Source organism: Pseudomonas sp. PB106, from assembly GCF_009764645.1.
Lineage (GTDB): Bacteria > Pseudomonadota > Gammaproteobacteria > Pseudomonadales > Pseudomonadaceae > Aquipseudomonas.
On record NZ_RWIM01000078.1, the window covers coordinates 55164 to 144193 of the forward strand.

The following is an 89030-nucleotide window of genomic DNA, read 5'->3' on the forward strand; positions in this document are numbered from 1 at the left end:
GCCGATGAAAAAAATGCGCAATGGCGCTCGGTGCGCACTGACACCACACGCACCTTGTCCGGCGTGGCGTTTGTCAGCGCAGCGATTGGTGTTGCCGTGGGGCATGGCGGCACGTTGTTGCGCACCGACGATGGCGGCCTGCATTGGTCGTCGATCGAGACGCCCGCCAATGGTGATTCGCTGCTCGGTGTCATTGCCTTGGGCGACGGGCGCATGGCTGCCTGGGGCGCGTTCGGCCTGTATCTGCGCTCTAGCGATAACGGCGTCAGCTGGCAGCGACTGCCGGTGCTGGACGGCGACTTCGACCGGCATATTTCGCAAGTCATCACATTGGCCAACGGCGATTGCCTGATGGTCGGCGAGAGCGGCACGCTCGCCCGTTCGCGGGATCACGGCGAAACCTGGCAAGCCATGGACAGCCCTTACGCCGGCAGCCTGTTCGGTGCCCTGCAACTGCAAAATGGCGCGCTGCTGATCTACGGCATGCGCGGCAACGTCTGGCTGTCCAGCGATGACGGCCTGACCTGGGCGCGGCGCGACACGGCCACCACGTTCGCGTTCAACGGGGCGTTGCAGCTCAAGTCGGGGCGGGTGCTGGTGTTGGGCAACAGTGGTTTGCTGCTGGCCAGTGACGATCAGGGCCAGACCTTCAAGACGCTGCCATCCACCCACACCAGTCTGGCCAAGGCGCTGCAACTGGCCGACGGCCAACTGCTCGCGGTCGGCGATCGCGGCGTCACGCCCCTCGCGGCCAACGTGACCCAGGGTCAGGAGTAAGCCCATGAGCATTCAGGAAAAGTACGTGACGAATGCCGCGCAGATGAAGCGCAAGGACTTTGCCCAAGGGCTGGTCGGCAAAGTCTCCTACTGGATTTTCCATCAGCGCAAACCGCTGCTGGCGCTGTTCATTCTGCTCACCATAGCGCTGGGCTACAGCGCCACGAATCTGAAGATCGAAGCGGGTTTTTTCAAGATGATCCCGCTCCATCATCCGTACATGAAGACCTTCCTCGAGTATCAGAAGGATTTCGGCGGCGCCAACAAAGTGTTGGTGGCGGTGAAGAGCAACAAGGGCGAAATCTTCACTCCGCAAGCGATGGCCGCGTTGCGCAAAGTCTCCGACGAAGTGTTTTTCATCAATGGCGTAGAGCGCAGTTCGGTGACCTCGCTGTTCACCTCCAACGTGCGCTACACCGAAGTGGTCGAAGACGGTTTCACCGGCGGCAACCTGGTCGATTCCAGCTACGCCGGCACACCGCAGCAAGTGGCGCAGGTGCGCGAGCGCACACTTAAATCCGATTGGGTCGGACGCATCGTTTCCAATGATTTGTCATCGGCGATGGTGGTGGCCAACCTGCAAGAGACCGACCCGGTGACCGGCCAGCGTCTGGATTTGCAGGAGGTGGCGAAAAAGCTCGAGCAGATTCGTCAGGACAACCAGAACCCCGACATCAGCATTCACATTATCGGTTTCGCCAAATCCATCGGTGACATCGCCGAGGGCGCGTCCGATGTGCTGGTGTTCTTTGTCATCGCCTTCGTCATCAGCGCGCTGCTGTTGTACTGGTATTGCGGCTCGTTGATGTTGACCGGCTGGGCGCTGATCTGCGCGATGGTGCCAGTGGTCTGGCTGCTCGGATTGTTGCCGCTGCTGAAACTGACGCTGGACCCGATGTCGATTCTGGTGCCGTTCCTGATCTTCTCCATTGGCGTGTCCCACGCGGTGCAGATGACCAACGCGTGGAAACTGGAAACCCTCAACGGCGCGGACGGCGTCACGGCGTCGCGCAACTGCTTCCAGAAACTCTTCGTGCCCGGCGCCGTGGCGCTGCTCGCCAACGCCTTGGGCTTTATGGTGATTGCCCTGGTCGACATCGAGATGGTGCGCGAACTGGCGATCACCGCGACCCTCGGCGTGTCGGTCATGATCGTCACCAACAAGATGCTCTTGCCGATTCTGTTGTCGTTCATGCGTTTGTCGGCGGCGGACGCGCAAAAACTGCGCGGCAAGGAAACCCTCGGTGCAGGCCTGTGGGAACGCCTCGGTGTGTTGGCGACCCGGCGCGGTGCGGCGTGGGCGTTGCTGTGTGCAGCGCTGTTGTTCGGTTGGGGATTGTGGGAGGCGCGGCAACTGCATGTCGGCGACATCGGCGCCGGCGTGCCGGAACTGCGCGCGGATTCGCGCTACAACCAGGACGTGGCCGCGATCACCCGCGACTTCGCGATTGGCGTCGATTTGCTGCAAGTGATCGTCAAGGCGCAGGGCGACGAAACACCGTGCGTGAAGCGCGAAGTGCTCGACCCGATCAGTGAGCTGGAGCTGTACCTGCGGCAGGATGACGGCGTGTCATCGGTGCGCAGCCTGGCCGGTTTCGTCGGCAATATCACTCAGGCTTACGCCGAAACCGACCTGAAGTGGCGAGTGCTGCCCGAACCCACTGCGCAAATCGCCCAAGGCGTCGGCTTCGCGACGCGGGTCGGCACCGAGTACATGAACAGTGCGTGCAACGCGATCCCGGTGTCGATCTACACCCGCGATCACCAGGCTGACACCATCAGCAATCTGATGAACAAGATCAAGGCGTTCAAAGCGGCGTATGACAACGACAGCGTCACCTTCGAGTTGGCCTCTGGCAACGTCGGCGTCATGGCCGCGACCAACGAAGTGGTGCACGCCGGAGATCGACTGGTCAACGGCGCATTGTTCGCCTCGGTGGCGCTGCTGTGTCTGTGGATGTTCCGTTCCTGGCGCATCACCCTCTGCGTGATCATCCCGCTGGCGCTGGTCACCGTGCTGTGCAATGCGCTGATGGCGCTGCTCGGGATCGGCGTCAAGGTCAACACCTTGCCGGTGGTCGCGTTGGGTGTCGGCGTTGGCGTGGACTACGGCATCTACCTGTTCGAGCGGATCAAGCACGAGATGCACGAAGGCGGATTGAGCCTGCGCGAGGCATTTGTCGAAGCGCTGAAACAGCGGGGCACGGCGTCGGTGTTCACGGCGGTCACCATGACGTTGTCGATTGCCACCTGGGCGTTTTCCAACCTCAATTTCCAGGCGGACATGGGCATCCTGCTGGCCTTCATGTTCCTGGTGAACATGCTCGGCGCCATCCTGCTATTGCCGGCGCTGGCGGCTTGGTTGCTGCCCAAGGCAAACGCTGCGCAACCCACGCCAAAAATCTGAGCGAATCGACGCTTGTCGGAATCCTTGCCGAAAGGCCCGGCTCATTGTTGAGCCGGGCCCTTTTTCCCCACGCTCGAAGCAGCGATCAATTTTTTATTGTCGGGTCGAGTCAGCACGTCTGCCCATCATCCAAACGGAGTTTGAACCCAATGAAAAATCCACTGACCCATTCATTGCTCGCGGTAGCGCTGGCGTCTGTGATGGCCGCCAATATCCACGCGAGTGAAAGCCCTGCCAGTGAAAACTCTGCCGGCAAACCCGCGTCGCAAGTGCCGGGCGTTCCCGCCGGCACCGTGATTACCCCGTCGAGCGCCAGTGTGATTGCCCAGGATGCGTACCTGTGGGGCTGGCCCATCGTCAACGCGTTCAACCGCCGCACTTCGTTTTCCAGGGCGCCGGAGCCGGGTCTGGTCGGCGGCATTTTGCCGGCCGCGCCAACGGGCTATGTGAGCATGCTCACCGACTACATATCGCCCGAACAACGCTGGATCGCTCACCCTAACCAGGACGTGGTTTACGGTTTTGGCTATGGCGCCACCGACGACGATCCGATGGTGTTGCAGGTGCCGGACTTCGGTGATCGTTTTTGGGTCTACGCGCTCTACGACGCCCGTAGCGAGGAATTCTCCAGACTGGGCAAACAGTACGGGACCAAGCCCGGCAATTATCTGGTGGTCGGGCCGAACTGGAAGGGCAGCGTGCCGGCAGGCATCACGGCGGTCATCAAGTCGCCCACCGAACTGGTTGCCGTCGGCCCGCGTACCTTCCTCGACGACAGCGACGCAGATCGCAAAGCCGTGCAGGCCGTGCTCAATCAAGTGGTGGTCTACCCGTTGAGCAAGTACACCGGCAAAACCATAACCAAAGACTGGAAAGCCACCCCGCATTTCCCGCAAGTGCAGAAAAGCGCTGCAGAGTCCCGTTGGGTCATCCCGGAAAAATTCTTCGAGCAATTGCCGGAAGTCCTCGCCAAGGTTCCGCCGCTGGCCGGCGAAGAAAGCCGCTACGCGATGATACGCGCGCTGCTCGATGCCGCCGCGAAAGACCCGGCAATCAAGGACGCCATCGTCAAGGCAGCGGTCAAGACCGAAGAAGAAGTCGTCGCGCCCTTGTTCTCGTTCCGCACCAACGGCTCGCGCCTGGCCAATGGCTGGAACTCGCCGACCAACGTGGCGCGCTGGGGCAATGACTATCTCAGTCGCACGGCGACGGCCAAGTCGAACATGTACACCAATCAGCCCGAAGAGACGCGCTACTTCTTCCTCGAAGTCGATGAGAAAGGCCAGCGCCTTCACGGCGATCATCGCTACACGCTGACGTTCCCGAAAGGCCAGACGCCGCCGGCCGATGGTTTCTGGTCGCTGACCCTGTATGACCCGCAGCACTTCTTCGCGCCCAACGCGATCAATCGTTATTCCCTCGGCACCAAGAACAGCAAAAGCATGCAGACCAACGCCGATGGCTCGTTGACCCTGTATATCCAGGACGATTCGCCGGGCAAGGACAAGGAAGCCAACTGGTTGCCAGCGCCGAAAAGCGAGTTCGAAGTGACCATCCGTACCTACTGGCCCAAACGGCAGGTCTTGAGCGGTGAGTGGACACCGCCGGGCGTGGCCCAAGTGAAGTGACCCATTTGCGCCGTGGCGGCAAATGGCAAAGATCTGTCGCCAAATGCCAAGTTCCGGCGCGCCTCTCAGGGCAGCCTACAGGCGCTGAATTGCACTGAAGATCAAGCACAACAACTATAAGAAAAGGGGTAAGGGGATGATGACGACGAGCGTAACGCTCAAGCGGTGGTGCGGCGCGCTGGCCTTGCTGGCGGCGGGACTGTCCTCGGCGATGGCGGCCGACAAACCGAACATCCTGGTCATTTTCGGTGATGACATTGGCATCACCAACATCAGCCGTTACAGCAACGGCATCATGGGCTACCAGACCCCCAACATCGACAGCCTGGCCAAGGAAGGTGTGATGTTCACCGACTATTACGGCGAACAGAGCTGCACCGCCGGGCGCGCGGCCTTCATCACTGGCCAGCATCCGGTGCGCACCGGCCTGACCAAGGTCGGCATTCCCGGTGCCGCGACCGGTTTGAAGCCTGAAGATCCGACCATCGCCGAGTTGCTCAAACCGCTGGGCTACGTCACCGGCCAGTTCGGCAAGAACCACTTGGGCGACCGCGATGAATACCTGCCGACCAACCATGGTTTCGACGAATTCTTCGGCAACCTCTATCACCTCAACGCCGAAGAAGGCCCGGAAGACCCCGACTGGACCAAGAATCCGGCGATGGACAAGCTGTTCCGGCCGCGCGGCGTGATCCGCAGCAGCGCCGACGGCAAGATCGAAGACCTCGGCGCGCTGACCAAAAAACGCATGGAGACCATCGACGAGGAATTCCTCGCCGCCTCGACCAACTTCATGGACAAAGCGGTGAAGGCCGATAAGCCGTTCTTCGTCTGGTACAACTCCACGCGCATGCATTACTACACGCACATCAGCGACAAAGTGGCGGGCAAGTCGGGGCAGGGCGAGTACAACGACGGCATGCTCGAGCACGATGGCCAGGTCGGCCAGTTGCTGAAGAAACTCGATGAACTGGGCGTTGCCGACAACACCATCGTGATTTATTCGACCGACAACGGCGTGCACTTCAACCAGTGGCCGGACGCTGGCATCACGCCGTTCCGCGGGGAAAAGAACACCAACTGGGAGGGCGGTTTCCGCGTGCCCGCCATCGTGCGCTGGCCGAACCACATCAAGCCCGACACGGTTTCCAACCAAATCATGTCCGCCCAGGACTGGATGCCGACCTTGCTCGCTGCTGCCGGCGTCAATGACGTCAAGGAGCAGTTGCTCAAAGGCTACAAGGCCGGCATGAAGAACTTCAAAGTGCATCTGGACGGCTACAACTTCCTGCCGTATCTCGTCGGCCAGGAAGACAAGGGCCCGCGCACCGATTTCTACTATTTCAGCGATGACGGCAAGTTGCTTGGCGTGCGCGACGGTGACTGGAAACTGGTGTTCGCTGAGCAGCGCGCTCATCAGTTCGACGTCTGGCGCGACCCGTTTGTCGAACTGCGCATCCCCAAGGTATTCAACCTGCGCCGCGATCCGTACGAGCGCGCCGACACCGACTCGAACAATTACAACCAGTGGTGGGACAAGAAAGTCGGCGTCGTCGGCCTGCCGGCCATGGCGCGGGTGCAGCAATTCCTCAGCACCTTCCAGCAGTTCCCGCCGCGCCAGCGCCCGGCGACGTTTACGGTGGATCAGATGATGGAGAAATTCATGCAGTACAAGGCGCAGTGATGAGCTGAGGAGGGTGGTTGCAGCGGGCGGTGCATCCATGCACCACCCACCCCGATCAAACGATTTTCAAAGCGCTCAGCACGATCAGCGACTGCTCGGCAAAGGCCTGGGCCTGTTCGGTCAGCGCAGCGATGTTGGCTTCGGCGGTGGTCAATGGTTTGCCTTCCTTGAGCAGCACTTCGTTCTGTTCGGCGATGACGCTCCACACCAGTTGCGCCCATTCCGCCGGATGCTGTTTGCCTTGGCGGATCGCAATCAGGAACAGTTGCTGGTAGCGGCTGACCGCCACACCACCGCCAGTGACCGGGCTGCTCAGCACCTGAATGTCGGCGTTGAACAGCGCGCGTTTGCACAGTTGCAGGTTGAACGCGGCGCAGCGCTCGTACACCAGCGCCTCGGCGGCTTCGCTCTGGCAAGGCGCTACGGCGCCCATGCCGATCAAGATTGCAATGGCTTGCTCGAGATCGTCATAAGCCATCGGCGCGACGTCGGCGAGCAGCTGCTGCAGGGTTTTGGCTTCATACGTCTGGCCCGCCAGTGCGTTGAGCACCGGCCCGTAGATTTCCGGTTGTAGCGACGCTTCGCCAGCAGGGCCGGTGACGCTGGACGCGACGTTTTCTGCCGGCTGCATCAGGATGAATCGGGTCTTGAGCATGCGCGAGCGGCGCTCGGCGGCGCTGAGGCGGTTGGCACCGCGCACGTACAGGTCGCGCCGGAAGGACTGGTTGACGAAATAGTCACGCGCTTGTTCGCGCATGATCGGATGCTCGATACCGTCGAGGAAGGCCAGGCCTTCGGCGCTCAGGTTCAGCGCATCGACCGAGTCCATCGGCACCGCCGTCGTGACGTAGTCGAGCTTGGCCGGGGCCAACGCATCGGCCATGTCGGCGAAAAACATGCAGTTCCAGTCGCGATTGAAATATTCGTGGGCGACGTATTGGCGATCCTGGCCTTTGATGGTCTTCAACCTGGCGCCCAGGTGCGGCGCGGCAATCGCGTACTTGGGGTTGGCCGCCAGCAGCGCCTCGGAAAACTGCAACGCGGCATCGATGCGCTGATCCGGGCGTGTCGAGTGATTGGCAAAACGGTCGTGCAGGCTGAACAGTTGGCGCAACGGCGCTGAAGGCGACCAGCCCGGCAGCGCGTTGTAGCTGACGTACAGATGTCCACCCGGTTTGAGGTGGCGGCGGGCAAATTCGACGATCAGCTTATGGTTGTCACGGCTGACCCAACTCCAAATGCCGTGCAGGCTGATGCTGTCGAACTGCGGCAAATCCTGGCGCGCCAGCAGTTGCTCGAAGCTGTCGTCATACAGCTTTGCGCCGTTGTGGCTGAGTTCCGCCAGTTCAATGGCGTGGGCCGCCTGACCCGGATGAAAGTCCGTACCGACGAAGGCTGCGGGGTTGGCCGTGGCGTGGATGTTGATCGACACACCCTGACCAAAACCGAGCTCGCAGTGGTAGCCGTCGGGATTGTCCAGACTGGAGTAGCCGCGCAACAACAGGCAGTAACGCTGGAAAACCGGATTGATTTCCCGGCTATAGCTGTAGGTGTAGCCTTCGTCGGTGAAATAACCTTCGTTCCAGGCGTTGCTCATAGGTGCAGCCTCTTGCATCAAAAATGAGGGGTTGGACTGGCCTCGTTCAATCTGGCGCTGTCCATCAGAGTGTTGTCGGCAGGATCAAACCATTCGATAGGGTCCATGAGATATTTCACCTCGATGCCAAGGCATCTGGGTTGCTTTTTTACGCCAATCTGTACATTGAAAGCTACAGCAATAGACCAATAATCGACGGCTCGAATCCTTGGAGTTTGGGCATTGTATGGAAGCTTTACGCATTGATATCCGTTCACGAGCCATCGTTTCCGGAAGGCCCTCATGAGCGTGCACACCCGCACCAAACGCCTGACGGTGCCGCAACTGGTTGCGATGAAGGGCCAGCAGAAAATCGTTTCGCTCACGGCGTATTCCAGCGCCATCGCCAAGTTGATCGACCCCGTCGTCGATTTCATTCTGATCGGTGATTCGACGGCCATGGTTGGCTACGGTCGGCCCTCGACGCTGAGCATGACCCTTGAGGAAATCATCGGTCATACGCGGGCGGTGGTCGACAGTACGCGGCTAGCCTGTGTGGTCGCCGACATGCCATTTGGCAGTTATCAGGAATCTCCCGAGCAAGCCTTTCGCAATTGCGCTCAGGTGTTGGCGCGCACCGGTTGTGATGCGGTCAAGCTTGAGGCCAACACAGCCTTGGCGCCGACCGTTGAATTTCTCGTGGCGCGGGGCATTCCGGTCATGGCGCATATTGGGCTGATGCCGCAGTTCGTCAACGTCATGGGCGGTTTCAAAGCGCAGGGGCTGACCGCTGAAAGCGGTACGCGGATTGCCGAAGACGCCCGCGCCAATCTTGAAGCCGGCGCGTTCAGTTTGCTGCTGGAAGGGGTGGCGGAAGGTTTGGCCCGACAAATCACCGAAGACTCGAAAATGCCCACGATCGGCATTGGCGCCTCGCCGGCGTGCGATGGTCAGGTGCTGGTCACTGAAGACGTACTCGGCCTGGGCGGTGAGCCAGCGCCACGGTTCGTCAAACAGTACGCCGATGTTGGCGGGGTCATTCGTGAGGCGTGCGAGCGTTATGCCGACGAAGTGCGCCAGGGTCGCTTCCCTGAGGCACGGCATTGCTACGGACTCTAGGCCTGGCTAGCTCTCAGCCTTGATCGCCTGCGCCAGTGTTTTCACGGCGTGGCCAATGTTCTTGTCCCAATCGAGGGTGAAGCTCAGGCGCAGATGCTGCAGCCAGGCGCCTTGCTGGCTGAAGATTTCACCGGGTGCGATGACGATCCGCTCAGCCAGCAAGCGTTCGAACACGCGGCGCATGTCCACCGGGCGCGCAGCCTTGAGCCAAAAACTCGCGCCGCCGTGGGGGACGGTCACTTCAAACTGGCCGTCGCCGTGCTGTTCCAGCAGGGCCTGCATCTTTCGCATGCGCTGGAGCAGCAGCGTCTGCAGGGATTTCAGGTGTTGGTCGATGCGCTTTGAGGCGTAGAGACGGGCGATGGCTTTCTGTCGAGTCGGCGACAGACGAAAGCCGCGCTGCTGAAACAATCGTTGCAATTGCTCGCCGTGCTGCCGACACAGGACATAGCCGTAAGGGGCTTCGGGGCCGATGATTTTGTCGAACGTCGAGAACACCAGCAGCTTGTCCGGGTCGGCAAAATCCCGATAACGCGCGGGTGAGGGCGAGAAACATACTTCGCCCCACGTATCGTTTTCGAACAGCCAGATCTCTCGCTCGGCCAGCCATTTACAGATCTGCTGTTTATCCTGCGCCGGCATCAGCGTGCCTTGGGGCATATTCACTGTAGAGGACAACACCGCCAGTCGCACCGGTTCGCGCGCAAGCAATACGCCGAGCGCGGGCAGATCGAAGCGGCCGTCGTCTCCCAGAGGCATTTCAATCACGCGAATTCCCGCTGTCTGCAAGGCCCGCAGAATCGCCCATGAGCAGGGCGACTCCACCAGCGCAACGCTGCCGCCAAGATTCAAGGCATTCAGCGACAACTCGAACACGCTGCGCAGATCGGCGCCGATGTAGACGTCGTCGGCTTGCCAATAGCAGCGAGCGGAGCGGGTGTAGTGTTCGGCCAGAACGCTGCGCAATTCGCTTTCGCCGAGTGACTGATAGAGCGGTGTGTGAGCTTGTGGATATTGGCGGGCCAGTTCGCGTTCGATCATCAACAGCGGGCCTTGCAGCGACAACAACAGCGCCGGGGCATCGCTGCTGAGGGCGAGCATGCCTGGCTGCCGGGCGCTGGCGAACACGGTGTCGAGAAGGCTCTCCGAGCGGGCACTCAACGCTGGGCTCGGCGCCTCTCGGGTGAAATAGCCGAACCGGGCCTTGGCGTGAATCCGGCCTTCATCTTCGAGCAGGGCATAAGCGTATTTGGTGGTCGACACTGAAACGCCAAGACGCAGCGCCAGTTCGCGCAGGGATGGCAGCTTTTGCTCGCGCTCGCCACGGGCGGTATCAATCAGACCGACGAGGTAGTGGTAGACCGCTTGATAGGCGAACGAACTATCGGTGTGTTTCGTCAATGCAGTCTTCCTTGATTGTCGGCCTGATGTTTTTCATCAAATTCTGCCGCTGCGGGCCAACGGTACTACATTGCGCAAAAGACGTGTTCTACGCCCATAAAAAGCCCGGCAAGCGCCGGGCGATATTGGATTTGCAGCGTTACGCCGCCATGTTTCCAGCGGCCATTTCCTTCTTGCAACTGGCCTTCATGGCCTCCATCTGCAGGCCCAGTTCTTCAAGCTTTTCCTTGCCCAGGAGCTTTTTCGCTTGCGGGAACATCTCCGTTTCTTCCTCTTCGATATGGTGCTCAAGCAGCTCTTTGACCACTTTCACCCGACCGGAAAACTCCGGTGTGCCCGGGTCGGTGAGTTTCAGGTCGGGCAGGACCAGAGAGTCGACGGTGCGGTGCTCTTCCTTGGCCTCGAAGTACATGATGTCCTGCTCTTTGCTGCCGGCTTCCTTGAACGCGGGGTAGAGAATTTCCTCTTCCAGGCGGGTGTGGATCGAGATTTCCATTTCCAGTTTGCCCAACAGTTCCACGCGTTTTTTCAGCGCCCGCTCCGTCGAGTCGCTCAGTTGGCTAAGGATGTCTTTGACTTTTGCATGATCGGCTTTGAGAAGGTCGATGGCGTTCATGTTGAGTGGCCTCTGCTGTCACGGAGTGAACACAGGCGCGTTGTCTCTCGGCGCTGTGAATGCTCTCAATCCATCGCATTTGTTGTGCCATTTTCATGCCTGACGTTCTGTCGCTATGGATCAAGGGCTTACGTGAATGCGGGCAAAAAGCCTTCGTGCAGCCTGCATGAACAGGGTGTTGCCGGCAGTGCAGATCACCGCTTTGCCGCGCTGGGGGCGCCGCTGATCCGAATCTGCAAAAGCCTTCTGAACTCGTTTTCGCATTGCTTTGCCGTATTGAGAACAGCAGGCATTTCACTCAAGCGAATGAGGAACTCACCATGCGAGCAATGACCTATCACGGCGCCCATGACATCAGAGTCGAAACCGTCCCGGACCCCATACTCGAAGCGCCCGACGACATCATCCTGCGAGTGACCGCCACGGCGATTTGCGGCTCGGACTTGCACCTGTATCGCGGCAAGATTCCGACCGTCGAGCACGGTGATATTTTCGGCCATGAGTTTATGGGCGTGGTCGAGGAATCCGGGTCGGCGGTGACGGCGGTACAGCGCGGTGACCGGGTGGTGATTCCATTTGTGATTGCCTGCGGTGATTGTTTTTTCTGCCAGCAAGAGCTGTACGCAGCCTGCGAAACGACCAACAGCGGCCCGGGCGGGGCCATGAATAAAAAGATCATTCCGCCGCCCGCAGCCTTGTTCGGCTACAGCCGCATGTACGGCGGCATTCCCGGTGGTCAGGCGGAATTGGTGCGCGTGCCCAAGGCGAATACCGGGCCGTTCAAGGTGCCGGGGACGCTGTCTGACGAGAAGGTGCTGTTCCTCTCCGACATCCTGCCGACCGCTTGGCAAGCAGTGACCAATGCCGGCATTGGCCCGGGCTCAAGCATCGCGATTTACGGCGCAGGGCCGGTCGGACTGCTCAGTGCGGCATGCGCAAAAATGCTCGGCGCCGAGCGGATTTTCATGGTCGATCACCACCCGTACCGGCTCGATTACGCGCAACGCACCTACGGCGTGATTCCAATCAACTTCGATGACGACGATGACCCGGCGGACACCATTATTCGCCAGACGCCCGGCAGTCGTGGCGTGGACGCGGTGGTCGATGCGGTTGGCTTCGAGGCCAAGGGCAGCACCACGGAAACCATTCTCGCCACGCTCAAGCTCGAGGGCAGCAGCGGCAAGGCGTTGCGCCAATGCATTGCCGCCGTGCGTCGCGGCGGCGTGGTCAGCGTGCCGGGCGTGTACTCGGGGTTCATTCATGGATTTCTGTTTGGCGATGCCTTCGATAAAGGCCTGACCTTCAAGATGGGCCAGACCCATGTGCAGCGCTATTTGCCGGAATTGCTCGACTACATCGAAACCGGACGGCTGCAGCCCGAAGCGATCATCACTCATCGGATGTCGCTGGAGCAGGTCGCCGAGGGTTACCGGATTTTCGACAAGAAAGAAGAAAACTGCCGCAAGGTCATTCTGACCCCCGGCAGCAGTGATGTGCCATTAGCGCAAATGGAAGAAATGCCGCCCTTGGTGCCCGCCTAAATAACCTGATCGGACGGGGCTTTGCCGAGTGCAAGCCCCGCGCCGAGGGCATTACGCCGAGCGATGATTGATATGCTTCGGCCCCGCCAACGCCCAGGCAATCAAGCCAAACAACGGCACAAACACGATCAACACGATCCACACACCCTTGTTGCTCGATTTTCCTTCGCTCTTGCGCACCCGATTGATGGCCCAAAGTTCGATTAGCAGAAGAACTGCCGCCAGTACGATCCACACGGTTTCGATTTGCATTGGCTACCTCCTGATGGTCTGTGCGTTAGGCGGCGTGAGTGGCGGCGGGTTCATTTCTTTTTATCCAGCGCATTGAGCTGCCGGGCCAGGTCGAGGGCCACACGGCCACTGGCAGCGGTGGGCAGCAGGTGGGTAAAGGGTATGTCGATCAGGCGGTTCTCACGCACGGCGCGCAGTTGCGAGAGCACCGGGTCGTGGTTCAGCAGGTAACGTTTGCGGCTGGCGGGCGACCAGTCGGCGTCGGCCAACAGAATAACGTCGGGGTCGCTGACCAGCAGGGTTTCGCGGCTGACCGTGACGCGATACTGGTTGAGGTCGGCGAACACATTGCGCGCACCGGCGGCGGCCAACAGTGTGGTGACGAAACCGCGCGAGCCTTCCGAATCCAGACCTTTGACTTCACTGTCGAGGTAGAACACTGACAGCGGTTTGCCGGGCTTGGCCAGAGCGCGGGCGCGGGTGAGATCGGCGTCCATCGCTTCGCTCAATTGCCGTGCCTGTGGCTGTTTGTGCAGCAGTTTGCCGAGGGTCAGCAAGTCGTTGCGCACATGGCCGAAGTAATCCAGCGAATGCCCGTTGCAAGCGGATTCCAGCAGATATGAACCCACGCCATTGCGCGCCAGCCCCGAGCGCGACGTCACGCCATCGCCAAACGCCGTGGCAAACCCACCGATCACCAGATCCGGCTTCTGCGCATACAGCACTTCGCTGGCCGGGTATTGCCGCGCGATCACGGGCACGCCGAAATACGCCGATGGCCGCTGACCGGCCTCGGTGTCATCCAGATACGCCACGCCCACCAGCGACGAACCTGCGCCCAACGCCAGCACCAGATCGGCAGCATGCTGATTCAGCGCGACGATGCGCGAAGGTTGCGCGGCGCGCCAGTTTTCCCCGCAGTTGCGGTAACTGTCGGCAAAGACCGGCGATGAACAGAGCAGGGCGCAAAGCCCATATATGAGCGCTCTCATGGTCGAACCTTGATCAGCAGGTCGGCGACCACTTCACCGCCGAGCAGATGCTTTTCGACCAGCCGCTGTACGTCGTCATGGCTGTGCACGCCATACCAACACCGTTCGGGGTACACCGTCAGCACCGGCCCGAGATTGCACGGAAACTGACAGTGCGTGCGGGTCAGCAACACGCCGTCGGGCGTCTCGATACGATCGTGCGCCAGCAGATGCCGGCGCAAGGTTTTCCATAACTGCTGGGCGCCACGCTGGGTGCAGCGCGGGCCGGTGCAGATGAATACGTGGCGCGCATGCTCGGGCACATGCGACCAGTCCGGGTGCGTGTCGACGCCGTCGACCTGGATGATTTCGCTCATCAGAAGCGGTACGTGTAGCGCAATTCGGAGGTGAACGGCCGGCCGAGGTTGTCGACGTTGCTCGAACGGCTGGTGACGTAATCGCGGTCGAACAGGTTCTCGACCAACAGGCTCACGCGATGTTGGTGGGCGCTGTCGAGGTAGCGATAGGTGTCGGCATCGACCACCGAATAATGGCCGTACTCGACCTGTTTCGAGCTGATCACATCGCGGATATAGCGGATCGCACCGCCGGCGCCCCACATACGGTTTTCCGACTCGTAGCCAACCCGCGAGCGGGCGAAGAAGCTCGGAATGTCATTGATCGTGACGCCGGCGCGGGACTCGGTGAGGTTGCGGGTCATGTCCGCTTGCAGGCTCCACTGATCGTTGAGCGCGAGTTTGGCGTCCGCCTCGAAACCGCGCATCTGGATCTGGCCGTCGCCGTTGACCCACTGCACGTCGTCGAGGGTGATCAGGTCGTCGATCTTGCGCTTGAACAGGGTCACGCTGGCGCTGAATTCACGTTCTAGCAGCAAGCCTTTGTAGTCGACCCCGAGTTCGGCGTTGCGGCTTTTCTCCGGTTTCAGATTGCGATTGCCGATCTCGTCGCCCGGCTCGTTGACGAACAGTTGCTCGGCGTTCGGCAGTTTGTACGCCGTGCCGTATTGGCCGCGCAGGGCCCAGTTGTCGTTGAGGTCGTACAGCGAAGTGAGCATGCCGACCGTGGCGCTATCACCGCCGCCCATGGCTTCGTGGCGGATGCCGATGCTCGGGTGCCAGTCGGGCAGGGCGTCGATTTGCGGGCGCAATTGGGTGTACACCGCGTGCGCTTCGGCCTTGTCGTTGTCGATGATCAGCACATCGTCCTGACCCTTGAACCATTGGTTGTCGGTGCCGAACACCAGCACATGCCCGCCGGACAATTCAGCCTTGCCTTCTGCCTGCACGCCCCAATCGGTGAAACCCCAGTAGTCGTTGTGGTTGATGACTTTAGTGCCACCGCCTTCGACGTTGTTGACGCGGGTGTAGCGCGTGTCCCAATCGTTGATGTGGCCTTTGACGAAGTAGCTCAGGCGCTCGTTGACGTTCTGTTCGAAGGTCGCCGTGGCGATCTGCTGCACGCGGTCGTTGGTGGTTTTGTGGTTGTCGACCGGGCGGGCGAAATCGAGGTTGGCGTCGGCGTATTGGTAGAACAATTCCAGCCGCGAATCATCACCGAACGACTGAATCGCCTTGCCGCCAAACGTGGTGACTTCGTAGGCGCGATTCTTCTCGGTGACGTTTTTCATCTCGCTGTTGCGATAGGGCTGGTAGCCATCGGAGACGTTGTGGCTGACGTACGCCAGCAAGCCGAGATCGCCGAAGCCATTGCTGAAGATATTCTCGACCCGCGCATCTTCAGTGGTGCCGCCAAACGTATCGACGCCGACGTTCACTTCACCGGCGGTTTTGCGCGATTGCGGGCTGCGGGTGACGATGTTGATCACACCGGAGACGGCTTGCGTGCCGAACAACAGACTCTGCCCACCCTTGAGCACTTCGATGCGTTCGATGGCGTTGGCTGGCAGGGTGTCGAGATAGAGGCCACCGTACAGACGGTTATTCAGGCGCACGCCGTCGAGCAGGATCAGCGTGTCGTCATTGCGTCCGCCCAATAGCGAATAGGTGCCGTAGTCGAACGGGCCATTCTTCGGCGCGACGTACAGGCCGGGAATGAACATCTGCATGACGCGGCTGACGTCGGCACTGGCCCCGGCGCGCTCGATCTGCTCGCGGGTGACGATCTCGACTTTGCTGCCGTAGTGCGCCATCTCGGCGACGGTGGTGGACTCGACCGAAGGCGCGGAAACGATTTGCTGATTGAGTTCCAGCGGTGCGTCATCGGCCAGCAGAGCAGGGCTGAACAGACAGCTGAACACACAGCTGAACAGAAGGGTTGGAACAGAGGTGTTGAAACGTCGAATCATTGTCTTCTCGAAAAGGATCTTCGCAGAAGAGCATGCAGGAGAAGGCATCGCGCACACGCCGACACCGGCCCATGCCCGCCCACCGCAGGATTTTGCCAAACGAAATTCCAGGCCGGTCTCCGGGCTCGCGCGTATCGAGGCTTTCACCTTCCCATGGCCGTCTGGCCACAGTGGTGTATTGAAAGCATCACGCGCATACCGTTGCGGGGGCAGCACCGGACTCGTTCAAAAAGAACCTACCGGTTTCCCGTTTCACCCCAAGCACGGCGGCAGGGGGCACCTGAAACAGGCCGGCATCTGAACATCCGACAGACCGTTCGTCAACTTGCCTGGCTGCAGGGTTAGGGGGGCGTGTGTGGCTGGGATGGTTGGCATTTCGCAAAACTTGTGGGAGCTGGCTTGCCAGCGATAGCGGTGGGTCAGTGATGGAGATGTTGGGTGTGCTGGCCAAATCGCTGGCAAGCCAGCTCCCAGAGGATTTTTGGTGTGGCTGGGATGGGTGGCATTTCGCAAAAACTGTGGGAGCTGGCTTGCCAGCGATGGAGGTGGGTCAGTGATGGAGATGTTGGGTGTGCTGGCCCAATCGCTGGCAAGCCAGCTCCCACAGGTTTCTGGTGGGTGCACAGAGTCCATGTTCGCCAGCATTGGTCGTTTGGCCCTGAAGGTTTAAAGTCCGCTTCAGGGTCAATCGCTACTCGGGTGAAACATGAAAATCGGTGAACTGGCAAAACTCAGCGGGTTGGCGCCTTCGCGTATCCGCTTTTACGAGGCCAGCGGTCTGATCAAATCGGTCGGGCGCAAGGCCAATGGTTATCGGGATTACGCGCCGGAAACCGAATGGATTCTGCAGATCATCACGGGCGCGCAATCGGCGGGGTTCTCGCTGGAAGAAATCCGCCAGTTGCTGCCGGTGAACGCGCAGGACTGGCAGCAGGAATCGATGCTGATCGGGCTCAAGCGCAAAGTCGAAGAAATCGAAATCCTCCAACAACGCCTGGCGCACAACAAGGCGCAGTTGCTGCGGGTCATCCATGGCATAGAGAGCAAACCCGCCGATGTCGGTTGTGCGGACAACGCGCAGTTGCTGATCAACCAGATGCGCGAAGAGAATGACGTCACGGCGAAATAAGCGGACTCGGTAAAAAGCCCTTGACCTTAAAGTTGGCTTTAATCTTATGGTTGTCCCACGCCCAATCGAGGACTCCTCATGAACGTGTTCGACAACGTGCTGCTCCCCAACGGTTCGAGCATCAAAAACCGCATCGCCAAAGCCGCCATGGAAGAGAACATGGCCGACGCCGATCAGGCGCCGTCCGCTGAGTTGCTGCGTCTGTATCAAGCCTGGGCCGACGGCGGTGCCGGTCTGCTGATCACCGGCAACGTGATGGTCGATGGCCGGGCGATGACCGGGCCCGGCGGCGTGGTGCTGCAAGACGATCGGCAACTGGCCAAGTTCAAGCGGTGGGCCCAGGTCGGTCGCTCTGGCGGGGCGCAATTCTGGCTGCAGATCAATCATCCGGGCCGGCAGATGCAGGCCAATCTCGGACAGAAAACCTGGGCGCCCTCGGCGGTGCCGCTGAACCTGGGCAGCCTGTCCAAACACTTCACCACGCCCCACGTGATGAGCGCAGAAGTGATCGCCGATGTTGTCCAGCGCTTCGCCCGCACCGCGAAACTCGGTGAACAGGCCGGGTTTACCGGGGTGGAAATCCACGCCGCCCATGGTTATCTGTTGAGCCAGTTCCTGTCGCCGCTGACCAATCAGCGCACGGACGAGTGGGGCGGTTCGCTGGCAAACCGCGCGCGGCTGTTGCTGGACATCGTCAAGGCTGTGCGCGCCGTGGTTTCTGCGCAGTTTGCCGTGGCGGTGAAGCTCAACTCGGCGGACTTCCAGCGCGGCGGCTTCAGTGCCGAGGACGCGCGGCAAGTGGTCGAGCTGCTCAATGATCTGGGCGTCGATCTGGTCGAGTTGTCCGGTGGCAGCTACGAAGCGCCGGCGATGCAGGGCGAGGCTCGCGACGGCCGCACCTTGGCCCGCGAGGCGTATTTCGTCGAGTTCGCCGGTGACATCCAGAAAGTCGCGAAGATGCCGGTGATGGTCACCGGTGGCGTACGTCGCCGCCCGATTGCGGAAATGGTCGTGCAGAGTGGCGTGGACATGGTCGGCATCGGCACGGCGCTGGCCATCGAACCCAATCTGCCGCGCGACTGGCTGCAAGGCCGCGACAGTGCCCCCGAACTGCCGCTAATCACCTGGAAGAACAAAGCCATGGCGTCGCTGGCCAACATGGCGGTGGTCAAGTTTCAGCTGCGCAAGCTCAGTCAGGCCCGGCAGACAGACCCGAACGTTTCGCCGTTGCGTGCGCTGATCATGCAGCAGATCGGCACGGCATTGCGCACCCGCCAATACCGCAAGTGGGTGGCCGCGCAATCCCTGTGAAGCTCAACCTTTAAGGGCAAGGTTGCGCAGGGTCACCAGCGCGGTGGCGCACAGGGTTTCGCGACCTTGCTTGACCGCATACAAATCCGCCGCGGCCACCGTGGTGTGGGTCGACGCATCAATCACCCGCCCTCTGGCGAGCAGCGTTTCGCCGTCTGCCGGCGCGATCAATTTGACCGTGAAATCGGTGGTCATGTTGATCCAGCCCGGCGGCAGTAGCGTGCCCGCCGCCGACCCTCCGGCGAAGTCCGCCAGCGCCCCGATGATCCCGCCCTGAAAATAGCCGTTGTGCTGGGTCAGTTCCTTACGGGTGACCTGCTCGATCTCGCAATGCCCAGGATTCAGGTCATTGAATTTGAACCCCAGCAATTTGGCCGCCGGCATGCTCAGCACGGCCATTTGTACGTGCTTGTCGTAATCCGGATTGGTGGCGGTGAATTCTTTCATGGGCTGGCTCCTGAGTGGTTGGTTTTGAAAGGCCATACGCAATGGCCGCTTTCCCTGTGAAGACTGGGTATAGCGCTTTCCAAACAAAACCCAAGGCTCGCGCAGCGTTATAAGAGGGTTGAATACCCCTTGATGCCAATGATCGCCCTCTACCCCTTTGGGGGTACTCACTCAGCGTGATAGGAAGTTTTGCCATGATCCGCATACTTGTCAGGCCTTTGACAGAGCCGTCTGCTTCCTGGCCAGGACGCTATTTTTCCGAAAGGTCTGACAATGAAACTGGAACTCGTACAGCTGGCGGGTCGCGATGGCGACACCGCTGACAACCTGGAGCAGGTCCTGCGCGCTATCGGTGAACTTACGCCGGGCAGCGATATCGTGGTGTTTCCCGAAGCGTATCTCACCGGTTTTCTCGACCACGACAACATTGCCCAGTACGCCGAACCGGTTGACGGCGATTGTGTTGAAACACTTTGCGCCGCCGCCCGCGAGCATGACGTCGCGGTGGTGGTCGGCCTGATCGAGCGCGAGGGCGAGCGCTTCTACAACACCACGCTGTTCATCACCCCGGAAAGCGGCGTGACCCTGCGTTATCGCAAGACCCACCTGTGGGTCGGCGAACCCGGTCTGGTGCTGCCCGGCGACCGTTTCACCACGGTGCATTGGCGCGGCGTGCGCATCGGTCTATTGATCTGCTACGACATCGAGTTCCCGGAAAGCGCCTGCGCACTGGCCGCGCTCGGTGCTGAGCTGATCCTGATTACCGACGGCAACATGCAGCCTTACGGCCACGTGCATCACACCGCCGTCGCCGCCAGGGCGCAGGAAAATCAGCTGTTCGCGGTGATGGTCAATCGGGTGGGCGAGGGCGTTGGTGAAGTGTTCGCTGGCGGCAGCACGGTGGTCGATCCGTTCGGTCAGCGCCTGTTCGAGGCCGGCGCAGAGGCGTGCCGACATGTCGTCGAACTGGACCTCGCGCAAATCGCCCCGGCCCGCGCACTGTATGACTATCGCGCCGAAAAACGCCTGCAGCTCGCCGCGCAAATCACTGAACACCCGGACGGTCGCCGAACGCTGCTGATCCCCTGAGCCTTGCGGTTTCGCACAACAACACTATCGCGGCGCACGGCCCATTGAGGCCGATCCGCCAGGAGCTTCCCATGACACTCAAGCGTTTGCTGCACCTCGGCGTGTTCACCGTTTGCGGGTTGGCCGCGGCCGTCAGTTGGGCACAGCCGGCCACAGTGAATTTCTACAACTGGTACGACTTCATCGCCCCCGAAGCACCGAAAGATTTCGAAAAGGAAACCGGCACACCGATGGTGCTCGACACCTTCGACAGTGCCGAAGTCATGCAAAGCAAGTTGATGGTCGGGCGCAGTGGTTACGACGTGGTCGTGGTGACCAATAGCGCGCTGCCCAACCTGATCAAAGCCGGCGTGCTGGAAGAACTCGACAACTCTCAGTTGAGCAACCGCAGCAATCTTGACCCCGATATTCTCGCCAAAGTGGCGCAGAACGATCCAGGCAACCGCTATTCGATTCCGTACCTGTGGGGCACCACCGGGATTGGTTACGACGTCGATCAGATCAAGAAGATCTTCGGCGACGAAGCGCCAACGGATTCCTGGGACCTGATCTTCAAAGAAGAAAACATCAAAAAGCTCAGCCAGTGCGGCGTGGCGATGCTCGATTCGCCCGGCGAGATCATCCCGATTGCCTTGCACTACCTCGGCTTGCCGCCCGACAGCACCAACCCGGATGACTACGCCAAAGCCGAAGCCTTGATGCTGAAAATCCGCCCGTACATCACCTATTTCGATTCGTCGCGGTTCATCACCGATCTGGCCAACGGCAACATCTGCGCGGTGGTGGCGTGGTCCGGCGGGGTGTTCGATGCGAAGACCAACGCTGAGCGCGCCAAGAACGGCCGCAACCTGGCGTATCGCATCCCGCGTGAAGGTTCGTCGGTGTGGATGGAAACGCTGGTGTTGCTCAAGGACGCGCCGCACCCGCAGCAGGGCATGCAATTCATCAACTACATGATGCGCCCCGACGTGATCGCGAAAAGCTCCAACTACCTCGGCTACCCCAACGGCAACAAGAGCGCGCTGGCGTTTGTCGATGAAAAGCTGCGGACTAACCCGGACGTCTACCCACCGGCCTCGACCCTGGCCACGCTGTTCCCGTCGCAGCCCTTGCCGCTGAAGATCGAACGGGTGCGCACGCGGGTCTGGAGCAAGGTCAAAAGCGGCACTTGAAGTATCTCCAGCGGTTACCTGATCAAGGATATGAATGCGTAACCGCGACCGGCGCCTCGATGCGCGCGCTGATCCACTCACGGCTGTACGCGAGCACGCTCTGCGCCATGGCCGTGGGGAAATGGATGAAACCGTGGGGCGAGGAGGGCAGCGTGTAGACCTCGACCGGGGCTGATGGCCGCCAGCGTTCGGCGATCATCAACGTGTCGTCGCGCAGCGGATCGAGTTCACCGGCAAACAGTAGCGCCGGTGGGAAACCACTGAAGTCGCCGTAGAGCGGCGACAAGCTGGGCTCGCGGCGCTGTTCATCGGTCAGCCCCGGCGTGAGCAGGCGCAATGCTTCGACCATGCCGGGGCCGTCGAGCACCAGCGTGTCAGACGGCGCGTTGCGTACGCTGGGCGTGCCGGTCAGGTCGTAGACGCCGTAATACAACAGCGCGCCGTGGATGCGTTGCAGCATCTCGGGCCACTGTCTCAGCGCCAGTAACGTCGCTGCGGCAAGATGACCGCCCGCCGATTCACCGACCATCACCACGGGCAGACCTTGAAACTCGTCATCGCTCAAAACCGCGCGAGTGGCGTTCAAACAGTCTTCCAGCAGGCCTTCAATTGGCGTCGAGACTGCCAAGCGATAATCGACCGAGACCACGGTGACGTTGCAGGTTTTGACGATGGCGACGTTGAAATTGTCGTCCATCTGCGCATTGCCGATCACCCAGCCGCCACCGTGAAAATCCAGCACCACGCCTTTCGACGGGCCTTGAGGGCGGATGATTCGCACCGGCACGGCGCGCATCGTTTTGCTTTCAGCTTTGAATCCGTGTTGGCGCAACTTGTTGTCGCCGCCGATCTGCCCGACCCGCAACAGCGCCTGAATCAAACGCGGCGTAAGGCGATTGCGGATCTTGAAACGCGGCAGCCAAGCGAGCTTCCGGTTGAAGGCGCGCACCTGCGCCAGCTCGCGCTCGCCCTGCGGCCACGGCGCTTCCTTGCCCCAATTGGCGTCGGTCATGTGCGGTTCTTCAGCAAGATGGAGAAATTCAACGCCGCCGCGACACACAGCCACGCCAGATACGGGAAAAGAATCAGCCCGGTGACCAAGTCCAGTTGCAGCGCCAGCACCACCATCGCCGCGACCACCAGCCACAGCAATACCAGAATCACCATCGCCGCCAACACCTGATGCGCGCCGAAGAACACCGGCGTCCACAGCGTGTTCAAGGCAATCTGCGCCGCCCACAGCGCCAGCACGGTTTGACTGCCGGGGATCAGGCTCAAGCGATAACCGGCCCAGGCCAGCAGCAGATAGATAATCGTCCACGCCACAGGAAACGCCCAGTTGGGCGGCGTGAAACCGGGTTTGTTCAGCCCTTCGTACCACGGCCCTGGTTTGAACATCACGCCAGTGGTCGCCGCTGCGGCGCAGGCCAGAAGAAAGATGAAAAAGGTCATCGCCGGTCCTTGGCTGCGTTCAGCCGGTTGTGGGTTATAAGAAAAGGACGCCCCGACGCGCGAAAAGTTTGCAGGGAAAATGAAATCGACCCGCGTCGGCATTCAGCGGGAACTAAAATTCTGACCGGAGCGTCAGGATGTTCAGTCCCTATTCACTGACGCGGATAACACCATGTACACCTACGACATCGAATACAAATTCAACGGCGAGCCACGCACGTTCCTGCTCGAACTCAAAGAGCCGCAACTGGCCGCCCATGACGCCGCCATGCATGTGCTGGAATTGCACTTGGGTGACGCCGAGAACAGTCTGGTCATGCCCACCGCCGATGCCACACCGGAACAGATTCTTGAGCAGGCCGAGCGGGTAGGGCTGACGGATATTCGAGTGGTCAGCCGCACCAACTGACCAGGCACTTCGCTGGTGGACGCTTAAGCCTCGATGGCATCGCGTTTAGCAGCGACGTTCTCGCGCTCTGCGTAGAACCGTAAAAACTCCTCCGCCGGCATCGCCTTGCCAAACAGCCAGCCCTGACCGAAATGCACGCCGTGATCGCGCAGGTAATCGCGCTGGGCTTCGGTCTCGATGCCCTCGGCGACAATCTGCAAACGCAGACTTTTGGCCATGGCGATGATATGGCCGGTCACGGTGCCGGTCGCGGCATCCTGATCGATGTTGTCAACGAACGATTTGTCGATCTTCAGCACGTCCAGCGGCAATTGCTGCAAATGCTGCAGGCTGGAAAACCCGGTGCCGAAATCGTCGATGGCGGCCCGATAACCCAGCTTGCGGGCGTGGTTGACCGTCGCGCGTGCGGCGTCGATCTCGACGAAACCACGCTCGGTGGCTTCCAGCCAGATTTGCTGTTGTTGTACGTCGGCTCGGTGCAACGCGGCTTCCAGTTTCGGCAGGAAGCGGCCGCTGCTGACGTCCTTCGCTGCCAGATTGATCGCCACGTGCAGGCTGCGCTCCTTGACCAGCAGCGGGCCGAGGTCGTGCATCACGTTGTCGATCACTTGGTCGGTGATCGGCAGAATCAAACCACTGTGCTCGGCCAGCGGAATGAACGCATCGGGGCAGACCCGCGTGCCGTCCGGGTGCTGCCAGCGCACTAACGCTTCGGCGCCGACGCAGGCACCGTCGCTCAGGCGCATGATCGGTTGGTAGTGAACGACGAATTCGCGGTTTTTCACCGCCAACTGCAATTCGGCCAGCGGCGACAGGCGTTGGCGCGTGCGGCGCACAATCAGCAACACCAGCAGGCCGGCGAGCAACCCGCCGATGGGCAGCATCAGCAATTCACGGCGGATCAGGCCTTGCATCAGTTCATGACGTGACAACGCGGCAATCGCCACCCAGTCGCCGCTGTGCACGAGGGTGTAGAGGTAACCGTCGTCAAGCCCCGAGTGCGGGCCGGAGTGCACGCGCGCGAGGAAGTGTTCGGCGCCGGGGCGTGAAGCACTGACCAATTGCCCGGCAGCGGTGCCGACGGCCAGGTGCAGATCCCCTTCGAGGGTTACATGCAGGAACTGCTGCGGATCGACCAGCACATTGAACGCGGCGTATTGCAGGGCCATCATCGGCTTCGCCGCGACGATGCGCGACTGCACGCCGAGGGACACGCGCACGCCGTCAGCGGTGATGAAATCCTCCTGCCACGGCGTCGCATGCTGGCCGACCGCGCCCCACGATCCGCAGGCGTAAATCTCTTCTTCGACGTAACCGATGGACTTCACCGACAGGGTATTGATGGTCAGCAGGCGCATCTCGTCGATGCTCTCGGGCGTGCACGGGGCGAGGGTCGAACCGGCGATGCTTTTCAGCGCCCCGGCGGCTTCAGTGAAAGTGCCGTTGGCGCGGCTGGACGCCACGGCGGCAAGGGTTTCCAGCCGCTGCTGCGCCGCCGCCAGATTCAACACCCAGGCGACGTAACCCATCAAAAGGACCGGAAGCAAGACACACGGAAGGCCCAGAAGAATGCTCTTCCAGACAATGCGTTTTTTGTTCATTTGTCGCCACCTTGGCCTCAAGGCCTGTGACGTGCGCACAGCACGGCTGTTTTCAGCCATTTCAGAATATCGCTGCCGGTGTTGGTGAGTATTGCTGTAGATCAAACATCCCGCTGACTCCCCACAATCCCCTGTAGGAGTGAGCCTGCTCGCGATGGCGGTGGATCAGTCACATCATTGCTGAATGAGCTACCGCCATCGCGAGCAGGCTCACTCCTACAGGTTTTGTGGCAAGACCCAACATCTCCAGCAATCCCGAGCTCCTTGTGTGAGCTGGCTTGCCAGCGATTAGGCCAGCACAACCAACATCCTCACTGCCTGACACACCGCCATCGCCCGATGGACAATTCACGCACCCCACGGCCCATTCGCGCAGGCATTTTTGCGCTGCGCGAATTTGTCATATTCCGTCCCCATTCAGTGCAGATAGTAGGCAGCCCAACGCTAACCGAAATGAGGCTGCACCGTGTTCCAACGTCTGCTGTGTTCGCTGTCCGTACTGAGCCTGTCCATTGCCGCTGCCAACGCTGCCGAGCCAGTTCTGCTCGACACCCCGCGCCTGAAAGGCATGGACAATTTCCGTGATGTCGCCGGCACCACCACTGCGTACTCCACCGCCCACGATGGCACCATGCGTGCCGGGGTGTTCTATCGCGCCAACGCCGTGACCCCGACCGCTGCAGACCTGGCGATCCTCAACGGCCTCGGCATCAAAGCCGTCTACGACCTGCGCACCACCAGCGAAATCGCCGCCACCCCGGACACCCTGATCAGCGGCGCGACCTACCAGAACATCGACATCATCGGCAGCACCACTTCCGGCGCGAACATCACCACGGTCTCCTTCAAAAGCGCCGCCGACGCCATCGCCATGATGGAACAGACCAACCGCGCCTTCGTCAGCGACGCCGGCATGCGCGGTCAGTTCAACAAACTCTTTAACGAACTGGCGACGACCGACGGCGCGCAACTGTTCCACTGCACCGCCGGCAAGGACCGCACTGGCTGGACCGCCGCCGTGTTGCAGAGCATCGCCGGTGTCGACAACGCAACCATCATGGCCAACTACCTGGCGACCAACGACTACACCGCCGCCCGCGTCGCCGCCACGTTGAAAGCGATGCCCGCCAGTATGGCCGCCGTGTATGAGCCACTGCTCGGCGTTCAGGCCAGCTACCTTCAGGCCGGCCTCGACGAAGTCACCGCCGAATACGGCAGCATGGACAACTACCTCAAACAAGGCCTCGGCCTGTCGCAGGAAACCATCTACGTCCTGCGCGGCAAACTGGTCGAATACAACAGCCTGCCGGGTCAGGCCGGGCTGATCGGCAACGCCGCCGCCGGCGCCGAACTGCTCCGCGAATTGCAGAACAGCAATCTGTCCGGCACCTACAGCGCCTACAACTACTACCTGCAATCGGCCATCGACGCCGGCACCCTCGGTGGTGTCGAATCCCAGGTCGGCGGCCAGGTGCACGCCGACGCCGCCAGCTACCTGCTGCGCCAAAACGCGATGATCGAACAAGCCGCCGCACCGTTCGCCAGCGGCAGCGACCTCAAAGTCGGCCAATACCGCCTCTGGACCACCGCGCTCGCCGGCTACCTCGGCACCGACGGCTCGGCCCACGCCGAGAGCAGCAATGAACACAGCCAAGGCCTGATGGTCGGCATCACCCAACGCTTCAGCGAACAGCTCAGCGCACGCGGCGGATTCGGCTACAGCAACGGCACGGTCGGCGGCGCGGGGGGCGAGGCTGACACCGACTTCACCTTCCTCAACATCGGCGCCCGCTACGGTTTCGCCAGCCTGGAACAAGGCCTGTTCCTCGACGCCAACGCCAGCGCCGGCTACGTCGACTACGACAGCAAACGCGACCTCGGCGGCGGCCTCGGCACCGCCAAGGGCGACAGCCACGGCAACCTCAGCGGCGCCACCGTCGCCCTCGGCTACCGCGCCCCGGTCAACGGCATGATCTTCGAACCAAGCCTGGGTTTCCGAATCAGTCACCTCGACCTCAACGGCTTCACAGAGAAGGGCAGCGAACTCTCCCTCGACGTCGACGACAACAGCGCCACCCGCCGCAGCGCCGTCGCCAACCTCAACGTCGCCTTCGCCCCAATGGCGATGGGCGCATGGCAACTGGTGCCCGGCGTACAAGTGGGATACGAACGCACACTCGGCGACAACCAGGTCGACAGCCAAAGCCACCTGCTAGGCCTGGACATCGAACAACGCGCCGCCTTCGACAACCGCGACCAATTCAGCGGCGGCGTCAACCTCATGGCCAACCTCGGCGCCCTTAGCCTGGGCGCAGAAGTCGGCGCCAACGGCGGCGGCGACAGCCACGGCTTTAACGGCGGCCTAAAGGCCAGCTACGCGTTCTAAAACAAGTGGGGGTCAGGGCGACCCCCAATTCAACCAACACCACAGCTTCTTTGGGTTGCTATCAATCTGAAGCACACCACAAACCCCTGTGGGAGCTGGCTTGCCAGCGATTGGGCCAGCCCAGCCAACATCACCATCGACTGACCCACCGCCATCGCTGGCAAGCCAGCTCCCACAGTTTTTGTGGACTGCCATCAATCCCAACCACCCCTCAAAACAAATGTGGGAGCGAGCTTGCTCGCGAAAGCGCCAGATCAGCCAACACAAAAGTCGACTGACCCACCGCCATCGCGAGCAATCTCGCTCCCACAATCAGCATTCCAACTTAAGAACCGATCAACCCCGGGCCCGAAACTCCGCCGGACTCACCCCAAAAGCCCCCTGAAAATACTGACAAAACCGCCCCACATTACTAAACCCAAACCTTAACGCCACCTCCGTCACCGACCCGGCATGCCGCTGCTTCAACAGCTCATAAGCCCGCTCCAGCCGCACTTGCCGCTGATACGCCACAATCGACGTCCCGACAAACCGCCGAAACCCCTCCTGCAGCGCCCGCTGACTCACATTGCTCAACCGCGCCAGATCCACACCACTCACCAACTGCTCCGGATGCGCCTGAATAAACTCAACCGCCAACTTCACATGCCGTGGCGCAACCATCGCCGTCGGCCGCCGCAACGCCTCGGAAAAGTTATGCGGCCACGCCTCCAACACCGCATCAATCAACATCTCGCGCAACCGCGACGGCATCAGCGTCCCGCTATTGATCAACAAATCAAACTCGGTGCCGGTAGCCAGATCGATCAACGCCTTGATCCCCTGAAACGCCGCCGAATCCAGATTCACACTCGGCTCAAACACAATCCTTTCCAGAATCGGTTTGCCCAACAGCGCCGCCAACCGCTCAGTCAGCTGATGCCGACTGATCGACATCCCGTGATGCGCATGATCATCAAAGAAACGCATCGAGCGAATGTCCGCCTTATCAATCGCCAGGCCAACATGGGATTCACCGATAGACTCTGTAGCGTGGTTAAAAACAATCTTGCCCGCCGTAGGAATAACGAACGTGATCTCGTCCTGCGGATCGGGAAAAGCAACCGTGAAATCCCCGCGATAATGCATCCGCCGAAAACTCACCCCCTCATGCCGCCCATAAACCCCACCAATCATAATGTTCGACGGCAGCGGCGGATTGTCGGCATAGCGATTACCAAACAACTTCGAAAAGAGCGCACCGAAGTCATCGGAACGAAGATTGTCGGAGCGCAGAATGATTTGCTGGCGAACAGGAGACGGAAACACCTTGGCGGCACCTTCGGTTGGGGGCTCTAGGACAGGGGTGAGGGGTAGGGCGCCGACGAGGTTAGCAGAGGAAATATGACCGGTTTGTGACAACCGGAAACATGCCGTAACACCGCCACGCCACGTTTAAGCAAAGGACACTCGGCAGCCAATCGCCGACATGGCAACCTGCTCGCCACTGTACTCAGCGAGCAAACACAGGTGGCGCGCCAAGTCCCAGCCCCTGTTTGCCCAGCCCTGAAAGCCCAAAATCATCGGAGCGGCAATGCAAGCCAACACGCAAACACTCCCCATCACCCTGACCCCGGAACTCGACTTCGACCAAACCGCCGCCAGCGCTTTCGGCGAATCGCTGACCCACGCATACACCCAAGCCACGCCATTCCCGCACATCGTCATCGACAACTTCCTGCAAGCCGACGTCATCGCCAGCATCCGCGAACACTTCCCGGTCGAACCGACCAACAACGAACAGATCTACGAGCGCGGCTACAAAGGCCAACTCAAACGCCAGATCAGCCCCAACGCCTGCAGCCCCTACCTGAAGAACGTCTTCAACGCCTTCAACTCCGCACCCATGCTCGAGTTCCTCGAAAAACTCACCGGCATCCAAGGCCTGATCCCCGACCCTTATTTCGCCGGCGGCGGCCTGCACGAAACCAAAACCGGCGGCTTCCTCGGCGTGCACTCGGATTTTCGACTAAACAAAAAGCTCAACGTCGAGCGACGGCTGAACGTGATCATTTACCTGACCGAGAACTGGCAGGACGCGTACGGCGGCAACCTGGAGCTTTGGGATGTGGGGATGAAGAAGTGCCTGAAGAAGGTGCTGCCGATTTACAACCGGTGTGTGATTTTCAATACGGATAAGGACAGCAATCATGGGCATCCGGAGCCGTTGACTACGCCGGAAGGCATCACTCGGCGGTCGATTGCGCTTTATTACTACACGGCGAGTGGGGTGGGGGTTGAGCCGGGGCAGAGGAATAAAACGCACTATAAGCCGCGGCCGAAGGATCGTGTGAGTTTGAAGTATTACTTGAATAAATTGTTTAAGAGGAAGGGGTGAGGAGGCTGCGTAATCAGGGAAGCAGCCGTTTCTTGGACTGGGTGGTGAGCAGCTGGTGTTGTTCAGCTTTCGGCCAATCGTTGCCATTCACGAAAGGCTGCTGTCGGCCAAAGGCAGCCGCTCAGCAGCGGAGTCTTTCGACCCTTTGCAGCCATCGTAGACGCTTCAGTGACCGTAAACGGAGAGCAATCGGGAAGTGATTACCCCACTTTTGAACCTCAAGGCGACGCAGTTTTCTCCTTCACATCATAGTTTTTTTTCTTCGCAAAGACTCCGCCAACGACTGTCGGCTCTATAAATAAAATCTTTCTCTTGCTAGCTCCAGGACCATAGGGCTGCATTCGAAAGTGCCCCTTCCTCCAATGTGTACGTTTTTCTTTTACATTTCTCGCGTGATCAAATCCCGCGTCAGACTCATAGATGACATTATCCACTGGACTAATTACAACTCTGTCATAGGTCTTCCGAAGCTTATCTTCAAACTTGCGAATTTTGCCTAGGCCTTTCAATGAGGTTATTTTTTTTCGAAGTTCCTTTCGCTCATTGAAAGCAGTATCGCGATATTGCTTGCAATTGATGAATAATAGAACCTTGGCCATGTGATTTAATGTTTCAGATAGATATCTCATATCGCCTGTAAAGTCATCGTCATGGCCGTACTTTTCCTCGACGCTACTGAGCTCTTGCTTTATTGTTCGCATCCCATCCTGTATGTAAAATCCTTGCACTCGCAGTGCGTCATCTTCGACATGTGATTTACCCAGTGGCGAACCGGTAAACATCAAATCCAGAATTCTCAACGGCTTGTTCACATCCACCATTGGGCTATCAGTGTAACGCTTCATCTCTACTGAACCCGGATTAATCTGGGTTTCGCTTATATAAACGCCTTCAAGTATGTGCTCATGCGTAGATTCGTTATATACCTTTAGTGATGAGTTCCGGCTCTCTGTGAACTCGATGTAGCAAGTTTTAAATGGAGGTCGGAGATAATCTACTGGAACGTCATCGCCAATCTCTGTCTGTTCCAAAATCTCGTCGAGAAAATTTGATGTCGTCAAGATGTTGCCATCTTGGCGCCTGAATTTGTAAGAGTAGAGCGTTGTACTTAGGGCGATTCCCGCCATATGGTCCGTTAAGTTGTCGGAGCGATACAAAGAAAATATATCAGGCCGGAGCCTCATCATCGTCTGTGTTAAGTAGTCTATCGAACAAGTTTCAATATCCAACCCGGTGAAGACCTCGTCGTAAACTTGGTCCCTCGCCCGCGTGCTCATTTCAGTATATTTTGAACAGGTGATCCTTACCGGATGTGGCAACTTGTATGTGATGTCCATATTCTTCCAATCTACCAGTTAAATAAACGAGACTCTCAGGTGCGCCTATCGCTGCGAATTAGTCCACTATAAAAGCTTAATTCTTATAAATGGATCCTATTTATAGAAGTCTGGATAAAAAATACTGATAGGATTTCCGACGCTTTCAGGATCGTCAATGGCTTTCCTTGCTTGATTAGCAATTTCTGCTCGATATGTTTGTAATTTTGGGATTAAAGAGTATATGTCGGTAGTGTCAAAGACCAATGTTCTAGATTGGTTTACATCAAAAGGAAGGCGGTCACTTTTTCTAATAATTTGTACTACCGGGAGCCTGAGTGCATGTCGCAGCGCTACCTCATAAAAAACGTTAGGATTTAAATATGAAAGGTCTGCAATCGCAAGCTTGGATCTCTTGAGATACTCTAGCACCTGAGTGGTGATCATGCCTGGATCACCAATATGATCCGCACGAACTACGGTCAGTCCAAGCTCTTCTAAAGCGGGTTGGACCAATGACGACATAAACAAATCTGCATGCTTCCGTTCAATGCTTTCTTCTGAACCTATAGGTGTGATGTAAAAGCAAATTTTAGACCACTCTATAATGTCTTCCTTTGAGCTTGATGCTCCTGCTACTTGCGGGGAATGAACCATCTTAGAAAATGAGGCGTCGGCCGATTTTTCGGTAAGCTCATCAATAATTTGATCTATAGATATTAACGTCTCTGCGCCTCCGAGTGTTCTAAGTAGATCAAGGCCTTTTACATTAACGATGAAAGTGTCTACGCACTCGTCTAGATCAGGGACTTCAATATTTGAATCTCGAAGAAAGTCCTTGATAACTTCACGATCAGGAAGCCGCTTTTCTTTGTAATGATCATAAAGTAATGAAAATGGTGCTACGCCTCCGACAGCTAATTCGAATGCAGCTTTGCGACGTTCGTGTTCTGGGCGCGCGGGGTTTACTACGATCCTGCCTTTTTCTGTTAGCTCTAAATGCTCGGCTGAGTAGCCGCCTGACGTGATTCCATACTTATTTGAGTTGGTAATCATCATCTTTGTCGCGCTACTACCCGGCGACTTATTCATGTGTTGCATGAGCGTCAGGCGGCGCACTTTCTCACCCGCAGCGTATTGCATGATCGCTTCGCCTAACGACAGCGCATCCTCGAACGACGATGCTGGATAAGGGCGAGTGCGCCTCGTGCGGGCTGATTCCGATGATTCGCCGGTTACTTTAGCGGCGTCATCATTTGAGCTCTCGGTTACCATGTTATGCCTCCCTCCTGGTGGTTGGTAACTTTTAGCACAAGGCGATGGCTGGCAGAAGGCCATAAACGAGAATAGAGGGCTACATTAGGTCGTTGGCCAATGGTTGGCACAAGGAAGCACGCCTCCAGGAATGAGGATGAATCGCTGGGGCGGTTCTATAAGCGTCCGCTTCTGCCCGAAAGCGGCCGTTCAAGAATGGCGTCTTTGGGCTGAATCGGTAGTGGTTTCTAAGAGAAAACCATGAAGAAATCATGGTATTTCCCTCGAATAAACATAACTCGGCAAGCACGTTTAAATTACACAACCCGTTACGCCACAAAGGCTACAACGCCTTGCGCCGTTGCCTACGCGTACGCCAGAATCCGCCGGCATACGCGACTATGCAGCGGGCTATATCGTTTCCCCGTCACTGAAAACAGTGATCGGGTTTGGTAGCCCGGTGTTAGTTGTACAGCCCACTGTCGTCGAGATTTCTCGCTCGATTATGGTGGCCATGTATAGGGCGTCCTAGGGCGCGCCGGATCCTAACACCCGGTCTACCAACCTCTGCATGGCCGCCACCCTTCGTTTGGTAGCGAAAGGGTGAAGCCTCCATTAAATGTGTTAGGAGCTTCATCTATGTTCAAAGTAACGCCAAACCCACCGGACGCCGATCCGATCCCGTACGACCCATCGCTCGAGCCTCAGAAGATAAAAGAGGCGACTGACCGCGCCATCAATTTCTATCTCAACCCCGGCTCACTGAAGCTTTCAATCCCTACCCGCAAGTCCTACAAGATCTTCCTGGTCGATCCCGCCGTGGACGAGGAAACCTTGCTCGTCGAAGCCTGCGAGTCGTTAGCCGCTGCCAGTGACATGGCGCGTGATATTGGCGATGTCGTCGACCATTCACAGCGCCGGGCGATGCTGATGCTGCATCAGGTGATCATGCTGAGTGAGCTGATGGTCAATCGAGTCCTGGATGGGCGCCGCTTGCCGCACTAGTTGCTGGCTCGTTTACGGGTATGCCGCGAGCTCTGTGCAGGGGCTGCCATTAGTTGCGATTTGGGAAAGCAGATCAAAAGATCGCAGCCTGCGGCAGCTCCTACAGGGGAGCGGTGTTCATTTGGTAGTCGTTCTTGGAGTGCCTTGTTGGGTGCTTGCTGGAGATTCAGTTGATGTCCGAAACCACACACAATCCGCCGGTGACAGATCCGGTGTCGCCGTATGAATCGTTTGATTCGAGAAAGCTCCACGCGGCGGCGGAGCGGGCCCTCGATCATTATCTTGTGCCTGAGAAGATCATGGCCACGCCGTACAGTCCCAGCACTTTGTTCATGGTTAACCCGCAATCCGATACCGAAACCTTGCTGGTCAATGCTTGCGAATCTTTGGCTTCGGCGACGGTGATGCTGGGTGATTTTGCCGGGATGCTGGAAGGGCCGAATCGCAATACGTTGTTGGGGATTGCGCAGGTGGTGATGCTGGGGGAGTTGGCGGTGAACAAGGCGTTGGATAACGTCGAGCTGAAGGCCCCGGCTTAGGAAGGGCAATTCACTTGGTGGCAAAAAAGAATGGGGACGACGTTATTGTCTGAAAATAACGCCGTCCCCATTTTCGTTTGCGTGGCGGCATCGTCAGGTGGCGAGGGAAATCAGCGTATCGATCGCATTAATCGGCACATAAACCAGCGTAATCGCCGCATACGCTCTCCGCGACCGCGCCACAAACGCGCAGATCGGCAACACAATCATGATCACGTCCAGCACACCCCAAAGCGCCAGCGGAGAGGCCTGAAACAGCGTGACATTGACGATCAGCCCCAGGCACAGATATGTGGACAGCGACAGCAATGCGTATCGCCCATCCTGTTCGAAATACACGCGCAAACCGTTCTGCTCATCCTCGCTGCGGCTCGGCAGCAACAACGCCGCCGTGACGAACAGCGACAGTGTCAGCATCACCAACAGTAGAAATTCGAGAAACGAGAAGGTCTGTTTCACCGCGGACAGTGCGTTGGCCGCCCACCAGAATTCCAGCTGCGTGCTAAACAGCATCACCGCCCAGACCAGCGCCACCCAGTCTGGCTTGGCGACGCGGCGGATGCGGAATACCGTCAGTGCGCCAAGCAGCAGGCGGGTGACGGAGAGCCCGAGGATCATTGAGAGGACGGTGGCGACGATTGGGAAGTTGCTCATCTTGCCTCTCGTGAACGCGGTTTTGGCTGCACGGGTGTTTTGGGCAGACTAGGTGCGGGCGGGAGGGTCGTCAAACGTGGCGGTGCGGTTGGATTGGCAGAAATCGGCTGTAGCGCGTGGCTGCGCGGAGGTAATGGATTAGGATGCCCGAAGGCTGGAATGGATCTTCTCGACTAAGGATGTGTGGTTTATGGAATCTGCTTTTTCGCAAGTCACCGAGCGTTTGCACAACCGCCGGTTTTCCGTGGCGAATAACGCTCAGGGCTTGTCCGATGCGCGCACGGTGTTTCACTACTTCGTCGAAGGCGCGGCGGTTTGGGGGACTTACGCGGGCGGGCATATTCGCATGGGCAACCAGGTCGGGCGGGTGACCGGGCCGGACAGTATCGAGCTGCTTTATCAGTGCATCACCACGGATGGCGAGATTCGCGCGGGTTGGTCGCGGGGCGTGGTGGGGGTTGATGAGGCGGGGCGGACGACGTTGCGGTTTGTGTGGGGTTGGTTGTCGGGGGCCGAGGGGGGCGGGGAGTCGAGTTATGTTGAGGTGGTCGCGTAGCCGACTGGTTTTTAGCTACGCGAGCCCCCGCAATCACTGCAATTCCACCGATGCCTCACTCACCGCCGCCACATCCCACGTCCGCATCACCTGCGTAATCGCTGCATCAATGCTCTCAATCGGCGTGTCATCCCGAGCGAGGATGGAAATCCCCTGCAGGAAGCTGTCGAACACCGTCGCCATGGCCGCTGCGTTGGTGTCGTCCGCTAACAAACCTTCACTCACACCCCGCTCAACACACGCAACAATCCCGGCGCGGGTTCGGGCGCGGGAGTGGGTGAGGGCTTGGGCGACGTGGGCGTTTTCCGGGCTCGGGGCGCTCATGACGCCGAGGGTGACCATGCACCCTTTGGGGTGGCCGTCGTCGCATTGCATGCGTGCCGATTGGCGCAGGGCGGTTTCGATGGCTTGGCGTGGCGGCAGGGTTTCGTCCCACAGGCATTCGGTGACTTGGGCGTAGGTCGCCAGGTAACGCTGCACGCATTCGTCGAACAGGGCTTCTTTGGAGCCGAACGCGGCGTAGAAGCTCGGCGCGGAAATGCCGCCGCCCAGTTCTGTCTTCAACTGTGCGAGGGACGTCGCGTCGTAGCCGTGCTGCCAGAACAATTGCATGGCCTGATCGACGGCGTCGTCGCGATCAAAGGCGCGGGGGCGACCGGTTCTCGCCATCTCTGAAACTCCTCGGAAAGTGATTTGGATACTAGTCGATACATAAGTCGTTGACAACGAGCCTCAGCTGCCGCCAGTATTTTATATCGATCGGTATTTAAGTCTGACATTTTGCTCACAAGGAGTATCCCGTGACGCCTTCATTGACTCTCTCGGCGGCCCCCAAACGCCTGCCCATCGGCGCGCTGCTGGCGCTGGCCATGACCGGTTTTATCTGCATCGTCACCGAAACCCTGCCCGCCGGGCTGCTGCCGCTGATCAGTGAAGGCTTGGCGATTTCGCCTTCGATGGCCGGGCAGATGGTCACCGCGTATGCGCTGGGCTCGGTGCTGGCGGTGATCCCGATGACCATCGCCACGCGCGGCTGGCGTCGGCGCAATGTGTTGCTGCTGACCATCGTTGGATTTCTGCTGTTCAACTCGATCACGGCGCTGTCGTCGCACTATGGCGTGACGCTGGTGGCGCGCTTTTTTGCGGGGGTGGCGGCAGGGTTGGCGTGGAGTTTGTTGGCCGGTTATGCGCGGCGGATGGTCGAGCCGGATCAACAGGGCAAGGCGTTGGCGCTGGCCATGGTCGGCACGCCGATTGCCTTGTCACTGGGCGTGCCGTTGGGCACCTGGCTGGGCGGGTTGGTCGGGTGGCGTACGACGTTCGGGTTGATGTCGGCCCTGACTTTGATGCTGATCGTTTGGGTGTTGGTGAAGGTGCCGGATTATCCGCCGCAGCCTGCGCATCAGCGTCTGTCGCTGCGCCGCGTGTTGACCACGCCGGGTGTGCGGCCAGTATTGGCGGTGGTGATCAGCTGGATGCTGGCGCACAACATTCTCTACACCTACATCGCCCCGTTTGTGGCGCCGGCGGGGTTGGCGGATCGCGTGGATCTGGTGTTGCTGGTGTTTGGTCTCGCGGCGCTGGCGGGGATTTGGCTGACGGCCAAACTGGTTGAACCGCTGTTGCGCAAGACCGTGTTGGTGAGCTTGGTGATGTTTGCCTTGGTGTGTGTGGTGTTCGGCTTCTTGGGGCGTGTGCCGGAGGTGATTTATCTCGGCGTGTTGGTGTGGGGATTGAGTTTTGGCGGCGCGGCGACGCTGTTGCAGACCGCGCTGGCAGATGCGGCGGGGGATGGCGCGGATGTGGCGTTGTCGTTGAATGTGGTGGCGTGGAACAGCGCGATTGCCGGCAGCGGCGTGGTCGGCGGGGTGTTGCTGGATCGGTGGGGAGTTGCTGCGTTTCCGTGGGCGATGGTGGCGTTGGTCGCGGTTGGGTTTGTGATTGCCTGGAGTGCTCGCGCGCACGGGTTTAAAGCGGGGCCGCGTGGGGCGGGTGCGGGGGCTGTGGTTGGGCACTGAGGTTGAGTGTCAGGTTGATGTGTTTTTGATGGGCTGACGTCATCGCTGGCAAGCCAGCTCCCACAGGGGTTTGGCTGGGATTGGGATCGGTGGTTTGACGTGACACCTTTGTAGGAGTGAGCCTGCTCGCGATGGCGGCGGGTCAGTCAGCGTTGATGTCGGCTGGACGGACGCTATCGCGAGCAGGCTCACTCCTACAAGGATTGTGGTCTAGCCCTGCGCTTCATCCTTCAAATCATCCAGCGTGTCGACGATCGCCTCATCGCGGTCGGCCATCGCGTCTTGCATGTCTTTGGCGATGGTGGTCTGGATGGTCATGACTTTTTGCGCCAGATCGCGGCCCTGTTTCGAGTTGAGGATGATTGCCATGGCTTGTTCGGGATGCTGGTTGGCGCGAATCATCAGATCGAGTTCATCGTTGTCGAAGTGGTCGGCGTAGATTTCCACGACCATGTCCTTCAAGTCATCGGGATCGATGTTTTCGCGGACGACGTTGCGGATCTGCTCGCGTTCCAGCATCGGGTAGCGCGAGGCGTAACCGCTGGACACCAGCTCGATCATGGTGCCGTATTGCTTGGTCATTCCACTGGACTCGACCAGTTTCTCGGCCTTGTCCTTGCTACCGCCGCAACCCGCCAGCGCCACGGCCATCACTACGGCCAGTGTTACTTTTTTCATGCTCATGAGCATTTGTCCTTGAATGATCTGGAAGTGCAGAAAACTTAGCGGCGACTCAGCGCGTAGGCGCCGGCGATAATGACCAGCACGACGCCGCCGATGAATGCGCCGAGCGCCGGGAACATCGCCGCCGGCCACATCAGGCCGCGGCCGAGGTTGTAGGCCAGGCTTGCGTGGGAGTAGTAGGTGCTGAACATCCAGGAGTAGAGCGCGTAGATCAAACCGATGACGAGGTAACCGGAGATGATCTTCCCTTTGAGCGACATGAAGTCTTCCTTGTGCGGCGGTGAGGCAGGAGATGGATTTTGCGTAACATACTATTTCAGTAGTGGCACATCAATGGCATTTCTGCCTTCGTCCCCTCGATTCGCTGGCACAAGTGCTTGATAAACCGGTTTTTCCGCAGGTACAGAACGTTGCCAGCGGCTTACAAAAGTTTGTTTTCCTGTTGCCACGACTGCCGCAGAAACTCGCTGATCTGCGTCGTTACTTGCTGCTGAATCTCTTCCCGTGGCCGCGCATTCTCACCATCGCCACAGATAATCCCGTCGCCCGGCACGTCTTCTTCAAGCAACGCCACCGCCCCCGGTTTGCACATTTGCAGGAAGGTGAAGTGGCTGGCGTCGCTGATCTTCACGTAGCGAGTTGAAGCTTGTGGCAGGCGTTTGGCAAGGTCGGCGGATTCCAATTCAGCCGGCAGCTCCACCGACGGTACGCCAGCCGCAATGACCAGCGTCGGCACTGGCAGATTCGCGAGGCTTGCATCCGTGAAGCCGCGCGAAAAACCCAGGTCCAACGACACCACAGCGGTAACGCGAATGTCGCGCAAATCGCCCGCCAGGCCTTCTTTCAATTCAGGTGTGCTGACTGGGTTGATCGTTTTGTAATGGATGCAACTGGCTAACTCTGGGTGGACTTTGCAGTCACTCGCGAACAGGTCAGGGTCGAAACGGGCACCGGCGATTTCCATCGCCGTCCAGCCGCCGAGCGAGTGACCGACCACGGCGATTTGCCGTTTTGATACCACGCCGAATTTTTCCGGTTGCGTCGCGACCGCCTCAATCGCCCGGTGCAAATCGATGGGCCGCTGCCACAACTGCGCCGCTGCCGTCGGGTTGCGGTCATGGGTGGTGGTGCCGGGATGATTGACCGCCGCGACGATGTAACCCTGCTGCGCCAACGCACTGGCCAGCCAGGTCTGATTGCCCCAGTTGCCGCGATAACCGTGGGAGAGCACCACCAACGGGTGTTCGCCTACGGTCGGTGGCGCGTTGCGCACGGCGGCGGCGCCGACGAAGACTACGTCGTCGGCGATCAATTGTGGTGTGGCGGTGGTGGTGCTTGGATACCAGACGACCATCTCCAGCGGACGCTCGTTGTGTGGGTCGGGGAGGGTGGTGGATTGGAAGCCGAGAGCGTTGGTGTCAGCGAGAGCGCTGGTGGTCAAGCAGGTTAGAAGCAGGACGCCGAGAGCTGTTTTCATTGGATGGATCTTCCTTGAATGGGGCGGGACTGATTCGGGGCTATTTTGGCGAGCGCGGCGTTGCGGTGGAAAGTCCTCGGTCACTCACGCTTTACCGATTCCAAAAAACGAACGCAGTTTGCTGCCCCACTTGCGCTCATAGAACGGCGTTGTTTGCGTGAGCATGTAATCGCTGAGGCCTGATCCATCTTTTTCGATTCGCATCAGATAAACAGGATCGCCATCCGGCGCCGTATCGCCAACCACGCTTCCGGCTTCGCGCATGACCGTCTCTATGTCGCCGTCAGCCTCGATGCCAACGATCAGGTGAGGTTTTTCATCCAAGGATGCGTTATGCATCAGCGCCAGAAACGCACGCGTCACGTTCCCGTGTTTGGCGAGCAACTGCGTGAGCGAGTTGATCATGATGGACGGGTATTGCGACGGCTGCCCCAGTAGCACGGAGGTTTCTTTTTCTACGGTGCAGTCGATGGCTTTATGAGCCGTCTCGCCGGCCAGCATGTTGCGGACTTCATCCGGGACGAACTCTTTGCCATACGCGGACTTGGGATTGAGGAAAAGCGTGGCGCCGAGGGTGATTTCGAACAGCGATCTGGCCGCGATCTCCACGTAGCTCTGTTCGCTGTCGATGGCTTTTTGCAGGGTTTGCAATGAAGTGAAGAACGGAATGACAGGCGCGCCATCCGCTTTTTCCCAATGGGCGATGCTGATGTTGCTGCCGGCTTCGAGGTTGACGTGGCCCTCTGCCTCACCGGCAGTGCCGAGGATGTAAACGTTTGAAGTCAACAAGGTGTTGAAGAACTCAGGGCGATGGCCTGGTTCGTCAGCGGCCAGTCTGAGGCTTGTTTCCAGCGGGTTTTCTGTTTGGGTTTCCATGCTATTCATCCGTGACTCGGTCAAAAACAGGGCAAAGCGTAGATCAAATACATCGACGTTGGTTCGACTGACGCCTTCGCGGGCAAGCCCGCTCCCACAGGTTTCAGCGTCGGCCACAAAATCTGGGTACAGCGCAATTCCCTGTGGGAGCTGGCTTGCCAGCGATGGCGGTGGGTCAGTCAACTGCTTCGGCACAGAAAGTCTGCCATCGCCAGTAGGGATATGGCTTAGAGCAAACTCCACGAAACCCCGACATAAACCCCCATCCCTTCACCCGGCGTCGACCGCGCGGCATCCAGGCCTTTGTCGTCGTAACCCGGCGTGACCGTCGCCGCATAATGTTTGTTGGTCAAATTACGCATGTCCACCCAGCCTTGCCAGTCGCCTTTTGGCGCGTTGTAGCCGAGGGTGGCGCCGAACAGGGCGTAAGGATCGGCGTAGTAGCTGTCCGCATAATCCACGGCAACTTTCGACACCAATTGCGTGTTCACCGCCGCAAAGAACCCCTGCGGCCAGTCATAGCGCAATTCACCCTGGTAGTAGTGCATCGGCAACCCCGGCAAGCGGTTGTCGCCGAAGCGCTCATCATCGCGGTAATGGAAATCGCTGAAGGTATACGCCTGACGCAAGCTCAACTGACCGCCATCGGCAGCCGACCAGAGTTTGCTGTTGAGGCTGGCTTCAATGCCTTGGTGCACGGTCGGGCTGGCGTTGAGTTCGTAGGGCGTGACGGCGTTGGCGTCCGGCAGCACCGAGAGCAATTCATGCCGAACCTGCGCGTAGTACCACGCCAGACTCCATTCGCCGACAACGCTGTCGCCACGCCCACCCAATTCCAGCGTGGTCGCCGTCTGGTTTTGCAGTTTGATCGGGTCTTTCTGCGTGCCGGTCGCTGCGCCATTGCCGGCGGGGAAGCGCACGTTGGAGCTGTAGATCAGCGACCACGGATGCGGCGCTTCCACCGAGCGGCTGAGGTTGCCGAACACTTGCAGGTCCGGGTTGATCTGGTAGCGCAGGCCGATGCGCGGCGCGTAATCCCAGTCGTTCATGCTGGTTTTGCCGCCGCTTTGCGGGTAGGTCACGTCACTCTCGCGGCGGGTGTAGATGGCGGCGAGGCCGGTGGTCAGCCAGAGGTCGTCGGCGATTTCCAGGTCATTGCCGAAGTGCAGGACGGTGTCCGAACCCTGATACGTGAAGTCGCGCATTTTTGTGCCCGGCGCATAACCGGCGGTGTTGCCGGACGGAACTCGCACGAATTCGCTGGCGCCGTCGTTGGGCAGGTGTTTGGTCACGCGCAGGCCGACGTTGCTGCGGCTTTCCATACCGAAAAGCGTGTCGCGGCGCTTGTAGTCGAAGGTGCCGCTGACGTCGGTGTAGGCGACTTTCAGGCGGTTCGGGCCTTCGCGCAAATCCATCGGGTAGTCGTGATAGACGAGGCCGGTCTGGATGCTCGAATCGTCGTCGATGTACCAGGTGGTCTTGTTGCCGATGAAAGTGCTGCCCGGCTGTTTGCGGCTGTCGTCGCGTAACACGTAAGACGGATTCGCCGCCCGTGGATCGTGCTCGATGGAATGCTTGGTCACGCGGCCGGCGAGGTCGTTGTCGGTCTCGCGATAACGGATATAGAAGCGCGTTTCCAGATTCGGGTTGAAGCGGTAACCGAAGTTGGCGATCACGCCTTTGCTTTCGCTGGCGGTGTGATCCTGATAGCCATCGGCGTTGGAATCGGTGAGCGACACGTAGTAATCGAAGTCGCCGAGCACTTGCCCGGAGCTGACCTGACGCTGCTGATAACCGTGGCTGCCGGTGGCGTAGCGCACTTGCAGTTTCGGCGCGTTGTAGCCGGTGTGGCTGACGTAGTCGATGGCGCCGCCGAGTGCCAGCGAGCCACGATCAAAACCGTTAGCGCCGCGCAGCACTTCGACGTGATCGACCCACAGCGGTTCGAGCAATTCGTACGGCGTACCGCCGGGACCGGTCAGCGGCAGGCCGTCGAGCATCGTGTACAGCCCCGACGCATGGGCCCCCGGCGCGCGATTGATGCCCGAGCCGCGTACGGAAATCTTCACGCCTTCGTTGCCCGCCGATTGTGCATACACGCCCGGCTGATAGGCCAGCACGTCCTGATTGCTGGAGACGCGGCCCTGCAACGGTTGACGCATATCGACCACATTGGTGGCGCCGGGCACCTGATCGAGGCGCGCCTTGGCTTCTTCAACGCTGGCGTCCGCACCGCTGCGCTCATCCGCCGAAATCAGCACTTGCCCCAGTTCCAGACCTTGAGTCTCGGCCATCGCCGGGCAGGCGAGGGCCAGGCCCAGGAGGGCAGTGGGCAGGGATTTGGGCGACGGCATCGAAAAACTCCAGGCAGACAAAGGCGGACAATGAACAGTGCGACGTAACAAAGAACGAAGGAAACACATGGCGATTTTGCTTTTTGTCCGGTCATGGCAAATAGCAGGTCATGGACTAACCTCACGTGTCTGGTTCGTCGCGTCAATAAACGCTTTGTTTCCGCATTCATTGGTGAGGGCTCGGTAATGGCAAAAGACAAAAAGAACGCCGCCAAGGCAGCTGAAACGCCCAAGTTGAAGAACAAGGATTATCTTGATCAGTTGCGCAAACTGCACGTCGAACTGGTCAAGCTGCAGGAATGGGTGATCGCCAAAGGCGTCAAGGTCTGCATCGTTTTCGAGGGCCGTGATGGGGCCGGCAAGGGCGGGACGATCAAGGCGCTGACCGAACGTGTCAGCCCGCGGGTATTCCGCGTGGTCGCGCTGCCCGCACCGACGGATCGCGAAAAGAGCCAGATGCATGTGCAGCGCTATCTGCCGTATTTGCCGGCGGGCGGCGAAGTGGTGATCTTTGATCGCAGTTGGTACAACCGCGCCGGCGTAGAGCGGGTGATGGGCTTTTGCACGGACGAGCAGGCCGACAAGTTCCTCAAATCGATTCCGTGGGTTGAGCATGCCATCGTGCAGTCCGGGGTAATCCTGCTCAAGTATTGGCTGGAGGTCAGCCCCGAAGAGCAGACCCGCCGACTGGAAGCGCGGATCAACGACGGGCGCAAGACCTGGAAACTGACACCGATGGACCTCAAGTCCTACAGCCGCTGGTACGACTATTCGCGAGCGCGCGATGAAATGTTCAAACACAGCGACACCGAGCACGCGCCGTGGCTGGTCGCCGATTCCAACGACAAGCGCCGGGCGCGGCTGAACATCATCAGCGATGTGCTCAGCCGCATTCCGTATGAGGATGTGAAGCGCGAGAAGGTGGAATTGCCCAAGCGGCAAAAACCGGGTAAGTACAAAGAGCCAAACTATCCGTATCGGCGCGTGGCCGACAAGTTCTGACGGGGGGCATTGTGGGAGCGAGCTTGCTCGCGAAAGCGGAGTGTCAGGCAACCTCTTCGCCACAGACCATCCGCTGTCGCGAGCGCACTATCGCGGATCTGTTTGGCCCTCGGGCAGCGCGCTGAACCACTCGGCGTAGGGAGAATTGGCAACCCGGTGCCGGTTGAAGTCCGCGCTGCCATCCTTCCACCAGACAGGTCCACGTTCACCGAGCGCTACCTTGGCTTTTTGAACATCCTCCCGTGCCTGCTTCATCTGCGCCGCATTGCCCGAGGCCTTGGCCTTCTTGACCTCACGCCGAGCGGTCATGAGCGCATCGACCAGACGCTGACGCACATCTTCTTCCAGCGCTGGATTCGAACAGCGCCACAGTTGCCCTTTGACAACGAAGTAACGTCCGTCAGGTGTCACTGGATGCATTGGCTCACCTCGGATCGATTCAATCCTGTTCTTCACCCATCGCGCTGTAGTGTTTGCGCAGTTTTCGAAGATCTTTCGAGCCCATTTTATCCAGGCCCAACATGGCGTTCTGTGCGTCCTGAGTGGCGCGAATCAGTTCGTCGATCTTCAGATGCAGAATGTCATTGTCGCGGTTCTGCGTGTTCTGGATCAGGAAAACCATCAGGAACGTGATAATCGTGGTCGAGGTGTTGATGATCAGCTGCCACGTGTCGTTGTAGTGGAAGTAAGGCCCCGTCAGCCCCCACACCCCGATCAAGGCGATGGCCAGAAGAAAAGTTTTCGAGCTGCCTGCCCAGTTGGATAAGGCTTGGCAGAAACGTGCAAATTTCATCAGTGCGAACTCTCGTGGTAGGTCTGGACTAGACAACCGATTTTCCTGAAATACTTTATTACATTCGAACCTTTCGTCGGGCGTCTCAGGGCGCTGAATCAGTTCCGCGCCCCCTAAGCCCATTCAGCGCGAATGCCGGCTTCGCACGCTGATCATCCACTTTGAACTCTGGTTGAAGCTGCCCCGTCCTCTGCTATGAGGGGCTCAGGGCAATTCTGCTGTGTAGTCCCATTAGGCGTTTTCTTTCAGAAAGCGAGGGGCCACATGAATACTTCAGACAGCAGGGCGGGGTCGCAAACAGGCGATCCTGCAGACGTTAAGCCGGGACAAGAGTTTGAGCATTTAAAGGAGGACGTTACCGAAGCCCTCGGTGGCGCCAGGCAACAGGCCGATGCGCAGTTCGGCCAATACCGCGATACCGCCGCCGATCAAATCGAGGCATTGGCGCAAGGCGCAAAAAGCTTTGTCTCCGAATTGGAGGACAAGGACACACTGGGCATGTCCGACTACCTTACCGATATGGCCGAGTCGATGACCGGCCTCGCCGGGAACTTACGCGGCAAGAGTGCCGAACAACTCCTGCATGATGCCGCCGATCTGGCGCGCAACAACCCCGCACTGTTTATCGCCGGCAGTGTGGCCATCGGGTTCGGTTTGTCGCGGTTCTTGAAGGCCGGCACCTCGGCGGCGGCCACTGTCAGCGCGGGTCACGACCCGGCCGCAGGCAGCTCGACGCCGCCCTCCGGAGGCTATGGCGTAAATCGGCCTTACGAAACGTCCACCGACCCGAACCCGGGACTCGCGACCGGCATCACCCCTGCATCGCCCAATGAGCACGACCATCCCACCGACTTTGCCGGTGCATCGGGCGCGGTTTCGCCCAGCACCAGAGGAGCATTGTGATGAACAGAGACGATCCGGATTTCCCGGGAACAAGACCGCTCGCATCCACGGATGACGCTTCAATGGTTAGCCTGTTGCGGCAGCTATCCCGCGAAGTCCCTGCGTTGTTTACCAAGGAGCTGGCGCTGGCCAAAGTCGAGCTACAAACCAGCCTCAATACGCTCAAGGCCGGCATCGCTGCGGTGGCGGGCGGTGCGATTGTGTTCCTGGCGGGCTTCATCATTCTGCTGATGTCGGCGGTTTACGGCTTGAGCCTGTTCATGGCGCCGTGGCTGGCTGCGCTGATCGTCGGCGTGGTGGTGATGATCATTGGCTTCGCCATGCTGCAGTCGGGCAAAAAACAGTTTGAGCCATCCCACTTCAAACCTGACCGGACACTCGATGCCTTGAACAAGGATCAGGAAGCGCTGCGGAGGAAAGTCTCATGAACACTGAACTGGATATCGAATCGCAAAAGAGCCCTGAACAGATCGAGCGGGAAATCGACGCGCAACGCGCCAGTATCGGCAACATCGTCGACAAGCTGGAAAGCAAATTCACCCCCGGTCAGATGTTCGACCAAGCGTGGGGCATGATGCAGAACAATGGCTCGACCTTCATCAGCAATCTCGGCACCAGCGTGCGCAACAACCCGGTGCCTGCCGTGCTGACCTCGGTCGGATTGCTCTGGTTGATGATGAGCCAGAACCGGCCACCGGTGCCGCAACCGACCTATCGCTCCGGGCCTGATCAGGACAAGGCCGGCGAGTGGGCTGACGGTTTGGCCGAGGGCTTAGGGAGTGCACGCGAGCACATGCACCAGACCGCTGACTCGATCAAGGGCGGCTACCAGTCGCTCAAGGGCAAGGCCGCGCATCTGGGCGAAAACGTCGGCGCGGCGGGGGAGAACCTCAGCCACGCCATGCACGACGCCGGCGATCGGCTGACACGCAACTCCCAGGTACTGGGACAGCAATTCAACCAGTTGCTCAGGGAACAACCCTTGGTGGTGGCCGCTGCCGGCATCGCCCTCGGAGCCTTGCTGGGCGCTGCACTGCCCACGACCCAAACCGAACAACGCTACATGGGGCGCACCAGTGCGGGGCTGGTCGACAAAGTGAAAAAGCAGGCGCAAGAGGGTTACGAAGCGGTGCGCGATACCGTGACGAAAACCACTGAGCAGACAGGGTCCGATGCTTCACCTGCCACACCGTCGGCGAGCGCAGATCTTTCCCGAGGCTTGGGCACCGCCTGACGCCGTGGCACCGGGAGGCCTGCAACCGGCCTCCCTTTTTTGGTTCTTTCAGGTCATCCAGTTTTCGTCAGACATTTTGAACCTAACTCAGCCTCGGTTGCTCAACCGGGAAATGTTCGGGGGTGAGCGAAATGAACGCTTTCAAAAACCAACTGACACTCGCACAAGAAAACAAATTACTCGCCCTCGCGGCGTGGCAGCGCGCGCTGGAAAACATTGAATTGCGCAGGGATTGCCCGGACGCCTATCACGACGAACTGCTGCGCCAATCGGACGAGATGGATCGCTTGGGCATTCTCAGCTGGGACGAGTGGCGCGACCTGCGCAGGGAAGCTGATGTGGCGTACCTGCGCGCGGTTGCCGGGGCCGATTACCACTGAACTGCGCCCGTTGGTCGAACGTGCAAAAGTATTTGAAATTAACCTCGACGCGTTCGCTTCAGATGATTGTGGGTTGGCATTCGGTCTCTTGCCGGGTGAACCGCAGCCCTGATTCGCCTGAGGAGAAAGTCATGTTCCTACATAACAAACGACTCCAATACACCGTGCGCGTAGCCCAGCCCAACCCAGGGTTGGCCAATCTTTTACTGGAACAATTCGGCGGGGCTCAAGGGGAACTCGCGGCGGCCTCACGCTACTTCACCCAGGCCTTGGCAGAGGATGATCCGGGCAGGAAAGACCTGCTGATGGACATCGCCACCGAAGAGCTCAGTCACCTTGAAATCGTCGGCTCGATCATCGTGATGTTGAACAAGGGCGCCAAGGGACAAATGGCCGAAGGTGTCGAGGAAGAGGGCGAGTTGTACCGCGCCATCAACGGCGCGGGCAACGACTCGCACATCACCAGCCTGTTGTATGGCGCCGGTGCTCCGTTGACCAACTCGGCAGGCGTTCCGTGGTCGGCGGCTTACGTCGATACCATCGGCGAACCCACCGCAGACATGCGCTCCAATATTGCCGCAGAGGCCAGAGCGAAAATCGTCTACGAGCGACTGATGAATGTCACCGATGACCCGGGTGTGAAGGAAGCCCTCGGCTTTTTGATGACGCGGGAAATCGCCCACCAGTTGTCGTTCGAGAAGGCCCTGCATGCGATACAGCCGAACTTCCCCCAAGGAAAACTGCCGGGCATGCCGGCGTTCACCAACGTCTACTTCAACATGTCGCAAGGCGAGGGCAGCACGCGCGGCCCGTGGAACGAAGGCGACGACTGGGATTTCGTCGAGGATCCGCAACCCGCCGTGGACGGTGGCGATGGCACCGCGACGGTGCAATTGAGCGCCGAGGATGAAGCGCTGCTGATGGAGATGAAAGTCAGGACGACGTCCGACCCGGACAGCAACCCGATCACCGGCGCGGACTTGGGAGCGGGGGTGCAAGGCGAAACCCAACTTTGACGACGTCACCGCACGCCACCCGGCGTGCGGTTATTCAGCTGATCCAGAGTGGACGCTTACCATCATGAGCAAGAAATCAAACCATCGTGATCCGAGTTTTACCCCAATGTTTTTAGCCTCCAGCGTCGCGTTTGAACGTGACGCGCAGCATGTGTCCAGGCGGTTCTTGCGAGCGCTTGCCGAACCCACGGAAAAACCCAGTGCAGCAAAATAGGAGATCGCCATGCCCGACCCTTTGACCTCATCCGGAGGATCGTTTCGCTACTGGATCGCCCGGTTCTCAGGCTCCGGATGGGGCGGGCGGGTTTTCTGGTCAGTGCTGATTGGCGTGACTGTTTTCCTGTTGATCAGCGGGTATGGCGCCTTCGTTGGTGCCAACAAACAAAATCTGCACTTTGCCTTTCTCGGCGGCTTGTCAGGCTTCGCGGCGACGGCCATCGGCGCGGTGCTAGCGATTGCGTTGCGCGATATCGCCGCCCGCACCCAAGACATCATGCTCGGTTTCGCCGCCGGGATGATGCTGGCCGCCAGTTCGTTTTCGCTGATTCTGCCCGGTATCGAAGCGGCTCAAGCGCTGTGTGGCAATCAGTTGCTCGCCGCCTGTGTCGTCGTTGCCGGATTGGGATTGGGCGTCGCATTGATGGTGGGTCTGGATCGCTTCGTGCCTCATGAACACGAGAAAAGCGGACGCCGTGGCCCTGACGCGCAGCGCATCAATCGGGTATGGCTGTTCGTCCTCGCGATTACCCTGCACAACCTGCCGGAGGGCATGGCCATTGGCGTCAGCTTCGCCAACGGCGACATGAAAGTGGGACTGCCGCTGACGACGGCAATCGCCATTCAGGATATTCCCGAAGGTCTGGCGGTCGCTCTGGCGTTGCGCGTGACCGGCATCTCGGCACTGCGCGCAGCGCTGATCGCGGTGGGCTCGGGGCTGATGGAGCCGATTGGCGCCATCGTCGGCTTGGGCATTTCCAGCAGCTTTGCCCTGGGCTATCCCATCGCGCTGGGTCTGGCGGCGGGCGCGATGATTTTCGTGGTGTCCCATGAGGTGATTCCCGAGACTCACCGCAACGGTCATGAAACCCCCGCGACCTTGGGGTTGATGCTCGGTTTCGGGGTGATGATGTTTCTGGATACCGCGTTGGGTTAGCGCGTGGCGTTTTTGAAGGAATGAAGCCGTGAGCACAATCATCAGCGCACAGGACTTACACATCGACCTTGAAGGTGCAAACGAAGCCGGGCTGTTCAAATGGCTGCTCGCCAGTTTCCTGATGGGCAAAAGAATACAGGGCGCGATTGCCGCCAAGGCGTACCAAGTGATCGTCGAGCAGCACCAGTGCGATACGCCACAGAAAATCGCCCATCGCACTCACCGTCAGTTGGTGGTGATGCTGGGGCAAGCGCATTACGTGCGTTACGACGAGACCACGGCGACGCGGTTATTGGCACTGGCCAAGAAGCTGAACACCGAATACGCCGGCAAGGTCAGCAACATCGTCGCGGCGAGCGCTGATCGGCAGGCGTTCGAAAAACGCTTGTCGGAATTTGAAGGGGTAGGGCCGAAGACGGTGGAGATTTTCATGCGGGAAGCTGCCGCTGCGCTGTACCGGCCGTCGACACGCGCCTCAAAAGATTGAACATCGGCTCTTGCCAGCCAGACCCATAAGAAAAACCGCTTACCCGTGAGCCATTGCCGAGTGGAGATACCCTTGATGAACGACCTTCCAGCAGCCAGCATTGCCGTCAGGCCATTGCCCTTCGAACCTTCTTTCGAGCAGATCCCCGATGACGAGGCGCAGACCAGCGCGGAGCTGGCCGAAGCCCTGCATTCGATTATGCAAACCACCTTCAATGACAACGGTCACGCCACGCGTAGCGTGCATGCCAAGGCCCACGGATTGCTGCGCGGGCGCATCACGGTGCTCGACAATCTGCCGGCTGAACTCGCTCAAGGCGTCTTTGCGACGCCGGGGACATTGCCGGTGGTGATGCGCTTTTCGACCAACCCTGGCGACATTCTCGATGACAAGGTGTCGACCCCTAGAGGCTTGGCGCTGAAGATCATTGGCGTTGAAGGGGAGCGCCTGCCCGGCAGCGATGGGGCGGTCACTCAGGATTTTGTGATGATCAATGCCAAAGCCTTTACCTCCGCCACGCCCAAGGCTTTTCTCAAGTCGCTCAAAATGCTGGCGAAGACCACGGACAAGGCTCCGGGTTTGAAGAAAGCTTTTTCCGCAGTGCTGCGCGGCGTGGAAGCCGCCATCGAATCGGTCGGCGGCGAAAGTGGAACGTTGAAGAGCCTCGGCGGCCACCCGCAAACACATATTCTCGGGGAAAGCTTCAGCACCGTCGCGCCGATCCTGTATGGCGCCTACTACGCGAAACTGGCAGTGGTGCCGATCTCTCCTGCACTAACGGCTTTGACCGATCAGCACGTTGATTTTGCCGACAATCCCGATGGCCTGCGCCACGCGGTGAAAGCGTATTTCGCGCAGAATTCGGCGATCTGGGAGGTTCGCGTGCAACTGGCGACTGACCTGGAAAAAATGCCGATTGAAGACGCGTCGGTTGAGTGGCCGGAAAAACTCAGTCCTTACCTCACCGTCGCTCGAATCGAAGTCGACGCACAGGACGCTTGGACCAGCGAAAACGTTGAAGAGATTGACGATGGCATGTCGTTCAGCCCTTGGCATGGCTTGGCGGCTCATCGCCCATTGGGCGGGGTGATGCGGGTCAGGAAACCTTCCTATGAAATGTCGGCAGGCTTTCGCGCTGAACATAACGGCTGCCCCATTCACGAGCCGCGTTAACGTCGAGCACGAATCAGCCTCCATCCGTCGACTGCGCTGAACCACCGCGAGGCTGATTGTTTCTACCGGGGGAGTCTTTAAGGAGTGCTCCCCTATGTTCGATCAGCAAAAAAAAGCAAAACTGGCGGCATGGCGCAAACTGGCGACGCAATCGCCGATGCGTCTGGATCCGGAGGAGCAGTACGACGAGTTACTCAAAGCCGCCGATGAGATGGAAGAGCAGGGATTGATCACCAGCGCCGAATGGCGGCAACTGGTGCGGGATGCAGGGAGTGTGTTTACCGGCGAGAACGGGCGGACACAGTGAACACCGGGGTACTTTCCAGCGGGTCAATGTCTGCATGGACACCATCGATTCAGCGCTAATGGCGGCACGTGCTCAGTTCGCGATCACGATCAGTTTCCATATCGTGCTGGCGGCTTTTACGATCGGCTTGGCCAACTTTCTCATGGTGCTGGAAGCCTTGTGGTTGAAAACCGGGCGCAAGGTTTATCTGGACGTCTATCGATACTGGTTGAAGGTGTTCGCGCTGAATGTGGCGGTGGGCACAGCGTCCGGACTGATCCTTGAATATCAGTTCGGACTGAACTGGTCGCGCCTCTCGGTGCAGGCCGGCGATATTCTCGGCCCGCTGATGTTTTATGAAATATTGGCGGCGTTTTTCCTCGAAGCCGGGTTCCTCGGCATCATGCTTTTTGGTATGAAAAAAGTCGGGCCACGCCTGCACTTTTTTGCGACGTGCGCGGTGGCGGTCGGTTCGCTGCTCAGCGCTTTCTGGATTCTCTCCGCCAATTCCTGGATGCACACGCCCGCTGGCTATTCGATTGCCGCAGACGGTCGGTTCATTGCCGACGATTGGTGGGCGATCATTTTCAATCCATCGTTTCCCTATCGACTGGTGCACATGACCTTGGCCGCGTTGCTGGGCAGCGCCACCTTTGTCGGTGGCGTCAGCGCCTGGCAATTGCTCAAGGACTCGGACAATCCCCGGGCGCGGGTGCAATTCTCGATGGCGCTGTGGGTGATCGTCGTGTTGACGCCGTTGCAGATGGTGGTCGGCGATTTGCACGGCCAGAACAGTCTCGACCACCAGCCGCAAAAGGTCGCTGCCATCGAGGGATCCTGGACGCGGCCAGCGCAAGGGGCAGGGGAACCGCTGCGCTTGTTTGCCTGGCCGGACATGACCGAGCGGCGTAACCATTGGGAATTGGCGATTCCCCGGATCGGCTCGCTGTACTTGCGCCACGACTTGAGTAGCACGATTGCCGCGCTGGACGAGTTTCCGCGTGCTGACATCCCGCCCGTGGCGCCGGTGTTTTTTGCCTTTCGGGTGATGGTCGGGCTGGGCATCCTGATGTTGCTGCAAGGCCTTGTCAGTTTGCGCCTGCGCTGGCGGCAGCGCCTTCACACGTCACGCGCATGGTTATGGAGTTGCGTGTGGCTGTCACCGGCGGGGTTTCTGGCGATGCTCAGTGGCTGGATCGTCACCGAAATCGGCCGCCAACCGTTTACGGTGTATGGCCTGATGCGCACGGCGGACAGCCTGTCGTCGGTGTCGCGGGCGCAAGTGCTGGGATCGACCTGGCTGATTCTGCTGTTTTATCTGCTGATCTTCGGCATCGGCCTGTGGGTGTTGCTGCGTCTTTTGCGCGAACCGCCGCACGACGATGAACCGGGACCGCAGCCAACCCTGGCGGATGAAACGGGCCACTCTTGAGGATGCGCAGCCATGGAAATCGAGTGGATCACCCTATTGTGTGCCGGCGCCTTGGCGTTCTCGGTGATGAACTATGTGTTGCTCGACGGCACCGATCTGGGCGTTGGTGTGCTGATGGGCCTGACCCGTGACCCCAAGGATCGCCGCGCCATGGCCGTGACGATTTTGCCGATCTGGGATGCCAACGAGACGTGGCTGGTACTCGGCGGCGGCGGACTGTTGGCGTTGTTTCCGCTGGCGTATGCCGTGCTGCTGCCGGCGGTGTATTGGCCTTTTATCCTGATGTTCGTGGCGCTGATTGTCCGTGCGGTGGCCCTGGAATTTCGCGACCACGCCCCCAGCGAGCGCTGCAAGCGAGCCGTCGATGGATTATTGCTGTGTGGTTCACTGGTCACCGGAATGACCCAAGGTGTGGTGCTCGGCACGCTGGTGCAAGGGGTTGTTCACGAGGGCGGTCAGTACACCGGCAATGGCAGCGAATGGCTCGCGCCGTTTCCTTTGTTCTGTGGCGTGGTGCTGGTTGTCGGCTACACGTGGCTCGGCGCGTGCTGGTTGTACTGGCGCTGCGTAGAACAGTTGCACCGGCGCTCGGCGTGGCAAGCCCGGGCACTGGCGCTGATGACCGTGCTGTTGCTGGTGGTACTGGTCGGTTGGACCGCGACGTTACAAGTGCAATATGCGCAGCGGCTGACTGATCCACGGGTGTGGATTTCGGCGAGCGTAGTGCTCGCAGGGTTACTGGTCGTATTCACGCTGGGGTTTGGCGCGCGTTGGCACTGCGTACCGTTGTTCGCCGCTCTCGGCGTGTTCGTGCTGGCTTTTGCCTTGATGCTGGTCGCGCTGTATCCGTTGATTGTTCCGCCCGATCTCACCTTGCAAGCGGCGACGTCGAGCCCGAAAAGCCAAATGTTCATGCTGATCGGTTTCGCCGTGCTGATCCCGGTGACGCTGATTTACAACACCTACGGCTTTCGCGTGTTCAGCGGCAAGGTTCGCGTCAGCGGGCAGGCGTGACGGGACAATCGGCTCAGGTCACGCGACCTTTCTTATGCGCAGGCTGCGTGCTTCTGGAACGTTGCAACAACTGCGCGAACGCTGCCTTGTCGATCGGTCGACTCATGAAATAGCCCTGCACCTCGTTGCATTGGTCCTTGCCGAGAATCTCCAGTTGTTCTTCGGTCTCGACGCCCTCGGCGGTGACGGTCAGGCCCATGGCTTTGCCGAGCCCGATGATGGCTTGCACCACTGCACGGTCATTGGTGCCACTGCTGATCGAGGCGATGAAGCGCTTGTCGATCTTGATGCCGTCGAACGGATAGGCGCGCAGGTAACCGAGGGATGAATAGCCGGTACCGAAGTCATCCATGTTCAGGCGCACGCCGAGTTCCTTGAGGGCATTCATGGTGGTCAGCGCGCCGTCGGTGTCGTTGAGCATCACGTTTTCGGTGATCTCCAGTTCCAGACGGCTGGCCGGGAAACGGGTTTGCACCAGCACTTCACGCACATCCTCGACCACGTCGCTGACGGCGAATTGTGCCGGCGACAGGTTCACCGACAGCAGAATGTCCACCGGCCAAGTCAACGCGGTTTCGCACGCCTCGCGCAACACCCAACGACCCAGCGGCACGATCAGGTCGGTTTGCTCGGCCAGTGGAATAAACAGGTCCGGCCCGAGCAAGCCCTGAGTCGGGTGCTGCCAGCGCACCAGCGCTTCGACGGAGACGATCTGCTGGCCATCGACTTTGTAGCGCGGCTGGTAGTGCAAAACGAATTCGTTGTGTTTGAGCGCGTGGCGCAGGTCATCTTCCAGCTGTCGGCGGGTCTGGATCTGGTCGCTCATGTGCGCTTCGAAATAGCACCAGGTGTTCTTGCCCTCGGACTTGGCCTTGTACAGCGCGATGTCGGCGTAGCGGATCAAATCGCTGGCGACATAGCCGTGGCGGCGACTAAGCGCGATGCCGATGCTCGCGCCGATGTGCAGCGGATGCTGTTCGAAGAGCACCGGTTGATGCAGGCTGCCGATCAGCCGCGTGCAGAACTTGTCGATTTCGTTGGGGCTGTCCATGCCATTGAGTACCACCACGAACTCGTCGCCACCGAGCCTGGCGACGATGTCGTGTTCGCGGGTGCATTCACGCAGGCGCGCGGCGACTTCCTGCAGCACCGCATCGCCGGCCGGGTGGCCGAGGGAATCGTTGATCGGCTTGAAGTTATCGAGGTCGATCATCAGCAGCGACAGCGCCGGCGCGTGTTCCTTGAGCAGCAGGGCATCCTCCAGATAGCGCGCCAGTTTGTTGCGGTTGGGCAGTCCGGTCAGGGCGTCGTGCATCGACAGGTGCTGAATCTGCGCGTGGGCGGCGACCTCGTCGGTGATGTCGCTGGCGGTGCCGCGATAGCCGATGACCGTGTTCTTGTCATAAATCGGCCGCGCCGACAGGCGACAGTGACGCTGCTGGCCGGCATGGTCACGGTAGGTGCAACGCAAGTCGCTGGCGTTGGTCTCCTCGGTCAGCTTGCGCAGCCACAATTCCAGTGGCGTGGTGTCGCAACACAGCAACTGACCAATGTCTTGCCCCAGCCACAGGGTGTGCGGGTAACCGGTGACTTCGCTGAAACGCGCCGACAGATACGTCAGCGACAAGTCGCGGTCGACTTCCCAGATCCAGTCCGACGCCGCTTCCGCCACGGCGCGAAAACGTTCTTCGCTGGCTTCCAGGCCACGGTTGACCGACTCTAGCGCCTGGTTGGAGGCCTGCATCACCGCGAAGCTTTTATCGACGTATTGCGAAGAGCGCAGGGCATGGCGGAAGAAGTAGGCGGTCAGCAACATCAGCACCAGCATCGTCGCGCCAAGCGTCGGCAACAATGACCACAACAGTTGTTGGCCGGGACGTTCCTGGTCGGCGACGAGACTGAAACCGGTGTTGTCCAGTGCCACCCGTGGCCGGTCTGGAGCGATGCTGTCATTCGGGGCGAGGGTCAGATTGCTCAGGCCATAGCCGCTGCCGATGGCGCGCAATTTGGTCGGGGTGAGTTTGTCGACGAACACCAGCACAGAGGTTTTCTGCGGATCGCCCAACGGACGTTCATCGTTGGGCATGATCGCTGCCGCCGACACCAAGGCTGGCCAGCCTTCGAACAGTGAGTAAACGCTGACAGGTTTGCTCAGGTCGGGCTGGCTCTGAACCTGATGCACCAGCGCGGCGGCGGGCATTTGCAGAAACTCGGCGATGTCCGAATCGAGCAACTGACCGCGCACCACGGCGTAGCGGGTGCGTTCGCGATCAAGGACGAACACGCCGTCATAACCGTCGGTGGTGAACAGGGTTTTACCGATGTTTTGCTCGGTGTACGCCCAATCGATGTCGACCGGATCGCCCAAGTGCTCATAGGCCGTGGTCCAGTAAGCGTAACTGCTGATGTAGTTTTTCGAGGCCGTGATGCGGTTTTCCAGCGCGCGGGCCGAGTAAAATCCGGTTTCTTCGACTTCTTCACGGTCGAGACGGTTGGCAATGCCCAGCAGGGCGACGCTGGCTGCTATGACTCCGGTGACAAACAGCGCGCCGACGGCGACCGCCAGACGCCGGGTGACGGCACCTTGCCGGGGTGGAAGGGGCGCCGCATAGCTGGAAATGTCCATGTGCTCGTCCTTGATCCGCTGTCTGTTAAATCTAGAACCACAGCGCGGGCGCAATGTTCCGACGGTTCTACATGACTGCTTCCAAAGCGTAGTGAACGCCGCGAAATTTGCGCTCTCTGGGCGCGATCAGGCGACCACTGGCCGGGCGCAATCGGGCGGGGAAGTGCATATCGAGTCACGGGCGCTCGGGTCCGCGAGCTGCTGGCCAGATAGCCCGCCAAAGTGGCGCTGCCAGCGGGGCGCCGGTCAGCGGCCGATCCCGAAAGCACGAGACTTCCCGCTGAAAAACCGGATAATGGCGGCCATTCGTTTAGCCGTATTCTGGTAATCCCGCATGGAAATCAAGGTCAACTTTCTCGACAACCTTCGACTTGAAGCCAAGTTCGACGACTTCACGGTGATCGCCGATCAGCCCATTCGCTACAAGGGCGATGGCTCGGCACCGGGGCCGTTCGACTACTTCCTGGCGTCGTCGGCCTTGTGCGCGGCTTACTTCGTGAAGCTGTACTGCGACACCCGCAATATCCCGACAGAGAACATTCGCCTGTCGCAGAACAACATCGTCGACCCGGAAAACCGCTACAACCAGATCTTCAAGATTCAGGTCGAGTTGCCGGCGGACATCTCCGACAAGGATCGCCAGGGCATCCTGCGTTCCATTGACCGCTGCACGGTGAAGAAGGTCGTGCAGACCGGCCCTGAGTTCATCATCGAAGAAGTCGACAACCTCGACGCCGATGCGCAGGCCCTGTTGATGCCAGCCTCCGGTTCTGAAGCGGGCACTTACATTGCCGGCAAGGACCTGCCGCTGGAGCAGACCATCGCCAACATGTCGGGCATTCTCGCCGACTTGGGCATGAAGATCGAAATCGCCTCGTGGCGCAACATCGTGCCGAACGTCTGGTCGTTGCATATCCGCGACGCGCATTCGCCGATGTGCTTCACCAACGGCAAGGGCGCGACCAAAGAGGGCGCACTGGCCTCGGCGCTGGGCGAATTTATCGAGCGTCTGAACTGCAACTTCTTCTACAACGACCAGTTCTGGGGCGAAGAAATCGCCAACGCCGAGTTCGTCCACTACCCGGACGAACAATGGTTCAAACCGGGGCCGAAAGACGAATTGCCGAGTGAGATCCTCGACGACTACACGCTGAAGATCTACAACCGTGACGGCGAGTTGCGCGGTTCGAACCTGTTCGACACCAACTCCGGCAACACCCAGCGTGGCATTTGCTCGCTGCCGTTTGTGCGCCAGTCGGACGAAGAAGTGGTGTACTTCCCGTCCAACCTGATCGAAAACCTTTACCTCAGCAACGGCATGAGCGCCGGCAACACGCTCGCCGAAGCGCAGGTGCAGTGCCTGTCGGAAATCTTCGAGCGCGCGGTCAAACGCGAAATCCTCGAAGGCGAAATGGCCCTGCCGGACGTGCCGCAGGCAGTGCTGGAGAAATACCCAAGCATCCTCGCCGGCATCAAGGGCCTGGAAGAGCAAGGCTTCCCGGTGCTGGTCAAGGACGCGTCGCTGGGCGGCGAATTCCCGGTAATGTGCGTGACCCTGATGAACCCGCGCACCGGCGGCGTGTTCGCCTCGTTCGGCGCGCACCCGAGCCTGGAAGTGGCGCTGGAACGCAGCCTCACGGAACTGCTGCAGGGCCGCAGCTTCGAAGGTTTGAACGACCTGCCGCAGCCGACGTTCTCCGGTCAGGCCGTCACCGAGCCGAACAATTTCGTCGAGCACTTCATCGACTCCAGCGGTGTGGTGTCGTGGCGTTTCTTCAGCGCCAAACCAGACTTCGAATTCGTCGAGTGGGACTTCTCCGGCCAGGGTGAAAACTCCAACGCCGAAGAAGCCGCGACCCTGTTCGGCATCCTTGAGGACATGGGCAAAGAAGTCTACATGGCGGTCTACGAGCACATCGGTGCCAAGGCCTGCCGGATCCTGGTGCCGGGCTACTCGGAGATCTACCCGGTCGAAGACCTGATCTGGGACAACACCAACAAAGCCCTGCAATTCCGTGCCGACATCCTCAACCTGCACAACCTCAGCAAGGTCGGCCTGCGCAACCTCGCCCAAGGCCTGGAAAACAGCGAACAGGACGACTACACCGAAATCACCACGCTGATCGGCATCGAATTCGACGACAACACGCCGTGGGGCAAGCTGACGATTCTGGAATTGCGCCTGCTGATCTGCCTCGCCTTGCAGAAGTACGAACAGGCCAAAGATCTGGTCGAAGCCTTCCTGCAATACAACGACAACACCGTCGAACGCGGCTTGTTCTATCAAGCGGTCAACGTGGTGCTGGAGATGGAACTGGACGAGGATCTGGAACTGGAAGACTACGAAGCGAACTTCCGTCGCATGTTCGGCAACGAGCGCATGGACGCCGCGATCGGCTCGGTCAACGGCAGCGTGCGCTTCTATGGCTTGACCCCGACCAGCATGAAACTGGAAGGCCTGGACCGGCATTTGCGATTGATCGAGAGCTATAAAAAGCTTCACACGGCACGGGCCAATGTGACGGCATCGTCGCGTTAAAAAGCACTGAAAAAAAAAGCACCTTCGGGGTGCTTTTTTTTGTGCCTGGTTTGTCTCCTGACGCCTCACGCCTGAATCCCCAACTCCTTGTGGGATGAAGTGAAACCGAGGTGCCCTCATCGCTAGCTCTGCCAGCGATGGCGGTGTATCAGCCGCCGTCGAGCGTGCGGCGAACCTTGTCGAGCAGTTCACTGATCTGGAATGGCTTGACCAGCATGTCCATGCCGCTGCCCAAAAACACCTGACGGTTGATCGCGGTTTCCGCATAACCGGTCATGAACAGGATCGGCAAACCCTCACGCCAGCCCCGCGCCACATCCGCCAATTCGCGGCCGCTCATGCGCGGTAGGCCGACGTCGGTCAGCAGCAGGTTGATCGAGGGATCGTTTTGCAAGCGCTCCAGCGCCGTTTCGATGTCCGCCGCCTGCGTGCAGCGATAGCCGGCGTCCTCCAGCACTTCGGTGACGAACATGCGCACCGATGGCATGTCTTCGACAATCAACACGTGCTCGCCCGTGCCTTGCGGATCGACAACCGGTGCGGGAATGTCCGCGCCTGTCGGGTCGCTGGTGGCGGGCAACATGATTGTCACTTCAGTGCCGCGCCGGGCCACGCTGCGGATGTGCGCATCGCCGCCCGATTGGCGGGCAAAACCATAAATCGTCGACAGCCCCAAACCCGTGCCTTGGCCCAGTGGTTTGGTGGTGAAGAACGGATCGAACACCTTGTCGATCACGCTGTGTTCGATCCCCGTGCCGTCATCGCGTACCGACAGCGCCACATAAGCACCATCGGCCAGATTCGGATCGCCATGGGAATACGCGGCATAGGTATTGACCCAGATGTTGCCACCCGAAGGCAGGGCATCACGGGCGTTGATCACCAAGTTGAGCACTGCGCTTTCCAACTGCACCGGGTCGACCAAAGCGATCGCCGGTTTGCTGGTCAATTCAAGCTTGAGGGTGATCCGTTCACCGATGGTACGCACCAGCAACTCTTCCAGCGAACGCACTTGCTCGTTGATGTCCACCGGCCGGGTATCCAGCGGCTGCTGGCGGGCGAAGGCCAGCAAGCGATGGGTCAGCGACGCGGCACTCATGGCCGAGTTCAGGGCGGCCTCGGAATAAAACTGCACTTTGTCCAGACGCTGATCGGCAACCCGTTTCTGGATCAGCTCCAGACTGGTGATGATCCCGGTCAGCAGGTTGTTGAAGTCATGGGCGATGCCGCCGGTGAGTTTGCCCAGCGCGTCCATTTTCTGCACTTGCAGCAATTGCGATTCGGCGCGCACGCGCTCGGCGACTTCCTTGGCCAGTTGCGTGGTGGTGTCGTTCAGCCGTGCCAGATGCGAGCGCTCGCGATGGCGGTGCTCGGTGACATCCTCGACGAAGACCAGGCTCAACTCCGGGGTGCGATACGGTGAAATCTGCCATTCGGTCTCGCGAAGCTGGCCCTGCACACGCATATTCAGTGTGCCTTTCCAGCGCTCGCCATCGACCAGGCGCAGGCGTAATTCGTTGAGGATTGCGCTTTGATCGTCGGCGAAGCATTCGCGCAGAGTCTTGGTGTCCTGATTATCGACAATCAGTTGGGCGAAGGCATGGTTGCACTCATGCACTTTGAGATTGGCGTCGAGCACTGCAATTGGCGCTGACACGTTGACGAAGATCTCACGAAAGCGCGCCTCGCTCTCGCGCAGGGCGTTTTCCGTGTCGCGCACCCGCAGCAATGTGCGCAGGGTCGCCAGCAGCACGTCCGGGTCGACCGGGTGAATCAGGTAGGCGTCGGCGCCGGCGTCGAGGCCGGTGATGATGTCGCCGGTCTGGATCGATGCGGCGGAGACGTGAATCACCGGCAGCAGGGCGGTGCGTGTATCGGCGCGCAGAATGCGCACGATGTCGAAGCCGCTCATGTCCGGCAGGTTGACGTCGAGAATCAGCGCGTCGAGCGGCTCGCTCTCGATCAGCGCGAGCCCGTCAGTACCGGTGCCGGCCTCCAGCACCTCGTAACCGTGGCGCTCGAGTCGTCGGCGCAGGGCGTAACGGGTGGCGACGTTGTCGTCGACGATCAACAGGCGGATGTCACGTTTCATCGACGTTCTCCAGAGCGATCGCCAGTGGAATGATCACGAAGAAGGTTGAACCGACCCCCGGCGTGCTTTCCAGCCCGACTTCACCGCCGAGCAGGGCCGCGAAGCGTTTGCACAGTGACAGGCCCAGCCCGGTGCCGCGCAGACGTTTCTGCAACGGCGAGTCGACCTGGGAAAAGTCCTCGAACAATGCACCATGCAGCTCCGGTGCGATACCGATTCCGGTGTCGCTGACGGCAAAACGCACTTTGTCTTCGCTTTCCAGGCGCGCCGATACCCGCACTTCGCCGCGGGTGGTGAACTTCAGCGAGTTGGAAATGAAGTTGCGCAGGATCTGCCCGAGTTTCTTGTCGTCGGTGTACAGGCGCGGCAAACCGACAGGCTCTTCAAAAATGAGATCCACCGCACTGGCATCGACAATCGGCCGAAACATCCCGCGTAGCGCGGAGAACAGGTCGAACATGTCGAACCATGCCGGGGAAATGGTGATGCGCCCGGCCTCGATCTTCGCCAGATCGAGCAGGTCATCGACCATGTCGCTGAGTTCGCGGGCAGCGGTGCTGACGAAGGCCACCTGCTTGTGTTGTTCAGGGCTGAGCGGGCCGTCGAGTTCATCGGCGAGCAGGCTGTTGATGCTGAGGATCGAGCCCAGTGGCGTGCGGAATTCGTGGCTCATGTATGACAGAAAACGGCTTTTCAGATCCGAGGCCTGGCGCAATTCTTCGGCTTGCTCGTCAAGTTCGGCATACAGCGCCAGCACGCCCTGATTGGTTTCATCGAGCTCTTCGCGCAACGCCACGGTTTCGCTCTGCAACTGCGCGATGAGCGCGGCCTGTTCGGCGTTGCTCAAAATGGGTGTCTCAGCCATGGGCGGCCTCCAGGGCAACGACCAATACTGTTGCATCGTCACGCCCGCGACTGAAGTCGCGGTGCAGGACGCTGGCTATCACGGCGGGGTGGCGATGCACCAGGCCGGGGTAGTCTTGTAGATTCCAACGGGACTGTAAGCCGTCGCTGTACATGATCAAAAGATGTCCGTTCACGTGAGCATAGTCAAAAGGCCGGGCTTTTCGGTATTGCACGCCGACGATACCCGGATGCGAGGCCAGACCGCGGGATTTGTCAGCAGCGATCAGGCTGGCGCCAATGTTGCCTACGCCAGCGAAGGTCAGGCTGTCGCGTGTGCCGTCGAACTGCGTAAACGCAACGGCGCCACCGCGGGTGCCGATCATGTCGCGGTGCAGGTCTTCCATCAGCATCACCGGGTCGGCAAACGGCGTCAGGGCAAAGGCGTGCGCCCCCGCACGACCGGCGCGTTCGGCTTCCTCGCCATGCCCGAGGCCATCGATCACCAACGCGCTGATGCTGGCGCCTTCATACGTCAGGTGCCAGACGTCGCCGCACGCCGGATCGTTGTGCAACGAGTGCTGGCTGACGCCATAACGGATATCCGGATTGCGGTCGCTGCGCGGGTACAGTCGCGCCAACAGGACCGCGCCACGGGCGTCGGCATAGACGTCGAACACCTCGGTCTGTCGCGAAACCGCGCCGAGGCCGATGCCCTGCGTGCCACCGGTGGAAAATCCGTCGGCCATGCAGGCCTGCAGATCAAAGCCCTGCGCACGGTCCACCGCAAGCATTTCGATACCGAACCCCGCAGGCCGAGGCAATACCCGCAAATGCAGTTCGCCGTGCGTGGCGTGCTTGAGCACATTACTGGCCAGTTCCGTGGCAACCAGAGCGACACGCCCGGCATCGCGTTCGTCAAAGCCATGCTGCTCGGCCAGTTGCTGCGCGGTGCGTCGGGCATGGCCAATCTGACTGCTGTCTTCGACCAACAGAACCTGGGTCAGCGACCCGACAATATTCATGTCCATCGGGTGATCGTTATGCGCGTGCCTTTGCCGGGCTCGGTGTCCAGTTCGAACTCTTCGACCAGCCGTTTGGCGCCCGTGAGCCCCAGGCCCATGCCGCTGCCGGAGGTCCAGCCGTCGGTCATCGCCAGTTTCAGGTCGGGAATACCCGGCCCTTCATCGCGAAACGTCAGGCGCAGACCGACCTTGTGATCCTCATCGAGAATCTGCCAGTCCATGTCGCCGCCGCCACCGTAGACCATGGTGTTGCGTGCCAGCTCGCTGACGGCGGTGACCATTTTGGTCAGGTCGATCAGGCGCATGCCGCACTCTGTCGCCAGCTTGCGTGCGGTCTGGCGCGCCAGCACCACGTCTTGCTCGATATGAATGGGTTGAGTACCGCTACTGCGCACGGTCATTGTTGCAGTACTCGTTCCCGCAGCAGTTTCATCCCCCGCTCGACGTTCAGCGCGGTGCTGACGCCGGGCAAGGTCATGCCAAGTTCAACCAGGGTAATCGCGACCGCCGGCTGCATGCCGACCAATACGGTTTCGGCGTCCATGATTTTCGACAGGCCGGAAATCGTGCCGATCATGCGGCCGATGAACGAGTCGACCATGTCCAGCGCCGAGATGTCGATCAACACCCCGCGCGCCGAGGTTTTGCTGATGCGTTCGGACAGGTCGTCCTGCAGTGTCAGGGCGAGCTGGTCATGCATGTCGACCTGGATGGTCACCAGCAGAAAGTCGCCCATCTGGAGAATCGGGATGCGTTCCATACTCAAGCCGTCTTGACGAGGCTGACACCCAGACGGGTCAGGGCCAGTTTCAGTGCGTCAGCCAGATTGGCCTTGGTCACCACGCCTTGCAGGTCGAGGCCCAGGTGCACGATGGTTTGCGCGATTTGCGGACGCACGCCGCTGATGATGCAGTCGGCGCCCATCAGGCGAATCGCCGTGACGGTTTTCAGCAAGTGCTGGGCCACCAGGGTGTCGACGGTCGGCACGCCGGTGATGTCGATGATGGCGATTTCCGAACCGGTGTCGACGATGCGTTGCAGCAGCGACTCCATCACCACTTGCGTGCGTTGCGAGTCGAGGGTGCCGATCATCGGCAGGGCGAGCACGCCGTCCCACAACTTGACCACCGGGGTCGACAGCTCCAGCAGTTCTTCCTGCTGACGCTTGATCACCGCTTCACGGGATTTCTGGAAGGTGCGGATGGTGTGCATGCCGAGGGCGTCGAGCAGTTCGGAAATTTCCCAGAGCTGTTCGGCGAGCAGGGCGGGTTGGTCTTTGTATTGGGTCTGGAGCAGATTGAACAGCGGGCCTTTGAGGGCAAAGATGAAACTCGCGGTTTGTTGCGAGTCCTGACCGAGCAGGGCGCGGCTGTGGGAGAGCTTTTCGAGGAACTGTCGGGTGGCTTCCCAACCCTGCGCGGCGATGTTGGTGCCGTTGCCATTCTCGAGGCCGCTGATCACCAGTTGCAGGAACTCACTGGTCTGCTGCTGCAAATCGTGTTCTTTCAAATTGCGCGTGGCGCCGCTGGTTTGCAGGCCGTTGGTCCATTCGCCCAGCAGTTGGGATTGTTGGTTTTTCATCGCATCGAGTGTGCTGTTCTGCAGTGCTGCCATGTGCCTGTTGCTCCGTAGCGAATGGGGGCCGATCCCGATAAATGATCGGCGCGAAATCAATGACATTTGCCGTTCAAAATAGTTGTTCGTTCTTGCATGGATATTTTTGATCTGGCGCAAGGAACGCCCCGGTAACTCTAGTCGTCGTGACTGAGTGCGGCGATGTTTTGAACGTTGGCGTGGTACTGGCTTCGAATCTTCAAGGCCCGACGGGTTTCAGTCGCGCTTGCTTTAACGAACGAGGTGACCATGAACGAGCATTCGAAGCAACAACAGAATCAGTCTGGCGAACCGATTGACCGCAATGATCCAGCGATCGACCCGCAAATACCCGGGCAACCGGCGCCGACGCAGCAGCAAGGTGAGGACGGGCAAGCGCAGAGTGCGGATCCGGAGGTGGATCAGAAGCAAAAACATACCGACAACGACAACGAGTTCAGCCCAGGTTTCGAGCCCCAGCCGGATCGCGCTAAACCGGGTGAAGAAACCGATGCCGATATCGACACGGATGGTGGTTGATTTCGACAGATATGAAAAGGCCGCATCCAATGGATGCGGCCTTTTTGTTGCTTGAGGATTACTTGCTAGGGTGCTTGGCTTGCAGCTCTTTGGCAGCGGCGAGGTGTTTTTCCAGCGCCGGCAGCATTTTCTGCGCAAACGCCTTCAGCTCAGGCGCGCCTTTGGTTCGGTCGTCAGTCACGGTATTGGCTTGTTTCTTGAACAGCTCGATGGTTTCTTCGTGCGCTTTTACCTGATTATTGGCGTAAGCGGCGTCGAAGGATTCATCGCGCATGTCGAGGATCTTTTCCTTGGCCTGTTTGACCAGAGTGGTGGTATCCGGGACTTCGATGTCGTTGGCTTTGGCAATGGTCGCCAGTTCATCGTTGGCCTTGCCGTGATCAGTGATCATCATGTTGGCGAAGGCTTTGATGTCCGCCGATTGGCTCTTTTCCAAGGCCAGACGGCTGGTTTCGATTTCGGCGATCCCACCGGCTGCGGCGTTATCGACGAAGTCATTGTCGGTCGCGGCGAAGGCGCTGCCCATGCCAGTGCTCAAAGCGACAGCCAGAACCAGATGACGCAGGTTGAATCCGTCCATTGGTGTATCTCCACGCAGTTTTTGTTGGTGTTACCCAATGGAGGCAGCGCAGCGATCAAAGGTTTTATCGCATTTGCGACAGGGCGACGAACGGACACCGCTGGTCTGACTGGAGGTCGACAGAATGCCCCAACCGAGGCCATTCTGATAACGGGTCAGCGCAATCGGTCGCGCTGACTGCCGATCAACTGACGGAGGTGTTCCATGCCGGTGACCCATGATTTGTTACAGGACTTGAAGCTTACGAAGGAAGAGATCCAGCAAAAACGCACCGAGGATCCCCATCTGGATGCACTGATCAACAAGTATTCCCAGGCAGACGCCGATGTAGTCAAGGCCGAGACGGCGACCTCGGATGCGCCCAGCGACGACACCCTGAAAAAACTCAAAGAGAAGCGCTTGCAGGTCAAAGACAAGATTGTCGAGCAGTTACAGGCTCGAACCTGACCGCCAGTCGCGCCACCGACCATCGGTGGTGAATCGACTGGAACGACAGGCATGACCGGCACCTCGAATGTTCAGAGTCTCCTTCTACCGACTCTTAGCGAGGTGCCTTATGAACGATCCCAAATTCCCCAGTGAAGAGCAGGGCGCTTTTGACCCGGTTCCGACCCATCCCGAACCGAACAGCCCGGCGCACACCACGGCCAATCCTGAAGAGCCCGACGAGGATTTGCCTGAAGATGAAGATCCGGACAAATTCGATAAATCCAGCAACTGACAGACCGCCATCGCGAGCAGGCTCACTCCTACAATTGAAATGCGATCCCCTGTAGGCGTGAGCCTGCTCGCGATGGCGTCAGCCCATGCAACAGAAAATCCGTTGGTTCACTGAAGGGCAGCATCCAACGGCATCCGCGCCATATGCGTCGCCTTCAATGATCCGAAATACAGCCACTGCCCGTACTCCCGCGCGGTCGTGATCGGCGAATAATTGCCGTTGCTCGCATCCTGCAGATTCGCAATCACCTTGCCGTCCAGATCCAGTCCCAGCACAAACCCGCGCTTGTCCACCGGTGCCGGCACCACCTTCAACGCTCGGACGATCATCTTGCGCACGAACGGATGCCCGGCGGTGCCATCGAGCAAGGCATTACGCGGCGCATACAGCGCGACCCAAAAGCGGTTGCTGCCATTGAACGCGAGGTTATCCGGCAGGCCCGGCAAATTGTCGATGAACAGGTCATGAGTGCCAGCCTTGGGACCGGTCAGCCAATAACGGCTGATGCGATAGGCCCCGGTTTCGTTGACCAGCACATAGGCCTCGTCCGGACCGAGAGTCACGCCGTTGGCGAACTGCAGTTTGTCCAGCAGCACGTCGGTTTTGCCGGTCTGGAAGTCATAGCGCAGCAGCCGGCCATCGCCACCGTGTTCGATGATCGCCTCACCGTCATGCCCGTAGCCCCAACGGCTGGAGGCGTCGCTGAAATAAGCGTAATGGCCGGATTTGTCGATTGCCACGTCATCGGTAAATCCGAAATCCAGGCCGTTGGCGGCGGTGGTCAGGGGAATCAACCGCCCTTGGGCGTCGAGGGACAACAAGCCTTTGACCCCGTCGGCAATCACCAGCAGGCCATTCGGATGACGGGCCAACCCCAACGGACGGCCGCCGGTGTCCGCCAGCACTTTGCGTTCATTGCCATCGAGACTGGTGCGGATCAGTCGACCGTCATGCAGCCCGGTGATCAGAAATTCTTCTTCCAACAGCAACGCTTCCGGGCCTTCGATATCGCTCGGGCCGATCTGTGCGGCAGCCTTGAGTTTCTGATTCTCGGCGTAGATGCCATCAGCCAGCGAGGGTGCTGGTTGAGGTGACCAGGCCACCGGCTCGATACGGGTCGGCATCAGCAGCAGAAAACCTACGACGAGCAGGATCAGCAGCAACAGGATAAACCGCACCTTCACGCGCTGGCCCTCGCTGAGGCGATGTATTGAGCGGCCATGTCACGCAGTGCCAGGAGCGACGCGGCGGACTCGCGATCAATGCGCCGTTTCAGGAGGAGTTGATTGGCGATGCGCATGCCCAACCCCGCAAAGCGATAGTCCAGGGTGCGCACAAACCGTGTGCCGTGGCCTTCTGCGGCGCACTCATAGGTCAACAGCAGCGACAGGCCGTGATCGCCCTGAGCCCGCGCGCACCACCGTCGTCCGGGTAGGTATTCCGTGACTTCCCAGCGCAAATGCCCATCGCGACCGCCGGCGTTGATGTCCTCTTCGAAATGCGCACCGGCATGCAGCGGGCCGTGCGCACCATAGATCTTCAGCGATGACGGATGCCACTCCGGCCAACGGGTGACGCTGGCAGCGTAGGCGAGCACGGCAACCGGTTCGCCGGCGATGTCGATCTGGTGCTGCATGCGGGTCATGGGCATTCTCGTATAGCTCAAAGGGGCGGGTTCCGGCTCCCAGTACAGAGTGCCGAACAGGTAGTCCATCAACGGCAGGACGATATTGAAATTGCGCTCCTGCATGCGCTCGCGGCGGTGGTGCAGCTCGTGCAGGCGACGCATCTGGCGAATCCACGGCAGGCGCGTCACGGGATTGTTCGGCGGCAGGTGTTCGCAGGCGTGGAACACCTCGTAGGTCAGATAACCGAGAACCATGGAGCCGGCGAACAGCCCGGCGACGTTGCCGTTCACTTGCGCGATCAACCACCACAGCGGCAGGGTGATCACCAGTGTATGCAAGACAATCAGCCACGCCGGAAACAGAATCACCCGCCAGTCGCGAGCGCTGTCGTAAGTCATGTGGCCGGGGGCGAAGAAGCTGTGATGGTCACCGGCGTGCCGGGCATAAAACATTTTCGCAAACGACTTTTTGTGATGGCCGAGGTGGCGATGGACCATGTACACGCCAAAATTGAAGAGCAACAGGGTCAGCGGCACGCTCAGCCATTCCAGCGTGCTGACCTGCTGCACGGTGCTGCAGAACGCGGCGATGGCCAGCGCACCGAACACCAGCACAAACGCACCGTGCAGCCACGGGTTGTAGCGCGGATGTATGGCTGCGCGGTAACGGCTGCGGAATACCTCAGTGGTCTGCCTCACTGCGCTCACCTGTCGGGCATTGTGGTCATACCCGGCAGATTAGCCGATCCGGCCATTTGTGCAGGCCGGACCTTGAGGACAGTTGCGCCATGATCCGGTGTAAAACGCACGACTCAGCTCAACGGGTTCCAGCGCTGTGACCAATCGTCATCGGCCCTGATCACTTCACGCAGCAGATCGAAGGCTTGCTGGAGGATCTGCGAGTCGCGGTCACGGGAGTACACCAGATACGTCGGATAGCCGAATTCCGGCGCCTTGGTTACTGCTTCCAGGGCACCGCTTTCCAGATACGTGCGTACCACGCGCGTGCGGAAATAACCGCTGCCGCCGTGTTCGAGGATGTATTGCAGGGCCAGCGGGCCGAGGTTGAAACTCAACGCGGCTTTGGCCTTTTCCGGCAGGGCGGCGTCGTGTTGACGCCGGAAGTCCGGGCCCCAATCGATGTAGACGTAGGGCTCGGCGCGATCAGGCGTGCGCACCAGAATCAGTTTTTCTTCCAGCACTTGCTCGACCTGCAGGCCGGGCCAGTATTCCGGTTGATACACCAGCGCAGCATCGAGCACGCCGAGCTCGAGTTGGCGCAGCAGGTTTTCGCCGTCGCGGATCTCCATGCGCAAAGCATGGCCGGGGATTTTTTCGCGTAATTCGGCGGCCCAACTGAGCATCAACGGGTTGCACAGGCTGACTTCGCCGCCGATGTGCAGCACGTTGTGATAGCCCTCGGGCAGCGGCAGATCGCGGCGTGCGGCTTCCCAGGTTTGCACCAGTTGGTTGGCGTAGACGACGAAGGCCTCGCCGTTGGGCGTCAGCTTCGCCCCGGCGCGGTTGCGCACGAACAGAGTACTGCCCAGCTGGCTTTCGAGTTTCTGCACGCGTGCGGTGATCGCCGTTTGCGTGACGAACAGTTTCTGTGCCGCTGCGGCGAGGCTGCCGTGGCGGACGATTTCCAGAAAGGTGCGAGCGAGATCGATGTCCATGGGCGGGCCGGTGTTTGAGGTGCGCGCATTGTCCGCGTCATTGTTCATCGCTGGCAAGCCAGGCTCCCACAGGTTTTGTGTACAACAAGTAAACCTGCGGGAGCTAGCCCTGCTAGCGATTGGGCCATCGCTGACGCTGAAGATCATTCGGTCAGTTCAATCTCACCTGTCCGTGCCCAATCCTCGATCAACCGTGCGGGCGTGCCGCAGACCTTGCGCTTGTAGACGAAATGTCGGCATTTCTCGGCGAACTGATTGCGGTTGTAGAGCATGTCTTCCTGCATTTCTTGCAACTCGGTCTCGCGGCATTGCTCGATCAGCACCTGATCGATCCGCGCCTTGCGCTCACGCACGGCGGCGTAGGTCGGATCGCTCAACGCAGCGTTGGCGCGCTGCAACAGCCACAGCGAAAACTCGTCCGGGCAGCGTGGGCCGATTTCCTGAATCATGCCCAGTTGCCACGCCTGCACGGCGCTCACCGGCAAACAGGCTTGGGTCAATTGCTCGGTCATCGCCGGGCCGACGGCGCGCGGCAGGCTGTAGGTCCAGTATTCGGAGCCATACAGGCCCATGCTTTTGTAATGCGGATTGAGCACGATGTCGGCGCGGGCGAAGACGATGTCGGCCGCCAGCGCCAGCATCACACCGCCGGCACCGGCATTGCCCGTCATGCCACTGACCACCAGTTGCCGTGCGCTCAACAGTTCTGCGCAGACATCGTCGATCGCCTGAATATTGGCCCAGGCTTCAGCGCCGGGATCCTGCGCCGCTTGAATCACATTCAAATGCACGCCGTTGGAGAAACTGCCGCGCCCACCCTTGATCAGCAGCACGCGCGTATCCCGCGCCTTGGCCCAGCGCAACGCTGCAACCAGACGCTGGCACTGTTCGGTGCTCATGGCGCCGTTATAGAACTCGAACGTCAGCTCGCCGACATGCCCGGACTCGCGATAGCGAATCGGCTGATACGCCTCCTCACTGAAAGGCTGTGTGGCAATCGACCAAGCCAGTATTGGCACGTGCGTTAATTGTCCGGCCAAGACGTGTCGCGCCGGTTGCTTGAACGTTTCCTCGCCGGGTTGTGGTTTACGCCGCAGCGCGCCAATCCACAGGCTCTGATCACCGGCAGCGACGAGCACGGCATCGTCATGCACCGCGAGAATTTCCCCGGGCATACCGCTGCGCGAGTCCAGGTGCGCGTCGTAGACGTAATACTGCGCGCCGGCCAGACTCGCCAGCACGCCGGGTTGGCCATCTGCCGCGTCGATGCAGCGTTGGATAAAACGCGCGCAATCGTGCCAGCTGAAGCTGCGGTCGACCTGTTTCATGTTCGGCTGCAGGCGCCCGCGCACGGTGGGATTGGCGTAGTCGAGCGGCACCGGTGTGAAACCCTCGAGGAATTTTTCCACGACCTCGCGAATACAGCGAATCGCCGCGTCGCTGACCCGGCCGTTATACAGCTCGGACTTGCGCAGGCCCTTCGGCAAATTGAATTCGCAACTGGCCCACACGGGACCGGCGTCCATTTCCTCGACCGCTTGCAACGCCGTGACGCCCCAACTGGACAGCTCGTGGCTGATCGCCCAGTCCAGTGCACTGGCGCCACGGTCGCCAACGATGCCGGGATGAATGATCACCACGGGGCGCTCGATATTGCTCCACAGCGCCTGTGGCACACGGTCCTTGAGGAAAGGGCAAATCACCAGATCCGCGCCGCTGTGTTCGATTTGTTCGCTCACAGCGGTTTCATCGGTGAACAGCACAACGCTGGGAGAATGCCCGGCCTGGCGCAATTCCAGCCAGGCCCGTTGCGTCAGGCCGTTGAATGCTGACGACAGCAGAATGATCTTGAGTGGTCGCATGATTGCTCTTCCTTGATCGGGATCAGCCGCAGGCTCCGGGTGAGCCTTCCCTGGCTTTCGATGGTGCCGGAAGATTAATGAGTGGACGCCACTGCGTCAGTGATTGAGGTCAACGTTCTGTATTCATTCCTGCGTTGTCCGAGCCCTGAAACGACAAATCCCGCCATATAGGCGGGATTTGTTTAGCTGACCGGCGTCTTAGGCCGGGAACAGCTCGGACAGTTTCATCGACAGCATCATGTCGCCTTCAACGCGCAGCTTGCCGCCCATGAATGCCTGCATGCCATCGGTTTCGCCGCTGACGATACCTTTCAGGGTTTCGCTGTCCAGCACCAGCGTGCAGTTGGCGTCAGGGTTTTCGCCTTCCTGGATGTCGCAAGTACCGTCCTTGACGATCAACGAGTACTGCTTGTCTTCGTCGGTGATGTTGAAACCGAAGACCAGGTCCAGACCGGCAGCAGCGGCTGGGTTGAACTTGGCTTGCATTGCTTTTACGGCATCAGCTACGGAGGTCATGGTTCGATCCTTTCTTGGGTAATGGGAGCTGGGTGATTACAGCCACGGTCACAGTTATCCGGACTCAGCGAAAAGTGATGAGTTCCGGAGCCTTCATCAGTTGCAGGTGCGCATGACTGTTGAAGGAAGCCAGAGCCACCTCGCGACCGCGAAACTTCAGCTGGTTGAGCGAGGTGTTGACGATTTGCCAATTCAATTCAAAGGCCTGTTTTGCAGGCATTTGCGTAATGAGGTGGAGCAGGGCGGTGATGGTGCCGCCGGAAGTAAACACGGCGATTTTCTGATTTTTTTCTGCCAGATCAAGGATGCGGTGCAGCCCGGCCTGAACACGTTCGACGAAGCCCAGCCAGCTTTCCAGCCCTGGTGTGTCGTAAGTGCCGGCCAGCCAGCGCTCGATGATCAGGGCGAAGATACGCTGGAACTCGCCACGGTTTTGCGCGGCGTTGCGCAGGATGTCGAGGGCTTCCGGCTCCTCCGGCAGCATGGCCGGGAGCAGGGCGCGGATCACCGCGTCGGCATCGAATTCATTGAAGGCGGAATCTGTTTCCAGAACCGGTACCGGCAGGCCTTTGGCGCTGAATTGCTCCAATGCGCTGGTGGCCGTATGTTGCTGGCGACGCAGGTCACCGGCAATGCAACGATCAAAGCCGATACCCAGATCAGCAAGGTGCTGCCCGAGGATTTCTGCCTGACGTACACCGGTCGGTGACAGGACGTCATAGTCGTCCGCACCAAAGGAGGCCTGGCCATGTCGAATCAGATAGATGCTGCCCACGTCCGCGTCATCCCGGTACGTTGAAGGTTTGGCGAGGTTATGGGGATGGCGGAGAGCTGTCAATGAAAAAACATACGCTTGTTTGAAATGCCCGTTGCAGGGGTGTTGCCAGAGGTTTCACGGCTGGCCGACGAGCCGGCGCATGGGTATGCTGGAGCCAACCCGCGCGTGTTTCACATTCGCGCATTGTTTTAAGGAGTCGCTGTGGAGTTTTTCACCGAATACGCCAGCTTCCTGGCCAAGACTGTCACGCTGGTGATCGCCATTCTGGTGGTGCTCGCCAGTTTTGCCGCATTGCGCAGCAAGGGGCGACGCAAGTCGGCCGGTCAGTTGCAGGTCAGCAAGCTCAATGATTTCTACAAAGGCCTGCGTGAACGCCTGGAGCAAACCCTGCTCGACAAGGATCAGCTCAAGGCTTTGCGCAAGGGCGAGGCCAAATCCGAAAAAAGCGCGAAAAAGCAGAAGAAACAACCCGAGGCCAAAGCTCGCGTATTCGTTCTGGATTTCGATGGCGACATCAAAGCCTCGGCCACCGAAAGCTTGCGCCACGAAATCACTGCACTGCTGACTCTCGCTACCCCGAAAGACGAAGTGGTGCTGCGCCTTGAAAGTGGCGGTGGCATGGTGCACAGCTATGGCTTGGCTTCCTCGCAACTGGCGCGTATTCGCGAGGCTGGCGTGCCATTGACCGTGTGCATCGACAAGGTCGCAGCCAGCGGCGGCTACATGATGGCGTGCATCGGCGAGAAGATCATCAGTGCGCCATTCGCGATCCTCGGTTCGATCGGTGTGGTCGCGCAACTGCCCAACGTCAATCGCTTGCTGAAGAAGCACGACATCGACTTCGAAGTGCTGACGGCCGGGGAATACAAACGCACCCTGACCGTGTTTGGCGAAAACACCGAGAAGGGCCGGGAGAAGTTCCAGGAAGACCTGGACATCACCCATCAGTTGTTCAAGAACTTCGTTGCCCGCTACCGTCCGCAACTGGCAATCGATGACGTCGCTACTGGCGAAGTCTGGCTCGGCGTCGCGGCGCTGGATAAACAACTGGTCGACGAACTCAAGACCAGCGATGAGTACCTCGCAGACCGGGCGAAAAAGGCCGAGGTTTATCACCTGCACTATGCCGAACGCAAAAGCCTGCAAGAGCGCATCGGCATGGCCGCCAGCGGTTCAGTCGACCGTGTGCTGCTGAGTTGGTGGAGTCGTCTGACCCAACAACGCTTCTGGTAAATCGAACAGGCATAAAAAAACGCCGGTCACATGACCGGCGTTTTTTTGTCTCTGCTAAACCTGCAAGGTTAGCGACGACGGAACAGCGGCAGCGGTTCGTCAGTGGCGGCCTGATAGGTCACCGAGAAGTCCTTGAGACCTTCGAGAGCTTCATACGGATCTTTGTCCGCACGCACGGCGAAGGCGTCAAAGCCGCAGCGGTGCATGTAGAACAACTGGTCGCGCAGTACATCGCCAATCGCCCGCAGTTCGCCTTTGAAACCGTAACGGTCACGCAGCAGACGGGCGTTGGAGTAGTTGCGGCCATCGGTGAAGGCCGGGAAATTCAGGGCGATCACCTGAAACTCCGCGACCTCTTCACCGATTTCCTCGGCTTCTTCGTCGGCGTCCAGCCAAACACCCAGACCACCGTCGCGGGCCTTGAGCATGCGGCTGTGTTCGCGCCACAGTTGCAATGGAACGATCAAGTCGTCGCAGTTGCTGATGTCGTCGATGTTGAAATCCTTGGGCAGCAAGTGCCAGGTTTCATCGACGACTTCGTTGTTCTTAATGATTCGCTGCATAGACGCGTTCCTTGAAGAGGTCGATGCCAATACGCTGGTAGGTGTCGATGAAGCGCTCGTCTTCGGTACGTTGTTCAACGTACACGTCGATCAGCTTCGAGATCACGTCAGGCATGGCTTCCTGTGCGAAGGATGGGCCGAGGATCTTGCCCAGGCTTGCATCACGGCTGGCACTGCCACCGAGGGAGACCTGGTAGAACTCTTCGCCTTTCTTGTCCACGCCGAGGATGCCGATGTGGCCGACGTGGTGGTGACCACAGGCGTTCATGCAACCGGAGATGTTCAAGTCCAGCTCACCGATGTCGAACAGGTAATCCAGGTCGTCGAAGCGGCGCTGGATCGATTCGGCGATCGGGATCGACTTGGCGTTGGCCAGCGAGCAGAAATCGCCGCCAGGGCAGCAGATGATGTCGGTCAGCAGGCCGATGTTCGGCGTGGCGAAACCGCCTTCACGCAATTCGCCCCACAGGGTGAACAGCTGGCTTTGCTCGACGTCGGCAAGAATGATGTTCTGTTCGTGCGAGGTGCGCAGTTGACCGAAGCTGTAGCGGTCGGCCAGATCGGCAACGGCGTCGAGCTGCTTGTCGGTGATGTCGCCCGGGGCAACGCCGGTCGGTTTCAGCGACAGGGTCACAGCGACGTAACCCGGCTTCTTGTGCGCCAGGGTGTTGCGGGTGCGCCAGCGGGCGAAACCCGGGTGCTCTTTGTCGAGATCAGCCAGTTGCGCGGACTGGTTGTCCAGCGCCTTGTAGTCCGGATCGACAAAGTGCTTGGCGACGCGATGCAGTTCGGCCTCGGTCAGTGTGGTCTGGCCACCGCGCAGGTGCTCCATTTCCGCATCGACTTTCTGCGCGAACACTTCTGGCGTGAGTGCCTTGACGAGGATCTTGATCCGCGCCTTGTATTTGTTGTCGCGACGGCCGTAGCGGTTGTATACCCGCAGGATGGCGTCGAGGTAGCTCAACAGGTCCTGCCACGGCAGGAACTCGTTGATGAACGCGCCAACCACCGGCGTACGGCCGAGGCCACCGCCGACCAGCACGCGGAAACCCAGTTCGCCAGCAGCGTTGTGCACCGGCTCAAGGCCGATGTCATGGACTTCAATGGCGGCACGGTCAGCGGTCGAACCGTTGACGGCGATCTTGAATTTGCGCGGCAGGTAGGCGAATTCCGGGTGGAAGGTGGTCCACTGACGGACGATCTCGCACCATGGGCGCGGGTCGATCACTTCGTCGGCGGCGACACCGGCGAACTGGTCGGTGGTGACGTTGCGCAGGCAGTTGCCGCTGGTCTGGATCGCGTGCATCTGCACGGTGGCCAGTTCCGCAAGGATGTCCGGGATGTCTTCCACCGCCGGCCAGTTGAACTGCACGTTCTGCCGCGTACTGATGTGGGCGTAGCCCTTGTCGTAGTCGCGGGCAATCTTGGCCATCATGCGCGTCTGACGGGAAGTCAGTTGGCCGTAAGGCACCGCCACGCGCAACATCGGCGCAAAGCGCTGGATGTAAAGGCCATTTTGCAGGCGCAGGGGGCGGAATTCTTCTTCGCTCAGCTCACCTGCCAGATAGCGTCGGGTCTGATCACGGAACTGCTTGACGCGGTCCTCGATGATCCGCTGATCGTACTCGTCGTATACGTACATATAAGTCCTGTTCTCAGGCTTGGGCCACTCGGAAAACGCTGCGTTTTCGCTTGCTGGAGTCCGAATTGTGCCTCTGCAATTCTGCGCGCACGGCCGCGCACTCCCTAACGGAGCCGGGGCAATATACCCGTTTGCAGTTATGCGCAAAAGTGATGTTTGAGTATATGTAAAGAACCAAATCGCCTAACGAGAATCGCTGTCAACTAATCCACATTTGTCGTGCGGACAATCATCGTCTTAACTGTGGTCGAGTCTTTCTGCAATCACCGATAAAACCGATAAGAGGCGATGCAATGAGCAATCCGACCAAGGCAAGAAAAAGCGATAGCAGTGTCGATGCATGGGCCATTTTGTTCCTGATCATTCTGGTCGTAGGAACGGCGGTATTCTGGGTCAGTCATCAGTAAACGACCCATCCGGGCCCGCGTCCGACGATTGTCGGACAAAAACGGGAACACACGCCAATAGCCGGTGTTTCGACGGTTATAATGCGCGGCCATTTTTTCCAGGGCCCGGATGCTTCATGTTCAAGTTTCTCCACATTAGCTTTCTGTTACTCGGCGCGCTGTTCACCAGCGGAGCGCGAGCAGAGTCGGTGCTGTTCCTCAATCCGGGTTCAACCGAAGAAGCCTTCTGGATCAGTTATTCGCAATTCATGCAGGCGGCTGCCCGGGATCTGGGTATCGATTTGCAGATCCTCTATTCCCATCGCCAGCCTGAACTGACCCTGGCCCAGGCGAAACTTGCGCTGCAGGGGCCGAACCGGCCGGACTATCTGGTGTTCGTCAACGAAAAATACGTCGCCCCGCAGATTTTTCGTCTGGCCCATGACAGCGGGGTCAAGCTGTTCATGGTCAATGCGGCGCTTACCGCTAATCAGCAGGCTCTCCTGGGTGATCGGCCGGACCTTGTCGGCAGTCTGGTGACCAATGATGAGGAGGGTGGTTACCTGATGATGAAGGAGCTGATTCGCCTGCATCGACCGCCAGCGAAAGGTGAGCAGATTGAGCTGTTGGCGTTCTCGGGGCTGAAAATCACCCCTTCGGCGCAACTGCGCGAGCAGGGCATGCAGCGCGCTTTGGCGGAACATCCGCAGGTGCGCTTGCGCCAATTGGTCTACGGCGGCTGGACGCAACAGCGTGCCTATGAGCAGGCCAGGCAGTTGTTCAGTCGATACCCGAATGTGTCACTGGTGTGGTCGGCCAACGATGAAATGGCTTTCGGTGCGATGCGCGCGTATGCCGAAACCGGCAAGATGCCCGGCAAGGACGCGCTGTTCAGTGCGGTCAACACGTCGCCGGCGGCATTGCAGGCGATGATCGATGGGCGTTTGAGCGCGTTGATCGGCGGGCACTTCACCCTTGGCGGCTGGGCACTGGTTGAAGTCCATGATCACGCAATGGGCGTCGATCTGGCGCAACAGGGTGGCCGTGACCGGCAGATCCCGTTGCTGCAATTGGTCGACAAATCCCACGCCCGAGAGATGCTGGCCATGGGAGCGTCGCCCTCTTACGGGGTGAGTTTCCGCAAATTGTCGGCCAAAGGGCGTCCGGCTTCTTACCGCTATCCGTTCACTCTGCAAACCCTGATGCGCTGAGCCGCCTCAGACACCGGCGAAATGCAGCACCAGTTTGACGATGGCAAACAGAGTCAATGCAAATACGGCCGTGAACAAAATCCCCAGCAACACGAAATGGCTGGGCTTGCCATGGGTGAAGTCCCTTGCCCGGTTCTTGCCGCTCTGCACCCCGAACGCCGCCGCCATCACGCTGTGCAGCATTTGCCAGAAGCTCGGCGGTTTGTTGTCGACTGGATCGTCCATAAATCCCTCGTCTGCGTGTGTGTCAGACAAGCATAGCTAACCCTTTGAAGAACACCGCGTAAGCAAATGTGGGAAAGGGGCTGGAGCGGGGATTCAGCGAATATCCCCGAAACCCTGTGGGAGCTGGCTTGCCAGCGATAAGGCCGGCACGCGCAACATCGATGCTGGCTGACCCGATGCCATCGCTGGCAAGCCAGCTCCCACAGGTTCAGCGTTGGTCCACAAACTTTGTGAACGACACGGACACCTGTAAGAGCTATCGAAGGCTGCTTAGTTGTCGTAGCCGAGGTTCGGCGCCAGCCAGCGCTCGGTCACGCTCAACTCCTGACCTTTGCGCGAGGTGTAGCTGGCGATCTGATCCTTATCGACCTTGCCTACCGCGAAGTACTGCGCCTGCGGATGCGCGAAGTACCAGCCGCTGACCGCTGCCGCCGGGAACATCGCGTAGTGTTCAGTGAGGAACACACCGCTACGCCCGGCGCGCATTTCTTCGGCTTCCGGGTCGAGCAGGGCAAACAGCGCGGCTTTCTCGGTGTGATCCGGGCATGCCGGGTAACCCGGGGCAGGGCGGATGCCGCTGTATTGCTCTTTGATCAGCGCTTCGTTGTCGAGGATTTCGTCCTTGGCATAACCCCAGTGCTCTTTGCGCACTTGCTGGTGCAACCATTCGGCGCAGGCTTCGGCCAGGCGGTCGGCCAGTGCCTTGACCATGATCGAGTTGTAATCGTCGCCAGCGTCCTGATAAGCCTTGGCGACTTCTTCGGCGCCGATGCCGGCAGTGGTGATGAAACCACCGACGTAGTCAGTCACTTCGCTGTCCTTCGGTGCCACAAAGTCGGCCAGCGAGAAGTTCGGTTTGCCGTCGGTCTTGATGATCTGCTGACGCAGGTGATGCAGTTTGGCCAGTGGCTTGCCGTCATCGCCGTAGAGTTCGATATCGTCGTCATGCACTTGATTGGCCGGCCAGAAACCGAATACGGCGCGGGCGCTGATCAGTTTCTCGTCGATCAGCTTGGCGAGCATTTCCTGCGCGTCCTTGTACAGCGCAGTGGCGGCTTCACCGACCACTTCGTCTTCGAGGATGCGCGGGAATTTGCCGGCCAGATCCCAGGAGATGAAGAACGGCGTCCAGTCGATGTATTCGGCCAGAACCTTGAGGTCGATGTTGTCGAGCACTTTGCTGCCGGTGAAGGTCGGTTTCACCGGCTCATAGGTCGCCCAGTCGAACTGTGGCTTCTTGGCGATGGCCGCCGCGTAGCTCAGGCGCTCGGTACGCGCACTGCGGTTAGCGGTGCGCTCACGCACGTCGATGTATTCCAGACGAGTCTTCTCGACGAAGCCCGCCTTCAACTCTTTCGACAGCAACTGCGTCGCCACCCCCACCGCACGGGAGGCGTCGGTCACGTAGACCACGGCGTCGTTGCTGTACTTCGGTTCGATCTTCACCGCGGTGTGCGCTTTGGACGTGGTCGCACCACCGATCATCAGCGGCAGGTGGAAGTCCTGACGCTGCATTTCGCGGGCAACGTGGACCATTTCGTCCAGCGACGGCGTGATCAGGCCGGAGAGGCCGATGATGTCGCACTTCTGCTCCTTGGCGACCTGCAGAATCTTCTCTGCCGGCACCATCACGCCGAGGTCGACGATGTCATAGCCGTTGCAACCGAGTACCACGCCAACAATGTTCTTGCCGATGTCGTGCACGTCGCCTTTCACCGTGGCCATGAGGATCTTGCCCTTGGCCTCCGGCTTATCGCCTTTTTCCAGTTCGATGAACGGGATCAAGTGCGCAACCGCCTGCTTCATCACGCGAGCGGATTTCACCACCTGCGGCAGGAACATTTTGCCGGCGCCGAACAGGTCGCCGACGATGTTCATGCCGGACATCAGCGGGCCTTCGATCACTTCGATCGGGCGGGCGAACGACTGACGGGATTCTTCGGTGTCTTCAACGATGTGCGTGGTGATGCCCTTGACCAGCGCATGCTCCAGACGCTTGTTGACGTCCCAGTTACGCCACTCTTCGGTCTCGGCTTCTTTGACGCTGCCGTCGCCCTTGTACTTGTCGGCAATGGCGAGGAGGGCGTCAGTACCGTTTGGCGTGCGGTTGAGCACCACGTCTTCAACGGCGTCGCGCAGCTCTTGCGGGATCTGGTCGTAGATCTCCAACTGACCGGCGTTGACGATGCCCATGGTCAGGCCTGCGCGGATCGCGTAGAGCAGGAACACCGAGTGAATCGCCTCGCGCACCGGGTTGTTGCCACGGAACGAGAACGACACGTTGGACACGCCGCCGGAGCTCAAGGCATACGGCAGCTCGTCACGGATGTAGGCACAGGCGTTGATGAAGTCCACAGCGTAGTTGTTGTGTTCTTCGATACCGGTGGCGACGGCGAAGATGTTCGGGTCGAAAATGATGTCTTCCGGCGGGAAGCCAACTTCGTTGACCAGAATGTCGTAGGAGCGTTTGCAGATTTCTTTCTTGCGCGCTTCGGTGTCGGCCTGGCCGGCTTCGTCGAACGCCATCACCACCACCGCCGCGCCGTAGCGCTTGCACAGTTTGGCGTGGTGGATGAACTGCTCGACGCCTTCTTTCATGCTGATCGAGTTGACGATGCCTTTGCCCTGAATGCACTTGAGGCCGGCTTCGATCACTTCCCATTTCGACGAGTCGATCATGATCGGCACGCGCGAGATGTCCGGTTCCCCGGCGATCAGATTGAGGAAGGTCACCATGGCCTTCTTCGAATCGAGCATCCCTTCGTCCATGTTGATGTCGATCACTTGGGCGCCGGCTTCGACCTGCTGCAGGGCGACTTCCAGCGCTTCGGTGTAGTTGTCTTCACGGATCAGACGGGCGAATTTGGCGGAACCGGTGATGTTGGTACGCTCGCCGACGTTAACGAACAGCGAGCTGCGATCGATGGTGAACGGCTCCAGACCCGAGAGGCGGCAAGCCTTGGGAATGTCCGGAATCTGCCGCGGCGCGTAACCGGCGACGGCTTTGGCGATGGCTTCGATGTGGCCCGGCGTGGTGCCGCAGCAACCGCCGACAATGTTGAGGAAACCGCTCTGGGCGAATTCTTCGATGACCTTGGCGGTTTGCGACGGCAGCTCGTCGTACTCGCCGAATTCGTTCGGCAGGCCGGCGTTCGGGTGCGCGGAGACGTGGGTGCTGGCCTTGTTCGACAGCTCTTCCAGGTACGGACGCAGTTCACTGGCGCCGAGCGCGCAGTTCAAACCGACCGAAATCGGCTTGGCGTGGGCCACGGAGTTCCAGAACGCTTCGGTGGTCTGCCCCGACAAGGTACGGCCGGAGGCGTCGGTGATGGTCCCGGAAATCATGATCGGCAGTTCGATGTGCAGCTCTTCGAACACGCCTTGCACGGCGAAGATCGCCGCTTTGGCGTTGAGGGTGTCGAAGATGGTTTCGATCAGGATCAGGTCGGCGCCGCCCTCGATCAGACCTTTGGTGGCTTCGGTGTAGTTCTCCACCAGCTCATCAAAGGTGACGTTGCGGTAGCCCGGGTTGTTGACGTCCGGCGACAGCGAGCACGTACGGCTGGTCGGGCCGAGTACGCCGGCAACGAAGCGCGGCTTGTCCGGGTTTTCGGCGGTCTTGGCGTCGGCGATCTTGCGCGCCAGTCGTGCGCCTTCTACGTTTAACTCGTAGGCCAGCTCTTCCATGCCGTAATCGGCCATGGAAATGCGGGTGGCGTTGAAAGTGTTGGTTTCGAGGATGTCAGCACCGGCATCCAGATAGGCTTTCTCGATGCCGCCGATCACGTCCGGGCGGGTGATGACCAGCAGGTCGTTGTTGCCCTTGACGTCACTCGGCCAGTCCGCGAAGCGTTTGCCGCGATAGTCCTGCTCTTCGAGCTTGTAGCTCTGGATCATCGTGCCCATACCGCCATCGAGTATCAGGATGCGCTCTTTGAGAGCTTGCTTGAGAGCTTGAAGGCGAACACTACGATCGGACATGTGGACTACTCGGAAAGACCATTACGAAGGGGCGGGATCATAACAAACCTGTGCGCTTTCGGAGCATGCGACACATTTGCATGAATATCGCTCATGTTGGTACGAGCGTCATAACGGTAGAATCGCGGCGTTTTTTTTAAAATCAGGATCAGCAGCATGTCTTACCGCTTCATTGGTTTTGTGTTGCTGCTTCTCTGCGGGGGCGCCGTAGCGCAAGAGCCCACGATCTCGTACACCCGCGACATTCAACCGATCTTCACCGAGAAGTGCGTGGCTTGTCATGCGTGCTACGACTCCGCCTGTCAGCTCAATCTGGGCAGCGGCGAAGGCGCGGCCAGAGGCGCGAGCAAAATGCCAGTCTACGATGGCGAACGTACCCAGGCTGCGCCGACCACTCGGCTGTTCTACGATGCCTTTGGCAAACGCGCCTGGCACCAGAAAGACTTCTATTCGGTGCTCGATGCCCAAGGCAGTCAGGCCGCGCTGATGGCGCGCATGCTTGAACTCGGCCACAAGACGCCTTTGACGCCTAACGCCAAACTGCCGCAAGACATCGTCCTCGGTTTGAATCGCCAGAACATGTGCGCGATGCCCGCCGAGTTCGAGGGCTATGCCGGTGCCCATCCGAAAGAAGGCATGCCGCTGGCGGTGACCGGCCTGACCGATCAGCAATATCAGACGCTGCAACGCTGGCTGGCCTCGGGCGCGCCGATTGATGAGCAAAGCCTGGCGCCAAGCGCGAAAGAGGCGCTGCAAATCGTCCAGTGGGAAAACCTGCTGAACATGCCGGGCGCCCGCGAAAGCCTGGTGGGACGTTGGTTGTACGAGCACTGGTTTCTGGCGCACATCTACTTCAAGGACGGCGAGCCGGGGCATTACTTCCAGTGGGTGCGTTCGCGCACGCCGACCGGTCAACCGATCGACCTGATCGCCACTCGACGCCCCAACGATGACCCGGGCACGCAGGTCTACTACCGTTTGTGGCCGGTGCAGGGCGTGATCGTCCACAAGACGCACATTACCTATCCGCTGAGCGCGGCGAAAATGGCGCGGGTCAAGAGCCTGTTCTATAGCGGCAACTGGCAGGTCAATGCGTTGCCGGGCTACGGCCCACAAAGCCGGGCCAATCCATTTGCCACGTTCGAGGCGATTCCGGCCCAGGCGCGTTATCAGTTCATGCTCGATAACGCCGAATACTTCGTCCGCACCTTTATTCGTGGCCCGGTGTGCCGTGGGCAGATCGCGACCGACGTGATCCGCGACAACTTCTGGGCGCTGTTTCAGGCCCCGGAGCATGACCTCTATATCACCGACCCGAATTATCGCGGTCAGGCCACGCCGTTGTTGGCCATGCCGGGGCAGAACGATGACGTCGGCAGTGTCCTGAGCCTGTGGCACAACTACCGCAACAAGCGCAACGAATACGAAGCCCTGCGCCGTGACAGCTACGCCGAATTGCCCGCGCCGAGTTGGTCGACCCTGTGGGCCGGCAACGACAACGCATTGCTGAGCATCTTCCGCCACTTCGACAGCGCCTCGGTGACCAAGGGCCTGATCGGCGAGGTGCCACAGACCATGTGGCTGTTCGACTATCCGTTGCTCGAGCGCACCTATTACCAACTGGCGGTCAACTTCGATGTGTTCGGCAACGTTTCCCATCAAGCCCAGACCCGTCTCTACTTCGACCTGATCCGTAACGGCGCCGAGCAGAACTTCCTGCGCCTGATGCCGGCCGACTCCCGCGAGGACTATCTCGACGATTGGTATCAGAACAGTGGCCAGTTCAAGATGTGGCTCGATTACGAAGCCATCGACGACGACAAACCAACGGCGCTGAAACTCGACGAGAAAGACCCGAAATACGATTTCGCCAAGCAACTGCTCGCGCGATATGGCGATCTCAATGCCCGGCCTGACCCGATCAACCGTTGCGACGGTGCCTATTGCTCGCGTCCCAACATTGACCCGGCCCTGCAAAACGCCGAACAGGCGTTGAGCCGCCTGACTTCGCGTCCTGCGGCCGGGTTGAAGGTTATCGACCAATTGCCGGAAGCGACCATGCTGCGCATCGAAACCGCGAGCGGCAAACGTGAGGTCTACAGCCTGCTGCGTAACCGGGCCCACAGCAACGTGGCATTTTTGCTCGGTGAATCCCTGCGCTATCAACCGGGGCTCGACACGCTGACGATTTACCCGGGCGTGCTCAGCAGCTATCCGAACTTCATATTCAACGTTCCCGCTGAGCAAGTTGGCGAATTTGTCGATGCCATGGAAAGCGCCAAGGATGCCAACCGTTTCGAGAAAATCGTCGAGCGCTGGGGCATCCGGCGCAGTCATCCGCAATTCTGGTTCTACTTCCACGACTTGAGCCAATACCTGCATGAAACCGATCCGGTGGAAGAGGGTGTGCTGGACATGAATCGCTACGAGAATCTCTGATTTTGAGCGTTGATCGAGGCCTCAAACCTCGATCATCCCCAATTCATCGGTCAGCGCCTCGGTCAGTGCATCGAGGTCGTGGAAACGTCGATTGCTCACCGCCCCAAACGGCGGGTGATTGACATAGGCTTGTGTGCCATCGGCGAACACCGTCACATCAACGTGTTGGTGCTGAGCATTCATGTAGTGGATGCCTGAGTGGCGGGCTTGGTTCGACGTGGTCGTGAACAGCTGCGGACTGTGCACGCGCATGACCAGTTCGTGCTTGTTTTCCGCGCTGGACAGTCGTACCAGCAGGTCACACTTGTGAATGAACTGATGGGTACCGGACGGCGAATAAATCACCACGCCGGGGTCAGCGCTTACCCGGGCCACCATTTGGTTGCCAATGCGCCGTTCCAGCCGCACGCCGGTGGCGTTGGTTATCTCGGCGAGACCGGGAATTCCCTGCAAAGTATTGCAATGGCCTTGGCCCGTCAGCGCTATCCAGCGCTGGCGCCCGGTTATCAGTTGATGCTCGGTGATTCGCTTGTAGGCAAAAAAGTTGAACATGGTGACCCGGTCCAGTTGGTCTGCCAGCGTCGCGACCGGGCGAGGAAGGGACAGGTCGCCGCTGGTGTACAGCGAGCTGGCGGTGGTATCCAGCGCCATTATGTTGATGCCCTGCGCATGGGCCTCTTCGATCAACCGCGTGTAGCTGAACGAGTCGTTCTGCAGAGCCATCTGATCGATCACTTGCAGCCTGTCTTTCAGCACATCGGGCAACGGGTGGCTCGGGGACGTGTTGAACATGTCCAGGTGAGTCTGATGAAGGTCAGTGTTGAACAACTCCAGATAAAACGTCTTCACGCCGGCCTTTTTCAATTCGGGCATGTTTTTGATCAAAAACTGCCGAGTGATCGAATAAACATGTTTTTCCCCCAGGATCAGACCTTCGCGCTGCTGGAACAGATGCTGGAACAGTTGCTCGAGGGAAATGCCTCGACGGGGTAACACGATGGTTCGAGGCGGTGGGGGGAATGATTTGAAAAATTGCCTGGCGTGGCGGCGCAATCTCGCCTGAATGCCAAAGATATGCAGTGCGGCGATGCTGCCGGGACTCATCGTGAAGGCCGGATTCAGGTAGCCCAGATTCAGGGCGCCCGCCGGTAAGCGATCGAGCACTGTCAGCGCGACAACATCGCTGGCGGGCAACTCATAGTCCCTGAACGAGGTTTGCAATGGGCCTTTTTCGATCGGGTCCATGCCGCCCCGCAGTCGTGGCAAGGGTTCGGCCTGCCAGTGTTTCAGGGATTTATCCAGCACTAGCGGGTAGCGCAGGGTTTTGCTCGCAGTACCGGGGGGATAAATGTATCGCTGTCCTTGCGCGATATCCGTGAGGTAGTACTTGCCATCGAGCAAGGCATATTGCTGGGGCGAGGTCTTGCTTTGGTACAGGTTGCCCTTGAGTCGCTCCAGACTCGACGGGTCCACTGGCACGTCGACTCGTGCCAGATCAGGCTGCGGGTTGAAAGCTGGCACCGTGCCGATCTTGCGCAGGGTTAACGGGCGGGCTCGGGCACCGGTAATCGACCAGAGTGCTCTTGCCGCCACTTTCGAGCGTCCTGCCTGATGCAAAAGCGCAAAGGTGCGGGTGACGCTGCGTACGGCGTTGAACGAGCTGGTGATCGGCAGAAAACCGATCAGATCGAAAGCCAGATCGAGGGCGAAATTGAATTGGTTCCACAGCGATTGCGCGTCGACTTCAGCGTTAGTGGTGGAGGCATGATCGGCATTGCGCCGCAGTGTCATGACTTGCTGCTCGTACAGTGCCTGCGGCAGTGAGGTGTTGATCGGGAAGGTATGCAGTGTCTCGAACGGGTTGCTGACGCGGCTTTTCGAACTGAGCACCCGTTCACTCAGCAGCAGTGTGCGGGCGGCTTTGCTTTCGCTGAGTAATGTCTGACCGGGGGTTGATAGTCTTTGCATAACGTAACGCCGCCACTCGGCCGAGGTGAGCCATTGTTGCCGGAGAAACTGCTGCAGGCTGGCGCTGTCGGCAAATTCCTTGAACGACTGGCCGGTGGGCGCCGATGGTGTGTAAAGGATGACGTTGGGCACCGCCCGCAGGTTTTCCGCGTGGATGACCAAAACATCATTGAGGACGTAACCGTTGCGTGTGCCTGGCGAGCTGGAAATCATCAGGGAACTCACCACAATCGGGTGACCGCCGACTTTTCTTCGACCGCCGGGTAAATCACTTTCAGCAATGGCGGTCATCCATTGATGACCGCGGTGTTGGCGGTCTTTCAGCAAGCACGATGGGTCCATTCTGGCCGCCAGCGTTTCGGTTGCCAGGGTCGCCCGGTGGGCTGCGATCCAAGCGGTGCGCAGTGCCCCGCCGTTATCGATCAGCCGTGTATGCAACAAGCGATCGTAGCCTTTGCCGACATCCAGTGCGCGTATCAGCGAATTCAGATACGGGTCATCGAACTGCAGCGGCTTGCCGGCGCTGGATAAAGCCGATGCAGACATCGATGTGTGCTCGCCGGTAAACAGCTTGTAGAAGCTGAAATCCCAAGGGTTGCTGTTGCGCAACGCCAATTCGGTAAGGCTCAGGCTGACCGAGCGTTCGGGGGGTATCGATTGACCGCTGCTGTCAGGCACCTGGTCTGGCCCAATGCCGCCAGCCAGGCTGGCGGGATTGAGCCGGGTAATGACGTTGACCTGTACCTTGTCCGGGTCGAGGTCGCTACCCGGATAATCCAGCGCCAGTTGCCGGATCAGTTCTGCGCGGGCGAAGGCCTTCAGGGAAGGGATAGCGGTCTTCCGCATAAGGCTGGCGAGTGTCTGGTTGGCGCTCATCTCTGCCAATGCCAGTTGCTTCAACGCTTGCTGATCCTGCGCGCTTGCCGCCGGATACCACGGCGGCAGATTGGCTTCTATGCAACGCTGGCTGCGCGCGATCAGCAGGTCGCGAATGTCCAGAAACGCGCCAATATCGCCCAAACGATTGAGTCGTTGATGCACGTACTCGCCATTGGCTTCATGCAATGACACTTGCCGCCAGCCGTGCTCGACGTCCTGTTTCTGCAAGGTCAGCAGCGTGTCGACACGGTGTTCGAACAGACCTTGCTCGACGGGCACATACGCGAAATCAGGCGAAGCATTCAGATATCGACGTGCGCGTCCTTGATTCTGCCACGTCGCATAGGACGCCAGCCGGGTTGTTTTATCTTCACCGTGCAGGCTCGACTGCAACGATTGCTCCATTGCCTGCAGCGACGCGAACGTGTCGATACCTCGGTCGGGTGTCAGCAGCACCACTGCACCGATGTCGGTGCCGGACTGGATATCGGCAACCGGAGTTTTGTTGGCGAGAATATAAATTCCGATCAGTGGGATGTCGGGTTTGCTGTTGTGCCCCTTGAGGCTCAGGGAAAACACGGCGGGGCGCTGGTGGCCGGGCAGATGCGCGCGTGCTCGGCTGGAGGGGTGGCTGACGATTTGCTCGATCAGGGTTTTGCCGGTGGCCTCGAGCGTGCCGTCCTCGCTGCGCAAGGCGGCCTCGGCCAACAAGGCGCTGGCCAGACGATCAGCCAGCCACTGGCGTCGATTCGGCGTTTCGCCTTGCGAGACAGGCGCCTGCCAGAAGTTGTCCAGTTGTTGCTGGAAATGGCGATCCGGACGCCGGATCAAACCATCGATAAAGGTCTCGAAAGCCGGCGTGCTGCTGGTGCTGCCACTCACCGTGTGTGCTTTGTCAAACGCTGGACGGTTTGCACCGGTATAAACAGCTTTGGCGTAAAAACGGTACAGCCGGTTGGGGGCGTCAAGGTGTTCGCCACCCCAAGGCTTTTCGGTGAACAGCGCGGAAAACGGTTTGAGCGGTTGATCCGTCGATAGCAGCGTTAACGCACCGGATTCGGCAGATAACCAAATGTCCTCTCTGTAACTCACTGCCTCCAGTGCAATTGGCAGAGGAAGGCCGGGAAACGCCCGTTGAAGGGCGGCCGACAGCGTCTCGGTGAGCACTTTGCCGGCTTCTGGCTGCTGATCGAGCATGTGTTTGAGCGCCAGTTGATGGTAAAGCAACTGCTGCAAATAGAGTGATTGACGGGCGTCGGTCGAAGGCACCGGAACGGAAGGAGAGGGCATGTTTTCGCCTGATAACTGAAGTTCGAAGCACACGTTATCGGAGGCAGAGCGACTCGCTGCGGTATCTATATACCGCCACAACGATGAAAAATAAGGGTACGTGGCGGGCGTAATTGAGAATGCTTTCCCGACAAAAATACTAGGACTTTGTCCGGCGGCTTGTTTGGCGTAAACTGCGCCCAAGCCTGCGAGGAGTTTCCATGACCGCTATTACCATTACCGACGCCGCTCACGATTACCTGGCAGATCTGCTTTCCAAGCAGAACACCCCGGGCATCGGCATCCGCGTCTTCATCACCCAGCCTGGCACCCAGTACGCCGAAACCTGCATTGCCTACTGCAAGCCGGGCGAAGAAAAACCTGAAGACACCGCGCTGGGGCTGAAAAGCTTCACCGCTTATATCGATCACTTCAGCGAAGCGTTTCTTGACGATGCAGTTGTCGACTACGCCACCGACCGCATGGGCGGCCAGCTGACCATCAAGGCGCCGAACGCCAAAGTACCGATGGTCAACGCTGACAGCCCGGTCAACGAGCGCATCAACTATTACCTGCAAACCGAAATCAACCCGGGGCTGGCCAGCCACGGCGGTCAGGTCAGCCTGATCGATGTGGTTGAAGACGGCATCGCCGTGCTGCAATTCGGTGGCGGTTGCCAGGGCTGCGGCCAGGCCGACGTGACCTTGAAGGAAGGCATCGAGCGCACCCTGCTTGAGCGCATTCCGGAGCTCAAGGGCGTTCGCGATGTGACCGACCACACGCAGAAAGAAAACGCCTACTACTAAGTAAGGTGTTCGCTGCGAAGCCGTCACAAACCAGGCAATGCATTTTCCCGTGATGAGTGCGTTTGTCTGGTGCCACAAGATCAAAAGATCGCAGCCTTCGGCAGCTCCTACATTGGAATGTATTTCCCTGTAGGAGCTGCCGAAGGCTGCG

79 protein-coding genes and 1 riboswitch (1 of these 80 only partly in view) are annotated in these 89030 nt (G+C 59.4%); of the genes, 37 read left to right on the forward strand and 42 right to left on the reverse strand.

From position 1 onward, the window contains the following. From EJA71_RS10150 to EJA71_RS10165, 4 genes are all read left to right on the forward strand, one after another. A protein-coding gene (locus EJA71_RS10150; protein WP_158956481.1) for a YCF48-related protein crosses the window boundary here: on the forward strand, nucleotides 1–777 show its 3' portion. It extends 180 nt beyond the left edge of the window; only the last 777 of its 957 coding nucleotides appear in the window; its start codon lies off the left edge, out of view; its stop codon occupies nucleotides 775–777. Between the two features lie 4 nt (nucleotides 778–781). Then, nucleotides 782–3184, forward strand: a complete 2403-nt coding sequence (locus EJA71_RS10155; RefSeq protein ID WP_158956483.1) for an RND family transporter — start codon at nucleotides 782–784, stop codon at nucleotides 3182–3184. A gap of 149 nt (nucleotides 3185–3333) precedes the next feature. Beyond that, on the forward strand, nucleotides 3334–4812 hold the full coding sequence (locus EJA71_RS10160; RefSeq protein WP_158956485.1) for a DUF1254 domain-containing protein: 1479 nt from the start codon (nucleotides 3334–3336) through the stop codon (nucleotides 4810–4812). A 136-nt stretch (nucleotides 4813–4948) separates the two neighbouring features. Continuing rightward, nucleotides 4949–6496: an arylsulfatase gene (locus EJA71_RS10165; protein WP_371925659.1), complete on the forward strand. Its 1548-nt coding sequence runs from the start codon at nucleotides 4949–4951 to the stop codon at nucleotides 6494–6496. 55 nt (nucleotides 6497–6551) lie between these two features. Here the strand turns inward: EJA71_RS10165 and EJA71_RS10170 are convergent, their stop codons facing one another. Further along, nucleotides 6552–8093, reverse strand: a complete 1542-nt coding sequence (locus EJA71_RS10170; protein ID WP_158956487.1) for a class I SAM-dependent methyltransferase — start codon at nucleotides 8091–8093, stop codon at nucleotides 6552–6554. 282 nt (nucleotides 8094–8375) lie between these two features. On the opposite strand from EJA71_RS10170, the gene panB reads away from it, so the two are divergent. Then, nucleotides 8376–9191 (forward strand): 3-methyl-2-oxobutanoate hydroxymethyltransferase, encoded by an 816-nt coding sequence (gene panB / locus EJA71_RS10175; RefSeq protein ID WP_158956489.1) that lies wholly within the window; start codon nucleotides 8376–8378, stop codon nucleotides 9189–9191. A gap of 6 nt (nucleotides 9192–9197) precedes the next feature. Here the strand turns inward: panB and EJA71_RS10180 are convergent, their stop codons facing one another. Together EJA71_RS10180 and EJA71_RS10185 are read right to left on the reverse strand one after the other, a co-directional pair. Next, nucleotides 9198–10592, reverse strand: coding sequence for a PLP-dependent aminotransferase family protein (locus tag EJA71_RS10180; RefSeq protein WP_158956491.1), 1395 nt, complete (start codon nucleotides 10590–10592; stop codon nucleotides 9198–9200). Between the two features lie 139 nt (nucleotides 10593–10731). Continuing rightward, a complete protein-coding gene (locus tag EJA71_RS10185) occupies nucleotides 10732–11208 on the reverse strand; it encodes a hemerythrin domain-containing protein (RefSeq protein WP_158956493.1) in 477 nt (158 codons plus the stop codon). Nucleotides 11209–11528: 320 nt separating this feature from the next. On the opposite strand from EJA71_RS10185, the gene EJA71_RS10190 reads away from it, so the two are divergent. Beyond that, on the forward strand, nucleotides 11529–12752 hold the full coding sequence (locus EJA71_RS10190; protein ID WP_158956495.1) for a zinc-dependent alcohol dehydrogenase: 1224 nt from the start codon (nucleotides 11529–11531) through the stop codon (nucleotides 12750–12752). 51 nt (nucleotides 12753–12803) lie between these two features. Here EJA71_RS10190 and EJA71_RS10195 read toward each other — a convergent pair whose 3' ends face one another. From EJA71_RS10195 to EJA71_RS10210, 4 genes are read right to left on the reverse strand one after another with little or no spacing between them, the layout of a single operon-like run. After that, nucleotides 12804–13004: a PLDc N-terminal domain-containing protein gene (locus EJA71_RS10195; protein ID WP_158956497.1), complete on the reverse strand. Its 201-nt coding sequence runs from the start codon at nucleotides 13002–13004 to the stop codon at nucleotides 12804–12806. Nucleotides 13005–13054: 50 nt separating this feature from the next. After that, nucleotides 13055–13975 carry an ABC transporter substrate-binding protein gene (locus EJA71_RS10200; RefSeq protein WP_158956499.1) on the reverse strand — a complete coding sequence of 307 codons (921 nt, stop codon included), beginning with the start codon at nucleotides 13973–13975 and terminating at the stop codon, nucleotides 13055–13057. Beyond that, nucleotides 13972–14331 carry a ferredoxin gene (locus EJA71_RS10205; protein ID WP_158956501.1) on the reverse strand — a complete coding sequence of 120 codons (360 nt, stop codon included), beginning with the start codon at nucleotides 14329–14331 and terminating at the stop codon, nucleotides 13972–13974. The genes EJA71_RS10200 and EJA71_RS10205 overlap by 4 nt, the downstream gene beginning before the upstream one ends. Further along, entirely contained in the window at nucleotides 14331–16280 is a 1950-nt protein-coding gene (locus EJA71_RS10210; protein ID WP_158956503.1) for a TonB-dependent siderophore receptor, read from the reverse strand. The genes EJA71_RS10205 and EJA71_RS10210 overlap by 1 nt, the downstream gene beginning before the upstream one ends. 92 nt (nucleotides 16281–16372) lie before the next feature. Continuing rightward, a riboswitch (cobalamin riboswitch) is annotated at nucleotides 16373–16579 on the reverse strand. Between the two features lie 407 nt (nucleotides 16580–16986). On the opposite strand from EJA71_RS10210, the gene EJA71_RS10215 reads away from it, so the two are divergent. Next, on the forward strand, nucleotides 16987–17409 hold the full coding sequence (locus EJA71_RS10215) for a MerR family DNA-binding transcriptional regulator (RefSeq protein ID WP_158956505.1): 423 nt from the start codon (nucleotides 16987–16989) through the stop codon (nucleotides 17407–17409). Between the two features lie 78 nt (nucleotides 17410–17487). After that, complete coding sequence (locus EJA71_RS10220) at nucleotides 17488–18720, forward strand: NADH:flavin oxidoreductase/NADH oxidase family protein (RefSeq protein ID WP_158956507.1); 1233 nt, start codon at nucleotides 17488–17490, stop codon at nucleotides 18718–18720. Nucleotides 18721–18723: 3 nt separating this feature from the next. Here the strand turns inward: EJA71_RS10220 and EJA71_RS10225 are convergent, their stop codons facing one another. After that, a complete protein-coding gene (locus tag EJA71_RS10225; protein ID WP_158956509.1) occupies nucleotides 18724–19167 on the reverse strand; it encodes a PaaI family thioesterase in 444 nt (147 codons plus the stop codon). 273 nt (nucleotides 19168–19440) lie between these two features. Between EJA71_RS10225 and EJA71_RS10230 the strand changes: the two genes are divergently transcribed. Together EJA71_RS10230 and EJA71_RS10235 are read left to right on the forward strand one after the other, a co-directional pair. Beyond that, nucleotides 19441–20256 (forward strand): carbon-nitrogen hydrolase family protein, encoded by an 816-nt coding sequence (locus tag EJA71_RS10230; protein ID WP_158956511.1) that lies wholly within the window; start codon nucleotides 19441–19443, stop codon nucleotides 20254–20256. 71 nt (nucleotides 20257–20327) lie between these two features. Next, complete coding sequence (locus tag EJA71_RS10235; RefSeq protein WP_158956513.1) at nucleotides 20328–21428, forward strand: polyamine ABC transporter substrate-binding protein; 1101 nt, start codon at nucleotides 20328–20330, stop codon at nucleotides 21426–21428. A gap of 22 nt (nucleotides 21429–21450) precedes the next feature. Here EJA71_RS10235 and EJA71_RS10240 read toward each other — a convergent pair whose 3' ends face one another. Continuing rightward, nucleotides 21451–22440, reverse strand: coding sequence for an alpha/beta hydrolase (locus EJA71_RS10240; protein WP_158956515.1), 990 nt, complete (start codon nucleotides 22438–22440; stop codon nucleotides 21451–21453). Beyond that, nucleotides 22437–22880, reverse strand: a complete 444-nt coding sequence (locus tag EJA71_RS10245; RefSeq protein WP_158956517.1) for a TspO/MBR family protein — start codon at nucleotides 22878–22880, stop codon at nucleotides 22437–22439. The genes EJA71_RS10240 and EJA71_RS10245 overlap by 4 nt, the downstream gene beginning before the upstream one ends. A 172-nt stretch (nucleotides 22881–23052) precedes the next feature. On the opposite strand from EJA71_RS10245, the gene EJA71_RS10250 reads away from it, so the two are divergent. Next, entirely contained in the window at nucleotides 23053–23289 is a 237-nt protein-coding gene (locus tag EJA71_RS10250; RefSeq protein ID WP_158956519.1) for a hypothetical protein, read from the forward strand. 23 nt (nucleotides 23290–23312) lie between these two features. Here EJA71_RS10250 and EJA71_RS10255 read toward each other — a convergent pair whose 3' ends face one another. After that, nucleotides 23313–24818: an EAL domain-containing protein gene (locus tag EJA71_RS10255; protein ID WP_256671623.1), complete on the reverse strand. Its 1506-nt coding sequence runs from the start codon at nucleotides 24816–24818 to the stop codon at nucleotides 23313–23315. Nucleotides 24819–25356: 538 nt separating this feature from the next. On the opposite strand from EJA71_RS10255, the gene EJA71_RS10260 reads away from it, so the two are divergent. Continuing rightward, nucleotides 25357–27276 carry a tyrosine-protein phosphatase gene (locus tag EJA71_RS10260; protein ID WP_158956523.1) on the forward strand — a complete coding sequence of 640 codons (1920 nt, stop codon included), beginning with the start codon at nucleotides 25357–25359 and terminating at the stop codon, nucleotides 27274–27276. Between the two features lie 336 nt (nucleotides 27277–27612). Here the strand turns inward: EJA71_RS10260 and EJA71_RS10265 are convergent, their stop codons facing one another. Further along, a complete protein-coding gene (locus EJA71_RS10265) occupies nucleotides 27613–28584 on the reverse strand; it encodes an AraC family transcriptional regulator (protein WP_158956525.1) in 972 nt (323 codons plus the stop codon). Between the two features lie 265 nt (nucleotides 28585–28849). Here EJA71_RS10265 and EJA71_RS10270 point away from each other — a divergent pair, with 265 nt between their 5' ends. Continuing rightward, the gene (locus tag EJA71_RS10270) at nucleotides 28850–29653 is read left to right on the forward strand and encodes a 2OG-Fe(II) oxygenase (protein WP_158956527.1); all 804 of its coding nucleotides are present in this window, start codon (nucleotides 28850–28852) and stop codon (nucleotides 29651–29653) included. A 218-nt stretch (nucleotides 29654–29871) separates the two neighbouring features. Here EJA71_RS10270 and EJA71_RS10275 read toward each other — a convergent pair whose 3' ends face one another. Together EJA71_RS10275 and EJA71_RS10280 are read right to left on the reverse strand one after the other, a co-directional pair. Then, nucleotides 29872–30990 carry a hypothetical protein gene (locus tag EJA71_RS10275; protein ID WP_158956529.1) on the reverse strand — a complete coding sequence of 373 codons (1119 nt, stop codon included), beginning with the start codon at nucleotides 30988–30990 and terminating at the stop codon, nucleotides 29872–29874. Between the two features lie 96 nt (nucleotides 30991–31086). After that, nucleotides 31087–32244 carry a hypothetical protein gene (locus tag EJA71_RS10280; RefSeq protein WP_158956531.1) on the reverse strand — a complete coding sequence of 386 codons (1158 nt, stop codon included), beginning with the start codon at nucleotides 32242–32244 and terminating at the stop codon, nucleotides 31087–31089. A gap of 618 nt (nucleotides 32245–32862) precedes the next feature. Between EJA71_RS10280 and EJA71_RS10285 the strand changes: the two genes are divergently transcribed. Both EJA71_RS10285 and EJA71_RS10290 read left to right on the forward strand, forming a co-directional pair. Next, nucleotides 32863–33228: a DUF6124 family protein gene (locus EJA71_RS10285; protein WP_158956532.1), complete on the forward strand. Its 366-nt coding sequence runs from the start codon at nucleotides 32863–32865 to the stop codon at nucleotides 33226–33228. 173 nt (nucleotides 33229–33401) lie between these two features. Next, on the forward strand, nucleotides 33402–33767 hold the full coding sequence (locus tag EJA71_RS10290) for a DUF6124 family protein (RefSeq protein ID WP_158956617.1): 366 nt from the start codon (nucleotides 33402–33404) through the stop codon (nucleotides 33765–33767). Between the two features lie 93 nt (nucleotides 33768–33860). On the opposite strand, the gene EJA71_RS10295 is transcribed toward EJA71_RS10290, so the two are convergent. After that, nucleotides 33861–34421 carry a hypothetical protein gene (locus EJA71_RS10295; RefSeq protein WP_158956534.1) on the reverse strand — a complete coding sequence of 187 codons (561 nt, stop codon included), beginning with the start codon at nucleotides 34419–34421 and terminating at the stop codon, nucleotides 33861–33863. Between the two features lie 190 nt (nucleotides 34422–34611). Between EJA71_RS10295 and EJA71_RS10300 the strand changes: the two genes are divergently transcribed. Next, nucleotides 34612–34977 (forward strand): hypothetical protein, encoded by a 366-nt coding sequence (locus EJA71_RS10300; RefSeq protein ID WP_150751018.1) that lies wholly within the window; start codon nucleotides 34612–34614, stop codon nucleotides 34975–34977. 33 nt (nucleotides 34978–35010) lie between these two features. Here EJA71_RS10300 and EJA71_RS10305 read toward each other — a convergent pair whose 3' ends face one another. Further along, entirely contained in the window at nucleotides 35011–35646 is a 636-nt protein-coding gene (locus EJA71_RS10305) for a TetR/AcrR family transcriptional regulator (protein WP_158956536.1), read from the reverse strand. Between the two features lie 131 nt (nucleotides 35647–35777). On the opposite strand from EJA71_RS10305, the gene EJA71_RS10310 reads away from it, so the two are divergent. Next, on the forward strand, nucleotides 35778–36995 hold the full coding sequence (locus EJA71_RS10310) for an MFS transporter (RefSeq protein WP_158956538.1): 1218 nt from the start codon (nucleotides 35778–35780) through the stop codon (nucleotides 36993–36995). A gap of 210 nt (nucleotides 36996–37205) precedes the next feature. On the opposite strand, the gene EJA71_RS10315 is transcribed toward EJA71_RS10310, so the two are convergent. The 5 genes from EJA71_RS10315 to EJA71_RS10335 all read right to left on the reverse strand — a co-directional run bounded on the left by EJA71_RS10315 (nucleotide 37206) and on the right by EJA71_RS10335 (nucleotide 42386). Then, nucleotides 37206–37679 carry a hypothetical protein gene (locus tag EJA71_RS10315; protein WP_158956540.1) on the reverse strand — a complete coding sequence of 158 codons (474 nt, stop codon included), beginning with the start codon at nucleotides 37677–37679 and terminating at the stop codon, nucleotides 37206–37208. A 38-nt stretch (nucleotides 37680–37717) separates the two neighbouring features. Then, nucleotides 37718–37939, reverse strand: a complete 222-nt coding sequence (locus tag EJA71_RS10320; protein WP_158956542.1) for a hypothetical protein — start codon at nucleotides 37937–37939, stop codon at nucleotides 37718–37720. Nucleotides 37940–38100: 161 nt separating this feature from the next. Next, nucleotides 38101–39156: an alpha/beta fold hydrolase gene (locus tag EJA71_RS10325; protein ID WP_158956544.1), complete on the reverse strand. Its 1056-nt coding sequence runs from the start codon at nucleotides 39154–39156 to the stop codon at nucleotides 38101–38103. An 84-nt stretch (nucleotides 39157–39240) separates the two neighbouring features. Then, nucleotides 39241–40227 (reverse strand): enhanced serine sensitivity protein SseB, encoded by a 987-nt coding sequence (sseB, locus tag EJA71_RS10330; protein ID WP_256671627.1) that lies wholly within the window; start codon nucleotides 40225–40227, stop codon nucleotides 39241–39243. 32 nt (nucleotides 40228–40259) lie between these two features. Further along, the gene (locus tag EJA71_RS10335) at nucleotides 40260–42386 is read right to left on the reverse strand and encodes a TonB-dependent receptor domain-containing protein (RefSeq protein WP_158956546.1); all 2127 of its coding nucleotides are present in this window, start codon (nucleotides 42384–42386) and stop codon (nucleotides 40260–40262) included. A 186-nt stretch (nucleotides 42387–42572) separates the two neighbouring features. Between EJA71_RS10335 and ppk2 the strand changes: the two genes are divergently transcribed. Further along, nucleotides 42573–43388: a polyphosphate kinase 2 gene (ppk2, locus tag EJA71_RS10340; protein ID WP_158956548.1), complete on the forward strand. Its 816-nt coding sequence runs from the start codon at nucleotides 42573–42575 to the stop codon at nucleotides 43386–43388. A gap of 87 nt (nucleotides 43389–43475) precedes the next feature. Here the strand turns inward: ppk2 and EJA71_RS10345 are convergent, their stop codons facing one another. Together EJA71_RS10345 and EJA71_RS10350 are read right to left on the reverse strand one after the other, a co-directional pair. Further along, on the reverse strand, nucleotides 43476–43808 hold the full coding sequence (locus EJA71_RS10345; protein WP_158956549.1) for a hypothetical protein: 333 nt from the start codon (nucleotides 43806–43808) through the stop codon (nucleotides 43476–43478). 19 nt (nucleotides 43809–43827) lie between these two features. Next, complete coding sequence (locus EJA71_RS10350; protein WP_158956551.1) at nucleotides 43828–44181, reverse strand: low affinity iron permease family protein; 354 nt, start codon at nucleotides 44179–44181, stop codon at nucleotides 43828–43830. A 264-nt stretch (nucleotides 44182–44445) separates the two neighbouring features. Between EJA71_RS10350 and EJA71_RS10355 the strand changes: the two genes are divergently transcribed. The 11 genes from EJA71_RS10355 to cydB all read left to right on the forward strand — a co-directional run bounded on the left by EJA71_RS10355 (nucleotide 44446) and on the right by cydB (nucleotide 53259). After that, nucleotides 44446–45084: a hypothetical protein gene (locus EJA71_RS10355; protein WP_158956553.1), complete on the forward strand. Its 639-nt coding sequence runs from the start codon at nucleotides 44446–44448 to the stop codon at nucleotides 45082–45084. Beyond that, nucleotides 45084–45512 carry a phage holin family protein gene (locus tag EJA71_RS10360; protein WP_158956555.1) on the forward strand — a complete coding sequence of 143 codons (429 nt, stop codon included), beginning with the start codon at nucleotides 45084–45086 and terminating at the stop codon, nucleotides 45510–45512. The genes EJA71_RS10355 and EJA71_RS10360 overlap by 1 nt, the downstream gene beginning before the upstream one ends. Next, a complete protein-coding gene (locus tag EJA71_RS10365) occupies nucleotides 45509–46318 on the forward strand; it encodes a DUF3618 domain-containing protein (protein WP_158956557.1) in 810 nt (269 codons plus the stop codon). The genes EJA71_RS10360 and EJA71_RS10365 overlap by 4 nt, the downstream gene beginning before the upstream one ends. A 131-nt stretch (nucleotides 46319–46449) precedes the next feature. Continuing rightward, nucleotides 46450–46698 (forward strand): hypothetical protein, encoded by a 249-nt coding sequence (locus EJA71_RS10370; protein ID WP_158956559.1) that lies wholly within the window; start codon nucleotides 46450–46452, stop codon nucleotides 46696–46698. Nucleotides 46699–46829: 131 nt separating this feature from the next. Next, complete coding sequence (locus EJA71_RS10375) at nucleotides 46830–47714, forward strand: manganese catalase family protein (RefSeq protein WP_158956561.1); 885 nt, start codon at nucleotides 46830–46832, stop codon at nucleotides 47712–47714. 223 nt (nucleotides 47715–47937) lie between these two features. Continuing rightward, nucleotides 47938–48867, forward strand: coding sequence for a ZIP family metal transporter (locus tag EJA71_RS10380; RefSeq protein WP_158956563.1), 930 nt, complete (start codon nucleotides 47938–47940; stop codon nucleotides 48865–48867). Between the two features lie 28 nt (nucleotides 48868–48895). Beyond that, complete coding sequence (locus EJA71_RS10385; protein WP_158956565.1) at nucleotides 48896–49354, forward strand: DNA methylase; 459 nt, start codon at nucleotides 48896–48898, stop codon at nucleotides 49352–49354. A gap of 72 nt (nucleotides 49355–49426) precedes the next feature. Further along, nucleotides 49427–50527, forward strand: a complete 1101-nt coding sequence (locus EJA71_RS10390) for a catalase family protein (RefSeq protein ID WP_371925663.1) — start codon at nucleotides 49427–49429, stop codon at nucleotides 50525–50527. 94 nt (nucleotides 50528–50621) lie between these two features. After that, the gene (locus EJA71_RS10395) at nucleotides 50622–50834 is read left to right on the forward strand and encodes a hypothetical protein (protein ID WP_158956569.1); all 213 of its coding nucleotides are present in this window, start codon (nucleotides 50622–50624) and stop codon (nucleotides 50832–50834) included. Between the two features lie 34 nt (nucleotides 50835–50868). After that, nucleotides 50869–52245, forward strand: coding sequence for a cytochrome ubiquinol oxidase subunit I (locus tag EJA71_RS10400; RefSeq protein ID WP_158956571.1), 1377 nt, complete (start codon nucleotides 50869–50871; stop codon nucleotides 52243–52245). A gap of 12 nt (nucleotides 52246–52257) precedes the next feature. Further along, nucleotides 52258–53259 carry a cytochrome d ubiquinol oxidase subunit II gene (gene cydB / locus EJA71_RS10405; RefSeq protein ID WP_158956573.1) on the forward strand — a complete coding sequence of 334 codons (1002 nt, stop codon included), beginning with the start codon at nucleotides 52258–52260 and terminating at the stop codon, nucleotides 53257–53259. A gap of 13 nt (nucleotides 53260–53272) precedes the next feature. Here cydB and EJA71_RS10410 read toward each other — a convergent pair whose 3' ends face one another. Next, entirely contained in the window at nucleotides 53273–55885 is a 2613-nt protein-coding gene (locus EJA71_RS10410) for an EAL domain-containing protein (RefSeq protein WP_158956575.1), read from the reverse strand. Between the two features lie 334 nt (nucleotides 55886–56219). Here EJA71_RS10410 and EJA71_RS10415 point away from each other — a divergent pair, with 334 nt between their 5' ends. Beyond that, nucleotides 56220–58424: an OsmC domain/YcaO domain-containing protein gene (locus EJA71_RS10415; RefSeq protein WP_158956577.1), complete on the forward strand. Its 2205-nt coding sequence runs from the start codon at nucleotides 56220–56222 to the stop codon at nucleotides 58422–58424. Between the two features lie 148 nt (nucleotides 58425–58572). Here the strand turns inward: EJA71_RS10415 and EJA71_RS10420 are convergent, their stop codons facing one another. The 6 genes from EJA71_RS10420 to EJA71_RS10445 are packed head-to-tail and all read right to left on the reverse strand — an operon-like array spanning nucleotide 58573 to nucleotide 63998. Then, on the reverse strand, nucleotides 58573–60516 hold the full coding sequence (locus EJA71_RS10420; RefSeq protein ID WP_158956579.1) for a response regulator: 1944 nt from the start codon (nucleotides 60514–60516) through the stop codon (nucleotides 58573–58575). Then, nucleotides 60506–61381, reverse strand: coding sequence for a sensor histidine kinase KdpD (locus EJA71_RS10425; protein ID WP_158956581.1), 876 nt, complete (start codon nucleotides 61379–61381; stop codon nucleotides 60506–60508). The genes EJA71_RS10420 and EJA71_RS10425 overlap by 11 nt, the downstream gene beginning before the upstream one ends. Then, nucleotides 61374–62384: an ATP-binding protein gene (locus tag EJA71_RS10430; protein ID WP_158956620.1), complete on the reverse strand. Its 1011-nt coding sequence runs from the start codon at nucleotides 62382–62384 to the stop codon at nucleotides 61374–61376. Before EJA71_RS10430 ends, EJA71_RS10425 begins: the two co-directional genes overlap by 8 nt. Beyond that, entirely contained in the window at nucleotides 62381–62785 is a 405-nt protein-coding gene (locus EJA71_RS10435; protein WP_008084828.1) for an anti-sigma regulatory factor, read from the reverse strand. Before EJA71_RS10435 ends, EJA71_RS10430 begins: the two co-directional genes overlap by 4 nt. Beyond that, nucleotides 62782–63144, reverse strand: coding sequence for an STAS domain-containing protein (locus tag EJA71_RS10440; protein ID WP_034155679.1), 363 nt, complete (start codon nucleotides 63142–63144; stop codon nucleotides 62782–62784). Before EJA71_RS10440 ends, EJA71_RS10435 begins: the two co-directional genes overlap by 4 nt. A gap of 2 nt (nucleotides 63145–63146) precedes the next feature. Further along, nucleotides 63147–63998, reverse strand: a complete 852-nt coding sequence (locus tag EJA71_RS10445) for an STAS domain-containing protein (RefSeq protein ID WP_158956583.1) — start codon at nucleotides 63996–63998, stop codon at nucleotides 63147–63149. 249 nt (nucleotides 63999–64247) lie between these two features. Here EJA71_RS10445 and EJA71_RS10450 point away from each other — a divergent pair, with 249 nt between their 5' ends. Beyond that, nucleotides 64248–64517, forward strand: coding sequence for a hypothetical protein (locus EJA71_RS10450; RefSeq protein ID WP_158956585.1), 270 nt, complete (start codon nucleotides 64248–64250; stop codon nucleotides 64515–64517). Nucleotides 64518–64575: 58 nt separating this feature from the next. Here EJA71_RS10450 and EJA71_RS10455 read toward each other — a convergent pair whose 3' ends face one another. After that, nucleotides 64576–65097: a DUF4142 domain-containing protein gene (locus tag EJA71_RS10455; protein WP_158956587.1), complete on the reverse strand. Its 522-nt coding sequence runs from the start codon at nucleotides 65095–65097 to the stop codon at nucleotides 64576–64578. 204 nt (nucleotides 65098–65301) lie between these two features. Here EJA71_RS10455 and EJA71_RS10460 point away from each other — a divergent pair, with 204 nt between their 5' ends. Next, complete coding sequence (locus EJA71_RS10460) at nucleotides 65302–65544, forward strand: YdcH family protein (RefSeq protein WP_158956589.1); 243 nt, start codon at nucleotides 65302–65304, stop codon at nucleotides 65542–65544. Between the two features lie 109 nt (nucleotides 65545–65653). Then, nucleotides 65654–65818 (forward strand): hypothetical protein, encoded by a 165-nt coding sequence (locus EJA71_RS27360; protein WP_007912545.1) that lies wholly within the window; start codon nucleotides 65654–65656, stop codon nucleotides 65816–65818. Nucleotides 65819–65925: 107 nt separating this feature from the next. Here the strand turns inward: EJA71_RS27360 and EJA71_RS10465 are convergent, their stop codons facing one another. The 6 genes from EJA71_RS10465 to EJA71_RS10490 form a co-directional block, all read right to left on the reverse strand. Next, complete coding sequence (locus tag EJA71_RS10465) at nucleotides 65926–66942, reverse strand: SMP-30/gluconolactonase/LRE family protein (protein ID WP_371925666.1); 1017 nt, start codon at nucleotides 66940–66942, stop codon at nucleotides 65926–65928. A 56-nt stretch (nucleotides 66943–66998) separates the two neighbouring features. Next, entirely contained in the window at nucleotides 66999–68144 is a 1146-nt protein-coding gene (locus EJA71_RS10470; RefSeq protein WP_158956593.1) for an SRPBCC family protein, read from the reverse strand. A gap of 113 nt (nucleotides 68145–68257) precedes the next feature. Beyond that, nucleotides 68258–69121 carry a LysR family transcriptional regulator gene (locus EJA71_RS10475; RefSeq protein WP_158956622.1) on the reverse strand — a complete coding sequence of 288 codons (864 nt, stop codon included), beginning with the start codon at nucleotides 69119–69121 and terminating at the stop codon, nucleotides 68258–68260. Nucleotides 69122–69264: 143 nt separating this feature from the next. Then, on the reverse strand, nucleotides 69265–70983 hold the full coding sequence (locus tag EJA71_RS10480; RefSeq protein ID WP_158956595.1) for a hydrogenase maturation protein: 1719 nt from the start codon (nucleotides 70981–70983) through the stop codon (nucleotides 69265–69267). A gap of 198 nt (nucleotides 70984–71181) precedes the next feature. Beyond that, a complete protein-coding gene (locus EJA71_RS10485) occupies nucleotides 71182–71499 on the reverse strand; it encodes an SCP2 sterol-binding domain-containing protein (RefSeq protein ID WP_053120860.1) in 318 nt (105 codons plus the stop codon). Nucleotides 71500–71563: 64 nt separating this feature from the next. Beyond that, nucleotides 71564–72274 (reverse strand): histidine phosphatase family protein, encoded by a 711-nt coding sequence (locus tag EJA71_RS10490; protein WP_158956597.1) that lies wholly within the window; start codon nucleotides 72272–72274, stop codon nucleotides 71564–71566. A gap of 204 nt (nucleotides 72275–72478) precedes the next feature. On the opposite strand from EJA71_RS10490, the gene sohB reads away from it, so the two are divergent. Beyond that, nucleotides 72479–73510, forward strand: coding sequence for a protease SohB (gene sohB, locus EJA71_RS10495; protein ID WP_158956599.1), 1032 nt, complete (start codon nucleotides 72479–72481; stop codon nucleotides 73508–73510). A 68-nt stretch (nucleotides 73511–73578) separates the two neighbouring features. On the opposite strand, the gene EJA71_RS10500 is transcribed toward sohB, so the two are convergent. Beyond that, on the reverse strand, nucleotides 73579–74073 hold the full coding sequence (locus EJA71_RS10500; RefSeq protein WP_158956601.1) for a DUF934 domain-containing protein: 495 nt from the start codon (nucleotides 74071–74073) through the stop codon (nucleotides 73579–73581). Further along, nucleotides 74057–75715: a nitrite/sulfite reductase gene (locus tag EJA71_RS10505; protein ID WP_158956603.1), complete on the reverse strand. Its 1659-nt coding sequence runs from the start codon at nucleotides 75713–75715 to the stop codon at nucleotides 74057–74059. The genes EJA71_RS10500 and EJA71_RS10505 overlap by 17 nt, the downstream gene beginning before the upstream one ends. Before the next feature lie 523 nt (nucleotides 75716–76238). Here EJA71_RS10505 and EJA71_RS10510 point away from each other — a divergent pair. Further along, a complete protein-coding gene (locus EJA71_RS10510) occupies nucleotides 76239–77312 on the forward strand; it encodes an ABC transporter substrate-binding protein (RefSeq protein ID WP_158956605.1) in 1074 nt (357 codons plus the stop codon). A gap of 6 nt (nucleotides 77313–77318) precedes the next feature. Here the strand turns inward: EJA71_RS10510 and EJA71_RS10515 are convergent, their stop codons facing one another. Together EJA71_RS10515 and metH are read right to left on the reverse strand one after the other, a co-directional pair. Then, nucleotides 77319–77537 (reverse strand): DUF2970 domain-containing protein, encoded by a 219-nt coding sequence (locus EJA71_RS10515; RefSeq protein WP_042559414.1) that lies wholly within the window; start codon nucleotides 77535–77537, stop codon nucleotides 77319–77321. Between the two features lie 270 nt (nucleotides 77538–77807). Further along, nucleotides 77808–81518, reverse strand: coding sequence for a methionine synthase (gene metH / locus EJA71_RS10520; RefSeq protein WP_158956607.1), 3711 nt, complete (start codon nucleotides 81516–81518; stop codon nucleotides 77808–77810). Between the two features lie 156 nt (nucleotides 81519–81674). On the opposite strand from metH, the gene EJA71_RS10525 reads away from it, so the two are divergent. Then, nucleotides 81675–83957 carry a fatty acid cis/trans isomerase gene (locus EJA71_RS10525; RefSeq protein WP_158956609.1) on the forward strand — a complete coding sequence of 761 codons (2283 nt, stop codon included), beginning with the start codon at nucleotides 81675–81677 and terminating at the stop codon, nucleotides 83955–83957. Between the two features lie 21 nt (nucleotides 83958–83978). Here EJA71_RS10525 and EJA71_RS10530 read toward each other — a convergent pair whose 3' ends face one another. Beyond that, nucleotides 83979–88094, reverse strand: a complete 4116-nt coding sequence (locus tag EJA71_RS10530; RefSeq protein ID WP_158956611.1) for a membrane-targeted effector domain-containing toxin — start codon at nucleotides 88092–88094, stop codon at nucleotides 83979–83981. 200 nt (nucleotides 88095–88294) lie between these two features. Between EJA71_RS10530 and nfuA the strand changes: the two genes are divergently transcribed. Continuing rightward, the gene (gene nfuA, locus EJA71_RS10535) at nucleotides 88295–88879 is read left to right on the forward strand and encodes a Fe-S biogenesis protein NfuA (protein WP_007912592.1); all 585 of its coding nucleotides are present in this window, start codon (nucleotides 88295–88297) and stop codon (nucleotides 88877–88879) included. Nucleotides 88880–89030: the final 151 nt, after the last annotated feature.

Coding starts and splice junctions, on each gene's coding strand:
- EJA71_RS10255 (WP_256671623.1), bottom strand. CDS start 24,818: ATGGGTTACGTCGCCTGGGTGTTGAATCTGGCGGCGGCGCAGCAGCGG.
- EJA71_RS10500 (WP_158956601.1), bottom strand. CDS start 74,073: ATGCAGCGAATCATTAAGAACAACGAAGTCGTCGATGAAACCTGGCAC.
- EJA71_RS10295 (WP_158956534.1), bottom strand. CDS start 34,421: ATGAGCAACTTCCCAATCGTCGCCACCGTCCTCTCAATGATCCTCGGG.
- EJA71_RS10460 (WP_158956589.1), top strand. CDS start 65,302: ATGCCGGTGACCCATGATTTGTTACAGGACTTGAAGCTTACGAAGGAA.
- metH (WP_158956607.1), bottom strand. CDS start 81,518: ATGTCCGATCGTAGTGTTCGCCTTCAAGCTCTCAAGCAAGCTCTCAAA.
- panB (WP_158956489.1), top strand. CDS start 8,376: ATGAGCGTGCACACCCGCACCAAACGCCTGACGGTGCCGCAACTGGTT.
- EJA71_RS10445 (WP_158956583.1), bottom strand. CDS start 63,998: ATGGCAGCACTGCAGAACAGCACACTCGATGCGATGAAAAACCAACAA.
- EJA71_RS10510 (WP_158956605.1), top strand. CDS start 76,239: ATGTTCAAGTTTCTCCACATTAGCTTTCTGTTACTCGGCGCGCTGTTC.
- EJA71_RS10225 (WP_158956509.1), bottom strand. CDS start 19,167: ATGAAAGAATTCACCGCCACCAATCCGGATTACGACAAGCACGTACAA.
- EJA71_RS10315 (WP_158956540.1), bottom strand. CDS start 37,679: ATGAGCATGAAAAAAGTAACACTGGCCGTAGTGATGGCCGTGGCGCTG.
- EJA71_RS10420 (WP_158956579.1), bottom strand. CDS start 60,516: ATGAAACGTGACATCCGCCTGTTGATCGTCGACGACAACGTCGCCACC.
- EJA71_RS10530 (WP_158956611.1), bottom strand. CDS start 88,094: ATGCCCTCTCCTTCCGTTCCGGTGCCTTCGACCGACGCCCGTCAATCA.
- EJA71_RS10325 (WP_158956544.1), bottom strand. CDS start 39,156: ATGAAAACAGCTCTCGGCGTCCTGCTTCTAACCTGCTTGACCACCAGC.
- EJA71_RS10350 (WP_158956551.1), bottom strand. CDS start 44,181: ATGAAATTTGCACGTTTCTGCCAAGCCTTATCCAACTGGGCAGGCAGC.
- EJA71_RS10345 (WP_158956549.1), bottom strand. CDS start 43,808: ATGCATCCAGTGACACCTGACGGACGTTACTTCGTTGTCAAAGGGCAA.
- EJA71_RS10455 (WP_158956587.1), bottom strand. CDS start 65,097: ATGGACGGATTCAACCTGCGTCATCTGGTTCTGGCTGTCGCTTTGAGC.
- EJA71_RS10515 (WP_042559414.1), bottom strand. CDS start 77,537: ATGGACGATCCAGTCGACAACAAACCGCCGAGCTTCTGGCAAATGCTG.
- EJA71_RS10240 (WP_158956515.1), bottom strand. CDS start 22,440: ATGACCGACGCCAATTGGGGCAAGGAAGCGCCGTGGCCGCAGGGCGAG.
- EJA71_RS10215 (WP_158956505.1), top strand. CDS start 16,987: ATGAAAATCGGTGAACTGGCAAAACTCAGCGGGTTGGCGCCTTCGCGT.
- EJA71_RS10485 (WP_053120860.1), bottom strand. CDS start 71,499: ATGACCTCCGTAGCTGATGCCGTAAAAGCAATGCAAGCCAAGTTCAAC.
- EJA71_RS10335 (WP_158956546.1), bottom strand. CDS start 42,386: ATGCCGTCGCCCAAATCCCTGCCCACTGCCCTCCTGGGCCTGGCCCTC.
- EJA71_RS10210 (WP_158956503.1), bottom strand. CDS start 16,280: ATGATTCGACGTTTCAACACCTCTGTTCCAACCCTTCTGTTCAGCTGT.
- EJA71_RS27360 (WP_007912545.1), top strand. CDS start 65,654: ATGAACGATCCCAAATTCCCCAGTGAAGAGCAGGGCGCTTTTGACCCG.
- EJA71_RS10245 (WP_158956517.1), bottom strand. CDS start 22,880: ATGACCTTTTTCATCTTTCTTCTGGCCTGCGCCGCAGCGGCGACCACT.
- ppk2 (WP_158956548.1), top strand. CDS start 42,573: ATGGCAAAAGACAAAAAGAACGCCGCCAAGGCAGCTGAAACGCCCAAG.
- EJA71_RS10285 (WP_158956532.1), top strand. CDS start 32,863: ATGTTCAAAGTAACGCCAAACCCACCGGACGCCGATCCGATCCCGTAC.
- EJA71_RS10450 (WP_158956585.1), top strand. CDS start 64,248: ATGAACGAGCATTCGAAGCAACAACAGAATCAGTCTGGCGAACCGATT.
- EJA71_RS10365 (WP_158956557.1), top strand. CDS start 45,509: ATGAACACTGAACTGGATATCGAATCGCAAAAGAGCCCTGAACAGATC.
- EJA71_RS10155 (WP_158956483.1), top strand. CDS start 782: ATGAGCATTCAGGAAAAGTACGTGACGAATGCCGCGCAGATGAAGCGC.
- nfuA (WP_007912592.1), top strand. CDS start 88,295: ATGACCGCTATTACCATTACCGACGCCGCTCACGATTACCTGGCAGAT.
- EJA71_RS10395 (WP_158956569.1), top strand. CDS start 50,622: ATGTTCGATCAGCAAAAAAAAGCAAAACTGGCGGCATGGCGCAAACTG.
- cydB (WP_158956573.1), top strand. CDS start 52,258: ATGGAAATCGAGTGGATCACCCTATTGTGTGCCGGCGCCTTGGCGTTC.
- EJA71_RS10415 (WP_158956577.1), top strand. CDS start 56,220: ATGGAAATCAAGGTCAACTTTCTCGACAACCTTCGACTTGAAGCCAAG.
- EJA71_RS10160 (WP_158956485.1), top strand. CDS start 3,334: ATGAAAAATCCACTGACCCATTCATTGCTCGCGGTAGCGCTGGCGTCT.
- EJA71_RS10205 (WP_158956501.1), bottom strand. CDS start 14,331: ATGAGCGAAATCATCCAGGTCGACGGCGTCGACACGCACCCGGACTGG.
- EJA71_RS10165 (WP_371925659.1), top strand. CDS start 4,949: ATGATGACGACGAGCGTAACGCTCAAGCGGTGGTGCGGCGCGCTGGCC.
- EJA71_RS10170 (WP_158956487.1), bottom strand. CDS start 8,093: ATGAGCAACGCCTGGAACGAAGGTTATTTCACCGACGAAGGCTACACC.
- EJA71_RS10290 (WP_158956617.1), top strand. CDS start 33,402: ATGTCCGAAACCACACACAATCCGCCGGTGACAGATCCGGTGTCGCCG.
- EJA71_RS10280 (WP_158956531.1), bottom strand. CDS start 32,244: ATGGTAACCGAGAGCTCAAATGATGACGCCGCTAAAGTAACCGGCGAA.
- EJA71_RS10435 (WP_008084828.1), bottom strand. CDS start 62,785: ATGACCGTGCGCAGTAGCGGTACTCAACCCATTCATATCGAGCAAGAC.
- EJA71_RS10200 (WP_158956499.1), bottom strand. CDS start 13,975: ATGAGAGCGCTCATATATGGGCTTTGCGCCCTGCTCTGTTCATCGCCG.
- EJA71_RS10480 (WP_158956595.1), bottom strand. CDS start 70,983: ATGCGACCACTCAAGATCATTCTGCTGTCGTCAGCATTCAACGGCCTG.
- EJA71_RS10275 (WP_158956529.1), bottom strand. CDS start 30,990: ATGGACATCACATACAAGTTGCCACATCCGGTAAGGATCACCTGTTCA.
- EJA71_RS10430 (WP_158956620.1), bottom strand. CDS start 62,384: ATGAATATTGTCGGGTCGCTGACCCAGGTTCTGTTGGTCGAAGACAGC.
- EJA71_RS10270 (WP_158956527.1), top strand. CDS start 28,850: ATGCAAGCCAACACGCAAACACTCCCCATCACCCTGACCCCGGAACTC.
- EJA71_RS10195 (WP_158956497.1), bottom strand. CDS start 13,004: ATGCAAATCGAAACCGTGTGGATCGTACTGGCGGCAGTTCTTCTGCTA.
- EJA71_RS10425 (WP_158956581.1), bottom strand. CDS start 61,381: ATGGCTGAGACACCCATTTTGAGCAACGCCGAACAGGCCGCGCTCATC.
- EJA71_RS10440 (WP_034155679.1), bottom strand. CDS start 63,144: ATGGAACGCATCCCGATTCTCCAGATGGGCGACTTTCTGCTGGTGACC.
- EJA71_RS10360 (WP_158956555.1), top strand. CDS start 45,084: ATGAACAGAGACGATCCGGATTTCCCGGGAACAAGACCGCTCGCATCC.
- EJA71_RS10475 (WP_158956622.1), bottom strand. CDS start 69,121: ATGGACATCGATCTCGCTCGCACCTTTCTGGAAATCGTCCGCCACGGC.
- EJA71_RS10300 (WP_150751018.1), top strand. CDS start 34,612: ATGGAATCTGCTTTTTCGCAAGTCACCGAGCGTTTGCACAACCGCCGG.
- EJA71_RS10370 (WP_158956559.1), top strand. CDS start 46,450: ATGAACGCTTTCAAAAACCAACTGACACTCGCACAAGAAAACAAATTA.
- EJA71_RS10305 (WP_158956536.1), bottom strand. CDS start 35,646: ATGGCGAGAACCGGTCGCCCCCGCGCCTTTGATCGCGACGACGCCGTC.
- EJA71_RS10220 (WP_158956507.1), top strand. CDS start 17,488: ATGAACGTGTTCGACAACGTGCTGCTCCCCAACGGTTCGAGCATCAAA.
- EJA71_RS10230 (WP_158956511.1), top strand. CDS start 19,441: ATGAAACTGGAACTCGTACAGCTGGCGGGTCGCGATGGCGACACCGCT.
- EJA71_RS10185 (WP_158956493.1), bottom strand. CDS start 11,208: ATGAACGCCATCGACCTTCTCAAAGCCGATCATGCAAAAGTCAAAGAC.
- EJA71_RS10505 (WP_158956603.1), bottom strand. CDS start 75,715: ATGTACGTATACGACGAGTACGATCAGCGGATCATCGAGGACCGCGTC.
- EJA71_RS10525 (WP_158956609.1), top strand. CDS start 81,675: ATGTCTTACCGCTTCATTGGTTTTGTGTTGCTGCTTCTCTGCGGGGGC.
- EJA71_RS10465 (WP_371925666.1), bottom strand. CDS start 66,942: ATGCCGACCCGTATCGAGCCGGTGGCCTGGTCACCTCAACCAGCACCC.
- EJA71_RS10410 (WP_158956575.1), bottom strand. CDS start 55,885: ATGGACATTTCCAGCTATGCGGCGCCCCTTCCACCCCGGCAAGGTGCC.
- EJA71_RS10375 (WP_158956561.1), top strand. CDS start 46,830: ATGTTCCTACATAACAAACGACTCCAATACACCGTGCGCGTAGCCCAG.
- EJA71_RS10235 (WP_158956513.1), top strand. CDS start 20,328: ATGACACTCAAGCGTTTGCTGCACCTCGGCGTGTTCACCGTTTGCGGG.
- EJA71_RS10380 (WP_158956563.1), top strand. CDS start 47,938: ATGCCCGACCCTTTGACCTCATCCGGAGGATCGTTTCGCTACTGGATC.
- EJA71_RS10400 (WP_158956571.1), top strand. CDS start 50,869: ATGGACACCATCGATTCAGCGCTAATGGCGGCACGTGCTCAGTTCGCG.
- EJA71_RS10355 (WP_158956553.1), top strand. CDS start 44,446: ATGAATACTTCAGACAGCAGGGCGGGGTCGCAAACAGGCGATCCTGCA.
- EJA71_RS10190 (WP_158956495.1), top strand. CDS start 11,529: ATGCGAGCAATGACCTATCACGGCGCCCATGACATCAGAGTCGAAACC.
- EJA71_RS10250 (WP_158956519.1), top strand. CDS start 23,053: ATGTACACCTACGACATCGAATACAAATTCAACGGCGAGCCACGCACG.
- EJA71_RS10320 (WP_158956542.1), bottom strand. CDS start 37,939: ATGTCGCTCAAAGGGAAGATCATCTCCGGTTACCTCGTCATCGGTTTG.